This window comes from Bacillus sp. FSL K6-0069 (assembly GCF_038007785.1).
GTDB classification, from domain to species: Bacteria; Bacillota; Bacilli; order Bacillales; family Bacillaceae_G; genus Bacillus_A; species Bacillus_A mobilis.
Genome location: NZ_JBBOXN010000001.1, coordinates 2,841,173 through 2,956,515 on the forward strand (window position 1 = coordinate 2,841,173; position 115,343 = coordinate 2,956,515).

The following is a 115,343-nucleotide window of genomic DNA, read 5'->3' on the forward strand; positions in this document are numbered from 1 at the left end:
GCTTCCACCGAATAATAATTCATCATGCTTTCCGTACATAACATACTTAGTGTGATTGTTCCTACTAACAGTAACTTCTTCATCAGTAAACCCAAATTCGACATTGTTGTTCCTCCGTATGTTTTACATTCATTTATATATGTTTTATTAGTCCCCAATTTTCATGAAGCTAATAATCATTACCTTCACTTTCTTTTATTAGTAAGGCAACGAACGCTACATATCATAGATTTTTATGTTCAAATAATTAGGGACCACACCTATTTTATAAAAATGTCTTATCATTCTCTTCCCAAAAATTTATTTATCAATAAAAATCAGGTTGAAATAAATAAGAATTTATTGTTAAACGATAAATTTCATGTTAAATTAAAGAGATAATTTAAAAATGAGGTGCTTTATATGAAACAAGGATCAACACTCTTTTTAAAGACAGCAATCATCCTTATCGGTATTCCTGTTTTTGCTTTATGTATATTTTTAATTCCTAATATCGGGAATTATACAGCGAAATTGTACCCGGATATTGCATATATAAAATATCTTGTTTTAATCAATCTATATGCAACAGTGATACCTTTTTATTTTGCCCTATATCAAGCCTTTAAACTTGTAAGCTACATTGACAATGGTAACGCCTTCTCGAAATTATCTGTTAGAGCTTTAAAGAAGATAAAACAATGTGCTGTTACAATTAGTGTATTATATGTAGTAGGTATGCCACTTTTCTATCTTGTAGCAGAGAGAGATGATGCGCCAGGTATTATTATAATTGGCATGATCCTTATCTTTGCTTCAATGGTTATCGCAGTCTTTGCTGCCGTTCTCCAAAGACTTTTAAAAGATGCGATAGATATAAAATCAGAAAATGATTTAACGGTCTGAGGTGAATAACATGGCAATAATAATTAATATTGATGTAATGTTAGCAAAAAGAAAAATGAGTGTAACTGAACTTTCAGAGAAGGTTGGAATTACAATGGCTAACCTTTCTATATTAAAAAATGGAAAAGCAAAAGCAATTAGAATTACAACTTTAGATGCTATTTGTAAAGCGTTAGAATGCCAACCAGGGGATATTTTAGAATATCAACCGGAAGACAGCGAATAAAAAGAGTCCTTCCTACGAGAAGGACTCTTTTTATTGCACATTACGGCGCAAAACTAATTTGACCAGTAAATAATAATATAATCGTGATCATCCAAAATATAAGTAATGATAAGGACAGTATTATTGAAATAATAGCAATACCCTTCTTCTCTGTTTGTTTCGTCATCGTAATGCTAGAAAGTATGATACCTGCAACTGTGAGGGCAACTGTAATATAATCTCCCACTACATTACCTACATTCGCTATCCTTGTCGGAGTAATAAAAACGAACAGAAAACATAAAATGCCGATGAGTAAAGATATGTAGCTAATTATGCTGTACTTCTTTTTAGGAACTATTTCAGTTTTCATACTTATCCACCCTTCTCTATATCTATGTGTTCATATTAACACAAATAACCATAATTTGGTTAAAATCAAAAAAACAGATACAGCGGAAACCTCCACTGCATCTGTTTTTATTTAATAAATAAACCTGCTATTTCTTCTTTATCATTATAAGTTATAATATATGTCCGTTGTTCCTTGCTATACTTTGCTACAAGAATAACAGTATATAGACCATCTTTTTCTTCAATCGATTGTTTTTCAATTTTTTCGAACGTACCGGCTTTCTCAATTACAGGTGTAAGATCTTTCATTTTTTCTTCTGGCAATCCAGCTTTCATTTTACTATCAAATTTTTCATGCACGTCTTTATACTTCGCCTCATTTAATAATGTTAGAATTTCTTCCGCCTTCGGAATAAATTTTTTTGACGTACTTTCATCTACTTTATTACCGGTACAAGCTGCCAGTGCGAACGCCGCGATAGCACTTATAATAATAAGTAACATTCTTCTCATTTTCATACACCCTTTCTTTTTAAAATGAAACTATAACTAAAAACGAGTACAGCACAAATTCCTATTGAAACTTCTGACAAAATGATCCCGCTTTTCCCTGGTACATATAGCGGTATAATGCTAGCTATTGCATTTGCAGTCCCATGAATGAGAATTGCATATACAACATAACGAAATTTCTTTTGGACGACAGCTTGCAATACAATGATGGAAAGTCCAATATGCAATACCATCGCGAAGATACGCTCAATACCGGCGAAATAGTAACTGCCGCCATTTTGAATGACTGTTTGTGACAATAATAGAGATATTACCGGAATTCCAACTATCAACACTGCCTCAATACCACCATGCCCTGCTCCAAATAAAAAGCCAGACTGCCAATCTCGTTGCTTCATAAAATAACGCATTGCAATAAAACGAGCTATCTCTTCAAAAATTCCAGCTGATAAACTAAGAAAAAGTACAAATAATACAGGCTGCATAACAGAAAAAATTTGAAAATTTGTGCTATTTCCATTTACATAATTCAATACTGGTATGCGAATCAATATTTGCGAAACAACAAAAGCCAATACACCTAGCATATATGGAATATAGCGTTTCTTCCAAAAAGCATATAAAAGTGCTACAAGCGGTAAACCAAAGCTAATCATTGTTGTAAAAATAAGACCATTCATCTCGCTTCACCTCTTACTTGAAGTGTATAAAAACGAGTAAAGGAAGTATGTAGTTCTTTCCTATTCGGTTTCATTTTCATCATAGATGGTCATTTCATCTCTTTTAATATGAGTGTTTGTGTGAAATAAGGACTTACATAAGTTGTCTCTAACGTTGCGTTATTTGTTTTATTCATAATCCGTTTTAACGAAAATAACCCATATCCTCGAGCTCCGTCTTTACTTGAATGGTTTTTCTCATAAATTTTTTGCAAATCAATCGCTTCACTCTTTGAACTATTACGCGCGATAAAATATTGTCGGGAATCCATTTCAAAGAATGCGATTTGCAACATCTTTTCCTCACTATGTACTGCTTCTTCAATTGCATTGTCTACTAAAACTGAAATGATGCGAATAAATGAAATGATCGTCATCGAAACACTTTCAATGTTCTCTGGTATATCGAGCATTACTTTTATTTGTTGGTGCTGGGCAGTGCTAACTTTCGCCCTTAATACACTTCTCACTTCAGGAATATGTATACGAGATAATTTCGCAATATCAAGTTCATGATCATTTATTGTTTTTAATGTAGGAGCTATCACGTCATAATACACTTGCTCAATTTCTTTCACATTTTTTGTACGTATGCCCTCCTCTAACGAAAGTAATACATTCATATAATCATGACGGAAACTAGCAAGCTCATCGTGCATATCCTCTAATTTCTCTACATAATCTAATAACTCTTTATCTAAACGTTTCTCGTGTTCTTCTTGTAACTTTTCTTTCGATAAGTGTGAGCTTATTAACACCATGATTAGTAATAATAAAAATATAATAATCGCTGAAATATAACTTACTTCACTGTATTGTTGATTTAATTGTGCTAATAACGCAGAAGATGGCTGAGTTAAGATTAGTTCAATAATAAATCCGGCAATTAATAATATATAAGTTACATAGTATAGCAGACTACCTACTATATATTGAGCAATTTTTTGGATTCTTTTGCGAGCTACAAAAATACCGATAAAAGTAAGTGTCGATACGGTAAGATGAATCAAGCTACCTGTCCATAAATATAAATTGAATGGCGTTAACATAAAGATTTTCATTCCTAAATCAAATAGCAACATTTTCACTAACGTTATTATCACCATACTCACTAGTGCAAAATATACATTATGCTTAAATTTCAATTCATTTTGCATTAATCCTAAACTTATTAGAAACAACACAATGGTACTATTCAATTCTGGATATCTCGTTACTGTTACAACAACCGCAAGTAAAATAATGAATACCGCACTTAAAGCTATTAACATTCTATATGACAATCTATTGTACCGGATTAATTGAATGTATAAAAACGTATGGCTTATACTAGTAAGCAGTATTGCAAATAAATCATAAATATACATTACATCTCACCCTTTAACATGTTTCGTACTTTACTCACTAAACGACGTGATACCGGAATACGTTTCCCGCTTTTTAAAACTATCATTTTTTGCTTCGCATCGTAAAAAGACAATTGCTTCGTATTCACGATATATGATTGATGACAGCGAAATAAACGTTCATCTATTATTTCAATCTCCTTTAATGTTCCATAAAAATAAACGATACGATCTAACGTCACTAACGCTAAACGGTGTGGTTCATCAGTCATAACATATTCAACTTCATGAAAAGGAACCCGCACAGTCGCATTACTATTCTCAACGATAAAATCATCGGACGGAATAAGATGATTATTACGCACTTCATATTGGAGTAAACATTGTTCAAAAACGTTACGCCTATCCTCGTATGGCAACCCTTTATCAATAAAAGTTAAAGCTGATACCATGTATTGATATGAAATAGGTGCAAATTCAGAATGCGTCGTTACAAATACAATAATCCCTTGCGTATCATACTTTCGTATCTCTTGTGCCACTTGTAATCCTTTACGCTCTTCTCTTTTAATCTCTATATCTAAAAAATAGATTGGAACATACTTCGCCTTAGGAATGTTGGTAATGATGTTTTCACTTTTACTAGTCACCTCTATAAAATCAAAAGGCAACATATATTTCTCGCAAATCTCTTCAACTAGCCGTTTCATTTGCTGTGCTTGTATGACATCATCTTCTAAAATGAAAATACTCATGTGATCACTCGCTTTATAGAAATCTTTTCATTTATAGATTTATCTATAAATATATACTTCAAATCGTTATACCTATCCCCTTCTAAATAATTGAAAGTATTAATTTTCTATCATTTTTATAAAGCATAGAAAATAACCTCTACTTTCAAGCTAAAAATAGAGGTTTTATTTAATTCATTTATAAAGAAGCCTCTCTATCAACCACTACATTAAAAAAATCCGAGTAATGCGATAAAGAATAATCCGCTACATCACAATTCCCTTGGAACATACATGTTAGAATACCTAATTCTTTTGCAGGTATTAGATCTAACTCCCTATCTCCAATAGCTAGATCGATATTGTGCTTTTTATGTAAATGATCATAAGATAAAGCGTTCGGTTTTCGGGGGTAACCATCATCAATTGTTACCATGTCTACGAAGTATTTGTCCCAGCCGTAATGATTTAATATTGATAATACCCCTGCTCTATCTTTATGAGTCATAATCACATTTTTATCAGCAAACTTTAAAACCTCTTCCACTTTTTCGAATGGCTTAATATCTTCTATCATAATGCGACTTTCTAATACATCAATTTCACTTAATTGTTTTGTTGATATTTCATAATAATCAATTGCGTGTGAAAATGAAACCTTTAACTTTGTATAGATTTCTTCTTCACTTATTTCCTTCCCTAAAACTTGAGAAATAATTTTTGTATAAACTGGATACGTATCAAATAACGTCCCATCAAAATCCCATAAAATATTCATTCTGTTCACCTTCTATTTTTCAATGATTCTATGACTAAATCCGCTCGGTCCTTCGGCAATTCAGTTTCTAAGTAATAATCCTCTGCTTTCCAATACCGATTCTCAAACTTTGAAAGGTTTTTCTGCGTTTCCTCACTCTCACGCAGAAATCTTGTCTCTCTTGGACAATCCAAGTACACCATATAATGAAAGAAATCTCTCCATTCTTTTCGCTGTAAAAAAACACCTTCAATTACGATTACACCTACTATAGGGATCTGTACTTTTTTCATTTCACTTGAGTCTATCCCATCATAATAGAACGGTAATGTCAGTTTTGTTTCAGTTTGTAACTTTTGAAAAAACTTCTTCTGCAAGTATGCAATATCCCATTGTAAATAATAATACTCATACCATTCTTCATATCCAGTATGATACCGTTTATTACGTTCTACTATATGATCATCAATATGAAAAATATGGAACGGAATACTTTCTTGTTTCATATTTTCTTTTAAATTTGCCACGAATGTCGTTTTACCCGATCGACTTAAACCATCTATACCTAGAATGAACCTATTTTTTTTATGTTTCTTCATTATATTTATTAGCTCATTTGTATCCATTACTTCTTCCACTCTTCTTTTAATAAAGAATATAAAATCGTATCATGAGCAACTTCATTTTGAATCATATGTTTTCGAAGTAATCCTTCTTCTTGAAACCCTGCTTTACTTAATAATTTTTGAGAAGCTTTATTCTCTACATATACAACAGCTGCAATTCTTATCAGTTGCAGCGTTTCAAATCCGTAAGTTAAAATTGCCTGTAACGCTTCCGTTGCATACCCTTGTCCCCAATATGTATCGTCTAATTCATAACCAATTTCAGCTCGCTTATGATGATTATTTATTAAATGAAATCCGCACGTTCCGATTAATTGGCCCGTGCCCTTTTTCTCAATTCCCCAGCGAAATACAGTTCCCTCTTCATAACGATTTTTAAACGTTTGAATTGTTGTTTTCGCTTGCTCAATATTTTCGAAAGAATCCATTCCGAAATAACGTATAACAGATTCTTTCGAAAAATAACGGAACATCGTTTCTGCATCTAACAGTGTTAGTTCTCTTAATAATAAACGTTCTGTTTCTAGTTTCGGAAACCCCATCTCTTTTTCTCCTTCTATTCTAATGAACTGCAAATTTCAATATAATTTCCATCTGGATCGGCAATGTATGCAATTGTTTGTCCCCATGGTTTCACAATTGGTTCAACTAAAATCTTAATTCCTTGCTCTCTAAATTGTTCGATTGTTTCTTGTACATGATCAACAACGAACCCCAATTCAAAATGAGAAGATTGTAACTCGCCTTCTGTAAGTGGTAGTCCTGTTAATTCTTTCACATCTTGCCTCGTGTTCATCGCTAAAATTGTAGAACCAGTATTAAACTCAATATATGTACCATGCTCTGCTTTTATAGGTAACTGTAATACATCTTTATAGAATCTTAGGCATTCCTCAAACTTTTCTACGTATAAAATGATATACTTCATTTTTATATTCATTTTACATCCCCCTTTATATCTATCCCTAAAATTTCGACAAAAGTCTCATAAAAACCTTGTTTCCTATAGCAATGAGCACAAAAAAATGAGGCCGATTTCTCGGCCCCCCAGCTTATTGGCATAAAACAGGAGATTTGGTTTGGACATAACCAGTTCGTACCCTTATTATATTTTATTTTTTCTGAATTTTGAATACTTTAAACACCCATTTATATTGAGAAAGTTTTTTTACTTGCATAAAATTAATAGGTTTAAGAAATGCTACAAATGGAGGTGTATACATATGGAACCAATGCTATGTCCAAGCTGTAAAACGAACCGTACTCGCTTTAATATTCTTGAGCAGCAAGTAAAACCAGTCAAGTTAAATCCACAAACTGGTCAAGTAGAAGAAGAATACACAAATGAAACGATGAATGCTTTTCATATGGCCTATCAAGGACCAACTTATCGCGTTCAATGCGCTGTATGCGGACTTGTTGAAAACCCGGAGCAATTTATTAAACCTGCGCAAAATCAGTCTTTTTCTTAAACATTTTTATTCCCCCCTATGGAATTTTTATAGGGGGTTTTCCATTTAATATGTTAATCAAAAATGTTTTTCTTCCTTATTATAAGTTACACCCCACGCCTTTTTAGTCATCTTTTATTTTTTGATCTTCGATATGAATCGTTTTTACTTCATTTATTATTTTCGGGTATGATTCTTCGTAACAGTTAATTTTGCGCCTTTATATAATTTTTTATTATATAAAAAAGAGTGAACAAAAACACAATAATATAGAGACAAAAGAAGTTGATCCCGATATTCACCCTGCAAAATCAACTTCTTTTTAACTTTGCTTTTTATTATAATATCTCACTTTTTAATTTCTTAATTTTCCAAAAGAGTCTTATAAAGAAGTATATCCACATGCAACCTGTAAGACCTGTCATAACTTTCGCCCAAATTGGCACTCTTGATTCCATCGGGCTTAAAAATAGGTTATACATCGATGGTAATATACTTGCTGATATAATAAGAAGAAATAGCAATAACTCATTTAGTTTTTGTACCCTCGTCTCCTTTTCTGAGTATATATCAGGTAATTCATTTACCTCTTCTACTTCTTTACAAAAATAATTCCAGCTTGTAAAACTTGTTACGCGTTCCCAACCTGACATTTCGTATATTTCGAAGTACTCTTGTTGTTGTTCTTTCGAATCCCTATAAACCAATCTAAAATCAGCTTTATATATTACATCTTTTGGCTCAGTTTTCTTAAACGTATACATTAAATTGTATTTTTGTAATGCCCAACCTTGTTGATGCATATTTCGTAAAAAAGCCTCTTCTTTTTCTAAATTCCATGCCGTAAAAAATTTGAATACCCTTTTTGTCTCCATCTTCCATTCACTCCCCTAATATACTATTCCCATTTTTAACCGAACGCTGTAATCTGTTGTACTCTAGCTCCAACACTTCTCTCCCAAACGGAGTTAATTCATAGCACTTTTTTCTATCTGTAGAAGCCACTTCAACTATTAACTTCTCTTTTAGTAACTTTGTCGTATTCCCGTATAAAGTACCTGGACCGAGCTTTACTTCCCCATTTGTCATTTCTTCTACCATTTGCATAATTCCGTATCCGTGCATTGGTTTCACAAGTGATAACAATATGTAATATGTCGCCTCTGTTAACGGAATATATTTTTTCGCTTTCGCATTCATTATAACCACCTCCGATACATCGCTTTCTGATATATCGACTAACGATATATCTTATATCGATATTGTATAACTACATTCCAAAATATGCAAGTATAATTTAATAACTGGATATTTATTTCTTTGAATTGAAAAATCATATCAATTTTCTGAATAATTTGTTAAAATATAGAAATATCCGTTTTTATTTTGAAAGGAATGATACATATGATAAATAAATTGAAAGAAAACATAGGATCAGTTTTTGTCGGTAAAGAAAATGTTATTGATTTATTACTCGTTTCATTGCTTGCTGATGGACACGTACTGCTTGAGGATGTGCCTGGTACGGGGAAAACGTTACTTGCGAAAACACTTTCTAAAAGTATAGGTGGTAAGTTTTCTCGCGTTCAATTTACACCGGATGTACTTCCGAGTGATGTAACAGGTATTGAATATTTTAATCTGAAAACGAGCGAATTCGAGTTAAGACTTGGACCAGTTATGACCAATATTTTGCTTGCAGATGAAATTAACCGCGCTATGCCTAGAACACAGTCTAGTTTATTAGAATCGATGGAAGAACGACAAGTAACGCTCGAAAAACAATCTACTCCTCTTCCAAAACCGTTCTTTGTCATTGCGACGCAAAATCCAATTGAATCACAAGGAACGTTTCCTCTTCCAGATGCACAGCTTGATCGTTTTCTAATGACCATTTCAATTGGGTATCCATCTCCAGAGGATGAACTACAAATGATGCGACGTTTTCGTAGCGATGTACCGTTAGACAGCGTCAAATCTGTTATTTCTTTAGAAGACATTTTAGAATCACAAAAACGAGTAAAAGAAATTTTTGTATCAGAACCGTTAGAACATTACATTATTAAACTTGCTCATGCTACAAGAAATCATGATTACATCGCTAATGGTGTAAGTCCACGTGCCACACTTGCTTTAGTGCGCGCAGTACAGGCGTTAGCCTTTTTACGCGGCAGAGAATATTGTACGCCTGAAGATATACAATTTTTAGTTCCTTCTATTTGGAATCACCGTATCGTCTTATCAATGGAAGGTGCATTACGTACGACAAAAAATGAAATTATTCAAAGGATTTTAAAAGAAGTTGACGTACCAGTGGAGATTGAGCAAACATGAATGGACAGCGCGTTGTAACGGTACCGTTATTTTTCCAACTTCATATTATTCAATTAACTGTCCCAGGCGCTATACTATTTACATTTTTTATGCCGCATCGAATTATTATGTTTCTCTTTTTCTTCTATTATTTATTTGCGATTTTCATTTATAAATATGTCGCTTATATAGAGAAAAGGTTTCAAGTAATAAACGAGAAACAAATAACTCGGTTATTCCCTAATGAATCTGGACAGTTTTTTATTCATTTCAAAAATGGTGCAAATATACCACTCGTTAACGGTGTTTGTTATTTTCATTTAAATCCGTCCCTACTACCACAAAAAGATCAAGGAATTGAACAAATATCAAAAACACTATTCTCTTTCCCGTTTTCACAACCTGCTCATTCGGCGCAAAAATGGGATTTAACATTAACCGCAACGAAGCGTGGTGTATTTCAAATTGAACAATTCGAATGCGTTTTGAAAGATCCTTTTCATCTTTTAACTGTACATTTACCCATTTTTGATAAATTACGGACTGAAATTATTGTGTACCCTTCTCCAAAAGAAGTGGCAGGTTTGCAAGAACTTCAGCAACTTTTAACGGGATCTTATCGAACGAATTTTTCTTTTTACAATGATGAAACATCTATTATCGGCGTTAAACGATATGAACGTGAGTCTTTCCGTTCTATTCATTGGAAAGCATCTGCTAAAATGCAGGCATTACAGGCAAAGCAATATGAACCTGTAAAAAATTATAGTTGGACGATCTGTCTTTCTTTAGCTGCTGATCGCGGATTTGGTTGGAAGGATAATATAGAAGACCTTATATCATTTGCAACATACATTTGCCAATACGCAACGAAGCATCAAATACCATTTGAATTATTTATAAGTGTATTAGCTGAAGGTGGTCCTCTGCATTTACCATTAAACGCAGGGCAAACACATTACGGAATATCTTTAGAGGAATTAGCGCGTATTTCAGATGATAGTACGTTACTTCCAAAACAAGGATTCCTTCACTACGTAGAGAGAAAAAGGGAACGTTCGTCTACAATGATATATATTGGTTTACAAAGAAATGAACTCCCTCTTCTCTCTCAGCCTACGTTTCTCATAAATAACGAAGGGATGGTGGAACAGCTTGAAAACTTGGTTATATCACGTTCATGACTTTATTCTGCTCCTCCTCCTTTCGTTATTAACAGAAAGGGATGAACTTGTTTCTATTGCTATATTTTTAGTAACAGGCTATATGGGTGTATTTCTAATTCATACATTTATGAAGAAAAGAACAATAGGATTTGTCATACTGTTAATTACTCAAATAATCGGTTGCTCAATCTTTCTCCCTTTCTCTCTATTTGGCACAATTATGTTACCGCTTTTCTTCTTTATCGTACATGTAGTCGGTCCTGGATATCCAGTTCAAAAGTCATTAGGTGGTATAGTATGTTTCGTCTTTTCAGCTATATTTTATGCACCTTTTCCCCCATTATGGAAGTTGTTACTATTAGTCTTACACATTATGATTGCATTTTGGTTAACAGGTTCCAATCGTAATCAACAGTTATTACGTTTTACTTCTATTATTACAATTGGAACATTTAGCGCTTTACTTATTCTAGTATTTCCTTATGTACGTCTTATTTTTTCTTATATTGTCCAAGTAGTTGCATTAGGATTCGGATATGCGATCAATCCGTTATTTTCAGCAGCTGAATCAAAAGAGACAGACGATTTTTGGTCGAATAAAGGAAATCTAAAAGACCCTCAAATTAAGGAGGAATTTGGACAGCGTGATTTTGATCCAACTCTCATAAATAGCATTACAATTATAGTATGTACAACTATTGCTATTTACGTCGTTTGGAAAATAATAAAAAGACGAAAACAATTTAGTTTACCAAATATGCCTGCCTTCGAATCTACTATTATCACTGATAAAGAAGGAATGAGCCAAAAACGTTTGAAACGAAACAAACCGCCACATAACGAAATTAGAAAAGAGATTTTTAAGCTTGAAAGTAAGTTAACTCCCCCTTTAAATAGAAATCGAGGAGAAACTATTGAGGCATGGTTAGATAGAATAAATAGTGAAGAAGATGTAAATATTGAGAGTCATATTATTATAGATGCTTATAATACAGTGCGTTATTCTAATGGTGAGAATATGATGCTACTTCAGGAATTTAAGGAAGAGGTTCATAAGCTATATGTGTATCAGAAAAGTTTGAAGAAAAGAAAGAAATAACATAACAAAAAGACTCCTATTTCCATAGGAGTCTTTCTATACTTCTACGTTACTTTTTAAATTGAAGCGTTTTTCCCTGCTTCAATTTCTAATGACTCTTCATGCCACCAAAGTGTTTCTTCAGGATCTTCTTTAGCAATTTGGTGTGCTTCTTTTTTCGATTCTACTGTAGGATATGAACCTTTTAGCGCACGTCCTGATGTTGTAACGAATAGTACACTAAACACGACTAATCCAATAATACTTACACCTGTTAAATAAAATGCCGGTGCAAGCGGGTTACCGGTTGCATGAACTAAGTATGAACATACGAGCGGCGTTGTACCACCGAATATCGATACAGAAATATTAAATGAGATCGAAAGCGCTCGATAACGTACATCAGTGAAAAATAGTGATGGTAATAATGAAGGTAATGTTCCTTCATATACGCTTAGGAAGAATCCTAAAATGAAAATACCTGCAAATATAGCTGCAATATGTCCGTTACCTATTAGTAAAAATGCTGGAATTGCAAATACTGTTAAACCGAGTAAACCAATTTGCACGACGCGTTTATTACCAATTTTATCACTTAATTTACCGAAATATAGTGCTAGTGGAATCATAAGTGCCATCGTAATAGAAATAATTAATAAGCCAGTTGTTTCTTTGACTTTAAGTACTTGAGTTAGATAAGAAGGAATATACGAAAGAATCATATAGTTCGTAATATTAAAGAAGGCGACAATTACTGTGCTTAATAAGAAGTCTTTTTTGTGATATTTTAATATATCCATAAATGAAAATTGTTCGTTGTCTTCAGATTCCTCTTGTGCTTTTTCCATCTCTTCAAAGATGGGAGATTCATCTAAATGACGGCGTAAATATAAACCGACCAAACCAATTGGTGCAGCTATTAAGAAAGGAATACGCCAGCCCCAGCTGAGCATTTGTTCATCTGTTAACAATAACGTCAAAATGGTAACAATTACCGATGCAGCAATGTAACCTGAGAGTGTTCCAATTTCAAGACCACTACCGAGTATACCACGCTTTTTATCTGGAGAAGATTCTGCGATATAAACCATTGCACCTGAATATTCGCCGCCTGTAGAGAAGCCTTGAATCATTCGGGCAACTAAAAGTAGTATTGGTGCCCATACACCAATTTGTTCATAGGTTGGTAGTAATGCGATGAATAATGTAGAAAGTGCCATTAAAATAATAGTAGTACTTAACACGATTTTTCGGCCGTACTTATCTCCTATTCTACCAAAGAATACACCTCCGATTGGTCGAACGAGAAAAGCTGCTGCAAATGTACCGAATGTAAGTACAAGTTGCAATCCACTATTATCAACACCTGAGAAGAATAATTGACTTAAGATAACCGCTAAATACGCGTATAATCCGAAGTCAAACCACTCCATTGCATTCCCTATACCAGTAGCAATTACTGCTTTCCTGGCTTGTTTAGGATTGACAATATTAACGTCTTGAGGTTCAAAATTTAAATCATTATTTTGTTGCATATAATAAAACAGCTCCTTATTTAATTTAACTTCTTTAAGCACACCTTCTCTTATTGAATAAAATTAATTCGAAGCACTTAAGGAAAATTAATGTCTCCTTATCTGTTATTATTGTTTCACATAATTAATTATTTGTCCAATGAGATGCTCCCTAGGTTAAGTAATTTGTTAAAAATAAAAAGCTGAAGAAGGCGCTATATGAGTACCTTTTTCAGCTTTTTATTTTAATTTGTAAATTTATTTTTTTCACCCTTATTTTCTTCCTATTTGAATAGAAAAAAAGGTACTTTTTCATTAAAGTTTTTAAACACTTGTAGCTGCTAAACTATGCATACAAGAGATAAACTCCTTAACAAATACATCAATTTCTTCTTTAGTAATTATATATGGAGGAAGTAAACGAATGATGTTCCCTTGTGTAACATCAACTAATATCCCATTCTCCATTAGCTCTACCTGTAATTTCTTCACATTTTCATTCGTATCATTTAAACTAATTCCAAACATCATGCCAGCATGACGTACTTCCCCAATATAATACGCATTTTCTTTCTGAATTTCTTGCAATTTATCATTTAAATATAGTGACGTTTCATACGCTTCTTGCATTAAACCATCGTCAATCAATGTGTTTAATACTGTTAGCCCTAAAGCCGTTCCCATAGATGAATGAGCGAATGTTGTGCCGTGATCTCCTGGTGCAAATACATCACATAACTTTTCACCTACAATAATTCCACCTAGCGGTATCCCGCCCCCTGCCCCTTTACCAATTTGAATAATATCTGGTGTAATATTAAAATTTTGATAAGCAAATAGTTTACCAGTTCTCCCCATACCACTTTGTACTTCATCAACGATAAGTAGTACATTATATTTCTCACATAAGTTTTGAACACCATGTAAATATTCACCTGATAAAGGATAAATACCCCCGCTTCCTAAAACCGGCTCTAGCATAATCGCAATTGGATTTTCTTTAACAATTATTTCTTCTAATTGCTCTATATTCTCGCGCTCTACTTCATATACCGGAATCGATGTTTTAGGGAAATTTTGATATACATTTTCTTGTCTCGTAAAATGAAGTGCTCCTAATGTTCGCCCGTGGAAACTATTTTTCAGCACTACAATTCCTTCACGCTCTTCACCCATATTAGCTCTATATTTATCAATTAATTTCAACGTTGTTTCTGTTGCTTCCGTACCTGAGTTTGTAAAAAAGACCTTTCCGTTTTTTAAAGAGCAATCAACTAATTTCTTTGCATATTCAATCGCAATTGGGTTTAAAAAATGAAACGGCAGATGCAACGATTTTGTAACTTGCTCCATTGTCGTTTGCACGATTTTCGGGTGATTGTATCCTAATACGTTCACTCCAACACCAGAAAATAAATCTACATACTCTTTACCATCCACATCATAAAGCTTGCACCCTTCTCCTCTTTCTATTGCAACCTTCGTACGACAATACGTAGGCATCATATATTCTTTATCTAATTGAAACCAATCCGACATTTTAAATTCCTCCTAGTTATTTTCCCTGTTTATTTATGTTCATTCTCTATAAAGTCATGTTTAAATTCATTTTTAAGATTGTAATTTTAATCGTAATTTTCTTCTCGATATTCATTTTTCCATAATTTCTTCTATTTCAACAGGTCCACTACATACGCGTTTTTTTCATCTAGCGGTCTGTTACTACTTTGCATGTCATACATAATCAAGGCTATGAAATCATATTTAGTAACAAAGGACAAAAAAGATTTGGAGGCTATATCGATGGATGAAAACTATGATAAACAGGGGCAATCTTTACTAGGGAATGACTTTAATGAAGATAGTGAACGTAATGAACAAGCTACACTTCACTCTCAAACAGTTGGTTCGCGTGGACCTGTTCTAGAGCAAGATAGTGTACTTCACGAGACGTTACAAGAATTTATTCACGAAAAAATTTTAGAAAGACCTGTTCATGTAAAAGGATTTGGTGCGTTCGGTTATTTTCAAACGATCTATCCCATGTCTGAACATACTACACTAAGCTTTCTACAAAATTCTAATGAGAAAGTTCCTGTTATGGTGCGATTTTCATTAGCTGTTAGTACGAAAGGCACACCTGATACTTCTAGAAATGTACGCGGTTTTTCCACAAAGTTCTATACGAAAGAAGGTATTTTCGATCTTTTATGTAATCACATTCCTGTCTTTTCTGTTCGTGATCCGATGCGCTTCCCAGAAACGATTCAAGCGTTGTTACCTTCACCTATAAATAACTTACTAGACCCGAATAGATTTTGGAGCTTTGTCGCTAGAGCACCTGAATCCATTCATTTCGTTGTCCATTTATACTCTGATGCTGGTACGGCCAAAAGTCTGCGCCACATCCCAGGACATAGTGTAAATACATATGTTTGGAGAAATGCAGAAGGTAACCGAAAGTATGTAAAGTATCATTGGTACCCATTTGAAGGTGTACAATTCATTACTAATGAGGAAGCGAATACACTGGCTGCTGAAAACCCTGATTATAGCGGGAAAGATTTATATGATGCAATTGCAAATGGTAAACCAGTGGAATACGGATTATATGTCCAGCTCATGGATCCGAAAGATGAAGGACATCTTTCTTATGACCCTTTAGATGATACAAAAGTATGGGATGAAAAGTCGTATCCTCTTATACCAGTAGGCAAAATGGTGTTAAATAAAAATCCTGAAAATTATATGGAACAAGTAGAAAAAGTCGCCTTCTCTCCTTCTAATTTACTAGACGGTGCAGAACTATCAGATGATAAAATGCTGCAAGGACGCGCTAACATTTATAGCGATTCTCAAAGAAGAAGAATTGGACCTGAATTCCGCAAATTAACGATTAACCAACAACGAAATTGGACACCTGCTAATCAAATAACGAGCGGCGATGGAAGATACGTTGAAGGTAAACTTGAAAGAACATCTATATCGAAACAGGATGACTTTACGCAGCCTGGTGAATTTTATGCGAACTTAAAACCGATAGAAAAAGAACATCTTGCTGAAAATTTAGCTGGTGATTTGAAAGTTATCTCTGCTGATATTAGAAAGGTTGTTTTGGGGTATTTTCATAAAGTGTCTGCTGATTTGGTGAAGGGGATTGAAAGTGCGATGCAAAAGCTTTAAGTATATAAAAAAACGTCATTTTAAAAATAAAAAATGGCGTTTTTTTATGGCAAAATCACTAGGAATTTCTACCACTTAATTTACAATTATTAACAAATCTTCCTCACTTAAAATTCCGTTATTTCATTTTAGATTATGGTACTCATTTCTCTTTTTCATATAATCTTTTTCACATTGTAACGGCTTGAATTTAACTTTTTTCCCTTTCTTCTTTTTCGTTTTTATAACGAGCCATTCCCCTTTTTCAACATCTAGTTTTAGGCGTTTCATTACATTGATATTATCTTTTTCTTTATAAAGTAAAAATGCTTCTTGTGCCCTCACGAATAAGCTAGGCTGCTCGCTAAATCCACCACTATCATAAATTTTAGTTAGCGAATTATAATAAGAATCATTTTCTTTTCCGCCATATATCAAATAGGCCGCATCCAGGTCTCTTTTACTTACTTCCAAAAAACTATGTTCATCAATTTTTAAATTAAATGTGGATTTAATATCACTTATTATATTCTTCACATGCTTGTCATCTCGAATTTTCCTTTTTTCAAGACAATCAGAAGATAGCTCTGGTGCATCTGTTTGAGAATGTACAACTTGTTGAATAGATACACATAATATAAATACAGTTAAAATATACAATATTTTTTTCATACTTATGTTTCACCTCAAGTAATTTAGATACTATATTATTTGAGGCTTACAATATTCTTATGCTAACAATGTGAAAGGCCCTATAAATTGGACTTTTATAGAGCCTTTCATATTAACATTGCTTTATTAAATTTACCGGTGAGTCCAGTACCTTACTATTTTTCACATCATATAGTCCTATAGGTGTTATCCGTATAAAAGGCAAGTGCGTCGCAGAAAAGAACAAAATGGTAAATGCCGGATCGTCATACGCGTAACCACGCTCTTGTAGTAATTTCACCATCTGTTTCTCTTCCTGTATTAATTCATTCATTTTCAAATTAGACATAATCCCAAGCAATGGTAATGCGATTTCGTGTAATACTTCATTCTTTTCAGCTATTACCATTCCCCCGCCAAGCTCTTTTACTCTATGAAAAGCTGTAAGCATCTCTTCTTTATTCTTCCCAATAAGAATGATGTCACCGGTACCAGAATAAGAGCTAGCAAGCCCACCAAGTTCTTTTGCAAAACCTTTCACAACTGTATTCACTCGCCACGCACCGTCACGAGCAATCATCATTAGAAAACACTCATCATGATCTAGTGAAAGTTCATCACGGTTTAAATCAATTTCAGTCGTGTATGTTTTTGTTATAACATTATTCAATAATTGTATACCCATTTTATGCGGGAAAATCATATCTTCTTTTTCTATGGACCAGTCTAATAATAATGGAGTTACTTTGAATTTACTCCAGTCTATTTGTACTGATTCATTTTTATTTACTCCGTCGCGCTTCACCCATTTCCCCTTTGCAATTACACTTATTGGAACCGGGTTTTCTTTACTTTCTAAAATATTTATATTAGCAATTCTACCTGTCGCAATTGAACCATGTAGATGCTCCATATTATAATAACGGGCGATATTATAGCTTGCCATATGATAAGCATCTATAACTGGCACTCCTTGTTTTATCGCGGTAGATATCATTACGTTTGTCATTCCATTTTCATAAAATGAAGGATGTGAGCCGTCTGTAGTAAGAATGAATCTATCAAACTGTTTTACTCCTAGTTCCAACAATTCTTTCAATAACACTTCTAAATCTGGGCGGATTGAAGAATTTCTTAAGGAAACCGTGTAACCTTGCATAAGACGAGCGAAAGCTTCCTGCCCTGTCATCGCCTCATGATCACAATCTGTACCTAACAGTTTTAACTTTGCTAAAGTCGTTTCAGATGCACCTGGAAAATGTCCTTCTACTTTTTTATGTAATCGTTTCGTTTCCTGCACCCAATGTAACATTTCATCATCGCCATGTAATAACTTTGGCCACGCTGTTAGCTCACCGCCTTGAAGAACTGCTTTATGCTTTAGCCACTCTATTATTTCTTCACGATTAAATAAAGATTCCCCGTTTTGCAATTCAGTCTGTCCATCAAAACGACACCACCAATACATACTTGCTGAAATCTTTTCAAATTCATCTAATAAACGAAATGCTTCTTCACGTTGTAATGTGAAAAATAAAGTTAAATTATCATTAATAAAAGTCGCCGTCCCAAACTGCATCGCATAATTTGCTAACGTTTCAGGATTATATAATTGATATGGATGTGCATGTGGTTCTATGTAGCCAGGAACTACATACTTTTCATCACAATCAATGACTTCGCATTCTTGTAGTTGCGCTGGTAGTTTTTCTCCTACATAAATAATGCGATCATCATAGATCCAAATATTTGCTTGTACCCACTCGCGCATATAGGAATTTAAATACGTTGCATTCTTCAATAAAATGTGCGGACTTCTTTTACCATCTATTACTTCAACATGTTCTCTTAATTGCTTGTTACTCCATCTAAACTGATTTTCTCCCAATGAATTTCACTCCACATCAATTTACTTTTATTTATTAAAATAAAAACAATTAACTAACTAAAGTATTCTCCATTCATAACTCCCCTGTATAACCCCTCTACCCTTTATTATATGGAACAATTACAAAAATAACAATTTTCAAAATTCAAAACATACTTCTTTGATTCTCAATAAAAAAGGATGTCGTGTAACTGACATCCTTTTTTATTGTTGAATTACTCTTGATGTTCTACTATGAATGTTAATACTGTCCTTTAAAGCAGGATTCCATTCACATTCTTTCCATCTATTTCTGAAATTCAACTTGCATCATTTTATCAAACTGTGTAAGAATATCAACCGGACCTAAAGAATTAACATTGACAGCAAATGTATGCTTGCCTCCCATTACTCCGCCTGCAAAAGTCATAAACCCAGGAATTGATCCTCCGTGACCCCATACTGAGACACCATTTGGAAGTTTAGTCTCATAGATTCCAAGACCATATCCATCACCAACCCCTTTTCCTTCTACAGGAACTGTAGTAAGCATTTCTTTTAGCTCGCGTTCCTTCAATAACTTACCACCGAGTAAAGATGAAAAGAACTTATTTAAATCGTCTGCATCTGAAATCATATCTCCCGCTGAATTAGCTAAACTCGGATTATAATACGTCATGTCTTTCAATTCACTTGTTTCGTCAATTTTCATATACCCTCGAGCATGATTCTTACCTGGAATAACGGGTGAATTCCCTGGTAAAAACGTATTTGATAGATCCAAAGGTTCAATAATGCGCTTTTCGATTTCTTCTGCGTAACTATTACCCGTTATTTTTTCAATAAGCATTCCTAGTATTACGTATCCTGTGTTTGAATACGACCAACCTTTACCTGGCGAAAAATCTGGGGGTAGAGCAAGTCCTATCTTTACTATTTCTTCTGCTGTATACGTTTTTTTCGAATTCATAATATCAGCGTCTTTTGACTTTAAATAATTAGCTATACCACTCGTATGATTCAAAAGTTGACGTATCGTAATTTGATTGCCATCATAACCATTTCCTTGAATGAGGCCGGGCAGCCACTTTTCAATCGAATCGTCAAGCTGCACACGATTTTCTCCTACTAATTGAAGAACAGTCGTAGCAGTAAAAGTCTTCGTCACACTTCCAATCCGAAAACGATAATCCGATTTCATTGGTTTCTTACTATTTAAATCCGCCAAACCAGCATTATAACTACTAATTTTCCCGTTATTATACGTCTTAGCTAATACCCCTGGCGCTCCAATTTGGATTGTTTCCTGCATGACTTGTTTCCAACCATTCCGATTCTTTTGGTCATGTGCTTCTGATGAATTAGAAATATTTTGAATAGACTCTGCTTTCACAGTAAAACCGGGTGTGAATAAAGTAGTACCCGCTAATAAAACTGCCAAACTCGCTAACTTAATGGAATAACATTTTTTCATAAGGCTTTCTCTCCTCTATTCATATCGTATTGATTCAAGCTATACTTTCATCCTAAATGATAAAACTCTCTTTTTTCTTATCCATTCCTTACGAAATACTTACTTTCAAAATTAGACGCCCAGATGAGAAAAAGTAATGTATGAAAATAAAAAAAGAACGTGTTTTCAATTTATGAAAACTCGTTCTTTTACATATTTAAAACCCTATATCAACTTTTTAGTTCATTTACTTTTACCATCCTGCACTAGCGTTCATGCCATTCCCGATAATAGTAAGTATTAATGGCCACAGCACTGGTGCTAACGTAAGAAATAGATTAAGCAGTATAAGTATTCTATATCTCCCAGGAATATTATAATTTTTACGATTAACAAATAATACAAAAACTAATAATATTATGGTCGTTACAAATAAAAGTAACACTAACAACCAATACCAAACCATTAAACTGAGACTCCATGGCTGTAATAGCTCGTGTATAATACCAAAGGTGATTCCCAATACTGCAAAACTAAAGGTAGTAACTGTTGCTTTAATAAACAATTTACTCCATTTTTTATCGTATGTATACTTACAATATAAATCTATTAACGTGTATAAAGATAAAAAGGCCATGAATACACCTACCCAAGACAATAACCAGTCTCCGCCTCCTCTAACTAACATAAACAGAAACCAACACATCCCTGCTGCAGAAAAAATAAAGGAAAGGAGTATGTTTTTCAATACAGGTTTCATTCTATTTTCACATCCTTATAAAAATTTAAAAATACATTATAATTTTTTATTTACATGCTACCCGTAATCAATTCATCTCTTTTTCATTCTATACTGATGAAGCGAAGATAAACTCATAAAAAATGTAACGAGCAATACTCTACTAAGGCAACTTTTTTCCATTGGTAGAGATATAAAGTGAAACTTTCATCAGCCCTCACCAATCGGACTTTTATGGGCAGTTGCCCCCCACCTAGCTTCTTTGCTTTCGCTGCATTTTGAGGTGGGGGTCTTACTGCCCATTAAAGCGGGATAAAAAAGTAAGTATACATTACCATGTAATTAAATATAAGTAAATGAAATTAATTTACAGTTAATTTCATTTACTTATATTAATGTCACGCTTTCCCGTCTCGCTCTATCCATCGTACAGTCTTCTCTACATCTAACCCCGTATACGTCTTTTCTCCATAACGGACAGACTCATATATCGGGATAATATCCCTCGTTCTACAAATTCTGCTTAACCATTGTTGCATCGTTTCATAGGATCTTCTCTGTTCGTGAAACGGTAAAGTTCTTTCCCATTCAATTAACGTTTTCCTTATCGTATCTTTAGGTAACGGCTGTTCAAACTGATGCATCACTTTCTTTTTCTTTTCGGTTCTTTCCGTATTTTCTTTTGTTATCGATTGTTTATCTTGTTCTATTTCTGATTTCGTTACCTTTTTCCTCATTAATTTATAAAAAACATATAGAATAACCACTGCAATAATTACATAAAAAACGACACTAATCCATGCATTTGAAAGAACAGAAAACACATCAGTCCATGAATTTTTTCGTACAAAAAGTGGAATTTTCCTATCTATTTTTGTTCTTGTATCTACAACTCCTGTTTCTTCATCTATAATTCTTTCAGGTTCATCAAACTGTTCGTCTAAACTAGTAAAATCATAGTTTCTTTCCGATATTGTCTCCGTCTTACTAGAAAAAAGCCCTTTTACTATGTCTTGTACATGCACAACACCTTGTGATAACGTTATCGCACTAACCGTAAAGAAAAGTATCATGAAAACTCTAATACTCCAAATCTTCACCTTCATATGTCGCTCTTTATTAGCCATGACATAAACCCTTTCTTATTCTTTAATTACAACCCATTTATTCGTTCTGGTGTATTTCCTTGGAGAAGTACCAAGAATTAAAGGAACTGCATCCAATTCTTTACGACGAAAACCTGCTGTGTAAAAATAACTAGAAGATACAGGGGTATCTTGGTCCGATATTGAGGCGAGTACTTTTAATACATTTTGCAAATGTTTCCGGTTATGACCGTTCTTTATATGCAACAATCCATTATCTTTTACACTATTGATCCAAACTTCAAATGAACAGTTTTGCATAAGCAGTTGTTTACATATGCCTGCTGTTAATTCAATTAGTTCCTCTGTATCATTTCTCAAAGAAATACCGCTTTTATTTTGCAAGTTGAGATATATCGCATATTTATCTGATTGTGTTCGCTCGTACTTTTTCGCGGTTATCGTCCCTGTTTTCGCTGTTGCACTCCAGTGGATAGAACGAAAATCTTCATTTTCATACGACTTCACTCCCATTACTTTCGTTTCATCATATAAGGGTGATGACATCGCTTTTCGAAACCCTCGTGACCATTCTTGTAATTCAGGAACTTGCATTTTCGGAACAGCTGGTAAGACTAAGTAGGACGGCGTATTAACTTGTTTATATGTTATATGGTTCGTTATGAATCCAAAAGGATCAGTAATGACAATTTCTACTTCTTCCCATTTCGCAATTCCTCTTTTTACAGCTACAGCTTGCAAATCAAATGAAACGGACTCTCTTCCTTTTAAATTAAAATTCATATAATAATTTGAACCTGTATTCGTATTTTTGTTTATTTCATCATGATTCCAAGTTAGCTTATTTTCACATTTAAATCGAAATACGATATTGAAAATAGGGAATAACGACTTGTTTGAAATTTTCATTTTGCACACATTCGCTTCACCTATAAAAACGTTTGAATTCCCTTGACTGTATTCCCATTCAACACGAGATACTTTACGTATGTATACATGCATCGCACCTATTAAAATTACATACAAAAATACGAGAGATAAAAACAATAGATTACTTGAAAATACACATAAAATAACGGCTATAGCTGACATAACTCCCATTACGAAAGGCTCCGCTAACGGTGTATACACAAGTTGTTGATTCATTGTACATTCTCCACTGGCACATTAATCGTATGAAGAATTTCTTTCATGATTTGTTCTTTCGTCGTTTTCATTTCCCCCTCAATCGTTAACGTTAAACGATGAACGCAAACAGATGCAGCAAGCGTCTTTATATCATCTGGCGTACAATAATCTCTTTCATTTAATATTGCCCGTGCTTGAATCGCTCTCATAAATGCTAACGTCCCCCGCGGGCTTACTCCAATTTCAATTAACTCATGTTTACGCGTTGCCTCAATAATTTCAAGTAGATAATCTTGCACATCATTCCCTACTAACACTTCTCTTGCTCGTTTTTGCACTGTAATAATTTCTTCAGTTGAAATAATAGAATGTAACGTTTCTAACGGATCATTCATTTGAAACCGATTCATCATTTCCTTTTCTGCTTCTCTCGTAGGATAACCTTGGCGTATTGTGAGTAAAAATCTGTCTAACTGAGCATCAGGTAACGGAAATGTACCCGCTGATTCGAGTGGATTTTGTGTTGCAATAACTAAAAAAGGGTCTGGTAATGAATGTGTCTGTTTCGCAATTGTAACAGTACGCTCTTCCATAACCTCAAGTAACGAAGATTGTGTTCTCGGTACAGCTCGATTAATTTCATCCACTAATACGATATTTGCAAAAATGGGTCCTAACCTCGTTTTAAAATCCGATTCCTTCACATCAAAATATTCAAGACCAATAATATCTCCAGGCAAAGTATCCGCTGTGAATTGAATTCTTTGAAATTTAGCGTCTACACTTTTAGCCAAACTTTTTGCTAATGTTGTTTTTCCCGTCCCAGGTACATCCTCTAATAAAATATGCCCTCTTGCTATAAGTGCTATAGCTGCAAGTTCAATCGCTTCATCTTTTCCTATAATAACCTTCGAAATATTGTCCGTAATTTTCTTTAATGTACTCATATAGTAAACTACCACCTTTAAATTTTCTAAAAATTAAGAATATATACTTTCCAAATTATAACATATGACACTAAGTTGAAACAGAGCAACAAGCAAACTTATATTTTTTCTTTACTCCACGTAAAAAAGCACCTATTGTCCTCCGTTGACAATAAAGTGCTTATCTCACGTGATTTTCATATTGGGCATTTGACACCTTATACACATTCATTATTTTACTATTTCACCCAAAATATCAACATCACATTCATTTAAAATCGCTTTCATTTTGCCCTTCTCAAATACTACTAAATAATTATACGGTAAGGCTAGCACTTGAATAATTGCAGGTTTCATTTTTAATAATTCGTAGGCGTATATGATTTTAAATTCTCCTGATACTTCTTCATTGATGGGACCTATATAGCAACCTGAATCACCTTCATCACAACCACTAGATCTTTGCAAATAAACCGTTTCTTATGGCAACATATTTTTCGCTATCACAATCTTATCGTTGAATTTCATTAATTTTCACTCTGTTTATATTCTCCTTCTATTTAACTAATAACGCTTTATATAATCGTTCAGAGCGTTTCTCGATTTTATCATTGGCATTTCCCATAAATTCAAAAATTCTGCTTTGAACAATTTGATTTTTTTGAATTTCCGATAGTTTGCGGGCCTTTACTTTATTAAATGAATTTGGCAATGGGTATTCAAAACAATGTCCCTCCCATAACTCTAATTTATCATCAATAAAGTCTTGCATATAATAATCTGTTACGAAAGTATCGAAAGAACGGCCTAAAAAACTTTGTAGTGACATTAATGTTAAATCACAATAATCTCTAGTTGCAATAGCACGCCCAACGTTTAATCCTTTAGGCAATAATGTCATATTTCCTATTGTATGTGTCACTGTAGCAAAACGCATAACATCGGGATGATTATTAATATTTTCATAATGATTAAACACTTTTTCAGACAATAACCATTCATACCTTAACAGATTTAAGGCATTTTTTTTAATTAATTTAGGCTTCACACCACGATTATTACAGAATGCATTAAAATCATTTTCCCAAAATGACTTATCACTTGATAGCAATAAAAGCCGGTACGTTTGATAAAAAGAATTCATAGTATCTAAATCTACATTGTTCAAGTTTTTATTTACATATATTTTAGAATATATATCTAAAACAAGATCACATCTATCACAGTCAAATTTTTCTTTTACTCTGTTTAAAACTCTTTCTTGATAATCTTTTTTGTACAAAATAATTTTTTTTACAGGATGTAATTCTTTTTGCACTTCAAATGATGGTGAAAGGTTTTTAATATCAAAGTGAATTACTTCATTTTTATCTAGTTTAATAAAATCTGCCAATCTCAATTCAACAGCCTTCTTTCCCTTTACTTTTTAGTAACTATACGCTCTTTTTTCTCCAACGCATGCATTTTTTTCAATTAACTAGTAAAATGTATTCTAATATTACATATGATGACAACCATTTCAATTTATTCGTTATAGAACTTCCTCTACATCGACACTCTCTATCTTCACTTCATACATATTTGGGATATTTACTTCTTTTGGTACCCATGCATAATAATTTTGATCATTCTCTAACATAAATTGAACTAACTTTGTTTCTGAAACATTCCAGAAATTTTTAAGATTATCGATGTAGTCCTCTAAATCTTCTTTATAGTCCAATTGTAATATATAATCTCTTACCGTCAGGGCAAACACAATTAAACTTCCTAATAAATCCTTTTGCTCATTTTCTTCTTCATACTCTTGTGGTAAGAACCACACTTGACCTATTCCTATCGTTTTTTTGTATTTTTCATAAAAACTACTATCATCCATATTCTCATAGTCATGAATCAATTCATTGACCAATGAATGCCATTGTGGCGGAATCATATTTTCCAATGCAGGATTATGTTCAATTCCTTCTACTATATCCTCGATTTCTTCTGTCTCATCTTCATAGTGATATTCACTTAGGTCTATATGCTTAAATTTCATTTCATTTTTATAATGTGCCAAATCATATGGATAATGGTTATTACCTTTTAAACTCGTATCATCAATTTCGAGTATCTTTACTAGTGCAGCTGTTTCAAAACTCCAATATCCTACATATCCAGGTTCTTTATGAGCATTTTTCCATTCATAATCATAATGGCCTTTAAACCATTCTTTCTCCATATACGTTTGTAATCTTTTAGGCGCTTCTTTTTTATCTGTTTGTGCAAGTTCTATAATCTCTCTCGTTTTTGCATATGGATTTTCTTTATAATATCTGTTCGTCATTTTTGTGTATCCGATATCACTAGCGCATAAGAGGAAATCGATTACTACGTCGTTCATATTTTCCTTCTCAACTAGCTTAGCTAAACTTACAAGATTCTTTTTCTCCGTCTCTAATAAAATCCCTAGAGATATCATCCAAATTAGATTTAAATATCCAACTTCTCTTTCCCCTATATGCCTCAAATCAATAAGAGCGTTGTCAAAATCTCCTTCTATTGTATGGATAGATTCTCCTAGAGAATATTTTGCAATAATATCCTCTAACTCATAATTAAAATTTAATAGATACCTTCCTTCTATAAGACTTTTATTATCTTTAGCCTTTCTTTGAATACCATTCCTTTCATCTTCTTCAAAACTTTTAATCTCCTCTCTATTTTCCTCAATAAACTCTTTATTATATTCTATTCCTTCTCTACATTTTTCTTCTATACATAAAGGATCTCTCATACTATTCAATTCCTCCTAGTGCCTTAAATTATGGCCATTCTCCAATTATGTCTCCCTTTGCATCTATTCTAAATGTTTTCACATTTCCACTACTATCAACCTTTGATAACACTCTCTCAACTTCCTGATCTTGTAATGCTTTCGTAATCTTTGATGCTAATTTTGCATCTCCATCAACTGCCTTCAATATTCTACTTTTTCGGGTTTTCGCACCATTCAACCAACCATCTGACATTTGTCGTCCATCTTTAGTTTTTCCTAATTGTGAACTACCAAACTTTGCTTCATCAATAACATATTTAATATTTGAATTTGGATTTGCATTTTCATATAATCCATCAATTCCTTTTACTATTTTATCATTTATACCTGATGGTGCACTTTTTCCGACTGGCTTTAAATCAAATCCAGCTTCTTTTAAACTTTGATTATTCAATAAATTGTCACTAGATTTTATTTCACCATAATTCCCTTTTTGCTTATTTGTAGCTGTTTTTGCATCAAAATTATCTACATTTTTATTTTTGTTACTGCTAGGTTTACCGTTAGCCGCACCCCCACCAGAAGACTGGATTTTTTGAATAGTATCCTTAGTATTTTGAATCGATTTATTCCAAACAAATCCGCCATGTGCAAAAAGACTAGCCCCAGCAGCTGTTGCTGCTATATCTAATGGAATAACAATTGGTGACGCTAACCCACCAGTTCCTACTTCTGCCACGATAGTTAAGAAATTAGATCCACCTATGAGCGAAATACCTTCAAATATTTCTACAATGGACCCGGCTATTGAGATAACATTTCCAGCCAACCTTCCAGCTTGGTAAGTTGTCTTACTTTCTAATTTATCATTCTCATGTGGTTGTAGTCCAAAAAAGTTTTCTAGTGCTGCATCACCAGCGCCTTGAAAAAATTCGATAACTCCATGCAAAAATGATTGCGCATAAATGGCTGTTTTTTCATGCCATGATCTATCGTCTTCCTGTTCTTGTAAGTTAAATTGTTGTTTTTGCAAAGTAATTTGTTTCATCTCGGTTTGACGAGCTTGTTCTTCTATAATCCCCTGAATCGAACTCACCCAATCCATATTCAAACCTTGTGTACTAAACGTCCCACTCACAGGACTAAATCCTTTCCCGCTTTGTACTTCAGCGAGTCCGGCTGTGATGCTAGCGGCTAATTGGAGGGCGGTGCTGTAGTTGTTGCTGGATGAATGATTGAATTCATATAGACGCTCTAGTTTTTCTTCTAGTTTTTTTCTCATTGCAATTAAGACTGCAGTAATTGCGTCTACTCCAGGCATTGGTGTAAGTACTTCTATTGCTTCTATACTTGCAATGGATTGATTGATTTCTTGTATTTGTTGTCTTATTTCATGTTCGATAACATCTGTTGAAGCAACTTTTGCTTGAAAATCGTTTGGAAATGCTTCGTTTTGGCGAATTAATTCTTCGCATAAGCATATGATTCCTTGCGCTAATGGCCGAAATGTTTGGACAAGGTAGGCTTTTGCACTACTGTATGTTTGTCCTTGTAATACTGTGTCTATCGCAAAGGCATCAATAGATTGAATGGCTTGTTCCATACTTTGAATCGTAGCATTACATATAGCGTTCATACTTTGCGTTTGACTTTGTACTTCTCCCAAATACATGTTTAAACTCATGTATTGGCCTCCCTTTGTAGTTGCTGCTGTTCATAGGAAAGGTCGTTTTCTTTCTCGCTGAGATGCCGTTTTTCTTTAAGCAACGTCTCTTTTTCGTTTTCTAATTCGAATGTAAGTTTTCTTTCATACTGCCCGATCTCTTGCCGCATATTCGTAAAAAGGTGAAATGCTTCTTTGTCACCATACCAAGTTTCTAGTATTCGGTTAAATAAACGATTATTTCTATTTTTCCATTCATGAAAACTAGCCTCAGCTCGTTCTTGATTTTGCAGCGCGATTCGGTTTTCATTTTGTTCTTCAAATATAATTCGTAATTTTTGATTACATTGACTGATTCTCGTTTCAATTTCTTGACTCATCTTTTCTCCCTACCTTTTCCCCTTTACGTAGGTTGTTACATTATTGAAAAGTCTTTTGAAGTCCGGTATCCATTTTCTCAAATTCATTTGCTACGGAATGGATATTATCAATTGTTTGTTGAAAAGCAGCGCAAAACTGTTTCGTGATTTGTAAATTTTGTTGATTTGCTTCTTGTGCTTTGAAGTTCACAGATAGTGTAGTACGCGTTGCCTTATTTATAGTGCGACTAGTAGCACTTTGCATCCTATCTGAAGCATTTCTCATTTTCGTTGCAAGTTGCGTTGCCGTATGCAAATTACTTTGAAATTCTCCCATTACTTACTCCCCTCTACCATTTATTTACAAGAAAATTATAACACGTAAAAATTTTCCGATAAACCGAATGTTCGAATTTAACATACAATTCATCACCATTACTAAAGATAAGAACAACACTTACCTTTCAACCTAACTGTGTCGGAAGTAGGTTCTACTTATACAAAAAAAGATGACCTCAGCTATACGCTAAAGTCATCTTTTTCTACCTTATTATTTCACTAACTCTCCATTATAAGCTTTTATATCTAGTGGAGCAGTTAAAAACTGTTTTACTTTACTAACGAAAGATGTGAAGTGTTCACTCGTATTATGACTCGCAACTGCCTCTGCATCTTTCCACACTTCTACCATCGTATATACATTTTCTTTTTCGGTATCTTTATATAAATCGTAAGATACATTTCCACTTTCTTCTCTTGAACTATGAATGAGCGGACGAATTTCTCCTAAAAATGATTGTTGTTTTGCTGGATCTACTTGAAATATTGCGTGAATAATAATCATGGTGTTTCCCCTCTCATATCTCACTTATTTCTGTATTTATAAAATTACTTCCACTCAGCAACTTTTTCAACTGGAAGACGTACTGATTGGTAACCACTGTCAGCAGCTTTTCCGATTGAAATTAACATAACTGGTACGTGACGTTCTTTATCTAATCCGAATGCTTCTGCGATTTGGTCTTTTTCAAATCCACCAATTGGGCAAGTGTCATAACCGTGAGCACGAGCAGCTAACATAAATTGCATCGCTACAAGTCCACCATCAATTAAAACAGTATCTTTCATTACTTCTGGTGTAACCATTGAGAAGTAACCTGAAAGTTTTTTCATTTGATCTTCTTTTACTTCAGCTGGCATTAAACCGCGCTCTACTGCTGTACCGTAAATTTCTTCTGCGTTATCAAAGTTGTTTAAATCACCAAATACAGCAATCATCGCTGAAGATGTTTCTACTTGAGATTGATTAAATTTCGCAAGTGGCGCAAGTGTTGCTTTCGCTTCGTCACTTTCAATCACTAAAAATCTCCATGGTTGCATGTTTACTGAAGATGGTGCAAGTGTTGCTTCTGTAAGAATTTCTGTCATTTCTTCTTTGCTAATTTTCACGGAAGGATCGTACTTACGAATTGAACGGCGTCCTGTTAAAATTTCGTTAAAATCATTTGTTTTTACTGAGTTAGTCATAGTTGTATTCTCCCTTTTTTAAAGTTCTTTTATATTTTCTTGAATGTGATTTAACACATTTAAAAGATTGTCGCGCTGTTCTTCACTTAATCCTTTAAATGCTGAAGCTGCAAAACGTTCTTTTTCCTCTTGAAACGCCTGAATTTTATTTCGTCCCTCTTCAGTAAGAGACACTAACGTAATTCTGTTATCGTCTGGATTTTTACGTCTTACTATCATTTCATTTGCCTCTAGCTGCTTTAAATGTCTTGTAATCGCAGCATTGTCAATATTCACTTCTTGTTGAAGTGCTTTTTGACTTATTTCACCTACTTCATATAACTGAAGTATAAGCTCTAATCGAGACTGGCTCATACCCGTACACCCTTCAAACTTCGAACTTACTTCTTTATTTAGAAAGTGTAATTTATATAAAATAATCGCTTCTTTTGAGCATGAACTTGTCAAACTATCCCTCCTTTACATACAAAACAAAAAATGTTTGATGTATCAATAGTTGATATGTCAATTAATATAATCTATATCGATTTAGAATGCAAGCATTTTGTTTTCATTTATATTTTCCAAATTAAGGCGCTTTGTCGCGTTACAAATAATGTTAATTGCACTATAATAGTACTAATTTAAATGACTGGAGAGTGATTGTAATGCGGCAATACACAAATAGAAATGAGGAATTAAAAATGGGAAATGAAATGAGGATATTCACATATGACAACAATAAATATAGGGATTGTCGCGCACGTAGACGCTGGCAAGACGAGTTTGACTGAGCGTATTCTTTATGAAACGAATGTAATTAAAGAAATTGGCTGGGTTGATAGTGGCAATACGCAAACTGACTCAATGGAATTAGAGAGACAACGCGGAATTACGATTAAAGCTTCTGTCGTTTCTTTCTGTATCAATGACTTAAAAGTAAATGTCATTGATACACCTGGACACGCTGATTTTATCGCTGAAGTAGAGCGATCATTCCGCGTTTTAGACGGTGCAATTTTAGTTATTTCTGCCGTTGAAGGTGTGCAAGCGCAAACAAAAATTTTAATGCGAACATTACAGAAACTAAACATACCGACTATTTTATTCGTTAATAAAATTGATCGTAGTGGCGCAAATACTGAAAAAGTTATGAAACAAATAAAAGAGGTTCTTTCAAATGAAGCATTCCCTTTCTACTATGTAAAAAACGCAGGAACAAAGGAAGCAAGAATTATTGAATACAAATCATATGACGATTGTATGGAACTGTTAGCACCATATAATGAATCATTACTTGCGTCATATGTAAATGACGAAATCGTACCGGACACATTATTAAGAGAAAAGCTCATTACACAAATAGCACAAGCAAATGTGTTCCCTATCTTTTTTGGATCAGCCATGACAGGTATGGGTGTAACTGAACTGCTCGAAAATATTTCAGACTTAATTCCCGCTAATAAGCCTGCTGAAAATGAAACATTATCCGGTGTTGTTTTTAAAATTGAACGTGAACCTTCTGGGGAAAAGATTGCATATGTAAGAGTTTTTTCTGGTCGTTTACACGTTAGAAAATATGTTCATATACAGCGTGATGAAGCTCCAGCACATAAAGAAAAGATTAAAAAAATATGCCTATTTCATAACGGAAATGCGGTTCAAGCTTCTATCGTTCCTAGCGGAGAATTTTGCAAAGTGTGGGGACTGAGTGATATTAAAATTGGTGATATTATCGGTGAACGGACTGATTATATAAAAGATATTCACTTTGCCGAACCACAAATGGAAGCTGCTATTGAAGCATTACCAAAAGAACGTATTCATGATCTATACGCTGCACTTATGGAGCTATGTGAAGAAGATCCGCTTATTAAAGTGTGGAAAGATGATATTCATAATGAACTATATATTCGCCTTTTCGGTGAAGTACAAAAAGAAGTAATTGAAACAACTCTTTCGGAGAAATATAATTTGCAAGTTACTTTCTCAAATACGCGGGTCGTATGTATTGAGAAACCAATTGGCGTAGGGAATAGCGTTGAAGTAATGGGCGAAAAAGCGAATCCATTTTACGCAACAATTGGTTTTAAAATCGAACGGGGTGAACTTAATTCTGGCATAACATATACGTTAGGTGTTGAACTTGGATCACTTCCATTAGCATTTCATAAAGCGATTGAAGATACTGTATTTCAAACGTTAAAACAAGGATTATATGGATGGAAAGTTACGGACATTATCGTCACGTTAACACATACAGGTTATGCTAGTCCTGTTACAACAGCGAGTGACTTTAGAAACTTAACACCACTCGTTTTAATGGATGCATTAAAGCAAGCCGGAACATGTGTATATGAACCAGTAAACGAATTCGAATTAACTGTCCCAGAGCAAGCAATTAGTACCGCGATGTATAAGCTCGCTGCCATTCCAGCAACTTTTAGCGAGCCTAAATTATACAATGATTCTTACCAGTTAACAGGCTCATTACCTGTTGCGAAAACAGAGCATTTTAAGCGAATACTCCATTCATTTACAGAAGGAGACGGTATATTTACAGTGAATCCCACTGGTTACACAAAACTGAAGGCTCCCTTCCCTACTCGAAAACGTGTTGATTATAATCCGCTGAATCGTAAGGATTATTTACTTCATGTGTTGAGGGCTTATTAAATAAAAAAGAGGTGCAAATTGCACCTCTTTTTTCATGTATTGATAGGTTAGTTTGTCCTAACAACTTCTTTAAGCTTTTCTATTATTTTTGCTATCGCTTTAATTGAATTCTCTGTTTCCAATCCCCCAACATTTACAGAATGATTTGCGTTTTTGACAACTTCAATCTGTAAATTCGTTTTATGTAACTGGTCGATTTGATCTGCATTATATTGGTGATCTTTATCTCCAATTACTAATAGCCCTTCATGATGACTAAGTAGGATTGAATCAAAAATGGAATCAAAAGTTAGTAAAGGTGTAAGTAGTATCATTTTTGAATGTAAAAACTCTTCTCTCTTCATTAAATCATTTGCAATCGGAATTGTTCCGAGTGACTTCCCTAAAAACATTGTATGATTGTATTGCTCACCTTTTAATACTTCCTTCATTACAGGATTAATATCCTCCATCATTACTTTCGTTATTTCTTCCATTGATTTATTCATTACCTGTTCGTCATAAGAATAATGAATATGTACTACATCTATTTTATTTTCGAGCATAAGCATCGTCGCATAGTAAAATAACGGTTTATCATAATTATATCCTGAACCTGAGAACATAAAGCAAACCGTACTGGAACCTTTTTCGATATGTGTATATGGAATTACTTTGCTGTCTACATGAATCTCTTTTTTAGTCCCCTTCATCCTTTTCCCCTCCGCATACATTTACTTTTGTAAAACGATATGCTCTGTATGAACGAATACATCCTTTACTTTCTCTTTTATAACTGCTGGCTGTAAGTTATATGTATCTAACTCTTCTACCGGCACCCACTTAAAGAAATACGTTCTACCTTCTTCTTCCAAAATATATTGATCCGCTCCATTCGCAGGTAACTCATGAAGCTCTACTTCATAATAAAAACTGATTTCATGAAACTTTCGTTCAGAAAGTGTAAAGAAATTTTCTACCGACCATATTAATCTCTTCACCTCAATAGGAACTGCTAACTCTTCCGCAAGCTCTCGTTTTAACGCATCTTCACTATTTTCTAGCATTTTCACTCTTCCGCCTGGTACGTACCAAAAATCTTCACCGTCACCTTGCAGAATGAGTATTTTATTATCGTGTTTACAAATTGCTCCAACGCGGTAATTAAAACATGTTTCCTCCACTTTAAACGTTAAATCCACAATGATTGCCCCCTATATTGAATTTAAAAATTGCTATATAAATGTATGTACTGTACAAATAAGATTACTAAATTTTTCTATTTCATTCAATGAGTTTTGAACTTTCTGGTAATTACACTTAATCTTTATCATTACAGGTATATATACATATGATACAATCACAGGGCACACCAGAAAAACATTATGGGGGTACGAATGGAAACATTATTAATCCAGCAAACTGAGAAATCAAATAAGTTTTGGAAAATCGTTGTGAAAGAAAAGGACTATGTTGTATTTTACGGAAAAATTGGCACAGCTGGTAGTGTGAAAGCGAAAGAGTTTGAAACAGAAGCAGAATGTATGAAAGAAGCTAACAAACTAATTGCTTCCAAACGTAAAAAGGGATATACAGACCCATGCCCTGGGGAAAATTACATAAAAGAAAAAACGATAACAGAAGAAGAATTTTGGGAGCTGCTTAATCGTGCAAAAACAAAAGGTGAAGATCAAGAAGAACAAATAGAATGGCTTACTTCTCATCTCGCTAAACGTACAGTACACGAAATTGTAGCTTTTGATACGCATATGCATCGCATACTAAAAGATTCCTATACGTCACGTTTATGGGCAGCAGCCTATATTATTTTTGGTGGGTGTTCAGATGACACTTTTGACTACTTCCGCGGATGGTTATTATATCAAGGAAAAGAGACATACGAAGCTTGTATTGAAGATCCAGAACGATTAATTCCTGTATTAGAAAATTTGAGTGAGTATGACGTTCCAGAAATAGAAGAACTTTCTTTATATTTCGGCTTCACTGTATACGCAGAAAAAACTGGTGACGAAGATGATACTTACTTTACACTTTACCATGTCTTATCTAATGAAGAATTCGACGATTTAGATTTTGAATTTGACTGGAATGAAGACGATGAAGAAGGTTTAAAAAAGATATTTCCTAAGCTATGGGAAATGTACGGAGAAGAACCAATTGAGTGGTAGGTTAATTATACGTAAAAAAGTGCCTTGTTTCTTTAGTAACAAGGCACTTTTTCTTGATACTATGTTTAAATTGTTATTTTTCCATTCTCCCACCACTCCATAAAAGTCTTTAAAGAAGGAGCAACCCACGTTCTACTATCATTTTCATGGTTCCATACATATAGATCATCTCTTTGCACGATTCCATTCAAAATGGAATAACCAAACAAATCACCATTTCCGCCATCAGCAATAAATAATAAACAGTCAAAAGGCATATATAAATCCTTGAAATCAACTATATTTCTCATATTCATATTCTCAGTTTTAATTTTTGAAGTAGACCATATAAAATCCCCGTATTCACCTTCTACACCGTTTGTTTCCTGTAATAATTGATATAACTCATTCGGTAACTCCACATGTAAACAGTTTTGTATATCAGTTAGTTCATCCGTCATAGCTGGGTTTTTCAAATTTAAGTTTGGTGAGATACTGTGAATGGTGTTTTTCCACATCACCTTTTCTCCTCCTTATGTGCAATCAAGTATATTCAAAGGGCTCATCTAAATTTATTGATACCACTTTTCTAACAACTCTTTCTCCCTCTCTCCTGAAATACCTGCTTTTAATTCCCATTCATCCACACTCTTCATCCACTCATACACATCTGTAACTGTATGTTCTAACCTTCTAAAAGTAAGTCCTTCTTTCACAGCACTTTCAATACTAATAGAAAAACCACCTTCCCACGGCTTTGTCTCACCTTCTAATGAAAAAGTTTCAGGAAGCCATAGTGGCATCTCTGTCCAAGGCTGCACATTATGTTCACTCATAAACGATTCGTCTACCCAAACGAATGCAGCATCACTATTCGTAACTTTTTTACACGTACTTAATAGCTCTTCCATCGTCAATTCATAACTTGGACCTGTTACATTAAATGTGCCTGTCTTATTGTTTTCTGTCATATTTAGTCCCCAGTTTGCGATGTCTTTTATATCAACTATCTGCACTGGACGGTCTTTTCTCCCTGGAACTAACACTTCTCCGCCCTTTGCTACACGACCAATCCAGTATGGAAGCCGATCTGTATAATCAAACATTCCTGAAAGAAGTCCTGCTCTTACGTGTAAAACGCGCCCCGGCCAATACTTCTCTGCTTCTTTTTCACACAATACTTTCAGCGCACCGTAATACTTATAAGGAGAAACTTCACCATTCTCCACAGCCTTTATTTGATCACCCGTAGGTTCAGGTTGTAATATATAATCTTCTTTTATATGATGCGGAATCCAATCTTTATAAACGGAAAGACTTGAAATGAATATATAATGCTTTATATTATCCCGTAAGACTTCTCCAACATTTCTAATGTGATGTGGAGAAAATCCACACGTGTCGACTATCGCGTCCCATTTTCGATTTTCTAAACTTGAGACATCATCATTTCTGTCACCGATTAACTGCTCTACTTCAGGAAAAATTTCTTTATTTGTTCCGCGATTAAATAATGTAACTTCATGCCCTCTTTTTAATGCCTCTTCTACAAAAGCTCTTCCTAAAAAACGTGTACCACCTAGAATTAAAATCTTCATAGTTCTCCCCCATTCGTGATTGAAAATCCTTTCTTTTGTTAAACGATTTTTTGCCCTTAAAAGTTACGGGATAATTTGTTTTTTTGAAATAAAATGATAGTTCTTAATTTATAAAATTACTATGAATTCTTTTTTTATTATTAAGCTTGCGCTTTAAATAATAGAATGGTAATCTTTCATACTGAAGTACATTTTAAAAAATTATTAAAGAGAGGTGTTTTATGAACAAACGTGTTTATTTATTGACGATCGTTTCTTTTGTCGTCGGCCTAGTAGAGATGATTTTCGGCGGTATACTTCCTTTAGTCGCAAATGATCTCGGTATTTCCTTAGGGCAAGCAGGGATGTTAATTTCCGTTTTTTCTTTAACTTTTGCCATATCAGGTCCCTTGCTACTTTCTGCAACATCAAAGATGGAACGAAAACGACTGATGCTTTTAACTTTATCTGTGGCGTTGTTTGCCAATATGATAACTGTTTTAAGCACAAGTTACACTTTACTTTTAGTTACCAGAATCATTTCGGCAATGTGCGCAGCACTTTTAATTTCCCTTTGTTTAACAATCGCTTCCAATATTAGTTCAGAAGCTTACCGTGCTCGTGCGATTAGTTTAGTATTAATGGGTGTTAGTGCTTCTCTCGTTTTAGGTGTTCCTTTTGGATTAATGCTAGGTAACGCTTTCGGTTGGCGCGCTCCGTTTATCTTTATTGTCGTTTTAACTGCAATTTCAATTGTATGTATCCAATTATTATTAGGAAAAATGGAACCGAAACCAAGTATTTCGATTCAAGCACAACTACAAACATTAAAAAACAAAAAAATCATACGCATTCAACTTACGTCTGTTTTATTTTTTGGAGGCCATTTAACACTATATGCCTACCTTACTCCATTCTTACAAGGAGCACTCGGTCTTGATGGAAACTGGCTAAGCGTAATGTATTTGATTGTCGGTATCGCTGCTATTATCGGCGGAGGTATAGGCGGATTGTTGTCAGATCGTATAGGTCCTAAGAAAACGATTGTTACTATCATTCCCATTTTTGCAATATCCATTTTCATTCTTCCTTTTACTACATTCAATACAGTACTTTTCCTGATTGTTATGATAGTTTGGAGTATGCTGAGCTGGGCACTTCAACCAGCTATTCAAAGCTATTTAATCGTATCCGCTCCTCATACATCGGACATTCAGCAAAGTCTAAACAACTCAGCAGTCCATGTAGGAATGGCATTTGGCTCGACAATTGGAGGTATTACAATTGAACATCTAGGCATTGAAGCGAATGCTGTAATAGGTGGTATTCTAGTAGTAATAGCTTTATTTACCAGCCTCGCTTCCATGCATAGGAAAAAACAAAAAGTGAATACAAAATCAAAAGTAATATAACTTTATTATGAGGCTTACAGCAGGCATTGGAGTTCAGATTTATCATCCTCCAGTGGATGTCAATGAGCACAAGAGCAAACTCGTTCTTGTACTGATTAACATTGGCTGTATGAAATGCCTCCATTCAAATGTAGTTTCATTTTTCATACGTCGTTTTATCTCATCAGGCATATCCTTTAAACCGATGTAAACATTGTTATTATAAATATGTTCATCATTCGCTCCGTTCACGCCTTTAACTCTATATTCTTTACTAAACAGTTTTATTGTTTCAGATTCTTTATAAATGTTCTTTCCGACAATTACACTATTTTCTTCCCCCTCTTTCATTCGAGAACCTTTTATTAATGGAGGAGACCAATTCGTATTTATAAGTCCAATCATCGTTACTTCCCCTATGCCGGGGATTCCAATTCTCATATTATTTGTAATAACACTTGAGTTCTTAAAAGTGGTTTCTGTTAACTCTTGAATTGCTTTGAAATCCAATTCCCCAAAACTAGTAAGCTGAACAGAATAGTAATATTTAAAATAACCATGTTTTCGCTCATAAAATTCTTCATCGTAATCATTTCGAATCGACATCGCTATAAGTATGGGCAGAATTGTTAACGTAAATCCAATAAATAACATAATGAATATTTTTTTGTTCACTGCTATTTCTTTTAATAGTAGCTTCATATTCCCTCCGTATTTTAAAAGCTTTCAAAAAGATATATATCCTTTTTAACAATTTTCATTTCGTATGAACTCTACACTTAGGCAAGAAAATTTTAAAATATTATTCCGTTTCCCAAAATCATCATAAAATACACATTAACTTTTCATAAAATTTCTATACACACTTCATCCCCTTTTTGTAAAATATTTTTAGTATGCGGCTTCATTATACATAGAAAAATGGAGGTTAAAATAAAACAATCGAAATATTAACAATTTTTTACGTTGCGTTTATTCTTCAGTTAACTTAATGACATTAAGTTATTTTCCAAACTCCTTTTCTATGTAAAAAAGACGGTATGAGATCTCATACCGCCTTTATATCTTAAATTTAATTGTTAGGAAGAATATATTTCACAATCAATTCCCATCTATCCTCTGCATTTCATATAACCTGAGAAGCAATCACTACCACCATCGCCCATTGCACAGTATGAAAAGATGCCACCCTCTTCTCGTAACCACCATAAGTAACAATATTGATTTTGATTCTTTTATCCTTGATTTTGATAGAATTTCTTTTCCTTCACTCATCATATTAGGAAGTTCCCCTTATACTATTTGCGATATGATAAAGCATATGTAGGGTGAAAGTATCATTGTTTCGTCGCAAAACATGGTTTACTTTATTCAAAGTCATGCAAAGTACGTAAAAATATTTTCGAACCGATAAAAATAGCTATTTAAATGTTAGTATTAATTTATAATGTAAAAAGGAATGCTCCTGCCGAATTGACAGGAGCATTCCTTTTTAAAATTTATTTACTTATATATATTTGAATTAAAATTAATACGAAGTCCAGCCTCCATCTACAGAAATCACTTGTCCGTTTACGAAACTAGCTTCGTCTGAACCTAGGAAGATAGCCAATTGTGCAACTTCTTCTGGTTGTCCAGCACGTGGATTAATTGCCATACCTAATGCTTGGCGGCTCGCACCAAATTCGCTCACATTTGTCATTGTAGAAGCAATGTTTGTTATGACTGCTCCAGGAGCGATACCGTTACAACGGATGTTGTTGTTCGCATACATAAACGCAGTGTTTTTTGTTAGGCCAACGACTGCGTGTTTAGATGCTGTGTAAACAGCACCAGCACGTGCACCGTATAATCCACCTGCAGAAATATTATTGACGATTGTACCGTGTCCTTGTTCCAAGAATAGATTTACTGCCATACGCATTGTTTTCATTACAGATACTGTATTTACAGAGAAAACCTTCTCCCAACGTTCGTCTGAAACTTCACCAACAGGCTCCATTCCATCCATGATACCTGCATTATTAACAAGAATATCTAATTTCCCGTAAGCTTGTATTGTTTCATCGAAAAGACGTTGAATATCTTGATCTGAGGTAACGTCTGTTTGAACAGCAATGGCCTCTGCACCTGTAGCTTTAATTCCTTGTACTACATGTTGAGCCCCTTCTAAGTTTAAATCTGATACTACAACTTTTGCTCCTTCTGTCGTATAACCTTCTGCAATTGCTTTCCCCATGCCTGACGCAGCACCAGTAACAATTGCTACTTTATCTTTTAATCTCATCTGAAACGGCCCCCTTTGTCTTTTATTGCACAGTTGTTCAATAAAAATTATAATAATACAAAAGAACTCTTACAATGAGCAAAAAACTGATAAATGTTCAATACTTAACACATTGTAAGAAATGTGTTCAATAAGAGGTGAAAAAAATGATGCGTACAGACATGCGTATTATAAAAACAAAAGAGGCGTTACATAACGCATTGCTAGAATTATTAAACGAAAAAACTTTAGAAGTCATCTCTATCTCGGAAATTTGCAGAAAAGCCAAAATAAATCGTGGCACCTTTTACTTGCATTATAAACAAGTAGAAGATTTATTTGAGGAGTATTTCAAAGAAATCACAGCAGATTTGACCCGTTCTTATCAAGAGCCTTATCGCTACGTATCAGTATTGAAAACTAGTAAATTAGATCCTTCTACAATTCGGATTTTTCATCATATCGAAAAATATAAAACGTTCTATAGAATTGTTTTTTCCAAAAAGGTTCCTTTAATGTACTATTATTTATTTTTTGAGGAAATAAAGCATTTATTATTTCAAGATAAAGGGTCTTTGCTTAAAGAAGGGGTGAATGATTCACTTTATTGTTCCTACCAAGCGAATGCCATTATTGGCATCATTATTGAGTGGTATCAAAATGATTTTTCTTATAGTACTAGTTATTTAAATGATCAACTTGTTCAAATTTTAAATATGGAAGTAGACGGTTAACACTATATATACTAAGGTAGGTGAACAATATGAATAGGAACATAGTTTATCATACAACATTATGTATGTATTGCCTTACATCACTTGTATATATCATCTTACTGAACATAGAAAATGGTCGTAATTATTTAGGGTTTACGATGGTTGTTCCGCTTTTAGCTGCTATTTTATATCAGAAATTATATAAGAAACAAAAAATAGTTCATACATTTGGAATTTCACGTCCAAAAATAAGAACATTAATTTTCTCCATTTTATTCCCAATACTTCTAGGTCTATGTCTGCATTTCTATTTTTATATTTATAATATAAAATTCTTATTTCATCATTGGAATGAATTAGGAGTTCTCCTACTCATTGGTCTTACAATTGCTGCTTTGTCTGCATTTTTAGAAGAAATCATATGGCATGGAAATTTTCATTACCATTTACGAAAAAAAATATTCATTAAAACAAACAGCAATCATTACTGCATCTCTTTGGTCTTTATGGCATTTACCAGTATCAATCTTTTATAAAAACTATGAATTATGGTTTGTAGGTATATTAAGCTATCTCTCGTTATTATTTATATTATCTATAATTTTGACGTATACAAGAGAGTATAGCCATTCTGTGATAACACCTGCAATTTTACATGGTATGTTTAATGTATTTTATTTAACAGATGGAGTAGAAACAAAATGGGATATTAGCCTAATGGAATTAATTAAATTTATCTTGCTAGTAATTGTGTTTGGCATGATGTATCTAATACATCGAAAAGTTAAAAAATAGTTACCAATAAAAAAACATTTCATTTTTGTGTATATTAATTAGCTCAATAAGTACTTCAACACCTTGCAATTATTCAATAATCGTATAGGTGTTGAAGTTTTCTAATCTTAGTTGAACGACTTTGTTCTCACAACGCTAATTTCAATCATGGTGAATATAACAAGTATAACTAATCCTTTTATTTTCATAAAAATTCACATCTTAATCTTTTGAATAAGGAAGTATGCACTCTTTAATTAACTTCCATCTATCCTCTGCATTCGGTATGATTTCAGAAGCAATCGCCACCACCAGTTCCTTCTCTGGTACGCAGCAAATTACATTCCCACCATCGCCCATTGCACAGTATGTAAAGATTCCATCCTCTTCTCGTAACCACCATAAGTAACCGTAATGATTTGGGTTCATTGCTATTGATTCTTTTACCCAAGATTTTGAAAGAATTTGTTCTCCATTATAAATACCTTCATGCAAATACAGCTGTCCAAACTTAGCCATATCTCTAGCTGTTAACGTAAGTCCCCAGCCGCCCGTTGAAATACCATTTGGATCGTGAACCCATCCTTTCACATCTTTTCCGAATAGGTCATCGAATCCAAATGCTTTCATATTGTAGTTTTGAATTTCTCTCATGCCGAGTGGTCGAAATAAATACTCATTCGCAAAGTCCCGGGCACTTTTTCCTATTGCGCTCGTTATGATTGCTGATAGTACATGCGCTCCTGCAGATGAATATTTAAAAATCCCAACTTCTCCGCCTGCTCCTATCCTATTTAACGTATACTGTACCCAATCTCGTTGCGTACATAGCTCTTCTAACGGTTCCTGCCAGTCTACGAAAGGATGTGGAGCTGTCATTGTCAACAGATGTCGTACTGTTATTTCAGATGAATGAACGTTATATTCCGGGAAAAATTCTATTACTTTTTGATTAACACTTTTTATATAACCTTTATCTACACATATCCCAATTAACGCAGAAATAATCGTTTTTGTAACTGACGCTACATGAAATGCATCATCTGAACCGTGATCATTATAATAATTTTCAAAAACAACATTACCTTTCTGTACTACTAACATACCATTAATATTTTTGTATTCTTCTTTTATAATCAGATCTAACTTTTCAGCAGTTTTCATTATTCATTCCCCTTTAACCCATGATTAAAAAGGTTCGATAGGTACATATATATCAACTATATGTTTATTTTCCGGGTGCTGCCTTGGGTCATTTTTATACATTTCGAAAGGATACGAATCTCTCGGCTTATATCCGCTATTGGGAAGCCACTCACCGTATAAGAAATCCCATGCTCCTTTATATTCATCTTGGAATATTTCAAAATGACCTACCGCATACTTTCCAGAAGGTATTACCATGATTCCAATATCGCTCGTTTCAACTGCGGACCCATCCGGAATTGTTATACATAAACTAGTTCTTAAATGATTGTCCACAGTAAATTCATGATGATCGTGGTAAATGGTTAATACTTTCGTATCCTCAAATACATGATAGTTTTCCTCCGCTGCGTAATGAAATAATTTCTCTATCATTTTTGGAAAAGCTATCGTTAACTCTTCATATGTACCGATATGTCTTATGTATGCGACGTGTATATCGTCCGCTGATGCAGTTTCAACATTTCCTCGAACCTTCTTACACTCATTGTATTGAGAAGTTCCGCTTACGTCTTTGCAATTCTTGCTATTGTCGTTTCGATATTGCGACGGACTTACTCCGTAATGACTTTTAAATGTGCGGGAGAAAACTGCCGAATCTGTAAAACCAAAATGGTAAGCGATATCCGTAATCGTCATATCTGTGCGATATGTAAGTAGATTTGTTGCCCTTTCTAACTTTAATCGGTTTACATACCGTGATAATGGCTCGTCTACTATACCTTTAAAAATACGATGAAAATGAAACTTTGAAAATCCTGCTACATCCGCTAACTCTTCAATTGAAAGTGGATTATCTATGTTTGATTCTATATAATCTTGCACTTTATAAATGCGTCTTAAGTACTCATTTCTACTTTGTTTACTCTCCATATTTTTATCTCCTCACAACAAAAAGGCTAACGTTAAGCTAGCCTACTTTTACACATTTTTCAAAAACAAAACTCTACTACCGCCGTTCCCATCATAATTTGTATGTACCGATACTCCCTCTATCTCATCATCCCCGGCATCAATTCGAAAACCGATTTCTTGATGAAACTGTATCGACTTTTTATTAGTTGGTGACGTAATTGCTTTTACAACTTTACGGTTATTTTCACGAGCGGCATCAAAAAAATAAGAATACAATGTCGATGCGATTCCTCTTCTTCTATACTTCGGATTTACACCGATAAAATGAACGTATGCTTCATCTTTATATGTTTGTGAGAAAAATCCACATAAGAAACCTAACGTTTCGCCATCTTCTTCAATGATAAAACTCGTTTCTTGAAAGTGGACGAAGAACAATTTTGGCAACATAGCAGCCATATCTCTTCCGCCCCACCAATCATTTAAAACAGAATGAATCTTTACATAATCTTCCCCTTGGATGTTTCTTACTCGCATATATTTCTCCCTCTCGCTCACTTCATTTTTTCATATATTTTAATGACTGTTTCTACTAAAAGGATGAATACCCAAATCCCGCAAAATACAAGAACAGACTGGAATAAAGAACCTAACATAACAATACTTATTAAACCTAATTCTGGGCCTGAAATGGACATTTCATCAAATCCTATATTATGTATAAATGGACCGGTTGAAAAAGTCATAAAAATTGATCCTATTAAATAAATTACACTCATTATTTTTAATATTTTTATAGAAAGATACGAAGTTTGTTCTTGCTCCACTTGTGATAATTCGATTTCCCCGCTCGCAATTCCTTTTTGCAAACAGTCCTCACATAAAAATTCTTCCTTTATTTTTTTACCCCCATGTATTGTACCCGTTATTTCTTTACATCTTGAACATTTTCGATTTATCATGCTGTTACCACTCCAATCTATTAAGATTATACTTATATAATTCTGCTTTTACCTTAATATCCCTTTTATGTATTTTATAGAGAAAGGTCGTATTTTATGATTTCGAAACTCACATTTGGCTCGAAAAAACGTACTGTTCATTATGTATTAAGACCTAGTTGTTATGCGATTATTTTCCTTTCATCTTCTTCAATGATTGCCGTTATCCAAAAAGGAGATCGTTACTTTTTACCTGGTGGGGGTATGGAAGGTGATGAAACAAAAGATGCATGTTTGCACCGTGAACTACTAGAGGAATTAGGATGGGTAATTGAAATTGATCAGTATATCGGTAATGCGGCACGAGATTTTTATGCAGAGAAAGAAGATACATATTATTTAAACGATGGGTTCTTTTATATTGCGAACATGGTGCAAAAACAAACTGAAAATTGTGAGGAGGATCATGTTTTACGATGGATGTCTCCTTTACTTGCTATAGAGCTTCTCCTTCATGATCATCAAAAATGGGCCGTTCAACAAGCACTTGTATTACGAAATAAAAAATGAGCTCCTTCTATATGAAAGAGCTCATTTTTACTGTTAACTGACTTTTTTCAAATTGAGAGCAGGCTTTTTGATTCCGCCTTTTTTTACAACATATAAGCCGATGAAGATAATAAGTCCGCCAACGAGTTGCATCATATTAATTTGCTCTCCAATTGTTACCGCCGCAAAGATAACCGCGAACAATGGTACGAGATACATATAAACCATTACTTTCGTTGAGCCTATTTGACTAATACCGACATACCACATTGCTAGTCCGAAGATGGTCGCAAAGATGATTGAATATGCAAGTGATCCCCAGCTTGGCGTATCTACTGGCCATGTTAAAGAATTTACATTGAATAAACAGTATATAACTAGCGGTACAATTCCAATTAAAGTAGACCATGATGTGACTCTCATTGCGGAGTATTTTGTAATAAGAGGTTGCGCTAAAATTGGATACCATCCCCACGCAATCGCTGCGACTAATCCAATTACATTTCCAAGCCACGCATATTCATAAGTAGCTCCTCCTGTATGTCCTGTTAATAGAACGAATGCTGCACCAATAAACGCTATTATTGAACCACTTTGTACTTTCATCGAAAAACGTTCTTGTTTGTGTAATACTGCTAATATCCCTGTAAAAATAGGTGACATTGCAATTAATAATGAGGCGTTCGTTGCTGAAGTATATTTCACAGATAGCATAAACATCGTTTGATACATCGCCGTACCAACGATACCGACTGCTACTAATCGTAACCAATCTTTTCTTTCAATACGTAATGAGCGTTCCATCATAAATGTAATAAGTAATAATACCGGTGATGCTACTAAAAATCGTAAACTATTAAATTGAATGGATGACATATATGCCACGCCATACTTTCCTATTGTATAATTTGCTCCCCATACTAATGCAACTGATACTAGGAGCCATTCCATTTGCCATCTTTTCATCCGAATCTCCCCTTCCATATTTAGCATAGTAAAATTGGCTGGATATAACACCGTCCAATTGGCTGTTTTTTTACCCAGCCAATTTGTTATACTTGATGTAGTTAAGAGATACGGAGGCATTTGTATGGAATGGAAGCTAGATAACGACAGTAAAATCCCAATTTATCAGCAAGTTGTTGACTTTATTGAAAAACGTATTACATACGGAGAACTTCCACCTGGTAGCTTCCTCCCTTCCGAACGGAAATTAGCTACACAGTTAAATGTAAACCGAAGTACAGTAACGACTGCTTATAATGAACTACGCGCTATGGGAATTATAGAAAGTACGACTGGTAAAGGTACACGTGTAAGTACACATATGTGGGGCGTTTCTCCAACATTAACGCCGAACTGGAGAAATTTCGTAGAAGGTGGTACGTTTTTACCAAACTTACCGTTACTTCGCCATATTCGTGCGGAAGTACAACAAAATGAGAACATCATTGATTTCGCAAACGGGGAGCTCGGTTGTAACCTCTATCCGCACGATCAACTACAAACGATTTTACGAGAACAACCGTTAACGCATTCATTAAGTTACGATCATCCGCAAGGGTATCTCCCGCTAAGACAAGCGGTCGTAAAATATATGAAAGAACATTTAAAAGTTGAAGCGACTGAACAATCCATTATGATTACTTCCGGCGCACAGCAAGCACTTCACCTCATCGTTCAATGTTTATTAAATCCAGGTGATGCGGTCGCTTTCGAAAGTCCTTCACACTGTTATTCCTTACCGTTATTCCAATCAGCAGGTATTCGTATTTTCCCGTTACCTGTCGATGAACACGGTATTAATCCAGATGATGTGCAAGAATTATACAGAAAGCATCGGATTAAAATGATCTTTTTAAATCCAAACTTCCAAAATCCTACGGGAACAATGCTGCATCCAAACCGCAGAAAAAAACTGTTATCACTTTGCGCAGATTTACGAATTGCGATTGTGGAAGATGATCCGTCCAGTTTACTTACGCTAGAAAAGAAACAACCTTGCCCGACTTTAAAATCAATAGATGAAAATGGGACAGTCATTTATGTACATTCCTTATCAAAAATGATTGCACCAGGCTTACGAGTTGGCTGGCTTGTCGCCCCGCAGTCTGTAGTCGAAAGGTTATCCGACGCAAGGCACCAAATGGAATTAGGTATGAGCATTTTCCCGCAGTGGCTTATGCAACAATTTTTCGAAACTGTACCATTTCAGTCTCATATCGTACCGTTACGAAAACAATTAGCAGAAAAAAGAGACGTTATCGTTCGCGCCCTAAACGAGCAACTTCACGATAAAATCTCTTTTTCAAATCCGACTGGTGGTATATACATATGGGGAAAATTAAACGAACCGATAAACGAAAAACAACTTATTATGCAAAGTTTAAAACAAGAAATCGCATTTATGCCCGGTAGTATTTTCGGTGCGAAAGATGGTTATATTCGTTTATCTTATGGAAAAGTGAATATTGATCAAATTGAGGAAGGTATTTCTCGTTTGCGAGAAGCTATTTTAGTTTGTGGAAAATAACATGAGATAAAGCTTTCTCGTTTGACAAAAGAAAAATCTACCATTATCATCAACACGAACCTAGTTTTAGGAGTGATAAATATGAAGATTTACGTTGATGCAGATGCTTGCCCTGTAAAAGATATGATTATTTTTGAGGCTACGAATGCAGAAATCCCTGTAACCCTCGTTACTAGCTTTTCTCATTACTCTAATGCGGAGCAACCAAAAGGTGTAGAAACAATTTATGTTGATTCTGGAGCAGATGCTGCGGATTACCGCATAATGCAGTTAGCAAAAAAAGAAGATTTAATCGTAACACAAGATTACGGTCTTGCTTCGCTCGCTTTAGCAAAAGGCTGTATCGTTCTACACCATAAAGGCTATAAGTATACGAATGAAAATATTGACCAACTATTACAAACACGATATTTAAGTGCAATGGTTCGAAAAAGCGGTAAGCGTACAAAGGGACCGAAACCATTTACAGCAGAAGATAAAGAGAAATTTCGAGCACTCTTTAAAAGTATGATTGCACAATAAAAATGAACCTTCTATTTGTAGGGAAAGCTTTATAAAAAAAGAAGAGAATATTGGAATGAACATTCTCTTCTTGAGGTTTACCCGTTTAAAAAGATGGTAAATTATCTAAGTTATTTTCTTTTATTCCATCCGGTTCACTACGTATAATATCCCTACCATACTTATGAAATACGTCCACATGAGCTAACTTCCCTAATTTCGCTTCACTAAGAGCCATAATATAATCTAACTCTCTTCCGCTACTTGTTTTAAACGCTATTAAATCACCATCATCATTTTTACGAACAGCAACAATTTGTTCTGCTCCTGAATTGACCTCATGGTCTACTTTAAATTGAGCTTGCTCTTCTCCTTGATGTAAGTAATCATTGTAAACTTTTTCAAAGTCTTTTTCGTCCATAACATTCACCTCCAACACATTTTATTAGTATGGTTGGGAGGTTTTTGTTTTATGTACTTTTTTATTACCATAACAAGACTTTACTACTCCAAATACATAATACAGATCATAATTTTAGCCTAATATACATTTACTTTATAAATCCTTTACTTCTTAATTTAAGGTAATTTTAAGTGTTAATATTTTCCTGAAAACTTTATAATTTATTATATCGAGACGAAATATGAAATGGAGAATGATTCAGGTGAATATAAATATTTATCGTTTAACTGATATTTGTTTAGAGTATCAGCAATCTAGATTTTATGTTACTAGAATCCCTAAAGATTTCTTATCAATTGCCCAAAAACGTTTTTCTATCCCAACGGAAGATCAAATTATTGCTTTTTTAAGTTGTAATTTATTTGGATCAGGTAAGTATGGTGTTTACTTTACGAGTTCAGGTTTATACTGGAAAAATTGGTTATTAGGTAAAGGAAGTTTGAAATGGGATCAATTAAATGAAGTGCAACAAATTGAAATTGATAAAGATGGTTTCTTATCTTTTGATGCACAAAAAAGTTTCAATATTAACGGGAGTGATTATCCCCCACTATTATTTAAAGAATTACTCATAGCTCTAACGAATTCATTCCAAACTTCAAAACAACATGATATACATCCAGTTATAGAAATTAATGAGATACAATCAATTTGCTCTTTATTTGAAACGTACAATGAATTATTAGAACCTGATAATGGATTATTTGTAGACACTCATATTTCAGACAAAAAATTAAAAGCAATTGAGGCACGGTTTATCGTTCCAAAAGAAGAACAGATCATCGCTTTTTTAGATACATCTGTTCTTGGGAATATGGGGAAAGGATCTGATGGCGTATTAATTTGTCAATCAGGTATATATTTTAGAGAAACTTTTGTACACTTATATTTCCCTTGGCATATCTTTAGAAATATCCCTATTACTTTAACTTCAAATGAATTTGAAATTGGAAAAGGAAATATATTTCATCTTCTACATGCTAGAATGGCTAGTCAAGATATTCTATTATTCATCAAGAATTTAAAACAGTATGTCAATAGTTTATATGAAAAGCATCCACAATTACATATTTAATACACTCGTGTATAGTTAAGTCTAAAATTTCAATTCAACTAAAAAACCGATTATTTTTGTAGAGGGCCTACAGGTATAATCGGTTTTTTACGCTTATTCTTTTCTTTTATTCCTCTTTTTTAATACCTACTCAAACCCTTCAAAGTCTCCAATATATCATCAGTAAAGGCTGTACTTCCCTCTGCCTCTAAAACTCTGAAATAAAAACTTCTTAGGAAAGTTCTAATATTTTGTACTAAAATAGCATGCTGCGGATGTCGGATGTCTTCCACAGTTGCTATGCTATGCAGCCAATTGCTCCACTCTTCTCCAGTTAAAATATTTTGGTTACGTAACGACATAATTGGCGTTACTAATCTCTCATCTTCAAAGTGCACATATACGTAATCACTTAATCGAACCTTCTGGCGAACAGCAGCTAGTATTGCATATGAAAACTCACGATTTTGTATTGTACGTGCTAACGCATCGAGTGCATCCGCTGCATGTGCAGTAGAGTGTGCCCAGCCTTTTCCTTCTACGTAACCTCTTACATCTTCTTCTAAATATACATATTCCAACACTTGTTCTGCCACACTGTACAGTTGCTCTTCAGATAACAGTGGTTCTCTTTCATGAACAGATAAAATAAGTGGCGGAATTAATACGGAGAATGCACGTTTAAATACAGAGTCTGTGCCCTTTTCACCAATTTTATAAAATAAATAATCAGGACTAATCGCTTGTAACATTAATCCTCGTAACTCTTTTTGTCTAAATACATCATTTGTAATCCATGTGTGAAGCGTACTATAAATTAAATCATCACGTAATTCAGCATCAGGTGATCCGATATAATCTAGCATCCACTGCGCATATGGATATGCATCTACGTCTTCTGGTACAGCATAATTATTATTTTTAATTTGTAGTAGTTCTTCTTTTAGTTCTAGTACTTCATTCATTAGATTTCCTGTCCCCTTTGTACTTTATTAACGGTCTTATCCCCTGTTGTTTATTTCATAAAATTAATTTGATTATACAAGAATTATAACAACAAATATAAGGCTATACATATATTTCTGATTATGTATTACGTTCTTTCACGAAATATAACTCCTGGATTTTCTAAATCACTATTTTTAAATAATACATCCGCACACTCTTTCGGATTATGCTCATCTATATACATTTTACAGGCCGCATGATATCTGTTTAAAAACATTTTCTCTGCTCCTTCATAACTTCCAAAAGCCTCAGTCTCGCGCCTTGCACCACGTTCTCTCGCAATCTCAAAATCTGTATCTACAAAAATTTTATAGTCAAATAAATGTGCAACGTCTTTTTTCAATAGAAACGTTCCATCTACTATTAGTACCATATTGTGCTGGGCCCTTAACGGCTCATTATGTACAGGCATATCCGTTTTTAAATTATGAGAAATTGTTTCATATTGTAAATTCCCGTCTGGTCCTAAAGGCTTTAATAACCTTTCTTTGAAAGCTGTATAATCGTGTGCATCTTCATAATACCCTCTTGCCGATTCTTTTCCTTGCACGTATCGAATTGCTCTCGGATTATGAAAATCGTCGATGCTGGCGCGTGTTACTGGAACTCCGAGCTTTTTCATTTCCTCTGCTAATTCGTTTGCAAATGTTGTTTTTCCTGACGCTGTGATACCGCTTACACCAACTCTTGTTGGATGGGTCAAGTTTAATTTGAAAATATAATCTGCAATTTCTTTGATTCGTTGTTTTCGGTTCATGGTATTTCCTCCCTACATTCAGTTTACATAATATAATTATGCATAACAATCCAAGTCACTATTTGTCGGTAAGTCGATATCCTTTGTCGAATCGTCGATATATCGGAAAAATCGTTGATATATTTTAAGTTATGATAGATATATTTGAAAAATCGTTGATATATTATGATTGGCTTACTTTCCCTTAAACCCTCGATATAAAGCAGTCCGTAACTCTTGTTTGTATTCTTCAATTTCTGGCATTTCGAGTTCTTCTGCTAGCCTGATAGCTAATTCAATATCATACGGTACACGTACAAGTTGTATGGAAAAGCTGGAGGCTTCTTTTTCATTGTAAGTTCCTTCGAATATTAAATAGGAAGCTTGTGTAATTTCAAGTGGATTGCCTACACTACCAGCATTACATAATGTTTTCCCTCTGAAACTTTGAACGAATGCTTGGTGAACGTCACCGTAGCAAACGACATCTGGTTTTCTTTCTCCTTCTATATTCTCTGTGAGCTCACTGTTTTCGAACATACTAACTCGTTCTTCTCTTGAAGCGTGTGGTTGAATTCTTTCATATAAACTTCTCGGTGAAGCGTGGAACATACGGATCAGTTTACCGCTCATATAAAATTCCATTGAAAATGGTAAGCTTCTTAAATAGTCATTTTGTTCTTCCGATAGTTGTTTTTGATGCCATTTTAACGCTTCAAATTCAGTCGGCTTTGTAATGAAATCATCCCAGTTCCCCATTACAACTCCTTCACATTCTTTACGAATGATTTCAATTACTTCACTTGAATGAGGACCTTTTCCAACTAAATCTCCAAGACAAATAATGCGTTCAATTCCTCTTACTTTAATATCTTTCAGTACAGAATCTAATGCCGGAATATTACCGTGAATATCTGAAATTACTGCTATTTTATCCATATGAATCCCTCCATTACTTATAGTTTATTATATCCGTATGTTGTGATTGGTACCATTTTGGAATATAGGACGAAAAATGATTATGATCTTCTAAAATTCCGTTTAATCTTTCCTTCATATCATCTACTAAATGAGGCGTGCTTCGGTTTGTCCATACGATATCCGCTGGGAATGTCATTGCTGCATATAAGGAGTACAGTTTCCAAAAATGAAGCGATGGTTCACCTCCGCAATAACCGTGAACTTGTCCAACCGCAAATGGTTTACTTATTCTTGTCGTAAAAATCGCTACATTATAAAAATCGTGTATTGGATCGCCAAAATCATATCCACCAAAATCGATAACGATAAACTCCTTAATATGAATCATACTATTTGCTGGATGGAAGTCATCGTGTAAAAATGTGATTGGACGATTTTTCAATAATTGTTTATGCTCCCCTACAAATCTTAATACTGGCTTCAAATCAAGGAAATCTATTTCATAGTTTGCTAATGCTTCTACATATCTTTCGTATTTATTCCATCGAACCGTTTCCCATTTATTACTTGCACTTTCTCTTTCAATTGAGTGAATCCTCTTTAATACTTGTCCTGCTTTTCTTCCTGCATGATACTGTTCTTCCACTGATAGCTTCCCTAAACCTTCTTCACCGTTTACACCTTGGATCCATTCAAATACTTGAACACATTTATTTAATTCTTCAAGCTTTATAAAATGAATTAACTTCGGTGTTGGAATATGTAATAACTCTAATTGTTTCATATATGTACATTCTTCTTGTTTACGTTCAAAGTTTACAGCCTCACATACCTTCACAAAATATGTTACTCTGTTTTCTAATTCAATTTTATATTTCTCTTCATGTGAAAAACCTTTTGAAATAGCTGTACACTTTACAATACGAGGCCATTCTAGTTTTCTCTCTATCTCTCTAAGAATTTCCTTCACAACGCTCACCTCTATCAATATATGTACAAACTACCTAGCACTTCATTCTCTCGTTTACTTTCACCTGTAAACTCCACTGCAAATGGATATTCGCCATGATGCTTCAATCGTTCTAGTACTAGCCCTTCTCCAATTGCTTCACAAAACTGCACATGAATGTCACCAAACGCTACACTTTGACATTCCGCATTCCATTCTTCATTTTTCACGACCGGACTTGCATTTAGCGCCATTACTTCTTTCCATTTTTGTACTGTTTCTCGAACATTTTTCACTGCATAATGGATCGTTTCAATTTGTTGTACGTTGTTTTTATGCTCAGTGATAGTTCCTATGTTACGTAAATCGTTTCTTCTTTCTTCATCCGTTTCGTTCCACTGTATAAAGAAAGGCAATTTCGGCCCGTTCTCTTCTTGCTTTACAAATAACATTTTCCACTCTAAAAGGCGGGCATCTTTTCTCATTCGTTTCCCTTCAAATGGTCCTATCGTATGTATTCCATGTTTATTAAACTTAACTGCTAGTTCTTCAATTGCGTCTGTTCGAATTGCGATTTGTAACATACCTTCTCCATCTTGTAATTTCACTACCGTTTCTTGTACTAATGGATTTTCTGCTTTCTTCGCTTTTTCTTCATGCTGAACTGCTAAAAATTCTATATATGATAAATCAAAATAACATAAACTATTCCAAGTACCCCAAGTAGTATGCTCTCCGCCTACTGCAGTATGAAATCCATGCTCCTGCATTTGTTTTGCCGCTTCCTCCGGTGTACCATGTACTGCGTGTACGAGATGATCAAATCGTAACATGTCTTTCTCCCCTTTCTCTCCATCCTTTTATTGTATATTTTATTTTTCTTTCATTCAATTCAAAAACTTTAAAACCTAGTTGATTTATACGATTAATATGTATTATAATAAAACAAATTTAATTATTGCTGATTGGAAAAACCAAAGGCACTTTTCTCATACGGGAAAAGTGTCTTTTTCATTTATTATTACAGGGGGATTATTTATGCAGAAATTAATTGTCTTTGCTATTATCGGATTTTTCGCTCAATTAATCGATGGAGCGCTTGGAATGGCGTACGGGGTAACATCTACCTCGCTTTTATTAATGTTTGGTATTGCACCAGCCGTTGCATCTGCATCAGTTCATTTAGCTGAAGTTGTTACAACTGCCGCTTCTGGTGCATCACACATCAAATTCGGAAACGTGGATAAATATACCGTTTCCAGGCTTACATTACCAGGAGCAATTGGCGCATTTATTGGGGCATGTTTTTTGAGCAATTTACCTGGTGATGTAATTAAACCTTATATTTCCGTATTTTTATTTACTTTAGGGGTTTATATTTTATTACGATTCCTTATTCAAAAACAAATTGTCACTTCAAAAAAACGTATGTCTGCTAAACAGCTTGTTCCGCTTGGCTTATTCGCTGGATTCGTTGATTCAACTGGTGGCGGTGGCTGGGGGCCAATTACAACACCTGTACTTTTGGCAAGAGGAAATGAAGCTAGAAAAGTTATCGGATCTGTAGATACGAGTGAGTTTCCTGTTTCACTCGCTGCAACAATCGGATTTTTCATTTCACTTGGCTGGGAACAAGTAAGTTGGGTTTGGGTATTTTCTCTCATGCTTGGTGGTATCGTTGCGGCACCAATCGCCGCATGGTTAGTACGCATCGTTCCTTCTCATTTACTTGGCGTATTAGTTGGGGGCCTTATAATCTTTACAAACATTCGTACACTGCTTACTACATTTAAAGTGGATCCAACTATTATTTCACTTTCTTACGTGGCAGTCGGTCTTGTCGTTATTATTTCTATTTTCATCGCTGTTCGCAATCATTCCAAGCATTCTAACGCACCGACAGCTGGATATCCGAATGATCAAAAACAAATGCTACCATAATGATAAAAATACCGCCCGATATACTTCGAGCGGTATTTTTTATTTTTCTATTTTCCAATTGATCATCGTTTCTGTAGTGCTAATTCTCTTCATATGTAATTTCTCTAATACACGAATCGAGCTGTTATTTTCAAGAAGTGTCTCTGCAATAATCGTTTCTACCTCTCCTGTTTGAAAAGCCCAATTTATTAGTTCTCTTACAGCTTCTGTCGCATATCCTTTATTCCAATATTTCTCAATAAATCCGTAACCAATTTCTACTATATGTTCCTCATTTGGTTTCCCTTTAAACCCTATATCACCTAGAACGATGTCACCTTCTTTTCGAATGACATACCACGCTCCCCAAGGTAATAAAGCCGCATCTTGTTTTACAGTTTCTACATGCCCTACAATATGTGGACCACTATTAAATCCTTGCTCGTTAGCAACTTGCATACTCTCTTCTGTACACGGCACTATATAGAGCCTTTCTGTTTCTAATTTCATGTTAATTTCCCCTTTTCAATTAAACAATATCTCAATTTTATCAGAAATAAAAAGAATATTCATTCTATTTATCAGATTTATACTTATTCTTTGAAACGAATTTAAGGAATAATCCTATTTTGATAGTTATGTCGAATTATATTTTCAGAATTTTCTTTTATTTTTAAAGGGTTTTTCAATATTTTTTGCGAAACATTTGTATAACAATTTCTTTCTTTATTTTTTTGTTACATAACAGTAGGTTCGGGTGGAGTTTTGCAAGCGTTTCCTATACAATAACCGATATTTTTTGACTTTTCCTAACAAAATATCTTGCAATATATTCAGAAACTCATTACAATTGCCATATATTAAAAATCTTAGCAATATATCAAATCCTCATCAATCCGATGAGGTAGAGGTTGCGACTTTTAAGAGTAAGACGGACGAGACGCAGGGAATGTCACCGACTCCGTTTGAAAGGAAAAGTTGCCGAAGTTTATATTTCTTCTCTGGAAATATGAGCTGGGGCTGTCTCCGAAAGGAACAGAACTGTCACGTTTACAAAATTACCGTGTAAACGTGGGGTGCTATCTTAACGGAAGGGTATGATGGGGTGGTTATTTATGAAACGTTCCGCCAAATTCCTTTGGCGGTTTTTTGTATTTTTCTCCCCCGCTCCTTCCTATCTTACAAGAAAAGGAGTGTTGAACATGAATAGCGCAACGAATCAAACTACCTCTGAAACGCAAACTACAAAAGGAAAAGGTGAATTAAAACGTAGTTTAAAATCAAGGCACCTTACGATGATTTCTCTCGGTGGTACAATTGGTACCGGATTATTTCTTGCCAGCGGTGGTGTCATCCATTCAGCTGGTCCTGGCGGTGCATTAGTTGCATACGCCGCAATTGGGATTATGGTTTACTTTTTAATGACAAGCTTAGCTGAACTCGCTGCTTACATGCCTGTTACCGGTTCTTTTAGCACATACGCAACAAAATTTGTTGATCCGTCCCTTGGCTTTGCACTTGGATGGAACTATTGGTATAACTGGGCCATTACAATTGCTGCTGAACTCGCTGCTGTAACATTAATTATGAAATTTTGGTTCCCAGATACCCCTTCCCTCATTTGGAGCGGATTATGTTTAGCTATTATTTTCCTTTTAAACTATTTATCTGTTAAAGGGTTTGGTGAATCTGAATATTGGTTTGCACTTATTAAAGTCGTTACTATTATTATCTTTTTAATTGTCGGCTTTATGATGATTTTTGGAATTATGGGCGGCGAAACTGTTGGCTTCAAAAACTTCACTGTTGCAGATGCACCATTTAACGGCGGCATCATGGCAATCATCGGTGTATTTATGGCAGCTGGTTTCTCATTCCAAGGTACTGAATTGTTAGGAGTTGCTGCTGGTGAAACATCTGATCCAGAGCGTAATATTCCGAAAGCGATTCGTTCTATCTTTTGGCGTATTCTTTTATTCTATATTCTTGCGATTCTCGTTATCGGTTTATTAATTCCTTATACAACAGAAAGCCTTGCTGCAAGTGATGTAACAGTAAGTCCATTTACACTTATTTTTGAAAAAGCGGGCGTTGCCTTTGCCGCTTCTGTAATGAACGCTGTTATTTTAACGGCAGTACTATCTGCTGGTAACTCTGGAATGTATGCATCAACTCGTATGCTTTGGGACTTAGCTCGCCAAGGAAAAGCACCAAAATTCTTAGGAAAATTAGACAGCCGTGGTGTACCTGTTAACGCATTAATCGTAACGTCAATTGTCGGTAGTATCGCTTTCATTGCTTCTTTATTCGGTGACGGCGTTGTATACATTTGGTTATTAAACGCATCTGGAATGTCTGGCTTTATCGCATGGGTCGGAATCGCAATAAGTCATTACCGTTTCCGTAAAGCATATATCGCACAAGGTAAAGATTTAAAAGACTTACCATATAGAGCAAAATGGTTCCCATTCGGTCCAATCTTCGCATTTGCACTTTGTGTCATCGTCATTTTAGGTCAAAACTACGGCGCATTTATGGGCGAAGCAATCGATTGGAACGGCGTACTCGTTTCTTACATCGGTTTACCACTCTTCTTAGTACTATGGTTAGGATATAAATTTACGAAGAAAACGAAAGTGATTCCGCTTGATAAATGTGAACTAAAATAAAGTAAAACGAGCAAACAAATTTGTTTGCTCGTTTTTTATTCCGGTGCTTCTCCCTTCCCTATTGCTCCTGTTTTTGCAATAATAAAGGAAATATAAATAAAGGTTGGGATACTACTAGGAACATTCGCATTACTGATGAAGCAAAAGCAGCTATACATAGATTAGAGCGCGAAGACAAAAAGATCATTCGCATTAGAGGGACAATGACAAACTCTTGTAGTATTTTCGTTGATGTGGATTTAATTTGGGATACATATAATGCAGATGACGTTGTATATGAAGATGCTGATTTTACCGTACAAATGGATTCATTTACGAAAGACTACACTGGTGATACGGTGAAACTTGATTATAAGACGACTGGTTTTAGTATTACGACTCCGAGTGAGACTTTGGTTTATGGGTTGTCGATTAAAAAATAAAAATTGTTTTAGCTAACCATTGAGGTGAAAAAATGGGTAAATATGTTCCGTTGAAATTTTTATTTAATGAAGAATTAGCAGAAAGAATGGCTGATTCTATTTGTAAACACGATCCTACTTTCTCTAAAAGCATCTTTGTAGATTCAGTAACATGTAAAGTTGAAAATTTAGAGTTAAAGCAGCGTATAGAAGTAATAGCAGATGCATTACACGATGTATTACAAAAAGATTTTAATGCAGCAATACATATTTTATTGAAAACATTGGGACCAGAAAATACAACAGAAGTAGGCACATTTACAAACGGGTATATGTACATGCCGATTGCAAAATACGTTGAAAAATATGGGCTTAACGATTTTGAATCCTCATGTAACGCCATGTATGAAATAACAAAAAGAAATACTGCTGAATATGCCATTCGTCCTTTTCTTGAAACATACCATGAAGACACACTAAACATATTACAACAATGGATTCATGACGAAAACAGCCACATTAGGAGATTAGTTTCCGAAGGTACAAGACCAAGACTTCCTTGGGCTAAAAAAATGGGAGCTCTGAAAGGTGACTTTAAGAACAATTTACAGCTTCTTGAACCATTAATGAATGACCCGTCTAAATATGTCCAAAAATCAGTAGCCAATCATATGAACGATATTACGAAAGAAGATAAAGAACTCGTTTTTCAATGGTTGCAGCAGTTACGTGATAAACAGCATCCTGTTAACCCTTGGATTATAAAACATGGGTTAAGAACGGTGATAAAAAGTGGTAATTTGCCAAAAGATTTTTCTTTTTGAGTATTTTAAATAAAACCGCTTATGCTTCAAGAATGAAGTATAAGCGGTTTTCTCTTGCAAACATTATCCTTGCCTTAAAATATTTTGAAAGATTTCCGGCTTATTTTGTTCAAAGCTTGCTATTAGTTCTTTTCCAATCGTCTGTATACTCCATCCAGTTTTCCATTAAACAACTACCTTCCCTAATAACTTTAAAGGAATTCCACTCAATTATCCCGAATATATAAATAACTATTCTCACAAGGAGCGAATTTATATGAATCTATTCGAATATGAAACGTAAAACCGTTCCACTTTAATAAGAGGTCCTCCTTTTTTCTTTTCTCATCATATCAATTACATACAAAATAGGAGGATTCAATTATGAAACGTGATCCATTATTTTTAACTTTATTAGAAAGTGCGAATACAAATTTTAGCGGTTGGGATTTTTCTTTCATTTCAGAAACGGGGCGAATGAAGAGCGAGCCTTTATCGTGGTCGTACGGCAGCACTGCTTTTCAGCTTATGCAACATGCAGAATCAATGCTCGATATGGGTACTGGTGGCGGAGAGTTTTTATCTATGTTACAACCGTTCCCGTCAACTACTTATGCTACTGAGGGATACGCTCCAAACGTGCCAATCGCTCAGAAGAAATTAGAACCTTTAGGGGTTATAGTTGTAGAGGTAACGGATGATACTATTTTACCATTTCAAGATAGCCAGTTTGATTTGATCATAAATCAACATGAATCATATGCTGCACCTGAGGTAAACAGACTCCTTGCTCCTAATGGAATATTTCTTACCCAACAAGTTGGCGGTCTCGATTGCGCGGAACTTAATGAGCAGTTTAACACGCCGCTAAATAGCGAATTTGTAAGTTGGTCGCTTGAAACTGCATGTTGTGAGTTAAATGAAAATGGAGTTACTATTTTAGAAAAAAAAGAAGAGTTCCCTTTTCAACGCTTTTATGACATTGGCGCTATCGTCTATTATTTAAAAGCGATTCCGTGGCAAATTCCTGATTTCACTGTTGAAAGGTATTATGAGGAATTATATCGTATACATGAAATCATCTTACAAAAAGGTTATTTTGATGTGAAGCAACATCGTTTTATGATTAAGGCGATTCGCAGTTAATCATGGAGCATATGAAAAAGAGATGGATCTACCATCTCTTTTTTTATTTTCACTCAATATTTTCTAAATTTAAATACTTAGTTTCACAATAATAGCCTTTGCCGCCAACATAAACCTTTTCTATTTTATTGTTGCTATCGGTTGCTAATTTAACTAATATTTCGGAAGGCGAGTGTAAAGAATAACCTTGTTCAAATACATAGTCTTCTTTTTGTAAGTAGTGCTGTTCATAAAGGTAGCAAGCTAATGCACCGTTTGAAGTTCCAGTCGCTGCTTCTTCATTGATGTCGTATAGCGGAGCAAAATTTCTGCATATAATTCGATTGTCATTAATAGTATATAGATGCATCCCGACAACATCATAATACTTGCTGATTTCTTTAATTTTTTCAAAATTAGGTTCCAGTGTATGTAATTGTGTTTCGCTTTTTATAGGAACTAAAATATCTTTTAAGCCCGTAGAGACAATTTGAATTGGGTATGTATTGTCTATATCTTTAATGTCAAAGCAGTCGATAAACTCATTTGGAGATATAGCATCATAAAATATCGGTTCGTTTTGTTCCATGAATATGATGTCATCTTTTATGGTAATAGTAAGAACACCGCTGTTCGTTTCAATCGTATAGCGATTCTTGAAAAGTTTATTTACATGCATCAGTATCGCAAAAGAGCCAATTGTCGCATGACCACATAAATCAACTTCCTCTTTAGGTGTAAAATACTCAATTTTATAATCAGCAACTTTAGATTCTGATATAAATGCGGTTTCCGCATAGCCCAGTTGTTTGGCTATTGCCATTTTTTGAGTAGTGGTCAATGTATTCTCCATAAATACCACTCCTGCTTTATTTCCGCCTTTATGACCCTTGCTAAATGCACTTGCAACATAAACAGATATTTTCATAAGACACCTTCCTTCCTCACTTATAGTAAATTGTACCATAGAACGTACTACGTATATATATTGTTGGATAAATTAGCCATAAAGCAAGAAACAAACTATTTTTTAGCATCTGAACTCTCCAAAAATAGTTTGTCTACAGCCTGAGAGTTGGATTTACCATCTCTTTTTTCCCGTTTATTTAGCAAAAGTTTGTGGTGCCTTTTAGATTGTTAAGTAAGTTCACATCTCGCAATCGCATCAGCTAATGTAATAAGTTGCTCGTGCGTTATCTTTCCTGTTACCTTTGCTTTATTAATTTTTTCCATTTCTTTTGTAATAATCATACCTTCTATTGCTAGATTCGCTTTAGCTGCCTCGAAAGCTTTATTCAGTTCTTCCTCACTTTTGAATGCCATAATTTAAGTTATCTCCTTCACATCATTTTCATTTCCTTTTCTAATGAAGCAAATTGTGTACTTATACATACGTCCATTTCCTTTCAGTTACACATGAGTTATTTAGCTTATTTTTAAGTAAAAACACTCGCCTTACAATTCCTTACTACATAATATATAGTACAACTTTCATACGTAAACACTTTACGTAAAGCGAAAGAATCCTTTTTAGAAAGGAGAATTAACATCGATACTATAAGCAATGAATTTCTAAAACTTTATTACGACAGCAACGTTTGGTTACATGACACACACTGGCTCGGTGTCCCCATTTTCAAACTTCCCTCTGACCTTTTTTTGTATCAAGAAATTGTTTACGAATTAAAACCCGATTTAATTATTGAATGTGGTACGTGTTATGGTGGTAGCGCACTGTATTTAGCTTCTTTATTAGATTTAATTGGAAAAGGTCATGTACTTACTATCGATATATTCCCTCAACCAAATCGACCATCACATGATCGAATTACGTATTTAACAGCTTCTTCTGTTTCTGTACAGGCCGTCCAAACAATTTTAAATATGCGCAAACCTGATGATGTGATTTTAGTTATTTTAGATTCTGATCATAGTAAAGAGCATGTCTCAAAAGAACTGTTACTTTATAAATCTATTGTAACAAAAGGCAGTTACTTGATTGTCGAAGATACAAGTATTAACGGAAATCCACTCTATCCTGATTGGGGCCCTGGTCCAATGGAAGCTGTAGAAGAGTTTTTAGCTAAAAATAACAACTTCATAATCGATGAATCTAAACATAAATTTTTCATATCATTTAATCCAAAAGGTTATTTAAAGAAGATAAAGTGAAACTTTAATAAGTGGGGTTATACAAAACCCCACTTATTCTATGATCTTCATTTTTGAAAAAGGATAATATACAAATTCCACTTTGCCTATTATGTTATCTTCTTCAATATACCCTAAGCCGTTTCGACTATCTCTACTAAGTTCACGATTATCACCCATTACAAATAACTTATTTGGCGGGATTTTTGTCTTTTGAAAGTTATAAAACACTTGCGTATTATTGAATAAATCTTTATTTGTATACGGTTCTTCTTGCTTTTTATCATTCACATATACTGATCCATTCGTTATGCTAATTACGTCACCAGGAAGTCCTATTACACGTTTTACATAATATTTCGATTCATCCTCTTCCTTTATAATGACAATTTCTCCGTGCTCTAAATTAGAAAAATGTACTGCTGCTTTATTTACAAATACGTAGTCTTCTTCATATAAAGTTGGTTGCATTGATTTTCCTTCCACTTTACATAAAGTAAAAGAATGATAGGCTACTACTAAAACAAACACGAAGAGTATGTATTTCCCCCAGCCTCTTTTCATCTCCTGCTTCATATCCATTCCCACCTTATTTAAACGCTTTTTAACTCAAAAAATAGATCACTGCACAATAAGTCTCCATGCAGTGATACTATTTTTACTGTGGCTTGTTCTGTTGTTCTACTGGGACTGGATTTCCACCCGCTCTTTTCGCTTTCAATTCAAAATACGCATCCAAAATCTCTTTACCAATCGCGGAATTAATTCCTGATTTGTCATCATTCACCCAAGGTACAACAACTGAAAAAGCAACTTCCGGATCAGCATCATATGGTGCATAACCGGCAAGAGTTAAATTATAACATTTTTTTCGGTTATAGTTTTCATCTCTTCCAATATCACTTTCTCCACCATATACTGTTTCAGCTGTTCCTGTTTTTCCAGCTGGTTTATACGGTAATCCTTTAAACGTCCCAGTACCTGTCCCGTCAGTTTCTTGAAAAACTCTTCTAAATCCTTCTTTTACATGATTAATATATGAAGTGTCCATATCCACTCGATTTAAAATAACCGGTTCAATAGAGCGAACAACTTTTCCAACATCCTCTGGTTTATGTGGTTGCTCTCTCACTTCTTGTACAATTTGTGGTTTCATTCGGTAACCGCCGTTTGCAATTGTTGAAATATATTGAGCAAGTTGCAGCGGTGTATATGTATCGTACTGCCCAATCGCATAATCAAGTAAAAAACCAGGTATGTTATCCGTTCTACCCATTTGACCAATCGATTCATTCGGCAAGTCAATTCCAGTCGGTACACCTAATCCGAACTGTCTAAAGTAGTAGCGCATTTTATTAAATGTCTCTAGTTTAATGTCTAACGGATTGTTTGGTACATAATTTATACCTGCCATTTTTAAAGCAGTGTTAAACATGTAAACATTCGATGAAACTTGTAAAGCTCTTAAATCATCAATATCACCAAAGTCTTTCCACGATTTCTTTGGTTTAGAACTTCCTTTAAAATACATTGGTGCATCAAAGAAGTGCGTATACGGTTTAATTGCTTCAGTTTGATATCCGGCTAATAATGTAGCCCCTTTCACAGTTGACCCTAACTCATAAGAACTTGTCATCGTTCCTAAAGCGAAGTCTTCTATTTGCATGCCGCCATCTTTATTTACAATTTTCTTGCCACCCATTGATAAGATTTGCCCGTTTTTCGGGTTCATCATTACAACGAACGCACGATCCATCATCGGCTCTGCAGAATGAAATGCTCGTAAATTCTTTTCAAGACTTTCCTCTACTTTTTTCTGTAACTCCATATCCACTGTTAACATTAAATTATTTCCACTTTTTCCTTCAGTCACTTTTTCTGTCCGAATAATATTTCCCGTTTTATCCGTAATATTTTTAGACTGTTCTTTCGTTCCATGTAATGTATCTTCGTACTGTTTCTCGATGTAGCTCTTACCAATGCGATCATTTCGGTTATAATCACGCACTAAATAATAATCTAACTGTTCTCTTGGCAAGCCCTCATTTTCAGTAGAAACGCTACCAAGAATAGAACGAAGTATCTTATCATTTGGGTATTCACGTTCCCAATCCACTGTCGTATCCACGCCTGGCAAAATTGCCAATCTTTCACTTACGATTGCATATTCATTTTGACTTACATCTTTTTTAACAATTTGCGGCGTCATTTTATATCCCGCATTCATCCTACTTTTAATTGCTAGTACTTCTAGATCCTCTTTTGATAGTTCGCTTAATTCTTCTGGCGTAATTCTTTCACGGCGCAACTCTTCAACTTTTTTATCTAATTCTTTCCCCTCAATCTCTTGCTTCCTAAATGCACTCTCATCTTCTTTCGTTACTTTTTCTGCTGCTCGTTTTTCATTTAACTGCATCCAAAAATCTTTTTTATCGGTTTCTGTCAACTTATTGATATCTTCTGGCGACATTTCAATAAGTTGGGCTAAATTTCTTGCTACTTGTAAAACTTCTTTCGAATCTACTCCTTTCATTTTCGTATATGTAACGGTTCGTAGTGGTTTATTATTTACAATCACTTGACCTTGCCGATCAAACATTTTCCCTCTAGGAACAGGAGTGCTTACCGTTACATCTTCCTTTTTGTTCACTTCATTTCTATACGTTTCTCCATCAATGATTTGTACTTTACCTAATTGAATTATAATAGCTGAAAATAAAAGAAAGACGATAAAAAATAGTACATTTAATCGAAATGGAATATGAGTCTTTTTCTTTTTCGATTGTTTCTTCTGCTCCTTTTTCTGTCTCATTTCGCTCCCTCGCTTCATTCTATTAACATTTCTACGCAAAATCATTATGTATCAAATTTATTTATATGATATATATAGAATTTTATATTAATTACTAAAGAAATAAAAGATTTAATTTTCAGTATTTTAATTTTACGACCTATTTATTACCATTCCCTTATTAAGGAATAACATGAATTTTATTCAAACAAAAAAAACTGAAGTGTTCTCTATACACCTCAGTTTTTCATAAAAATAATAATTTATTTAACCGACGATACCCCGTCAACAAATTCACCAATCTTATTTTGAAAAACAAAATCAAAGTTATATTCTTGCCCTGTTAACTCTTCATTTACTAAAATTGTCGTTGCCCCTATTTCCCTCTTTGCGATTTGCGGGAATGAAGCGACGGGTTGTACTTTTAATGACGTTCCCATAACGATAAGTACATCTGTTTCATATAAACGTGTTATCGCATTTTGATATTGCGGCAATGTATCTCCATATAAAACAACGTCTGGATTTAAAATGAAATTACACTTCTCGCAGCGAGGCACTTCATGATCAATCATATACTGCAAATCATATCCCGCTTTACACTTCGGACAATGTGCTGTTTGAAGTGTTCCATGCAAATCAATGACATGCTTACTACCACCTAGTTGATGTAAACCGTCAATATTTTGCGTTAAAATCGTAATATCTTTCCCTTGTTCTTCTAATTCAGCTAAAAAGCGATGGCCGCGATTTGGTTTATATTGATAAAACGTATTAATTTGAAAGATTTCCTTATAATGCTTCCAAAATTCTTTCGGATTTCTATTATAATATCCTCTTGATAAATACATCTCCACATTCGCATCGGCATACAATCCATTTGCTGAACGGAAATCTGGGATACCACTTTCCGTACTTGCTCCTGCACCTGTTAACACTGTAATTTTCTTCGCTTTTTCTAAAATTGAACGTACTTCTTCAAATTGCACAAAAATCACCTCTATGTATTTTCCTATAATTATTATACCAGTTGTTTACAGGAGGTGTTGTCTTTGCATAAAGAACTCTTTAAACTTCCTTATTTTATATAGTTTTTCTTGATGATATCTTTTGCATTTTTGTAAAGGAATACAAAGAAGATAACTGCTAGGATACCGTTTACCCAGTAATATATATTTCCAGAGGCAAACCTATTATAGAAGGATTGAGCATTATAATATAATAGGCCCGCCGAAAGCACGGTAGAGATTACTAACATGCCAAAACTTTTCAAGATATCCACCTCGTTTTTAAAAATTCAGATTCTTATAATAATTATACATGGAAATGGGAGAGTTTAAAATGTGCAATGTATCCTATCATTATCAAGCTAACGATACATCTTTCCTCCAAACAAAAATAACAACTACATACGCACCTCGGTACTACCCCAACATCTTACTTAATGCGTCGTACCTCCAACTTCCACAATATCGACCTCAACTGTCGTCGTTACCTCAACTGCCAATTCTATACCTTTACGAATAGTAGAAAGTGACATGCTCGGTTGGCCTGGGTAGTTACTCGCTTGTTCTGGCAAGAACGGAATATGAATAAATCCACCTTTTATTTTCTTATCCTGTTTTTCTAGTTCATGCATGAGACCGTAGAATAAATGATTGCAAACAAACGTTCCCGCTGTTTGTGAAACGGAAGCTGGTATCCCTTCTTCTTGAAGTCTTTTTACAATTGCTTTCATCGGAAGCGTAGACCAATAAGCAGCCGGTCCTTCTTCTACAACCGGTACATCTACCGGCTTATTCCCTTCATTGTCAGCAATTCTTGCATCATCAACGTTAATTGCGACACGCTCTATCGTAATATCTGGTCTACCTCCAGCTTGTCCGATACATATAACCATTTCAGGATTTAGTTCTTCTATATACTCTTTTAATACGCTGATTGATTTTTGGAATACAGTTGGTACTTGTTTACTAATAATCTTGTACTCTCCAATTGTTTTTTCATGCAAACTTTTCGCGACTTCCCAAGCTGGGTTGATGCTTTCTCCGCCGAACGGATCGAACCCTGTTAGTAATACTGTTTTCATAGTTTTCCCTCCTAATTAGAAACGATATACAAGACCATACATGATAAACATATTTATGATAAAGATTGAAAGAGCAATTGGTACTTGTGCTTTAATAACTGCATTTTTATCCTTTAGCTCTAAAAGCATTGCCGGAACGATATTAAAGTTTGCTGCCATTGGCGTAAGTAGCGTTCCGCAATATCCAGCAAACATACCGAGTGCTGCCATAATTGCCGGATTTCCTCCGTGCATTTGTACAATTAAAGGTAAACCAATTCCGCCAGTAATTACGGCAAACGCTGCGAATGCATTTCCCATTACGACTGTAAAGAGCATCATTCCTAAACAATATGCCATAACAGCAACGAACGGATACTCTGTCGGTAATACTTGTCCGACTAAATCAGAAACGACTTGTCCAACGCCAGATTTCGCGAAAATACCGCCAAGTGCCGCTAACATCTGTGGTAAAATAACAGCCCAGCCGACAGCTTGTAATAGTCTGCTTCCTTCTTGTACAGGCGTTGTTATTTTTGATTTTGTAATACGCATCGCTGCAACGAATGCAAGTAACGCCCCAAGTGCTAATGCAACTAATGTTACTTTATCTGGATCAACAAGGGAAACATTTCCCCATTTGATTTTCCCTAACGTTAACGTACCGATAATTGTAAAAATAGGAATTAATAGTGCAGGCATAAAAATTTTATTTTTTAATTTCTCCGCATGTTTCACACGTTCTTGTACCGGTACTTCTTTCTCCTCTGATTTTGTTACTTTGTTTAATGAAGCTAACACGACCATAGCGAGCACGATACAACCAACGTAAAACGAAGGGATTACATTTCCGAATAAAAATGTAACTGCAAATAACGCCCAAAATAAGCTAGAACCAAATCGATTTGGATGTTCACGATCAAATGCAATACGAACAGCGATAAAGGCCACGATTATACCTAATACATAATAAATTGTATCCATTGTGATGATGTTCATTTTATATTGCCTCCTTCTCTTCTTTTTCTTTTGATGTCATCGTTTTCTCTATATATTTATCAAATCTTCTAAATCTGATCCAGCTCACAATAAGCGCTGATATTGCAGTTGGAATGCCCCAAAGCGCCATATCCCACACACCGACATGCATACCTACTGAATCGAAGAATCCTTTCATTAATAAAATTGCACCAGTCGCGATAAATATATCCTCTCCGAAAAACCAAGCTGTATTTTCCGCAGCTGCTGCGTTTGCTTTAATCTTTTCTCTTAACTTTTCAGGGAGCTTACCATATTTACCTTGCGCAGCCCCTTCTGCCATCGGTGCTACGAGCGGTCTTACTGTTTGTGCATGACCACCAATGTTCAGTCCAAGTGCTGCTGATGATTCTCTTATCGTAAAATATGACATTAATACTCTTCCAGTTGTTGCTCCTTTTGATTTCGTTATTAGTGCTTCTGCTCTTTCTTTTAAACCGTAACGCTCTAAAATTCCGATTACCGGTAAAGTTAGTATTATCGGCATAGACATATATCTATTTTCTATGAAAAATTTACCGAACATGCTAATCACATCATAAAAGCTTAATCCTGAAACCATACCAGTAACAATACCTGCAACCATAACTACTAAAAGTGTATTTAATCTAAACAAAAAGCCCACTGCCACAAGTAGTATCCCGATTAATTTAATCATTCCAGCACTTCCCCCTATTTTTTATCCCGCATTAACGGGCAGTAAAACTCCCACCTCAAAATTCGATTAAGTCAAAAAAATTTAGATGGGAAGTCAACTGCCCGTAAATGCCCGATTGGTTCAACTAATAATCAGCAGGGGATGAACCTCCCCACTGATTAAAGTTTCACTTTATTTCGGTGCACAAATTGAAATACCATTAAATTCGAATGTTCTGTATATTCTCTTCGCAAATTGCACTGCTTTCTCTCCATCACCGTGTAAACAAATCGTTTGTGCTTGAACTGTTACTTTCTCTCCGTTCACCGCGTTTACATAGCCTTCTTTCACCATTTGAAGCACTTGCTTTATCGCTTCGTCTTCATTTTTTATGAGCGCATTTTCTTCTGTACGACTTGTTAATGTCCCATCTTGCTTATACGTCCGATCAGCAAAAGCTTCTTGTACGAGAGTTATATTGTATTTTTCCGCAGCCTGTATAAACGCCTCACTATTTGCTAATCCGTAAAGTAATAGATTTGGATTACTATGATTAATTGCCTTTGCGATTGCATCTGCAATTTCCGGATTATTCGCTGCCATATTATATAGAGCACCGTGCGGTTTTACATGATGCATTTTCCCGCCTGCTGCTTTCACAAAAGCGTCTAATGCACCGATTTGATACAATACATAGTCGTATACTTCATTTGGTGAAACGTTCATATTTCTTCTTCCAAATCCAATTAAATCAGGAAATCCAGGATGCGCGCCAATTGCTACGTTGTGCTGCATTGCCTTTTCGACCGTTTTCCTCATTACAGTCGGATCACCCGCATGAAAACCACAAGCAACGTTTATAGAGGACACGAACGGAAGAATTTCATTATCATTCCCCATTTTATAAGCTCCAAAACTTTCTCCTAGATCACAGTTTAAATCGATTTTCATCACGATGTTTCCCTCCTACTGTCAGCCTCGTAAAGCGACGAATTTCTTTAATAGATTCATATTTACTTCTTGTTCTATGTACAATTGTTCCGCTTCTTCCAGCGTAATTTCCTCAAAAGAAACGTAGTCTCCCGGTTTTAATTGAGCAAGAAGTGGTAAATCTACTGAAATAATATTGCCCATTCTCGGATAGCCACCTGTCGTTTGCCTATCTGCCATTAATATAATTGGCTGTCCACCATTTGGAACTTGAATGGTCCCAAATGTAACTGGACTCGATAAAATCTCTTTTTCTTCCACTCTATTTAAAACTTCTCCCTCAACTCTATAACCCATTCGGTCAGCGTAATTAGACACTTTATACTCTTTCGTAAAAAACGCCCTTACACTTTCTTCTGTAAATTGATCATATTCAAAACCAGTTATGACACGCAGCTTAGGATATTTCATATACTTTGGCAGTACGCTGCTGCTAATTACCCATTTTGTTTTGATTCGCTTATCTTTTTGTAAGTCTTGAATGAAACGCCTCGCTAATTTTGAGTGCGTACCAATTTGAAAATAATCTCCTTTTTTCAGCATCCTTCCTTCTATACCACCAATCGCAGCACGTATGTAAGTACTTTTGCTTCCCATTATGCGATCAATATGTATACCGCCTGCAAAAGTCACATACGCTCTGCAACCGCTTTTCACTTTTCCGAAGCAAAGCATGCTACCTTCTTCTGCTAAAATGGGACGCCATAATGGAATACGCTTCCCATTCAGTAAAGGTTCCATATCCGCTCCGCCAATCGCAAGTAAAGTCGTTTTTTTAATTAACAATTTAGGTCCCATAATTGTCATTTCGAGTCCTGCCTCATTCTCTTCATTACCGACCAACATATTGATCATTCGAAGTGCACTTTGATCCATGGCCCCGCCAACCGGTACACCATATTGTTGATAATGAGACCGCCCTAAATCTTGGACTGTTGTAAACATCCCTGCATGTAAAACCTCTACATCCATTTTTTAGCCCCCTCAAGTGATACATACTCTTCCTTCGTTATTGGGATAAATCGTAAATACATACCGCTTTGAATATAGGTTGGTGTTTCTTCTTCTGGATTGAATAAGGAGATCGGAGTTCGGCCAATAATATTCCATCCACCTGGCGTTTCAAGCGGATATATACCTGTTTGATTTCCGCCAATACCTACCGAACCAGCAGGTATTTGCAATCTTGGCGTTTCTTTTCTAGGTGTTTCTAGTTTTTTTGATAGCCCTCCTAAATACGGAAATCCTGGTGTAAAACCTAACATATACACAAAATATGTTGTTTCACTATGTATACGAATGACATCTTCTACCTGTAATCCTCTATAATGCGCGACCTCTTCTAAATCAGGTCCATATTCTCCCCCGTAGCAAACAGGTATAGAAATATGTTTCACATCTTGGTTCACTTCTTCTTTATACGAATCACACAACTCTTTTATATATTGACAAACGTAATGATACGGCCCTTCACTTCTCCCATTTCGCTTCCATACTTCGTATACATTGTAGTAGACCGCTAATGAAGTGAAAGACGGCACACACTCAACCATTCCTGTAAATGGGTGCCGTCTCAACGCTTGAAATAATCGCTGCACTTTTTCGTATGTCTCCATCCCCATTTCTTCACCAAATGTAACAATAATTGCTTGATCCCCTAACGTAGAAAACTTCATCCCACTCCCTCTTTCTATGCCAAAAAGCCGAGTTCTTTCGAAATGCGATGTGCTGTTTCTTTCACCTTCGCAATAAAATATGAAATGTTACTTTCGCTGTACTCAATTGCTAATCCCGAAATACTAATCCCCGCTACAACCGTTCCATCACTTGCAAAAACGGGCGCTGCTATAGCGGCTGTATGATTTTCTAACTCAGAATAGCTAATTGTGTGCCCTTCCTTTTTCGCCATTTGTAACACTTCTAGCAATTGTTTCTTATCCACAATGGTTCCATCCGCAAACTGTTTTAAATCCGTTTCCTCTATGTATTTTCTTTTCTCTTCCTCAGAGAAATACGATAGTAAAATTCTCGGACATGCACCTGCATAAAGTGGTGCTCTTCTTCCAACCGCAGTATACACGCGTACAGGCTGAGCCCCTTCCATCTTTTCCACATAAATCGCATCATTACCATCTTGAATAATTAAATTAACTGCCTGCCCTAAATTATCTCTAAGCTCTTTCATATAGGGAATCGCAATATTTCTTACTGATAATCTTTGTGAAACAAGTTGTCCAAATCGTAAAAAAACGACTCCGAGACGATATTTCCCCTTCTCGTTTTTTTGTAAAAACTCCATTTCTTCCAACGAGCCAATTAAACGATAAACAGATGTTTTCGGCATACTCGTAAGCTGGACCATCTCTGTTAAACTTAGCTCTTCATACTCATAAAACAACTCTAAAATATCCATTGTCTTAACTGCCGTTTTATTTATACTCATTCTATCTCCCTCTTGTTCCGATTTTCGGAACTTTAATTCCGTATTTCGAAACAAATGTATAATTTAAAATTATAAAATATTCTTTCAATTCTATCAATATTTTTTTCAAGCTCATGATCCGATATATTTGTCAGTAGTTTAAAAAACGTAAATAATTAAATGATTTTGTAAATTTTCACATCAAGTTATTACATCCCCAATATATTTCATTTATCATAATATATGTAAAACAAAATGTAAGGAGTGTTTCTTTTGAAAAAGTTACTAGTGATTCCCGCTATTATGTTATCTTTTTGTTTGGGGTATAATGTAACATTTGCGACAAATGAAGATACGAAGCTAAACTCTCAAATTGAACAACGTGCCATAACTAACGAGGACGTTGCATTTTTTGGATCAACCACTTATAATTTCAACTATTTTAATGGAGATAATTTAAGCGTTCTTGTACAAAATACAGGTGATTCTCCTTTTAGTTATACTTTGTATAACGCTAAAGGTGCTTGGATGATTGACGGAACTTTAAAACCTGGGGAACAAGCAATAAGCGAATTCGATATTCACTGGACTGATTGGCTTGCTGACGGTGAATATAAAATTATTTTTAGAAATAGAGACGGTTCACTTTCCAAAGTACATGTTGCCACAAAACTATTAGAATAAAAGTTTCAATAAAAAGTACGGAAGTTTAGATTTGAAATGAAATTTGATCACCTTTCATTCATAACACTAATATAAAAGAATATATAAAGAGCATGTATTGATTAATACATGCTCTTCTCCTAGTTATTCAAAATATTCTTTTTTAACATGATTGATTGTTCCTTCTTACAACTAACAAGTCTATTAGTTACATATTACTTATTTTTCAAAATCGTTCTTTTAGCTTTTTTAATAATTCTACTAGTTGATTTTATATCAGTATCCTTTTCCCATTCTTCACACAGGTTCAATACCCAATCTGGTTTCGTTTTACTTGCATCATTTAACCAGTTCCCAACCGAATCTTGTACATATTTTGATGGATCTGATTTAAGTAAATTAAGAATGGGAAGTGCTTTTTCAGGCTCTTGTTTTAATACTTCAATATGTTTACTCCATACACCTCGAGGACGAATAGATTCTACAGAGAACCTACGAATATTCTCATCCTCACTTTTTGCCCATTCTACTAACAATTCCACACTTTCTTCTATATTTTGTGAAAGATCTTCTCTAATAGACATCCAAGCAATTTCTCGAACACCAAAATGATGATCCGCCGCAAAAGGTCGAATGTACGTTAATGTATCTTTTAATGTACTATTTGATTTTTTATTCATAAACGCTGCCCAACATCGTACACTATCTGAAATATGATCAGATAATTTTAACAGTATGTCTTCCTTCTTTCCTTCATACTCTTTGAGTATAATTTCATCCAATAAAGTTCCTGTTATTCGTATGACTTTCATTCCTGTTTCAACGTTCTGTTTTTCTAATTCAGCTACTATACATTCCAAACTTTTCTTGAGTCCTATTGAAGGTAAGACATTTTTAAGTAGTTCAATATGATTTATTGCTAGCCATTCTGTTAGATTTACACTTTCTACTTTCCCTTGCTGTAGTAATTGTAAGACCTCTTTAGGAATTTCGTTTACTTTCCTGGCTCCTTTCCTGTTTAAGATAACTTCTGTTTCTTTCATTATCATTTAAATTCCCTCCTTGCAATACTATCTTCAAATAAACAGAGGCCATTTTGAAAAATAATAATCAAAATGACCTCTGTCTTTCTTAAATGAACATTCAGTTTTACAAAAAATGTGATTTAAATCCACCGGAAGAATATTTCTCCCATACATGCTTTATAACGCTCTTACTTGTTTCAACGGCCAGAAAACAGCTTGTCCTTTTCCGACAATCTCATCTTCTGAAATAAATCCAAACATACGACCGTCTTTCGAAACTTCACGATTATCTCCTAAAACAAACACTTGGCCTTCTGGCACTTTCGTTTTTCCTGTAATTTGTTCTAACGTAAAGTCTGGAGTTAATACACGGCCTGCCGCTTTTTCTTTAAACTCTTTTAAATATGGTTCTTCCATCGCTTCTCCGTTTACATATAACACATCGTTTTTATACTCAACTGTATCGCCTGGTAAACCAATTACTCGTTTTACTAAATCGTACCCTTCTTTACCGTGGAAGACGATAATATCAAAGCGCTCTAATCCACTTATACTATAACCAATCTTATTCACGAGCACTCGTTCGTTATTTTCTAAAGTAGGCATCATCGATTCGCCTTGTACTAATGAAGGTGTAAATAAAACACCGCGAATAATAGCGATTAATACTAGTGTAAATCCTATCGTTTTAGCCCATGAGAATAATTCTTTCTTCGTATTTTCCTTCATCGTTTCTCCTCTTTCTTACGTGTTTATTGTATGATTTGAACTAATTCTTGTACTAAATTAAGATCAATTTCAGAAAAACATGATTTCCCTTCTCTTACCGCTGTACCGACATGCGCTTGCGTAATTCCAGTTTCATCTAGCAATCGCTTTATATTTTCTTTCGTCACACCAGCTCCAGCAACAAGTTGAATTTGACCTTCGCTTACCTTTTGCATTTCTGCAAGCACCGGAATATTCTCTACTATATTTCCTTGTCCACCTGAAGTTAACACGTGAGTCACTTTATGAAACTTCTTTAAAATCCTCATCGCTTCTACTGGATTTTCTATATCATCTATCGCACGGTGGTACGTTACATTTATTCCATCTACAACAGATAGTAAATCCGCTAATTTCTCTTCATCCACTTCATTTCGTTCGTTTAATACACCTAATACAACACCAGCTGCACCTAACTTCTGCGCCATGATGATATCTTCCTTCATCATTTCAATTTCTTCTTCCGTATATGTAAAAGACTTCGCATGCGGACGAATCATAACGTGAATCGGTATATGTACTGCTTCTACCGCTTTTTTAATAAATGCATAACTCGGCGTTAAACCGCCTTCTGTATAAGATGAAATTAATTCAATTCGCTTCCCGCCAGCTCGTTCAATTCGTTTCACATCTTCTAAACATGTTGCAATAACCTCTAGCATGAGATAACCTCTTTTCGTGCTTTTTTCTTATTATAACATTAGTAAAAATAAGAAACCTAGCATTCTCCTGTAAATCTGTAAAAAGAAGAATGAAAAGAAAGATTTTTTTCATTCGACGACGTTTATTGGTAATTTTATATTCTACAAAAAAAGAGTAACACCTAGCACTTCTGACTAGGTATCACTCCTTTTTATTTTAATTATTTTTCTTCGTTACTTCATTATAATAGTGGCTAAATGCTTCTACTAACGCGTCAACTGACGCATACAATTCTTCTGGTGTATTATCTACCCCTCCCATTTCAATAAGTAATGCATTGGGAGAAAGATCTTGATTATATACTCCGTTCCCGCTTTTACGATCTTTAATAAAAATCCCTCGGCTTAAACCGTAATACTTCTCGTCTAAATATGAATTTATTGCCGTTACTATTTTTTTATTTTTTTCATAGTTAGGATTTTCTCGTCCTAAAATAAAATAAAGCCGAGCATAATTCTTTCCGTTAATATTTTTTGTTGTAATATTTTTTCGTGCATCATCTCTATGAAGGTCCATCGGAAACATAATATTTTTATCTTGTGCCAATTTATCTTGTAATATTTGACGGGACCCTTTATAAGATTGGGCCCAATTTAAATTTTTATTTCGTAGAAAATCCCTCATATTTGTCGTATCATGTGAAACACCTATTCCTTTTTCTTCTAATTTTTGTTTTAAATAGTTTCCAACAAACGTAATATTCACTTCATTATTTGTACTGGAAGCATCATCAGGTATCGAAGCTCCTGGGATAAGAGGAATAAACGCTTCCCAACTATGTGTATGATAAATAAAGACTTTATTTTCACCGTTATTTTGTGTATTTGACTTTTCACCAGTAGAATTGTTTTCTTTCCCACTCTTTGGGTGTTCAATAGCAGTACCTTTATCTTTAATGTTATCTAAAGGAACACTGGATTCTTCCGGAATGTTCGTATAATCTGTTCCTTCCCCAGCAATTAATATTTCCGAATAAAATTGATTCATATTAGGAAGTTCTCGAGTTAATAAACTTCGGAGGTCGTTTACATTAATGTTTGTAGAAAGTGACAGTAAAAAAGATTCCAAAGACGCTCGTCCTTTTTCTTTATGGAATTCTTCTGCAAAATAACGATTTTCACTTCCTATCATGTACATAAGACCTTTAGTAGAATTCGTTCCCAATAATTGATTCATATAAAATGATTTAAATACGCTGGAATTACTAGAAATAAAGAATGAAGTGAGGATACATATAATAGTGAATAAAATACATATCACTACATATCTTACATTTAATACTTTCAGTTTAATTTTATTCATTTTATATCTCCCTTCATTTACTATATTCTTACGCATAATTTTTAAGTAATATGATTACTAATTTAATAGAATTGCCTCAAAAATTTTAAAAGAAATGAAATAACCTGAGTCTATATAAATATAGAACTCAGGTTATTTCATGCCGTTTACTCGACAGGAGGCATTGCATTTTGATGGACTTTTTTATTTTCCATGTCAATGCCTAATTGGTCTTTCAAGAACTTCATACCTTTTGTTGTAAGATGAACAGCCCGATTCTTATCTGTTTTTGTAATCCATTCCTGTTCAAAAAATACTTTTGCTATTGCAGATCCTAACCAACCAGAAATATGGTAGCGTCGTTCACTCCAATCAAGACAAGGTTTTGCAAATATTCTTCTCTTTATATTTGCCGTTTCAATATTTATTCCAAAATTCAGAAACCAGTGCTTACCTTGTTCCGTTACAATGTATTCTCCTTTCTCTAAAATGATAAATTCCTTATCTAATAATTTTTCGGTTATCTCTACACCGAGTTTTCCTGCAAGATGATCATAGCAAGTTCGAGCATAACGAACTTGTTTTAGTTGATTCGATTGTTTTAAAGAACGAACTTGGACTGTTGGTGCGATTGTTCCTAACTTTTCAAGAACCTCTGCTACCTCTTGATTAGCAAGTCGATAGTAACGATGTCTACCATGTTGCTCAACTGTAAGTAGATTCCCCTCCACTAATTTAGAAAGATGAGAACTAATCGTTGGATGTGACACCTTTGTCATATAAGCTAATTCGCTAGCAGGTAGTGCCTGATTGTTCATTAAACAATCTAAGATAATTGCTCTTGTAGGTTCAGCAATTAGTTTGGCTATATATGAGATATTCGGATATACATTCATATTTCGATGATACCCTAACTATTAAACTGATACAATTATTTTAAGTTTAATAGTAAAGGAGAATGTATTATGAATGCAATTGATCTTAGTATATTAAATTTGAAAGAAACGAGAAGGCGCTCAGAAAAATTATGGAATTCTCTTCCCGATAATTTTCTTAATTGGAAGCCTGATCATGAGGCCATGTCCTTTGGTGAGATGATTCGTCATGTTTGGACCTCAACTTTTTACTATCATATGATTTTAAAAAACAACGGCTCAATAAATGACATACATATCCCGTATGATGACGAGCCAATTACTTGTGTAAAAAAAGAAATTGAATTGGCACAAGTATACTTTACTGACTTCATAGAATATGTTCAATCCATAAGCATAGCTGAGCTAGATTCAACCCTTATTGATCGAAGCGATGTTGGCTATCAAAGATATTTAGGCGACATGCTATTACGAATTGCCTATCATGATGCGGTCCATGCAGGTCAATTTTTACAATATTTACGGATGATAAACTTGGAAAGACCTTTAATTTGGGATTAAAAGTTACGAAACTAACATTGCAATAAATATTCTTTCAGCCAATAACAATCCAAAATCATGATAATCATTTATATCAAAAACCTACATCTCAATTTGGTACGTCGTACACATAAAAAGCACGTGTTTGATTAGTAATCAAACACGTGCTTTCAAAACAACTATATTGTCCATAAACAATAAAATGTAAGTTAAAAAAACTACGACCGAAACGCCGCATCCGCTAATATAGACAGTGTTGCATCATCCATCGGCGGATTGTGCAATCCTGCTCTGACGTTTAAATAGTAGCGATGAAGCGGATTTTTTTCTGATAAACTTTTTGCTCCTACGATGCGCATTGCTTTATCTACAATAGATATTGCCGCATTCGTTACGGCATATTTCACTGCTGCTAATTCGGCTTGTAATGATAGTTTATCCTCTGCCTCATCGTACTTTTTCGCAATTTGATATAAAAAGACGCGAGCTTGCATAAGCTCAAGTTCTAATTCTCCAACTAATCTTCTAACATTCGGCAATAAACTAATAGAATGATTTAAACTATTTGGCTTGTATGATCCCGCAAACTGAACTGCATAATTTCTTGCTGCTTGTGCAATTCCTAAATAACATGCTGGTATATGTAGCAACCAGCCAATACCCTTTTGTTTTACTTTCCCGCCCAATACATTCGTAAAAAAGCGACTTTCTATCTCTACATTTTGTAAGACAAGGTCGTGACTTGCAGTCCCTCGCATCGCAACGCTATCCCACGTTTCTTCAATGGATACACCGAGCGTATTTCTTGGAATGACAAACTCACCAACTTCTTCTCGGCCTTCCATACTTGCTGAAATAATAAAATAATCAAGTATTGGCGCCATCGTTGTAAAAGTTTTCCTTCCATTTATTACCCACTTCTCGCCTTGTTGAACCGCTATTGTTTCTGGTTTACCGCCACGCGTCGGACTTCCTGTTTTTGGCTCTGTTGCTGCACGGTTAAAGAGTGCACCGTTACGCACTTCTTCGCAAAACCATTTGAACATCTCATCATTCCAAGAACGATTTTCCGCTAACTCTTTCACAATACCAAGATGCCAGCCAATCGATAATGCAGTAGCTCCGCAGCCTTCTGCAATTTTTTCTTGAAATAAAACGAAGTCATATAAAGAAATCGCACTACCATCAAATTCTTTCGGTAACGTTAATTTCGTATATCCGATATCTTTCAAATCACTTATATTTTCATACGGAAATGATCCTAATTCACTTAGTTGATGCTCCCTTTCCATGAACTTTGGAATCAATTTATTTATTTGTGCAATAATGAAAGATTGTTCTTCTGTTTCAACAAATGAGAGTGCCATACTATAATCTCCTTTATGTTCGATTCATCAACCGCTCACTTTTTCATTATGATTATATGAAGCTACCTCTCTATTGTTTCACTATTCCGATAAAAATACAATGTTTTTGACCAATAAGAAAAGTTCCTATTTTAAGATAGGTTCTTTTCTTATGTTAGTCTCCCTTCAATGCCTTTAATGGCAAAGAGGTTACATATCCAATGTACGAGAATAATTCTTTAAAGAAGAATGGTATTTCTGTGTCTAACGTTTTATATGCTGATGTCGGCGTTGGTGAAGCATACGCTTCAATATTAATATGTTTTGCGATTCTCATTGCGCGTTTCATATGAAGTGGATCACTTACAATCGTGTATGTGCGTATTCCGTTCTCTAGTCCAACTTCCTTCGCATTCTTTAAGTTTTCCTCAGTGAAAAGGGATTTTGTTTCAATTAAAATATCTTCGTCTTTTACACCTTGTTTCATTGCATATACTCTTGCAGTACGTGATTCCTCAAGCTCTGCCTCGAACTTTGTACCACCTGTAAAAATAATCTTTTTAATATCTCCGTTCTTATATAAAGAAATTGCATGATTAATTCTTTCTTTAAATACAGGAGATGGTTTTCCGTTCCATGAAGCTGCTCCTAGTACGATACCAGCATCCGTTTTCACGCCATCATTTGTTTTAAAACGATAACTCCAAATATCGTAAGCTGCATAACTTACATATAAAATAGCAGAACAAATCATTAGTAAAAATACTTGAAAGATTCGTCTTTTCTTACTCTTCTTATTTTCTTTCATTTGTAATTGCCTCCGTACATCATCCATACTTCTATAAAAAAACATTTATATCAAATCGTTTTGTTTGAGTTTATTTAAAAGAAGGAACTTTACTTGTTATTTATGTATAAAAGGGTTTTCATTTAAAATTGAGGATTATCAATTCATTTTTATTTGCGGTTTTCATTACATGTTTTAAATTCATAAGTTTATTACCATACAACTACATTGTAACGAATTTTTTCTCAGAAGGGAACGATGAAACAAAAGGAATTAAAATAAAGTAGCATTTTGTAAGAAAAAAGGTATATTTTTCTTACATCACGAACAATATACCTTTCAAAACACGAATTATAACTTTTCTTTATACAATTCTAATTTTTCCGATAAACGATCTTTCACAACTGGCCATTCACTTGCGATAATACTATACACAACTGCATCTCTCACATGACCGTTTGGCAATTTTCTTTCATTTCTAAGCACACCTTCTTTAACTGCACCTAATCTTTCAATTGCTCGTTGTGCCTTTTCGTTTCTTGCATCCGTCTTAATTTGTACTCTCAGCATATGCAGTTTTTCAAAAGCATACTCGAGAAGCATATACTTACACTCTGTATTGATACTCGTACGTTGCACACTTGGATGATACCACGTTTGTCCTAATTCGACTGTTTTATCTTCTACTGAAATATTATATAGACGTGTACTTCCTACAATCGTATTCGTCTGTTGATCCACTACAACGAAGGGTATTTGAGTCCCCTTCCCATAACCCTGAATCGCTTTTTGCACATATTGCTGCATATCTTGCGCAGTATCCATTTTAGAGATTAAATACGCCCAAATATCCCGATTTCCTTCTACAATCGAAAACAAAGTTTCGACATCATCACTAACTATTAACCGTAACTTTGCTCTTTCGTGAATCATTTCCATTTGTAAGCCCCCCTTTGTTGTTACTATATCATAAGATATAGTAACGTTTTATAAGAATAATAAGATATTTTTAAAAGAATTCCTTTTCAAATATATTCTCCTCGTATAAGGTGGGAAGGCTCATCAATAACCTTTAAAAAGGAAAATTTTGATAATTTTCAATAAATACTATATAATGATAAACGGGAGGGGATAAAAATGCTAGATCAAATTACTTGGGGAACACCTGGCAGTTTATTATGCTTAGGATTCTTTTTTGCAGGACTAGGAATCTTCTTAAGAAGCATGACGTCATATTCAAAAAATAAATAAAAACATCACAAAAACAGAAAATAGTGCATTTTCACGTTTTAGGATATTTGATTTTCTTAGCTTGATAGTGATGTGGGAATACCCCGCTTTTAATCAAAAGAAGCCTTCCTTTTACAGAAGGCTTCTTTTATTATAGATTTATCTTTTTAAAACTTTAAAGCAACAAATAAGCAATCGGCGTAATAATAAGTAACGTTAATATCGTTCTTTGTACATAGAGAATAATAAGTTCCGATACTTTTAGCGGAATGTCTGTTGATAGAATACAAGGAATGGAAGCTGAGAAAAACAATATAGATGATACCGAAACAACTGCAATGACAAACTTTGTCACAAGTGGTGCACTTACAACTAAAAGAGAAGGTAAAAACATTTCCGCAATACCAACAGATGCCGCTTTAGCAGCTAGTTCTGCTTCTGGTAATTGTAAAGCCCACGTAAATGGATAGAAAATATAACTGATCCAATCAAATATTGGCGTGAATTTCGCTAAGACGATACCAATTAATCCTACTGACATAATAGATGGTAAAATTCCCATCGTCATAATAAAACCGTCTTTTAAATTCACTGCGATATTTTTCATAATACTCGGTGCAGATTTCGATACTTCTAGCGCATCTTCCCAAGCGCGCTCTAACATTTTCTCTTTATAAACAGGCTCTGGGAACCCTTCTTCCGTTACATATGTATCTGGTTTTCTACTAAGTGGTGGGATTCTTACGGTGATAGCAGTTACGATGAATGTTACAACGAGAGTAGTCCAAAAATAAACATTCCATAAATGCATAATGTCTAATGTTTTTGCGATGATGATCATAAATGTTGCGGATACTGTAGAAAAACCTGTAGCGATAATAGCTGCTTCTTTTGTCGTATACTTTCCTTCTTTATACACGCGATTCGTAATTAATAAAGCGAGTGAATAACTCCCCACAAAGGAAGCAACCGCATCAATTGCTGATCGTCCTGGTGTTTTCCATAACGGTCTCATAATGGGACGGCAAAACGTACCGATAAACTCAAGTAATCCGTACCCGACTAATAACGCTAAAAAGGCTGAGCCAATTGGCACGAGTAAACTTACCGATATTACGAGTTTCTCATACAAAAACGGCCCTACATCTGGTGCAAAGAACCAAGCTGGCCCTACTTTCAAACAATATAATACACCAAAAATGACGCCAACTACTTTTAAAATAGAAAAACAGATATCTACGATAGATGCATTCCATTTTTTCGTATAAAACGGATAGATTGCACCCATTATCATAACGAGTAGAGCGTAATAAGGTACTACGCTCGGAACCGAAGTCCGAATCCATGATACGATATGATCAATCATAATGGAAGAAGCACCATTTATCGTAACTGGTACGAAAAACATAAACACCCCAACTAGACTAGCGAGTATAAACCGGAGAATAACCCCCTTCTCACTCCCAGTCTTAATTACATTCCTTTTTAATTCAATTTCACTCAAAATTCGACACCTCCTATTATCTAAATATTCTGTATAATAATGTTGGATTCCTTCTTTCAGTTTCTAATATTTCAGCATATAAAAAAGCCTATTTTAAAATAGGCTTTTTCTACTACTCTCATAATCATCCACAATCACTTGAATCACACGATACGATTCGTCTGCCACTATTTTATTACTAGTCTTATTCGCATCATATGTAATTAACGCTTTCCAAAGTGCCCATCCTCTTGCTCTATTCCACGTTTCTTCATCTATGCACAATACTTCTTTAAAGACATTTCCGCTATTCTTATCAAAAAATGTCCATGCCATCGCTGCATCACAAGCCGGATCGCCTACTCCTAAAATCCCAAAATCAATTACAGCACAAAGCTTTCCGTCCTTAACGAGTAAGTTTCCTGGTGCAACATCTCCATGAACCCAAACTGGTTTACTCTCCCACGTTGACTGAAGGGCTAAATTCCAAAGATGCTTTAATACCGTTTCGTCAAAAACATCCTTATTATTTTCGATCGCACCTCTCGCCTCTTCATCATATATAGATATAAGCCCGCCTCGGTAAAAGTTATGTGCCCCAGCGACCGGTCCATTACTCGCATCAATAGCTTGCAATTCCACTAAAAATGATCCTAAGTCCGCCGCAAATTCATTTAGGTCACGGACATTTTGTTTCGTAACAGTATCTCCTTCTATCCACTTATTAATAGACCAAGGCAATGGATACTCTTCAGTTGGATTTCCTTTCGCAACTGGTGCAGAAATCGGTAAAGAAAGCTCTTTACTTAATATAGGTAGCCACTTATTTTCTTTCTCTACTTGCGGTGCATATGCCGCGTCACTTGGCAATCTTACACTCATCTCATCCCCTAGATGAAACGTTCTATTATCATGCCCACTAAGCTTTACAGGCTTCACTTCTAAATGTGCCCATTCAGGAAACTGTTCCCCTATTAACCTTTTAGCTAAATCTGTATGTATTTGAGTCATTCACTTTCTCCTTTTCTTTTGAAACTTACTAATTCCTTCTGTACTCCCAACATATTCAAAACCATTCCTCTTATAAAAATCATTCAACGTACGATTATGCCCAACACAATCTAGTTTCAAAAACTCTTTTTCATATTGTACATTCTCTTCTACCCACTTTAAAATCCATTCTCCGATTCCATTCCCCTTATACTCCCGTTTCACTGCAAATCTATGAATATATAAAGAATCGGAATCTTTCTCTTTACCAAAAATACGCTCATCCCATTCATTTTGTTTAGGAGATACTGTAACTGTACCGACAATTTCATTTTCTTTCATAACCACATATGTATACTTCTCTCTTATACCTTCTAGTATTTCAGCCGTAGCTTCTCCGCCTAACAAATACTGCCACTGATCCACTTCTTTATGTTGTAACCACTCTGCTACTTCTTTTAATAGAGTGATTATGCTATCGCTTTCCTCTTCAGTAGCAGTTCGAATTGTATATTCTTTAACTATGTTTCGCTCCATATTGCCGTTCCCCTTTCAAAACTTAATTCTCTCTTTATTAATTTTCGTTTTATACATTATATACCAAAATTAATCACTACCACTTCAAGATTTCTATTTTACAGCTTGTATTCCACAAAGAAACCGCTCCACTACTAGTGAAACGGTCTTAATCCCCTAGTCATTCACTTCGTCTTCACAAAATAATATAAAAACCACACCGCATGATTTTGTTCATCTGCAGCTATTCTGCGCAATAACTCTTTTAGTTGCGCATCCGATGTTTCATCTGAAATTTCCAAGTAAAAATCTACTGTCTTCTGTTCATCTTGTATAGCGAATTCTAATCCTTGTAAGTACGTATTTGGACATTCTTCCGTAATTTGTGGTTTCGGCTGCTGACCAGTTAAATTTGTATAGATTTGTACAAACTGATGGAAATGCTTTATTTCATCGTTACGAATTTCAAGAATTTGATTTCGTTCCGCTTCATTCGGAGCCATGTTAGCTAATTTCGCGTAACAACTTATTGCACTAAACTCTCCATTAATTGCTTTCTCAATATCACGAATCAACTTATCATTTTGCCTATACGTATCATAATAATTCGAATTATACATCGTATCCCCTCCATTCTTTCGCATAACATTTTATGCAATTTGAAATAGCAGGAGCATGTATATAAAAGGAAAACGCAAATCCGAACTCTTCGATTAGAAAAATCTATCTATCACTGCTTGATTTCCCTATAAGCTAATAAAAGATAAAAACGCTTCACTCCTAGTGAAACGTTTTTATCTTTTATGCATTTACTTCCGTTTTATGTTCCTTTACTACACTACCTTTGAAAGCAGTCGCTAAAATAATAACGATACTTACTGCGCCAATCCAAACGAGCACTGTTACAGGTGTACTCCAGCTTAACCCTTTTCCGAAGAAGAATATTTCTCTAAGCCCTTCAATCATAAATCGCATTGGCAACCATGCGTACACCCAGTCTTGGTAAAATGGCGACAACATTTCCGGTGCTAGTGATAATAATGGTGCCCCGAAGAATAGTAAAAGAGCGAATACACCAATTCCTTTTAGTCCAACTAATGAAAGTACCGCCGATATCATTAAGAAGAAACTAAACGATGTAATGGCTAAAAATAAAGCTGTATCGGTGAAATTCGAAATATTTAATCCTACCATACCATCCGCGATCCATGTAAGGCCAAATCCAATTACAAGTGCCGCGACAGCTCCTGTTATGATTTGTTTTAGTTTTAATACGAAGCTTTCTTTTCTTGTACTTACTGGCATTTTACTTATCGCAATAAAGATAAGTGCTGCGCTCGCTAAACTTGCAATCCATAACGGCTGGAATAAAGACATCGGCGAGTTACCGTTCGCACTATTTTTACCGATTTCATTTACGTTTGTCACTTTCTTTGCAATCGGTGTTACTACATTTGAAACCTGGTCTGCTGTTAATGTAGCTCCTTTTGCTTTCAATCCTTCTAATAGTTGCGCGCGAACAGTATTGTTCATATTATCAACTACCCCATTTAACATTTGCCCAGCCATAGTTGATGCCGCTGTATTCATTCCTTGATTTATGAATATTTCCACCTCTGGCGAAGATGGCTGTGGTGTTCGTAATGATGCTTGTTTTGTGCTAAAGTCTTTCGAAATAACTAATGCTGCGTAATATTCTTGATTATTTAATCCTTTTTGCACAGATTCCTTATCTTTTACTTCTACCCACTTCACCGCAGGTTCTTCCTCTGATTTTGATGTCTTTTTCATATTATCAACAATCGTTTGCCCCATATTCATCTTCGGTTGATTCGGAATTTCTACTCCTTGATCCTCATTTACAATTGCGATTGGCAAGTTTTTCGGCTGAGGTTGAACAGTTGGAAATAATGTTAATGAAAAAATAAAAACAACAAGTAGTGCAATAACTGGTGATACATATAACAGTTTATTTTTAAACATTTTCTTTTCTCCTCCTATCATTTGATTTATAATAACCAACAACGTGTTGTTTATTTATATTTGAATTATATGTTCGAGTTGAACCTTATACAATAATCAAAAATCGTGAATGTGTCGGTTATAAGACACATCCTTGAAATGTGTTGGCTAAAATGAAGGAGGGACATACTTTGCGTGATAGTAATTTAGATTTGCGCGTTATTCGTACGAAAACTGCCATACGAAATGCATTGGTGGAATTAATTGAAGAAAAAGGCTTTGACGCCATTACGGTGAAAGATATTACAACGAAAGCAAACATAAATCGTGGTACTTTCTATGCGCATTATCAAGATAAATTTGATTTAATGACGAAATGCCAAGAAGAAATTATGTATGAGGTTTCTAGCATCGCCAAACAGAGATTGCCTGAAGTTATTGCTGATCTTGGTTCCAATCCTTCTCCAACAATGCCGTTTCTACTTATCACTTCTGTTCTTGAATTTTTAAATGAAAATAGTGATTTTATGAAAGCTGTACTGAGCCCAAAAGGAGATTTATCTTTCCAAACAAAACTGAAAGACTTTATGTGGAAAACAATATTTGAAGATACGAATGGTGCTCTCATTAATAAGGAGAATTTACTTGTCCCAAGCCAATACCTAGCTTCTTATATGGCATCTGCTCATATTGGTGTTATTCAGCAATGGTTAAATAACGGGCAAAAAGAAACACCTGAGGAAATTGCTCGTATTTTATCTACAATCGCAGTTCATGGACCTTTTTATGCGGCTGGTTTAAAGAAATAAGCCGGCTATATAACAAAAGATCATCCACTACAATAGCGGATGATCTTTTATTTCATTACAACACTTCAATATACCCTTCAGTTCCATGTACCCGAATGCGTTGTCCGTCTTTTATTAATCTCGTAGCATTCTCCACTCCAACGACTGCTGGTAATCCATATTCACGTGCAATCACTGCTCCGTGCGTCATAAGTCCGCCCACTTCAGTGATTAACCCTTTTATTGAAACAAATAACGGTGTCCAGCCTGGATCAGTAAAAGCAGTAACTAATATATCTCCCTCTTCTAAATTCGCTTCTTCCATGTTTAAAATAACGCGAGCTCTTCCTTCTATAACTCCGGATGAAACAGGCAAACCTACAATCGCGTCAGCCGGGATATTTTCTCGTTTATATTTACCTGTAATGATTTCTCCATCAGATGTCATAATTCGCGGCGGCGTTAGTTTTTCATATAATTTGTACTCATTTTTTTGTTTATGAATAAGCTCGTAATCTAGTTTATTCGTGCGAACAACTTCGTGAAGTTCTTCAAAAGTTAAATAGTATATATCATCGACCTCACGAATGACACCGCTCTGCACAAGTTGCTCAGCTTCTTTCAATAACGCCTGCTTATATATGAAATAACGATTAATCATGCCGTATTTTGGATATTCACGATAACCGATGCAATTCCGGATGTTGCGAATCATTTGCTTCGTTTCTTCTACTTTTTGTTTACCATCCGGCAAATGCTGCAATCGATTTACTAGCTCTTCTTCTTTTTTCAAAGCTTCTTGCAGCCCTTCTTCAAATTTCTGCTTACTCGCACCAGCTTCAAAATCTCTTATATGATTTAAAATCATCGGGATAATAGTAGTTGGCTTTTCAATCCAGCGTGTTTTCGTAATGTCAATTTCTCCGCTACATCTCATTCCGTATTTATTTAGAAAAGCAGAGATGGCATCTCGAGCTTTCTCCCCGCCTTTAAACTGAACTAGTTCATTTAAAAAGCTATCATCTTCTACATGTTGTAAATACGCAATAACTTCCGGATATGGCCGAATCACATCAGCAACATCCATTAATGCTAGCCCCATTTCAGACGTAATATTGTTTTGTACCGATTGAGAAAGTGTGTCCGCTGCATTCTTTTCGCCTAGCCATTGCTCCATCTTTTCATTAATCCATGTTGAAGCATTCATACCAGCCATAATGACAGCAATACTTTGCGGGTTAAATAATACTTTCTTTAATTGCTGAATATCTTCCAAAATAAAGTCAAGTACATTCACCCCTGATTTCATTTGCATGTTTCGTTTTAACTCTTCGATTGATGCTTCACTATTCTTTATTAAATTCGTAACGATTGCCGGATCATTTTCGACTTCTGATTGCGAGCTTGCAGGCGGCACACTTTTGCCAGCACTCTTCCCTTTTTCATCATCTGGTAACAATGTAATAAAGTCATCTCGCTCAACTACAGTCGTTAATGCACCTTGTATGAGCGGATCAGATTTCCCTAAAGTATTTATTAAGAAATCTCTGCTAGCAGGTGAAGCCAATCTTGGTGTAGCATCCACAAATAGCCTTCCTCCCGCTTTACGCATAGGGGCATTAGTCGTTAACAAGAAAAAAGATAGCCCTAGTGGTTTCATCGCATCGGTCATCATTTGTTGATGTCCAACCGATATATACACATGATTCTCCCCATCATTTTCTTCAGGGATTGGATATAAAGTCGTAATGGGGCGACTTTGGACAATATAAAATGTATCATGGGCTAAACACCATTCAATATCTTGCGGACAACCAAAATAAGCTTCAATCTGTCTTCCGATCTGTGCTAGCTGTAAAATTTGTTGTTCAGACAATGTTTGAAGCTTTTGCTGAGCTGGATCAATCTGTTTCGTCTCTGTTCCGCCCTCTTTTACAGCATAAATAGCTAATTTTTTAGTTGCTACCATCGTTTCCGTAATTTCGCCTTCTTTTACTTTATAATTATCGGCAGAAACTAGTCCTGATACTAACGCCTCACCAAGTCCAAAGCTGGCATCAACTGATAGCACCTTTCGATTAGAAGTAACCGGATCAGCAGTAAATAAAATGCCCGAAGCCTCAGGGAAAACCATTTTTTGAACGACAACACATATAGAAACTTGATTATGTTCAAAACCATTTTGCATGCGGTACGTAACTGCTCGCTCTGTAAATAAAGATGCCCAGCACTTTCTTACATGCTGCAAAATCGCTTCTTCTCCGATAATATTTAAATACGTATCTTGTTGACCTGCAAATGAAGCATACGGTAAATCTTCAGCCGTAGCACTAGAACGCACGGCATACGCATGTTCATTTCCAAAACGTGAGAGATAATGAGCTACCGCTTCCACTACATCAGTAGGAATTTCTACTGCCATAATGACTTCTCTAATCTTCTTACTCACTTCACCAATTTGAGCTCGCTCTTCCTTTTTCAACTTTGTTAGTTGCTGCAACAAAGTTTGAAGCTCTTCATTTTGCTCGATAGCCTCTTCATATCCTACCGTTGTAACACAAAAACCTTCAGGTACTTGTATACCTTGAATGTTTGTTAACTCCCCTAAATTCAAACCTTTTCCACCGACGAGTGAAAGCTGCGTTTTTTCTATTTCCTGAAAATCGAGAACGAAAGAACTCATGTAACATCTCTCCTTACTATGCATGTGTTCTTGATTGTAGCAGGAGTAAATACGAATAAACAGTCTATTTCGAACTTGATTTACATGATATAATTAAGTTAGGAAGAGATATTCCCGCCCTCTAATCCACTTCAATTACATCACTAAACTTTAATATCCTTTGATTATGAAAAGCATCCGTACAAGTAATCGTCTCATTTAACGGATTTATATCGGCTACTGTTATGTAATTTTTATATAGATAGCCATTTTTATAATATGTAAGTAAAATCTCTTCTTCACCTAAATATGAAATTAACAGCTTATTTTCAATCCTTTCTTTGGCATCTTGCGTTAAGATTGGACGCGGGATCTTTGTTTGCTCCTGTATCATGTCTTTAATACAGACGAACTGCTCTGGCATACTAGCAAACGGTTAACTCTACTATAATAAAAAGCGAATAGTATGTTTAATATAAAAGTCTATTGTTCTTTTTTATCACATCATATAATGATTAACTATATGTTAGTAATTTAGTATGTTATGTTTAAAATGTAAGGAGTTTTTGTAGCTGGAGGATATCTTCTATAAGGTAGGTGTAAAAATAATTGTTAGATTTAGCATAAAATCTAGAGGAGGAATTCTATGCGTGTACAAGAGATCTTGCTTGAGAACAGTAAAAAATACATGTTAATTGATGAAAAAGGGATTCCGATTGTTCCGGTAGTAAAATATCTCAAATATTTGGATAGTACAGGTAAAAGTAGGAATACTCAAAAGACATATTGTTATGCCCTAAAACAATATTTTTTATATTTAAGAGAAACTGAAAAAAATTACAAAGAAATAAAATTAGAAGACTTGGCAGATTTTGTTGGCTGGTTACGTCATCCGTATACTAGTTTAAATGTAGCGTCTATTACTCCTGTGAAATCCAAAAAGACTGAAAAAACAGTAAACTTAACCATTACTACAGTTACAAATTTTTATGATTATTTATACCGTAACGAAGAAATATCTAAAGACATGAATGAAAAACTAATGCGTCAGATTTATACAGGAGGAAGAACACGATATAAGAGTTTTCTACATCATATTAATAAGAATAAGCCCTCTATTCGAAATGTATTAAAAGTAAAAGAGCCTCGTAAAAGAATTCAAATACTCACAAAAGAGCAAGTGCGACAAACTTTCACAGCTACTACAAATATACGGGATGCTTTTCTTATTCAACTTCTGTTTGAAACGGGATTACGTATTGGAGAGGCTCTTTCTCTATATTTGGAGGACTTTATATTTGACCATCAAAAAGGACATCGGATTCGCTTGAGGGACCGAGGAGAATTAGAGAATGGTGCAAAGCTCAAAACAGGAGAACGGGAGATATTTGTATCACAACACCTTATGGATTTGTATGATGATTATCTATATGAAATTATTGATGGACTGAATATTGAAACAAACTTTGTCTTTATTAAGCTACGTGGAAGAAATATGGGTAGACCTATGAATTATAGCGATGTAGAATCTCTCTTTAAACGCTTGCGAAAAAAAACAAAAATTGATATTCATCCTCACCTGTTACGACATACACATGCCACCATATACTACCAAGAGACAAAGGACATCAAGCAAGTACAAGAGAGATTAGGGCATGCTCAAATTCAAACAACAATGAATTTGTACCTCCATCCTTCGGACGAAGATATCCGTAAGGATTGGGAAAAAGCACAAGATGCATTTAAAATCGATGAGAAAAGCTGAAGGTGGTAAATATGAAGCGAAAACGACAAATAAATATAGGAGAAGTAAATTTTCATGAACGATTGAAATATGAGCTTTCTAATTATATAGAAAAAACAATCCAATCTGATGGGTCTGTTACCACTAACCGTGTGGAAAACCCCTATTTTTTAATGAATAACAATTGGAATATCAAATTCTTAGAAAGTATCCCTCAATTTCGGAAAATGGCGGATAATTACAAGGGGAAACGTCGAAATGTGCATTTTCGAATAAATAGTCCAACTGTTAATCTTGAAATAAAATATGTATGGTATCAAAAATTATTCAAAGAACAGTGGGCATTAAGTAGTGGTTTTAATCAAAAAGCTGCATTATTAAACAAATTATCCATTTTTCTTAACGAAAAGTACCCCCATCTTCCCTCTTTATTTGATTTGGATATGGAGAAGGCTGAACGAGAATGGTTGTTTTGGTTAGAACAACATGGAATTCCTACAACAAAGACATCAAAGACCACAATGTTCGACGGATATACACATAAATCCCCCGCAGCAACCTATTTTCGTATCATTCATTCCAACTTCTTGGTGTTAGCAGATCCGCGTGATGAATGGGAGAAAGATCGTTGGGATGTACGGATATTACATACCAAATATGGGATATCCTACAGCAAAAGTTTAACCGCGCATTTTCTTGATTTCACTAAAATAGAACCAATAAAAATAAAAGATAGTACAAAAAAATATATCAAGCAACGTTTAATGGGACGACAGGATCTTTCGTTTGCTACAGCAAGGGGCTATTCAAGAACTTTAACTAAATTTTTTTCTTTCATATTTTCATTAGAACCAACATGGAATGATTTGAAAGGTCTCAAACGATCTCACATGGAGCTATATATTCAATGGTTGCATGAAGACACCAAAAATAAAGGAATTGAAAATCCAGAAAGATATATATCAGAAGGTGTGAAACTTATAAGTAAGTTTTTAGGAGACATTCAAAAATACGAATATGATATTGCTCCAACTACAAACGTAAAATTATTAATTTTCCCAGGAGATAAACCTAAAGTGAAAAAAAAGCCCTATGGGCAAATTGATTACATTCCTGACTTTGTACTGGAACAATTATTCGTTCATCTTAACGAACTTCATAAAGACATCATACCGGTGGTATGGGTAGCGTTTAAAACGGGGCTTCGCATTTCAGATGTATTAGAACTCACAACAGATTGCCTTGTACAATTGAATGGTAAATATTCTATTGTAACTGATATTGAAAAAACGTTTGTACAAGGTCATCGAATTCCAATTGATGAGGAGCTCGCAAAAATTCTTTCGGTTTTAATTTCAAATTCCAAAGAAAATAGCACACAAGATAATAATCCAGAAAAATATATCTTTGTACGATATCAAGGAATAAGAAAAGGTAAGCCCTATACGCAAGGTTGGATTCGAAGACATTTGAATGAACTAGCAGAAAAGAAAAACATTGTAGATGAAAATGGTGATATCTTTCGTTTTAAGACCCATCAATTTCGTCATACATATGCTGTGAAATTATTGAATGGCGGGGCAGATATTTTAACAGTACAAGAATTACTAGCTCATGCATCTCCTGAAATGACTTTACGGTATGCTAAGCTATTGGATGAAACCAAACGAAAAGCATTCGAGTCTGTTATAAATCAAGGAGTTTTCAGCTTTGATTTGAATGGTGAGGTGCAAAAGATTAATGCGGGTGAAGATATTCCTGAGGATATCTTACAAGCACTCTGGCAAGAGCATAAATTAAATGCGATGGACAACCCTTATGGAACATGCCACGCACGATTGAAAGGAGATTGTCCACATATGGAAGCACCACCTTGTTTGACATGTAATAGTGGTAGCCCTTGCAAAGACTTAGCGATTGGATTTTCAGAGCTGGATATTGAAAAATATGAGTTGCACATTAAAACAACAACGAGGGCTGTAGAAATAGCTAAACAGCATAATCGTGAGGATATGGTTGAGAAACATGAAAGGAATTTAAACAGATATCAAGGTATCTTAAATAATATTAGAGAAGGTAATATCATTTTCGGCCGACAAAATCGTATAAAGAGAAAGTATGGTGTGAAATATGAATAATTATGATCGTAGAGAACAGTTAAAAGCAATTCACGCATCCAGAAAGGCAGGTACCGCTCAAAAAATTGATGAAGCTATTCAAAGGCTCGTGCGAGCCAATCAGAACATCAATTTTAATAGCGTAGCAAATGAGGCGGGTGTTGCTAAAGCAACACTCTATAACACTACTGAAATACGCGAACGGATTGAATCTTTACGCCAGAAACAAGCTCAAGTTTCTACTCCAAAGCAAATTAAACGGGAAACGGATGAGAACAATAAGGATGCCATTATTGCTTCATTAAAACGGAAAATTAAGAAATTGGATGGAGAAAATAAAGAAATACGCGAGCAGCTAAAATTTGCTTATGCAGATGTTTATAAAAAAATCTAATGGCACTCCGTTCCCTACATATTCAATAATCGTGCCATTTTGTTAATAAATAATTATTGGATTAATATTAAGCAGGGCGAACCGTACCACCATAAATAGTGGTAAAGCAAAGTAGAAATTTATCTAGCTTGTGAGATGCTAAAAAAATGAAAGAGATCGTTGATATTAGACGGCCTCTTTCATTGCTCTCATTAAGCTTGTATTTCACTCATTAAAGCATGGGTATTACCTTCTGTATCTTTAAAGAATGTCATCCATGTTTCTGTTTGTCCCATTTTCGCTACAATATGTGGTTCATCGATAAAAACAATTTCCTTGCTTAATAAGTCTTCATAAGTCTCTTTAATTTTTTCAACTTGAAAATAAATGACTGAACTAGATTGAGCAAATTCCTCTTTTTCTGGAAGGCTTAAAAAAAGACGCAACCCGTTACATTCAAAGAATGCTATGTTGTCAGTATTAAATAGAAGCGATAATCCTAGTTTTTCTTTATAAAAAGTAATTGCCTTATCTAAATCTTTAACTGGCACCCCAATTTGACCGACTTTCTGAATCATAGTAGTTTCCAATGAGAATTTCCCCTTTCGAATATTATTTCATTCTAATAATATACGGTTTAACTTAGTATTTCTTATCCAAAATCACCTTTTTTCGAAATTCAATAGGAGAAACCCCGACATGCTGTTTAAACATTTTGCTAAAAGATACAGGATTTTGTAATCCCAGTTCAAATGTTATATCAGTCATATTGAAATCTAGTTGCGTTAGAAGCTTTTTCGCTTTTAGAATTCTAAACTCTGATATATGCTGATGAGGCGTTTTCTCATATATTTGTGAGTATGTTCTTAATAAATGGTTTGGCGATAAACAAGCAATTTGAGCAATGTCATTCAATTTAATTGCTTTATCATAATAGGACCTTATATAATCATGTGCGATACTAATCCTTCTATATAATTCTTCTCGTGTAGAATTACGTAGTGCACTTAATGATTCGACTTCTCTCCATGTATTGAAATGTTCAATTAGTATAATTTGCATTAACTTGTGAAATTGTTCTTCATAACCAACTGGATCATTCTCGAGAATAGATAAGTTTTCTTTAAATTTCGTTATTTGAGACAGTAGAATTTTACTTGTATCATAAGTTTTTTCAAAGAATCCAATATAACTCTTATCCTTAAAAGGATCGCTAAGAAGTCTATTGTTCGTTTCTCTTAGTGAGCTTAAAATTTCCTCTGCAAATCCATCTTTAAAAAAGATACAAAAAGATTCTACTTCCTTATTTTCATCAATTGAAATTGTATAAGATCCTTCATTAAGAAGTAAATATCTGCTTTCTTCGACAGCAAAAAAACCTTTACTAGTCTTGTAATGCGCTTTTCCGTTAGAAAATGTTTTAATGGATAATTGGCCGTTCCCTTCCCAATAAAACTGGTTACTTTTTGCATGTAAAACAAAATTAGTAGAATCCATACAATTCATAATATCGTCTCCATAAACATATAATTATAACCTTCAGATAATTCAATTATACATAATAATGGAGGTTGGGTATAAAAATCTTTTCCTTCCCAATGAGTTTTGTTGAACTTTATCATGAATAATTTTTAAAAAAGTTATTCAACAATCGAGCGCGTTTGTTGAATAAGAAGTAAAATTGTTTTACATATTAGTCATATATAATACGTAAAATCCTTTGTTTTTTATGATTTTTTACAATTTAGGTCTTGATAACGAATGGTTGCCACTTTACCATTCCTCTTCCTTTTGGCATATTAGCATTCTTCACGATTTGTGCCCTCCTAATAATGTGTTTCTATATCTTGCTGTTGCGACGCTTGTGTAGGAAATTCCACGTAAAATACTGTTCTTACCAAATCGCGTTCGAATTTCATCCATAACTTTCGTTAGTCTCATTTCTTTTTCTCTTTGTATAATATTATCAAAAAGCGAAATTTGCTCTTCCCCTTCATGTATTAAATTTGTTAATGAAAGGCTTATTGATCGAATCGGCTCTCCTGTATGCTGCTCGTATAAAAAATAGGTACAAACATTATAAATATCCATCGTCAAATTTGTTGCTCTATTTAACGTATGTGCTTTTTTTATTCCTCCTCCATATTCCCTACTATATCCAACTGAAAAATGAATCGTTTGCGCGTATTTCTTTTCGCTTCTCAATCTGTAACAAACTTCTTCTACATGCTCTAATAAAATAACGATGAACTCTTCTATTGAATAATCACGAAATAATATTTGGCTTTTTGCTATAGATGTTGTTGCTGGAACGTATTTTTCTGCTATTCTACTGAAATCAATCCCGTTACTATGTAAGTGTAATTCTTCTCCTATTACACCAAATGATTGTTTTAAATACTTCAACGGGTATTGTGCTAAATCCCCAATCGTATGTATACCTTTTCGATTTAATTTCATTTCCGTTTTATACGATATACCCCAAAATTTACTGAGTGGTCTAATACTCCATAACTTCTCGGGTATATCGTCATACGTCCACTGCGCTATTCCATCGTTATTCTTTTTCGCTTCCACATCCAGTGCTACTTTACTCAATAATAAATTTGGTCCAATACCAATCGTACTTTCAATCCGTGTACGTTCATATATTTCTCGCTTGAATTTTAATGCGAAATCGCACGGATTATTCGCAAATAAATGAATACTTGCGGTCATATCCATAAAAAACTCATCGATACTATATTGATGAAAATCTTCCGGCGCAACATACTGTAAAGCTAAACTTGTTATATAGGTTGAACATTTCATATACGTATGCATAATCGGATTCACAATAATAATATCTGGCCGCTTCGGTATTTCGTACAATCTTGCCATCTTCTTTATTCCTAACGCTTTTAATGGCGGTGTTGCTGCCAATACGATTGATCCACTCCGGTTTACATCTCCTACAACAGCCAATTTTGTATATCGTGGATCAAGTCCTTTTTTAATACATGACACGCTTGCATAAAAGCTACGAAGATCTACACATAAAATAATACGATTTGGTAAAAGAGAATAATCATACAAGGTTATCACTCCTAACAAAAGAACATTTGTTCTTATTATATACGAACTAATGTTCTTTTTAAAGGTGTTTTCATGAAAAATTTGGTTAAAATAACCGTTATTAAAATCTTATTAAGAAAAACTTAAAGAATTTTCCTCTATATTCATAAGAAATGTTTTCTATACTTAAAATGTAAATAGATACAAGGAGAAACAACTAAATTATTCGTGAATAGGTACAGTATTTTAGAACCCGTTCTTTAGTATTCAAACTAAATCCTGTATTTAATTCATAGTAGTAATATACTTATATAAGAAAGACTTATTTCGAAAAAGAGTACTAATTAGCAGTGCTTGTTTATAGAAAATAAATTATTATTGGTTATTTTCTCAACGTTGTTTTTCTAGTTTTATCATTCAAATTTAGACACCTATTTATCTAACCTACATAAACTAAAAGCGTATAATTGCATACCTTATAAATTTATTAACCCGGATACATGAATCATCTTCAATGAAATTCTGAATATCCAAGTAATATCGCGTGTATTTCTTTGAAAATAAACATTGAATACATTAAAATCACAGCCTGTTTTTTGAATGTTGAAGAAAGATTGTTTATCTATATCTCCTCAATCGAATCTCTAATTACATAATTTTGTACAAGAAAGGAATTGAATTTATGCAAAATTTTAATTTCCTTTGTGAACAATTTGCTACAATACTTAAAGGAAAAAGTAAACTAAGTCAAGGTGGTTGTTCGGTGTCTTTTCACCGCGATTTTAGGGTGCTTGTTCAAGGAAAACCGAGTACTTCTGTAGTGCCCGTCGGAGTAAGTTTTGAATCGTTAGATCCAAATGGTAATGCATTGAATTTAGGCGAAATCGCTATTCTACAAGAAGAAATTCCTGCATTTATAAAATCAATTGTACAACAAGGAATTATTGTAAGTGCTTTACATAATCACTGGCTGTACATGGATCCCTTAATTATGTATATTCATATCCAATCGGTAGAGCCTCCATTACATTTTGCACAAAAGTTAGCCCATTCTTTTTTGACCTTAAATAGCTATCCTATCACTAATAATGAGGGGCAATGATTGGTGTTTCGGATATACTTATCCATTATATTTTCCACATGTTTGAACATAATAAAACCATTTCACTTTGTGTCCGAAAAGAAACTCCTTGTACGTTCAAAATATCAGCTTTTGTTTACTTCATTTTTTTCTGCACTCTGCATCTAGACGGTATACCCATTGGCCACAGTAAGACTTTATTTCAAACCCATAAAAAATAGATTACCTGCACACGAAAAAGTATAGTGCGCAGATAATCTAGTTGTTTTTGAGATTAATAAAAAACTAATTTATTTTTTGAATTCTTCCATCAATAATAGACTGAATTGGTTCTTTTGATTTTTTTATATAATCTACTAATGCTTCAAAATCAGTTGGTCCTGTTTCAGCATCTTTACCGTTTTTAAAGGATACAAATCCATCTCCACCTGAAGCTAGAAATGCGTTAGCAACGACGCTGTAAGTTTTAGAAGGAATAATTTCTTCTCCATTTGTTAAGCGAATACTTGTTACTTTTTCTCCATTAGGTTTGTTCGCATCCCAAGTATATTGGATCCCTGAAATTTGAAGCATTCTTGTTATATCTTTTTGCCATTGTTGATTTAAAATATCACGAATGTCTTGACCCGTTAAATTTACTTTTATTAATTGATTTCCGAATGGTTGAATACCATATATCTCTCCCCATGTAATATCACCAGCATCTAAGTCATTACGAATACCACCAGGATTCATAAGTGCAATTTGAGATTGCATTGTTGCACGCTGGGCATCAGCAACTAAATTTCCGAGAGTAGATTCACCAGCCGGATTGAGTTTGCGATCTAGTGGAGCAATAGACTTACCTACAACTTCATTAACAAGAGGTGCGATTTTTGCTTGATATTTCTCCATCTTCTTCTTTATTTTTTTATCAGGCTCCATGCCTTCATGGTAAGTTGTAACAATTTCTGCTTTTTTCTCAACAATATCTTGTGTCTTACGATCAATCTTTACATCAACATCAGCAAAAGCCATACCATAAGAATTTGCTTGTACGACAAGTTTATTATTAACAGTTCCATTTACATAGGTGTGGCTATGCCCACCAAAAATAACATCGACTTCTGGATCAGTCTCATTTGCTAATCGGACGATATCACCATTTGTTACGCCGTTCCCATCTGTTGTACCTCCGTTATGGGCAAGAACAACGATAGATTTAACGCCTAGTTTTTGTAATTGCTTTACGGATTTGTTAATAGCTTCAACTTCATCTGTAATTTCTACATTCTTTAGCATAGTAGGCATAACAAGGTTAGGAACATCCGTTGTTACGACTCCGATAAATCCAACAGGAACTCCTTGTACCTTTTTTATAGTAAATGGTGGTAAAAATAAACGACCAGTGGATTTATTATAAAAATTTGCGGCAACATATGGGAATTTTGCTCCTTTAAAATTCCCTGTTTTCTCATGGTATCCACCATAAATAAGGCGGTTCATTTCCGCAACACCTTCATCAAATTCATGATTTCCTATAGTCCCAACATCGAATTTCAAATCATTTAAAAATTCAATCGTAGGTTCGTCTTGTAATAGTGCTGAAACAGGAGTACTTGCTCCAACAACATCGCCCGCATGTACCTTTAATGTATTCGGATTTTGTTTTTCACGATCACGTAAATAAGCCCCTAAGTACTCAATTCCCCCTGCATCTTTATTGTTAATCTTTTTTACAGTGTCTAGTTGCCCATGAAAATCGTTAATACCGAGCATTTGCACATCTATGTAGCGGTTTGGTTCTGTACTTGCTTGTGCTGAAGGCGCAGCAAATACACTAGTAAAAGTAACTGTACTTATTGCTAAAGCAACTGGAATGATTTTTTTCAACATAAAATTTCTCTCCCCTAATTAAAATCTGACATAATACAATGTTATTTTAATATATTAAGAGAATTATTTCTATAAAAATTCTACTAATTATAAAAATTAATAATGTTTTATTTTTTCCTGAAAAAAAATCTTTGTTTTGAGTGTTATTTAAATCTTTTTCTTTATATTAATATAGCAATATACGAATACGGCTAAGATACCTAAAAAAGCTAATCCACACATTTTAGCTATTAAGAAGAATATTCAATTCGAAACTAATGGAGATTTATCAACCTAACATCTCAATATCACTATTTAAAAATGAATAGAAATTTCATTAGGAAAGATTTCGATTCTTTAAATTGATTACAGTGGTGTACTGCTCCGCATTTAAAAAGATGCTCCTGGATTTATCCAAGAGCATCTGTTATAAAAACTTTATTTTTATCATTACGGAGACATCAAAACTTTAACTTGAGGGGGATATGGCACTAACCCAATTCATAAATATTACTAACCATATTTATGTTAATATCTATCATATATTTTAAAAATAAGATTAATTAGATTTAAAAAAAGATTTCTTTTTCTTTACTCGTAATAAATCACCTGTCCATCCCTTGAATCGCATATATAAATACATCCCCCCTGTTGTGAAAATAATAAATAAGAGAGCGATTAAATAGCTATATTTCCATTCTAGTTCAGGCATATATTTAAAGTTCATACCCCATAACGCTCCTAAAGCTGTCAACGGCGTACTTACAGCAGTTAATACAGTAAGAGCTTTCATAATTTCATTCCCACGATGAGAAGAAACAACTTCTTGTAAATGAATCATCGTGTCTAATTCTTCTTGGTACTCTTTAACGAGTTGTAATCCACGCTCTAATTTTACGTGTGTTTGTTTATAACAAAGGGTGTTTGTTAGGTTTTCTAGCCAAGCTTCCTCCAAGCCTTGTAACACTTCTTGTATTAAGCGAAACACATGTGTGTTCATAAATAATTCATGACGAATATGATAAATTCTTTCTAAAACTGCTATGTTATTATGATGATAAAAATCCCATAACACATTTCTGAAATTATTTTCAAAATAGTCAACCTTTCGTAAATAGTGAGATATAAATATTGATAAGATAGCACATAGTCCTTCAGCGGAACTATTACAATTTTTTATACCTATAGGGAAATTATGTATTAATTCTTGAAAATCCTCTTCCTCTTTTTCTTGGACCGTTATCAGTATTCCATGAGCTACGAAATAATGAAGAAATTTTTGAATTTTGGCGTCCTTTTTATCTTGATCATATAAAAACGAACCATATACACAAGTTTGACTTGGGGAAAACGTATAAACATATAATCCATTTTCACAAGGAGAACTTATTTTTTTTACAAATTGAGAGAAATAAGATGTTACATCACGAGGGATTATAGAAGAAAGTTTTTCAAGTTCACTAGTTTTCACATGATACCAATCCCATTTCGGCATTTTTATGCATTCCATCTTATTCTTCCTTTCTGAATAGTTTAATGTTTAATCGAATAATATCCGTAATATGAAATTTATATGTAGGTATTCATGTCTTCGAGGAAAAGTTTTTAGATCCTCTAAATTACAAACTAAATGGCATAGGAGGTCTCCTTCTATTACAAGGAAGACCCCCTATATATTAGTTATTTGGATTCTAAATTTTAAACATTTCCTCTATACAAGCACTTTTCATCTTTTCTTATTTATATGTGGAAAAGAAGCCACATACTTTGGCACGTCAATTCAACGAACTTCATTTCGGTCGTTATTATAATTTGGATTCATATGCAGATTGATTCGTGATGTCGTCAAATACTTGACTTCCAATCATATAGTATCCATGAAGTGCAGCCTCTTTCGAAGCATCTACCATACGGAAAGAAGAAATTTCACCTTGCATTTTTTCAATTCGTTTTTTGTGGATATCTACTATTCCTCCTGTCCAAATAATAGTGTCATACTGGTCTAACTTAAATTGTTCTTGTAATACACGCATAACGTCTTGGAAGTGTGTATCCAACTCTTTTTGAATCAAAGTATCAACCTGACTTGTCTGATGATTTTCTTCTTGACCTCCATATCCTTTTTCTAATATGTTTGGCATGTCGTTAATATGCAAGTGATCACTTTCCCCTGCATGATTTTGCAGGATATTTTTAATATTTTTCAAAGGCTTGCTACATCCTAGTTCCGTCTCATAATGATTTAAAATGACATTCTGTTTCATATCTGTCATTTCTAATGTACGAAATCCACCATCAATAATTAAGATACGATCTTGTTCCTGAATGATTCCCTCTTTTAAGAAATAGGCATGTAAAGCGACCGGTTGCTGAAGAATCAAAGTATTTTCCACCGTAATATTAATAAATTTCCCATCAATTTGCACGGAAGTTTCTTTTTTTAGTGCACGTTGTAATTGCTCATGCTGACTACCAAAATAAGTAACGGGAAGCCCGGTAACAACTAAAGGTAACACGACATTTTCTTTATAATCCTTTGCAATGCAACCAAATATTTGTTGTTTAAACTGTTCGCTTTCATAATAATTTTCTATTTCTTCGTCAAATGGAGGAAGAAATGAAGCGTCAGATTGATGTGCTTCATTTCCCATGTAGTATGCAAAGTCTAAGTCTATAAAACTTACCTTTGTTAAATCTTCACTTTCAACATGATTAGGTACAGGGGCTAGTGTGGAAGCTTCACTCTTAATCGTCACCTCAGAATCTACATCCTGTCGATATGCCCGCTTAGTAAAACCAATTCCTACATCAATTGCATATAGAGATTTCATACTTTTTTCCTCACTTTCTCTTTTTAGAATTAAATCTAAGCACTCTCTTCTTTCCCTTCTTTCATATATTCTTTTTCATCTTTTTTCTTTTTGTTATTTTCGTTTTCTTTTAAGTCTTTAATGGTAGAAATGACAACTGGTGTGGCTGTAAGTAGTTGCGGTAATGTTTGTTTTGCAACATTAGCTGCAGTTACAGAGAATTGTTTACTTGTCTCTGTTACCTTCTCTAATGTTTCCTTTATGTTTCCTTCTTGTAGTTTGTCTTTTACGCTTTTTCCTGTTGTTTGTATAGCTTTCCGATTTTCTTTTTTTAATAGAGAAACCATGACTCCGATCGTAATCCCAATCGCAGCATATTTAAATATTGTATGTTTCATTTTTCTCACCCTTCTCTACTTTTATTTTCTTCCATGCTACAACCTAAAATAATTAACTTATCTATTTATGAGATATTGCAATCTATTAGAGAGAATGATAGTTTTGCAGCTGCCTATCAGTCGACGTTTGTGTTTCAGCTGTTACTAGAAGTAAAATTCTCCCTTGATCTAGTTTTTCTTCATATAAATTAGCTTCCGCCTTCGACAACCCCATTTCCTCCATTTGATTTCGGAGCTCGTCTCCTTTTTTGGAGAAAAAGTTGATAATACTTGTTCCTAATCCTTGTTCTTTTACTCCAATCGTATTTATGTTTGTATCATCCGCAATCTTTTTTGTTAGATGTTTTTCATGTGCTAAGACGTAAATGTCATCTTGGTGAATCCCTTGCAATTCTAGCTCTTTTACTTTCATAACTACTTCCTGTTCATTTTCATATTCATGAACCACCGGTTTTCTTTCATTCTTATGCATTGTATATTTCCTCCTTTAGATTTTTTATTTAGTTGTTATGTAATATGTAATACACCTATTTTAAATATGTTAAACCTAAATTTTCAAAAAATTTAATACAATAGGTTATTAATGTTTTTCAATATTAACGAGATGTCACGAGCACTTTCCTTTAATAGCAGTGTTACAAAAACGATTTGTTTAAAAGAAAAGCCCCTTATTTTATAGAAAATTTCTATTTAGAAAAATAAAAAAACACTCCTTTTTAAAGAGTGCTTTTAACAAACATATAACCTAATAAAAATGTTTCTATTTTGATTACAGAAATAAAGTCTTTATTAAAACATATGGTTGCTAATTTAATTGCAATCTTCCTTGCACCCAAGCAGCAATATCATTTATAACACACTCAGGGATATTAGCAGAATTATAATTTTCATCCGGTTTACTTATTTCTCCATAACCTTCTATAAATAAGAGATTTAACTTTGGATATAGTCGTTAATCAATGTTATCTCGTTCTTTTTAGTTGTTCTTTCCAAAGAGGAATTTCGATTTTCGATTGAACTTGATAGTCTCTTTCTCTTTGAATAATAAAAAGCAGTGTCTTCTGTTCTTTTGACATTTCACTGCTTTAATTTTACGGATAGAATTCTTACTTCACAGAATTTTTTTGCTGTTTTCACTATATACTTACTATACAAATGAAAATATACAAACTTTGCATAAAAAAATGATTTTATAGTATCTTTTTTAATATCCATGTCCGCTTTGCCAACCACTGTGTCCGCCTTGCCAACCACCGTGTCCGCCTTGCCAACCACCGTGTCCGCCTTGCCAGCCACTATGTCCACCTTGCCAACCACCGTGTCCACCTTGCCAACCACCGTGTCCGCCTTGCCAGCCACTATGTCCACCTTGCCAACCGCCGTGTCCACCCGGCCAACCACCGTGTCCACCTTGCCAACCGCCGTGTCCACCTTGCCAACCACCGTGTCCGCCCGGCCAACCACCACCGTGCCCGCCTTGCCACCAGCCTACATAGCCTTGTCTCTGTGAGTTCATTCTTTCGCATCCCTTCTTATTAAAAATTCAAATACTGTAACTGGGTATTCTCTAAATATAATTATGTATCCCAAAAATAAATGTATCCGCAAACATCTCGATTATTGGTAAAGTAATTATCTAATGAAAAAAAACATTCTCGCTGGATAAATAAGATAACTTTACAATCTTAATAAACTTTTGTATTATCATCTATATTTTCAATCTTAATAAATTCAAACTCTGCTTCATATCCATCTCCTTGTGGACTGCAAGCATAAATGCCAACTTTCATACAATCTTTTTCCTCAAAAAGATGAGCCATTCTTATTTGTTTCCATACTGTCCCGTCTAAGGAATAATCAACATAGTAATTATTTCCCCTTCTTGTTATGCGATAATAAAGAGAATTCAAATCTCCCAAAAAATCCTGACTAGACCAATCAGAATAGCCATTCTTTGTTACAACAACACCTAATTTACTATTGTCATCAGGTATATACTCAACCGATGTCTTTAACCAAGTATCTTTTGAAAATCGAACCATTAAACCTGCTTGATCATATCTATTCGCTGGTTTAGATTTTACTTTCGTAATCAATCTAAAGTCTCCATTTAGTTCATAGTATAAAAAATGGCCATTATCAACTTGAAATTCATAGTGTGTTTTTTGCCAGAAATCAGTCTCTTTATCCGGTTTGATTATTAACTTCGATTGATTACTATTAACCTCCCAATCTTGGGGTGGAGAAAACCATTTTAAACTTTTATCAAATTCCGCATTATTAAATTCTTCTATTAATTTATATTGATTATCCATAAACAATATCCCCTTAATCTTTTATATTTATTAATGAAGGAACTCACCTTTTTCAAATTTCAAATTAGGGTTTTAACTAAATCAAATACAAAAAACTCTCGTTCCTATAAAAAGGACGAAAGTTAACCCGTGTTGCCACCCTAGTTAAAAACGTAAAAATATACACCCTTTACTTAATTTATTAACTGCTTGTAGCTGGAAACGATTACTAACTTCACATTGAAGCGTTCTCGATTTCTCACAAAGATGGATTCACAAGTTCCTTTTATCACTTTCAAGCAATATACATTTTAATTATCATCACTTTACAATAATTCTGTTTATTTATCAAGGGATGTTTTTCAAAATAAAATATATTCATAATTAATTAACAAAATACATTTTCTAATATATATAAGGAGGTCTAATTTTATCTAGAAATGTTGTATTTTGCATAAAAGCCACGAAGGTATAAATAAAAAATAATACGATTTGCACGAAAGAATAACCATACACTGTTATCCCTCCTTTAAACACCTATTTAAGAAAAACTTAAGAAATTCACTTCTAAATTCATAAGAATTTTTTCCTATACTTAAAAATAAGTAATTTAACAAGAGGAGACATGACCATGAAGAAATTCATAATTTGCATACTAGGAGTAGGCCTTCCTATATACTTACTTCCTTTCATATTACGCGGGGATTTAGACAGATTTAATCCGATTGCTGAAGAAAAAAATGTATATGCGGTTGCAAAAGGATATGGTGTTCCGGATTATCATCGTAAAGGACGAGCTATGTACGCCCTAAAAGGTGTTGATGAATTAAACAATGAAAAAGAATATAAAGTTGGAACGAACACGCCTAATGATTTTATAAGAAAAACTTACTTGAAAATTCATGTGAAAGGAAAGTATGTGTATTCTTACGACATTATCACTGAAGAGGATATTCCGAAGAAAATAAGAAGGAAATTGGAAATAGAAGTTAAATAAAAGAGCCCACTCGTATGAGTTGGCTCTCCGGTCTATCATTGTTTTAACAACCATTCTTCCATTACTTTCACTGTTTCATCTCGTTGTGCTTTTGCTGTAATTAAGCTCGCATTATCACCTTTTTGATCACCATACATGCCAAAATGAGCATGATTTCCGCCTTTTATCATGTGCATAGTTGTATTCTTTGACATGAACTTTTTATTCTTCTCTATTTTTTCTACAGTTGCTAAAGCGTCTACTTCTCCATAAATAGATAACATCGGCATCGATTTCGTAGAGAAATCATCTGCAGGGTACGAACCTAAGAAAATGATCCCATCTACCTTGTCTTCATGTTGAAAGGCATACTTAGAAATCATAGCTCCTCCCATTGAATGCCCTGCAACATACCATTTTTGAACTTCAGGATACTGTTCCATTACACTATCTACTGCATTGATTCCAAATATCGCTAAATTTAATGGCAACTTAGGCATTACTACAAAGTGCCCATCTTTTGCAAGAGCTTCCCCTAAGTAACTATAAGCCTCAGCTTCTACTTTAGCTCCTTGATAAAAAATAACCCCTACTTTAGCATCTTTCTCTCCAAAAACGATATGATCTTCATCTTTTTTATCATCCACTAACGACAAAGCCTCTTTCGTCGGTTTATAACTAAACTGAGACCATACAAAAAAACTAATACTTCCTATAAGTAAAATACCAAGTAAAGAGTACAGAATAATTTTCATCCATTTCTTCACAAAGATGACCTCCCTAAGATTTATATATTCTATATTTTAGATTATCATTAATCAACATAAAAACTCGAGCATTTTTATTATGCTCAAGTTTTTATTTACGTCTTTAATTTATACTATAAATGGTCCAAGATAAATATGTAGCAAATGTAGACCATAAAAAATATGGAATTAGCAACCATGCCGATACTTTAGATAATTTGGAAGAAACAGCTATGAGAAGTAACGTAGTAATAGCGACTAGTAAACAATCTACTGTTGCTAAAAATAAATTTTTTTGACTGAATTGAAAGTAGCTGAATGCTTGATTGCACATATAATTTAAAAGGAATACAAACCAAAATGTTTTTGGCTTACATCCATATTTGTTGTAAATAATTGCAACCGCTAATGCAATAAGTCCATATAAGACAGCCCAAACTATTCCGATTGTCATACCAGAAGGTGTCCAAGACGGCTTTTCTAGCGCATCGTACCACATACGATCAATAGGAAATAAAATACTAGAAACATAAAACAAACCATACGTTAGTAAGAACACTATAATACTAGACTTTTTCATAAACATTCTCCTTTTTCAATAGAAGGTTTTAGAAACTCTATATGATTATTCTGTCCCTTTAATGGATAACATTCTAATATTTAAATTTCAAATACATATTGTTTAATCTATTTCATACGAATTCTTTCATACTTTTATATGCACAAAGTGCTCTCTCTCGTGCCGCCTTATGATCAACAACTGGCAAAGGATATGTATGACCAAGCACTATATTGGCATTTTGTAACATATGCTCAGGTGCTTCCCAAGGTTTATGTATATATTTATTAGGCATATCTCTTAATTCTGGTACCCATTTTCTTATATACTCCCCATCTTTATCAAACTTTTCTCCTTGTGTGATGGGATTAAAAATACGAAAGTACGGTGATGCATCTGCTCCACTTCCAGCAACCCATTGCCATCCCATTGTATTATTTGCAATATCAGCATCTAGTAGTGTATCCATAAACCATTTTGCTCCTTCCTGCCACGGAATTAACAAATGCTTTACAAGAAAAGAGGCTACAGCCATTCTTGCTCGATTATGCATAAAACCTGTTTGCCATAGTTCTCGCATTCCCGCATCAATAAACGGATAACCAGTTTCACCCTTCTGCCATACTGTTAATAATTCCTCTTCATTATTCCACGGAAAATGTTCAAAGCTCTTATTAAGAGGTTTATATACTGTAAACGGATAATGATATAGCAAATAATAAGAAAACTCTCGCCAAATTAATTGACGTATAAAACTATTCACTTGTTTTTCAAAAAGACTACATTGTCTTTCGGTACTTTTATTTATTAAGTAATGATACATCCACCTAACTGATATTTGGCCAAATGAAAGATAAGGTGCCAACATCGAATGAGCATTTTCATTTGGAAAATCTCTTCCTTCACTATAAGAGGCTAATTTGCTAGAGAAAAATTTCTTACATGTTTTGTATGCCCCTTCTTCTGTCGGATCCCATATTGATTCAATATGGGATGTCCACGGTATTGTCGGAAGCAAGTGTAATTCTGAGACAGATAAACTTAATGTTAAAGAGCTTTCTCCCTTTATATTCTGCACTTTACTAATAGGTTTAGGTATTACCTGCTTTTGAAATGCATTGTAAAAAGGCGTAAACACCTTATATTCAGTGTTATCCTTCTTTTTTATAATCCACGGTTCTAATAATAAATGCGAATTAAATTCCTTACAGACAATACCTTTACCTTCTAACATCATTTTCATTTTTTCATTAGATTGTAATCTGTCCGGATCATAACAAATATTCCAATATACAGCCGTGATACCTAACTGTTCTATGAGAGAAAGTATTTCTTCCTGTGTATTTCCTTTGCGAATTATTAAAGTAGAGCCCAATGCTTCAAGTTGCTTTTGGACATCTATTATAGCATGATGTAACCACCACTTTGATGCACTACCTATTGAAAAAGTTTCATCTTGTACATATACCGGAAGAACCTCACCAGACTGAACAGCCTCAAATAGAGCTGGGTTATCATATAAACGAAAATCTTTTTGAAACATAACGATAATTTTATTTTGCATGACTACCTCTTCTAATTCTTAAAATATAATAAAATTTATTATACTACAGCGATTTATACATAAAAATTTATTTGTCTTTCATAGATTAATTAACTTTTTCAACTATTTTATTAGTAGAAATTTTAGCAACCATTTCTTTTTCACCTGTTCGATCAATCATGAAACCATGAACTTTAATATCAGAAGGTACTAACGGATGATTACGAATCATATCTATACTCTTCTCGATATTTTCACCAACATTTTCTTGTCCACTTAGCCATGCATTCAGGCTACCACTTGAAAATTCAGGCATGCAATTTTTAAAGAGATAGTCTATTTCTCTGTTATTTTTTATCGAATCACGTTGAATTTGTAGATTAACTACATCCGTTGCTTTATCCTCTATTCCTACAACAAAAATTTCTTCCACATTTTCTTCATAAATAGCAATAATAATAGATCTCATTATATCTCCATAAGGATGTACAATTACAGAATCATAGCTGTGTATAGTCAACATGTTTTCTTGTTGAATATTAGTTTCTTGTTGGATAATAGGCTCTATTCCATGTTCAATGTCTGTTAATAATAATACTTTTTTATTCTTTGAATTCATATGGAGCACTCCTTCTTCATTATTGTATTTATAGAACTTTTAAACTAGTAAGGATAGTTCATTATTCATTACATGGTTATGACCAATTTTTCCATTGTCCTTCTGGATCAACACTCGCCAGTCTAACCCATCCATTTTGAACTTTTTCTCGAAATGTGAGATTGGTATTTAGCAAACGCTCTATATATTCAATAGGCGCTTGAATTACAATTAGTAAACGAAGTGGTGAATGATACGTCTCACTATCTGACTGCATAACCGATTGCCAAGGTAAGCCTGGCAACAGGTCACTTGCATTTCCTTGCATAACACCGAGACCTGCCGTTACGGTTTGGGTTGTTTTGTTTCCACTACCATAATAATGAGGCGCTACAGTTGAAGCGTAATATTGGAGATTTATCCACTGAGCTACCGTTCCCGGTCCTGCAATGATGTTAGTTAATATATCGCCACTTTCATCCTGTTTCCAATCATAATTATGAAGGAAAGCCCTTCCTTCTAAGTCACAATCCTGAGTTAATTCTCGTTGCCCGATAATAAAAGATGCATTACGGGCTAATCCCCATTCTGGACGTATTTCACTCCAATCTTCTGCAAATCGATGTGCCTCTTTACTCGGATTTTTTATTTTCGTTTTAAAATTAGGTAATTGTGTTAAACGCTCTCTATTTGCATGTTGGCTGACATTTGGCATAACCGACTCAATACTATCAAATGCTTCTTGCGCAGTTTCCGAAAGTTCTGGGACGTAAATCCATTCCAATTCATCCACTGTTGTTTTATGTTCAGCTGCTGCAAAAATGGTATCCTCCGGAATGTTAATACCTTCAGCAGACAAAGCCTCTCTCACTTCTGGAAGATTACATAAAGTAGCAAAAACTCTTGCATTGAATCCCCCCGCCGCTCCGCCACAAGCACCACATTCAAGCGCTGCAGCATAAGGGTTGTTCATACTTTGACTACTATGGCCGCACATTACAACTAAAGGCGCGAATTTTTCTGTCAATCCCACCATTTTTAAAGCTTGGCGCACATAGTTCACTTTTTCTTCTTTCGTAAAACCGATAGGTATCTCACATTTTGTATCACGAACATGATTAAGCGAGAATGTTGTATCAGGCTTTTGTAACATCGTTTTACGAAGGTTACGAATGAAACTACCTACTCTTCTTGGCACAAAACTCCTTGTCACCATTTGTAAACCAAGTACAGGGCCACTTACCTCAGGTAGTAACATACTTGTCAGTACATTTTGTTTCATCGTTTTAAAAGTATAACTTACTGAGCTGTCTATCTTCTTGCGTTGTTGATAATTTTTAAATTCATTTTCATCCGTGAGCTCTTTAATTTGATGTTTCGGTTTTAATATAACTGGCAAAGAAGGATGACTGTCTTTACTACCTAGTTCACTAGTCGCAATTGGTAACCCAAAGAAACCAGCTATTCCAAACGTTTCGAACGGACCTAATTTTTCTAGGTGGCGACGAAACGGTTCTGAACGTACATCAATACAGAATGCTAATTGAGCTAATACACGTTTTTTATCATTAGTTGCACGTTGTTTAGCAACAATCTTTTCCCTTAATTGCTCTGCATGCGTCTGTTCCCAAGCTTCCAGCCAAAGTTTCCTGCGAATATTTTCATCAAAATGATAAGCAAATGCTAATAATTCACGTTGTTCAGCTGCAGGCATTTGTGACCATTCCCGGGTTGAAATATTCCCCCAATAGATCCAAGAAGCTATAAGTGGGACAATCGCAACTTTTTTCTCAGCCTTTTGATTTTTTATAGGTAAATACGGTTTGACAATGGCCAGCTCCATAGAAATTCGAACTGCTAAATATTCTATGAGAAGTTCCTGCTCCTGAGTCGACTGTTGGGAACGCCATAGTATCATTCCTGCCCACCCAGGCAAAGCAAGCAAGTGTCCTTCAAGGTAAGCTTGCATGTTAGATTCAGAAATTCCTAGTTCACATAACGCTCTCTTTAAAGCTACCTTGGCATCCTGTGGCCAATCCTTTAAAACTTTACGCTCATTTTTACTGAGCGCTGGATCAAATGTAATAAGGTGGTGCCATGCACGATACAAACCTTTCTCTCGATTTGGCATCGTCCAACTTGAACCAGAGTCATCAAGATATAATTTACACCATTTAATGATATGATAATTAAGAATATCAGATAGGTTTTCACCCTTTTGCCTCTCTATAAGTGAACTTACAGGTTGCATAGAAGAGTCTTTCATACTTCCTGTATTTATATAACTCATTTCTTCTGCTAGTTTATTTAATTGTGGCGATGATAATAGACTAGAAGGTAATTCCTCTAATTTTAAAGCTGCTTGGCAAAACTGCTCCGCTTTCTTTCGCGGGATATGAAAAGATTGTGAATCAAGCCAACGAGACAAGCCACTTTGTAAAAATGATTCCTCAATTTCACCTTTCGCCTTTGCCGAATGAATCATAGAAGCACTAGGATATATATCCACATTACGAATTTCTTTTAACCAATTTGCGACTTGTTCAAATGATTGCTTTTCAAGTCCCATCCAAGGGTGATGAGCTGCAAATGTAGCGATCGGCCAAAGTGGTGCAACAACTCGGCTAGCAGATTCAACTAAATTATTCATATTCTTTTCTTGTACTTCAATGTTTGTATCTTTCTTTTTTAAAGTTTCTTTCGTTACTGACGATATGCTCATCACTGATTACCTCCCTTTGATACATAATGTTTCAGATAGCTTGGATGACTTTCTACTGACTTTTGTCTCGCCTCACCTACTCGAACGAACCAAAGATACATTACAGCAAATATTGTAGAGGATTGATTACGAGTAACGAGAGTACTAATAGCACTACCAAATAATAAGAGACATATAACAAAAATAACGGCTGAAGCTGAAGGTTGAACATTTTGATACATGTCAGTATGCAACCATTTATAAAGCGAGTTATGAACGGTAAAGTAAATGAGAGAAAATCCAGCTAAAATAAATACGCCAACAATTCGTCCTATTCTTCCCTCTCCAAAAACAACAAGCTGTTTCCATGAAAAGTACAATGACCACCCTAAGATAAACGCACTAACTAATTGATACCCTTCTCTAGAAGTCGTAAACCAAAAAGCAATCGCTATAAATAATCCGAAAACACGTCCGACCATAATCCATAAATTAGATATCTCTTCATTAGACTGCTTCACTGCCCCAAAACGTTGTACGGAAGAACCAACTTGTAAAAACAGTGTAGCTTTAAACAAACCATGTAAAATTAAATGAATAACAGCCGCTAAATAGGCTCCTAATGCGCATTGAATAAGCATAAACCCCATTTGTGCAATAGTTGATCCCACTAGCTGACGTTTATAATCAACTTGAACTAGGCTAATTCCTGTACCTATTAAGATAGAAATACTAGAGAAAATTAGTAAAATGATTTGTGCAATATCATCATGAAAAAGAGGTGAAAATCTAGTTAACATGATACCGCCAGCATTTACTAAACCAGCATGCATAATAGCAGAAACAGGAGTTGGAGCAACAGCTGACTCAATTAACCATCTTTGAAAAGGCCATTGTGCTGCTGGAATCATCACAGCTACTATAATCAATAAGTTAATTCCTGTTTTCTCCAATGTTCCAAATTGAGCTACATTTTCATTCGTTAAAACTGATGTTAGCTGCCACTGTCCAGTGACTTGAAAAAGCCAAATGATAGCTACTAGCAAAGCGATCCAGCTTATTGTAAATAAATAACTAGAAATTTTTGTTGCTCCGCTAACTACTTTCCACCCTTTATTTAGCCCGATGAGTAAAACCAACCCTATAAGAGTTGCTCCCCAACAAATAATCATAAAACGAAGATCATTACTTAACCATGCAACCGAAGATACACCTGTAGTAAATGTAAAAAGTGCAAAGTATTTTCGATATGAGCGATCTCCCAGTAAGTAACGTATAGAAAAACGCTGAATGATTAAGCCAATTGTAAGAACAAAGAAAGCCATGAACCAAGCTAAAGTATCTAAATGCCAAGGCCCTACAACGCTATCTCCATTGTGATTAACAAGTGCGAGTAAAGAAACCAATGAAGGCAAAGCAGCGATACCAATATGGATATGAACAAAACGTAAAGGTATCCTTGTATTTAAAAACAATAATCCACTTAACGAAGAAGCACTAAGCGCCATAAAAAATAATGTTAACAGTGTTGATGAACTCAGCGAAATTAACATGTACAATACTCCCTTCCAAACGAAAATAACCTATAAAAATTCCTTTTAAGTAAGATAGTTTTTT

Annotated in this window: 119 protein-coding genes, 5 pseudogenes and 1 riboswitch (1 of these 125 cut by a window edge); of the genes and pseudogenes, 30 read left to right on the forward strand and 94 right to left on the reverse strand. The window is 34.5% G+C overall.

Annotated features, from left to right (window positions below; genetic code table 11):
• On the reverse strand, nucleotides 1–104 hold the beginning of the coding sequence (locus MHB74_RS14545) for an alkaline phosphatase (RefSeq protein WP_061679884.1). Its footprint begins 1,558 nt before the window's first position; 104 of the gene's 1,662 nt are visible here — the first part of the coding sequence; the start codon lies at nucleotides 102–104; its stop codon lies beyond the left edge, outside the window.
• Between the two features lie 298 nt (nucleotides 105–402).
• Here MHB74_RS14545 and MHB74_RS14550 point away from each other — a divergent pair, with 298 nt between their 5' ends.
• Nucleotides 403–885: a DUF2975 domain-containing protein gene (locus MHB74_RS14550; RefSeq protein ID WP_061676888.1), complete on the forward strand. Its 483-nt coding sequence runs from the start codon at nucleotides 403–405 to the stop codon at nucleotides 883–885.
• A 10-nt stretch (nucleotides 886–895) separates the two neighbouring features.
• Nucleotides 896–1,111 carry a helix-turn-helix domain-containing protein gene (locus MHB74_RS14555; protein ID WP_002084833.1) on the forward strand — a complete coding sequence of 72 codons (216 nt, stop codon included), beginning with the start codon at nucleotides 896–898 and terminating at the stop codon, nucleotides 1,109–1,111.
• A gap of 40 nt (nucleotides 1,112–1,151) precedes the next feature.
• On the opposite strand, the gene MHB74_RS14560 is transcribed toward MHB74_RS14555, so the two are convergent.
• The 9 genes from MHB74_RS14560 to MHB74_RS14600 all read right to left on the reverse strand — a co-directional run bounded on the left by MHB74_RS14560 (nucleotide 1,152) and on the right by MHB74_RS14600 (nucleotide 7,079).
• Nucleotides 1,152–1,463 (reverse strand): hypothetical protein, encoded by a 312-nt coding sequence (locus MHB74_RS14560; RefSeq protein WP_061676889.1) that lies wholly within the window; start codon nucleotides 1,461–1,463, stop codon nucleotides 1,152–1,154.
• A 107-nt stretch (nucleotides 1,464–1,570) separates the two neighbouring features.
• Nucleotides 1,571–1,957, reverse strand: a complete 387-nt coding sequence (locus MHB74_RS14565; protein WP_061676890.1) for a DUF3887 domain-containing protein — start codon at nucleotides 1,955–1,957, stop codon at nucleotides 1,571–1,573.
• Between the two features lie 2 nt (nucleotides 1,958–1,959).
• Nucleotides 1,960–2,637: a YhfC family intramembrane metalloprotease gene (locus MHB74_RS14570; protein WP_061676891.1), complete on the reverse strand. Its 678-nt coding sequence runs from the start codon at nucleotides 2,635–2,637 to the stop codon at nucleotides 1,960–1,962.
• Nucleotides 2,638–2,726: 89 nt separating this feature from the next.
• Nucleotides 2,727–4,043 carry a GHKL domain-containing protein gene (locus MHB74_RS14575; RefSeq protein WP_061676892.1) on the reverse strand — a complete coding sequence of 439 codons (1,317 nt, stop codon included), beginning with the start codon at nucleotides 4,041–4,043 and terminating at the stop codon, nucleotides 2,727–2,729.
• The gene (locus tag MHB74_RS14580) at nucleotides 4,043–4,777 is read right to left on the reverse strand and encodes a LytR/AlgR family response regulator transcription factor (RefSeq protein ID WP_061676893.1); all 735 of its coding nucleotides are present in this window, start codon (nucleotides 4,775–4,777) and stop codon (nucleotides 4,043–4,045) included. Before MHB74_RS14580 ends, MHB74_RS14575 begins: the two co-directional genes overlap by 1 nt.
• Nucleotides 4,778–4,955: 178 nt before the next feature.
• Complete coding sequence (locus MHB74_RS14585; RefSeq protein ID WP_061676894.1) at nucleotides 4,956–5,534, reverse strand: HAD-IA family hydrolase; 579 nt, start codon at nucleotides 5,532–5,534, stop codon at nucleotides 4,956–4,958.
• A 5-nt stretch (nucleotides 5,535–5,539) separates the two neighbouring features.
• On the reverse strand, nucleotides 5,540–6,139 hold the full coding sequence (locus MHB74_RS14590) for a kinase (RefSeq protein ID WP_061676895.1): 600 nt from the start codon (nucleotides 6,137–6,139) through the stop codon (nucleotides 5,540–5,542).
• On the reverse strand, nucleotides 6,139–6,681 hold the full coding sequence (locus tag MHB74_RS14595; RefSeq protein WP_061676896.1) for a GNAT family N-acetyltransferase: 543 nt from the start codon (nucleotides 6,679–6,681) through the stop codon (nucleotides 6,139–6,141). Before MHB74_RS14595 ends, MHB74_RS14590 begins: the two co-directional genes overlap by 1 nt.
• A 14-nt stretch (nucleotides 6,682–6,695) precedes the next feature.
• Nucleotides 6,696–7,079 carry a VOC family protein gene (locus MHB74_RS14600; protein WP_061676897.1) on the reverse strand — a complete coding sequence of 128 codons (384 nt, stop codon included), beginning with the start codon at nucleotides 7,077–7,079 and terminating at the stop codon, nucleotides 6,696–6,698.
• A gap of 283 nt (nucleotides 7,080–7,362) precedes the next feature.
• Here MHB74_RS14600 and MHB74_RS14605 point away from each other — a divergent pair, with 283 nt between their 5' ends.
• Nucleotides 7,363–7,611: a hypothetical protein gene (locus tag MHB74_RS14605; RefSeq protein WP_000433610.1), complete on the forward strand. Its 249-nt coding sequence runs from the start codon at nucleotides 7,363–7,365 to the stop codon at nucleotides 7,609–7,611.
• 317 nt (nucleotides 7,612–7,928) lie between these two features.
• On the opposite strand, the gene MHB74_RS14610 is transcribed toward MHB74_RS14605, so the two are convergent.
• Entirely contained in the window at nucleotides 7,929–8,465 is a 537-nt protein-coding gene (locus MHB74_RS14610; protein WP_061676898.1) for a DUF2812 domain-containing protein, read from the reverse strand.
• Nucleotides 8,466–8,472: 7 nt separating this feature from the next.
• Nucleotides 8,473–8,790, reverse strand: a complete 318-nt coding sequence (locus MHB74_RS14615; protein ID WP_061676899.1) for a PadR family transcriptional regulator — start codon at nucleotides 8,788–8,790, stop codon at nucleotides 8,473–8,475.
• 204 nt (nucleotides 8,791–8,994) lie between these two features.
• On the opposite strand from MHB74_RS14615, the gene MHB74_RS14620 reads away from it, so the two are divergent.
• The 3 genes from MHB74_RS14620 to MHB74_RS14630 are packed head-to-tail and all read left to right on the forward strand — an operon-like array spanning nucleotide 8,995 to nucleotide 12,168.
• Complete coding sequence (locus tag MHB74_RS14620; protein ID WP_061676900.1) at nucleotides 8,995–9,924, forward strand: AAA family ATPase; 930 nt, start codon at nucleotides 8,995–8,997, stop codon at nucleotides 9,922–9,924.
• Nucleotides 9,921–11,087, forward strand: a complete 1,167-nt coding sequence (locus MHB74_RS14625) for a DUF58 domain-containing protein (protein WP_061676901.1) — start codon at nucleotides 9,921–9,923, stop codon at nucleotides 11,085–11,087. Before MHB74_RS14620 ends, MHB74_RS14625 begins: the two co-directional genes overlap by 4 nt.
• Complete coding sequence (locus MHB74_RS14630; protein ID WP_061676902.1) at nucleotides 11,059–12,168, forward strand: DUF4018 domain-containing protein; 1,110 nt, start codon at nucleotides 11,059–11,061, stop codon at nucleotides 12,166–12,168. Before MHB74_RS14625 ends, MHB74_RS14630 begins: the two co-directional genes overlap by 29 nt.
• 56 nt (nucleotides 12,169–12,224) lie before the next feature.
• Here MHB74_RS14630 and MHB74_RS14635 read toward each other — a convergent pair whose 3' ends face one another.
• Nucleotides 12,225–13,682 (reverse strand): MFS transporter, encoded by a 1,458-nt coding sequence (locus MHB74_RS14635; protein ID WP_061676903.1) that lies wholly within the window; start codon nucleotides 13,680–13,682, stop codon nucleotides 12,225–12,227.
• Nucleotides 13,683–13,985: 303 nt separating this feature from the next.
• Nucleotides 13,986–15,200 (reverse strand): aspartate aminotransferase family protein, encoded by a 1,215-nt coding sequence (locus MHB74_RS14640; RefSeq protein WP_061676904.1) that lies wholly within the window; start codon nucleotides 15,198–15,200, stop codon nucleotides 13,986–13,988.
• A 264-nt stretch (nucleotides 15,201–15,464) separates the two neighbouring features.
• Between MHB74_RS14640 and MHB74_RS14645 the strand changes: the two genes are divergently transcribed.
• Nucleotides 15,465–16,844 (forward strand): catalase, encoded by a 1,380-nt coding sequence (locus MHB74_RS14645; protein WP_061676905.1) that lies wholly within the window; start codon nucleotides 15,465–15,467, stop codon nucleotides 16,842–16,844.
• A 123-nt stretch (nucleotides 16,845–16,967) separates the two neighbouring features.
• Here the strand turns inward: MHB74_RS14645 and MHB74_RS14650 are convergent, their stop codons facing one another.
• The 16 genes and pseudogenes from MHB74_RS14650 to MHB74_RS14725 form a co-directional block, all read right to left on the reverse strand.
• The gene (locus tag MHB74_RS14650; RefSeq protein WP_000723234.1) at nucleotides 16,968–17,495 is read right to left on the reverse strand and encodes a hypothetical protein; all 528 of its coding nucleotides are present in this window, start codon (nucleotides 17,493–17,495) and stop codon (nucleotides 16,968–16,970) included.
• A 112-nt stretch (nucleotides 17,496–17,607) separates the two neighbouring features.
• On the reverse strand, nucleotides 17,608–19,362 hold the full coding sequence (locus MHB74_RS14655; protein ID WP_061676906.1) for an adenine deaminase C-terminal domain-containing protein: 1,755 nt from the start codon (nucleotides 19,360–19,362) through the stop codon (nucleotides 17,608–17,610).
• Between the two features lie 286 nt (nucleotides 19,363–19,648).
• Nucleotides 19,649–20,815 (reverse strand): serine hydrolase domain-containing protein, encoded by a 1,167-nt coding sequence (locus MHB74_RS14660; RefSeq protein WP_000710680.1) that lies wholly within the window; start codon nucleotides 20,813–20,815, stop codon nucleotides 19,649–19,651.
• A 232-nt stretch (nucleotides 20,816–21,047) separates the two neighbouring features.
• Entirely contained in the window at nucleotides 21,048–21,554 is a 507-nt protein-coding gene (locus MHB74_RS14665) for a DUF3902 family protein (RefSeq protein WP_061676907.1), read from the reverse strand.
• 377 nt (nucleotides 21,555–21,931) lie between these two features.
• Nucleotides 21,932–22,660, reverse strand: a complete 729-nt coding sequence (locus tag MHB74_RS14670; RefSeq protein WP_061676908.1) for a hypothetical protein — start codon at nucleotides 22,658–22,660, stop codon at nucleotides 21,932–21,934.
• Between the two features lie 15 nt (nucleotides 22,661–22,675).
• Nucleotides 22,676–23,785 carry a DUF58 domain-containing protein gene (locus MHB74_RS14675; protein ID WP_061676909.1) on the reverse strand — a complete coding sequence of 370 codons (1,110 nt, stop codon included), beginning with the start codon at nucleotides 23,783–23,785 and terminating at the stop codon, nucleotides 22,676–22,678.
• On the reverse strand, nucleotides 23,782–24,714 hold the full coding sequence (locus MHB74_RS14680; protein WP_061676910.1) for an AAA family ATPase: 933 nt from the start codon (nucleotides 24,712–24,714) through the stop codon (nucleotides 23,782–23,784). The genes MHB74_RS14675 and MHB74_RS14680 overlap by 4 nt, the downstream gene beginning before the upstream one ends.
• A gap of 210 nt (nucleotides 24,715–24,924) precedes the next feature.
• A pseudogene (locus MHB74_RS14685) lies at nucleotides 24,925–25,227 on the reverse strand (immunity protein Imm33 domain-containing protein); the annotation flags it as partial.
• Between the two features lie 22 nt (nucleotides 25,228–25,249).
• A complete protein-coding gene (locus MHB74_RS14690; protein ID WP_061676911.1) occupies nucleotides 25,250–26,092 on the reverse strand; it encodes a hypothetical protein in 843 nt (280 codons plus the stop codon).
• A gap of 132 nt (nucleotides 26,093–26,224) precedes the next feature.
• Nucleotides 26,225–27,472 (reverse strand): PoNi-like cognate immunity protein, encoded by a 1,248-nt coding sequence (locus MHB74_RS14695; RefSeq protein ID WP_061676912.1) that lies wholly within the window; start codon nucleotides 27,470–27,472, stop codon nucleotides 26,225–26,227.
• A gap of 28 nt (nucleotides 27,473–27,500) precedes the next feature.
• A complete protein-coding gene (locus tag MHB74_RS14700; protein ID WP_061676913.1) occupies nucleotides 27,501–29,138 on the reverse strand; it encodes a T7SS effector LXG polymorphic toxin in 1,638 nt (545 codons plus the stop codon).
• The gene (locus MHB74_RS14705) at nucleotides 29,135–29,497 is read right to left on the reverse strand and encodes a DUF3958 family protein (protein ID WP_044584584.1); all 363 of its coding nucleotides are present in this window, start codon (nucleotides 29,495–29,497) and stop codon (nucleotides 29,135–29,137) included. Before MHB74_RS14705 ends, MHB74_RS14700 begins: the two co-directional genes overlap by 4 nt.
• Before the next feature lie 40 nt (nucleotides 29,498–29,537).
• A complete protein-coding gene (locus tag MHB74_RS14710) occupies nucleotides 29,538–29,813 on the reverse strand; it encodes a TIGR04197 family type VII secretion effector (RefSeq protein WP_061676914.1) in 276 nt (91 codons plus the stop codon).
• Between the two features lie 213 nt (nucleotides 29,814–30,026).
• Nucleotides 30,027–30,320: a putative quinol monooxygenase gene (locus MHB74_RS14715; protein ID WP_061676915.1), complete on the reverse strand. Its 294-nt coding sequence runs from the start codon at nucleotides 30,318–30,320 to the stop codon at nucleotides 30,027–30,029.
• A 44-nt stretch (nucleotides 30,321–30,364) separates the two neighbouring features.
• Nucleotides 30,365–31,003 carry a nitroreductase family protein gene (locus tag MHB74_RS14720; RefSeq protein ID WP_000185378.1) on the reverse strand — a complete coding sequence of 213 codons (639 nt, stop codon included), beginning with the start codon at nucleotides 31,001–31,003 and terminating at the stop codon, nucleotides 30,365–30,367.
• An 18-nt stretch (nucleotides 31,004–31,021) separates the two neighbouring features.
• Complete coding sequence (locus tag MHB74_RS14725) at nucleotides 31,022–31,450, reverse strand: MarR family winged helix-turn-helix transcriptional regulator (RefSeq protein WP_061676916.1); 429 nt, start codon at nucleotides 31,448–31,450, stop codon at nucleotides 31,022–31,024.
• Nucleotides 31,451–31,714: 264 nt separating this feature from the next.
• Here MHB74_RS14725 and MHB74_RS14730 point away from each other — a divergent pair, with 264 nt between their 5' ends.
• Nucleotides 31,715–33,658, forward strand: a complete 1,944-nt coding sequence (locus tag MHB74_RS14730; RefSeq protein WP_061676917.1) for an elongation factor G — start codon at nucleotides 31,715–31,717, stop codon at nucleotides 33,656–33,658.
• A 47-nt stretch (nucleotides 33,659–33,705) separates the two neighbouring features.
• Here the strand turns inward: MHB74_RS14730 and MHB74_RS14735 are convergent, their stop codons facing one another.
• Complete coding sequence (locus MHB74_RS14735; RefSeq protein ID WP_061676918.1) at nucleotides 33,706–34,350, reverse strand: hypothetical protein; 645 nt, start codon at nucleotides 34,348–34,350, stop codon at nucleotides 33,706–33,708.
• A 21-nt stretch (nucleotides 34,351–34,371) separates the two neighbouring features.
• The gene (locus tag MHB74_RS14740; protein WP_061676919.1) at nucleotides 34,372–34,839 is read right to left on the reverse strand and encodes an NUDIX hydrolase; all 468 of its coding nucleotides are present in this window, start codon (nucleotides 34,837–34,839) and stop codon (nucleotides 34,372–34,374) included.
• Between the two features lie 195 nt (nucleotides 34,840–35,034).
• On the opposite strand from MHB74_RS14740, the gene MHB74_RS14745 reads away from it, so the two are divergent.
• Nucleotides 35,035–35,826 carry a DUF4240 domain-containing protein gene (locus MHB74_RS14745; protein WP_061676920.1) on the forward strand — a complete coding sequence of 264 codons (792 nt, stop codon included), beginning with the start codon at nucleotides 35,035–35,037 and terminating at the stop codon, nucleotides 35,824–35,826.
• 65 nt (nucleotides 35,827–35,891) lie between these two features.
• Here the strand turns inward: MHB74_RS14745 and MHB74_RS14750 are convergent, their stop codons facing one another.
• Together MHB74_RS14750 and MHB74_RS14755 are read right to left on the reverse strand one after the other, a co-directional pair.
• The gene (locus MHB74_RS14750) at nucleotides 35,892–36,323 is read right to left on the reverse strand and encodes an SMI1/KNR4 family protein (RefSeq protein ID WP_061676921.1); all 432 of its coding nucleotides are present in this window, start codon (nucleotides 36,321–36,323) and stop codon (nucleotides 35,892–35,894) included.
• Nucleotides 36,324–36,377: 54 nt separating this feature from the next.
• Nucleotides 36,378–37,403, reverse strand: a complete 1,026-nt coding sequence (locus MHB74_RS14755; protein ID WP_061676922.1) for an SDR family oxidoreductase — start codon at nucleotides 37,401–37,403, stop codon at nucleotides 36,378–36,380.
• 221 nt (nucleotides 37,404–37,624) lie between these two features.
• Here MHB74_RS14755 and MHB74_RS14760 point away from each other — a divergent pair, with 221 nt between their 5' ends.
• Nucleotides 37,625–38,794, forward strand: a complete 1,170-nt coding sequence (locus tag MHB74_RS14760) for an MFS transporter (RefSeq protein WP_061676923.1) — start codon at nucleotides 37,625–37,627, stop codon at nucleotides 38,792–38,794.
• Between the two features lie 123 nt (nucleotides 38,795–38,917).
• Here MHB74_RS14760 and MHB74_RS14765 read toward each other — a convergent pair.
• Together MHB74_RS14765 and MHB74_RS14770 are read right to left on the reverse strand one after the other, a co-directional pair.
• A pseudogene (locus MHB74_RS14765) lies at nucleotides 38,918–39,475 on the reverse strand (ABC transporter permease); the annotation flags it as partial.
• An 826-nt stretch (nucleotides 39,476–40,301) separates the two neighbouring features.
• Complete coding sequence (locus MHB74_RS14770) at nucleotides 40,302–41,060, reverse strand: SDR family oxidoreductase (protein ID WP_061676924.1); 759 nt, start codon at nucleotides 41,058–41,060, stop codon at nucleotides 40,302–40,304.
• A 146-nt stretch (nucleotides 41,061–41,206) separates the two neighbouring features.
• On the opposite strand from MHB74_RS14770, the gene MHB74_RS14775 reads away from it, so the two are divergent.
• A complete protein-coding gene (locus tag MHB74_RS14775) occupies nucleotides 41,207–41,773 on the forward strand; it encodes a TetR/AcrR family transcriptional regulator (protein WP_061676925.1) in 567 nt (188 codons plus the stop codon).
• A 140-nt stretch (nucleotides 41,774–41,913) separates the two neighbouring features.
• Nucleotides 41,914–42,550 (forward strand): annotated as a pseudogene (locus tag MHB74_RS14780) (CPBP family intramembrane glutamic endopeptidase).
• 201 nt (nucleotides 42,551–42,751) lie between these two features.
• Here the strand turns inward: MHB74_RS14780 and MHB74_RS14785 are convergent.
• From MHB74_RS14785 to MHB74_RS14800, 4 genes are read right to left on the reverse strand one after another with little or no spacing between them, the layout of a single operon-like run.
• On the reverse strand, nucleotides 42,752–43,693 hold the full coding sequence (locus MHB74_RS14785) for a serine hydrolase domain-containing protein (RefSeq protein WP_061676926.1): 942 nt from the start codon (nucleotides 43,691–43,693) through the stop codon (nucleotides 42,752–42,754).
• A gap of 24 nt (nucleotides 43,694–43,717) precedes the next feature.
• Nucleotides 43,718–44,608: an AraC family transcriptional regulator gene (locus MHB74_RS14790; protein WP_061676927.1), complete on the reverse strand. Its 891-nt coding sequence runs from the start codon at nucleotides 44,606–44,608 to the stop codon at nucleotides 43,718–43,720.
• A gap of 48 nt (nucleotides 44,609–44,656) precedes the next feature.
• Nucleotides 44,657–45,127 (reverse strand): GNAT family N-acetyltransferase, encoded by a 471-nt coding sequence (locus tag MHB74_RS14795; protein WP_061676928.1) that lies wholly within the window; start codon nucleotides 45,125–45,127, stop codon nucleotides 44,657–44,659.
• A 17-nt stretch (nucleotides 45,128–45,144) separates the two neighbouring features.
• Nucleotides 45,145–45,552 (reverse strand): DUF3980 domain-containing protein, encoded by a 408-nt coding sequence (locus MHB74_RS14800; protein ID WP_061676929.1) that lies wholly within the window; start codon nucleotides 45,550–45,552, stop codon nucleotides 45,145–45,147.
• A gap of 96 nt (nucleotides 45,553–45,648) precedes the next feature.
• On the opposite strand from MHB74_RS14800, the gene MHB74_RS14805 reads away from it, so the two are divergent.
• Nucleotides 45,649–46,101, forward strand: a complete 453-nt coding sequence (locus MHB74_RS14805; protein ID WP_061676930.1) for an NUDIX hydrolase — start codon at nucleotides 45,649–45,651, stop codon at nucleotides 46,099–46,101.
• Nucleotides 46,102–46,134: 33 nt separating this feature from the next.
• Here MHB74_RS14805 and MHB74_RS14810 read toward each other — a convergent pair whose 3' ends face one another.
• The gene (locus MHB74_RS14810; RefSeq protein ID WP_061676931.1) at nucleotides 46,135–47,046 is read right to left on the reverse strand and encodes a DMT family transporter; all 912 of its coding nucleotides are present in this window, start codon (nucleotides 47,044–47,046) and stop codon (nucleotides 46,135–46,137) included.
• Nucleotides 47,047–47,170: 124 nt separating this feature from the next.
• Between MHB74_RS14810 and pdxR the strand changes: the two genes are divergently transcribed.
• A complete protein-coding gene (gene pdxR, locus MHB74_RS14815; RefSeq protein ID WP_061676932.1) occupies nucleotides 47,171–48,613 on the forward strand; it encodes a MocR-like pyridoxine biosynthesis transcription factor PdxR in 1,443 nt (480 codons plus the stop codon).
• Between the two features lie 81 nt (nucleotides 48,614–48,694).
• Nucleotides 48,695–49,135 (forward strand): YaiI/YqxD family protein, encoded by a 441-nt coding sequence (locus MHB74_RS14820; RefSeq protein ID WP_061676933.1) that lies wholly within the window; start codon nucleotides 48,695–48,697, stop codon nucleotides 49,133–49,135.
• An 85-nt stretch (nucleotides 49,136–49,220) separates the two neighbouring features.
• Here MHB74_RS14820 and MHB74_RS14825 read toward each other — a convergent pair whose 3' ends face one another.
• A complete protein-coding gene (locus tag MHB74_RS14825) occupies nucleotides 49,221–49,535 on the reverse strand; it encodes a DUF3892 domain-containing protein (RefSeq protein WP_061676934.1) in 315 nt (104 codons plus the stop codon).
• Between the two features lie 244 nt (nucleotides 49,536–49,779).
• Between MHB74_RS14825 and MHB74_RS14830 the strand changes: the two genes are divergently transcribed.
• Nucleotides 49,780–50,652, forward strand: a complete 873-nt coding sequence (locus MHB74_RS14830) for a hypothetical protein (protein WP_061676935.1) — start codon at nucleotides 49,780–49,782, stop codon at nucleotides 50,650–50,652.
• Nucleotides 50,653–50,771: 119 nt separating this feature from the next.
• On the opposite strand, the gene MHB74_RS14835 is transcribed toward MHB74_RS14830, so the two are convergent.
• From MHB74_RS14835 to MHB74_RS14855, 5 genes are all read right to left on the reverse strand, one after another.
• On the reverse strand, nucleotides 50,772–51,596 hold the full coding sequence (locus MHB74_RS14835; protein ID WP_061676936.1) for a DUF2785 domain-containing protein: 825 nt from the start codon (nucleotides 51,594–51,596) through the stop codon (nucleotides 50,772–50,774).
• A gap of 128 nt (nucleotides 51,597–51,724) precedes the next feature.
• The gene (locus MHB74_RS14840; RefSeq protein WP_061676937.1) at nucleotides 51,725–52,396 is read right to left on the reverse strand and encodes an AAA family ATPase; all 672 of its coding nucleotides are present in this window, start codon (nucleotides 52,394–52,396) and stop codon (nucleotides 51,725–51,727) included.
• A gap of 174 nt (nucleotides 52,397–52,570) precedes the next feature.
• The gene (locus MHB74_RS14845; RefSeq protein ID WP_061676938.1) at nucleotides 52,571–53,314 is read right to left on the reverse strand and encodes a metallophosphoesterase family protein; all 744 of its coding nucleotides are present in this window, start codon (nucleotides 53,312–53,314) and stop codon (nucleotides 52,571–52,573) included.
• Between the two features lie 13 nt (nucleotides 53,315–53,327).
• Nucleotides 53,328–54,266: an aminoglycoside phosphotransferase family protein gene (locus MHB74_RS14850; protein WP_061676939.1), complete on the reverse strand. Its 939-nt coding sequence runs from the start codon at nucleotides 54,264–54,266 to the stop codon at nucleotides 53,328–53,330.
• Between the two features lie 14 nt (nucleotides 54,267–54,280).
• Nucleotides 54,281–55,078 (reverse strand): VOC family protein, encoded by a 798-nt coding sequence (locus MHB74_RS14855; protein ID WP_061676940.1) that lies wholly within the window; start codon nucleotides 55,076–55,078, stop codon nucleotides 54,281–54,283.
• A gap of 97 nt (nucleotides 55,079–55,175) precedes the next feature.
• Between MHB74_RS14855 and MHB74_RS14860 the strand changes: the two genes are divergently transcribed.
• The gene (locus MHB74_RS14860) at nucleotides 55,176–56,186 is read left to right on the forward strand and encodes a sulfite exporter TauE/SafE family protein (protein ID WP_061676941.1); all 1,011 of its coding nucleotides are present in this window, start codon (nucleotides 55,176–55,178) and stop codon (nucleotides 56,184–56,186) included.
• A 39-nt stretch (nucleotides 56,187–56,225) separates the two neighbouring features.
• Here the strand turns inward: MHB74_RS14860 and MHB74_RS14865 are convergent, their stop codons facing one another.
• Nucleotides 56,226–56,675 (reverse strand): GNAT family N-acetyltransferase, encoded by a 450-nt coding sequence (locus MHB74_RS14865; RefSeq protein ID WP_061676942.1) that lies wholly within the window; start codon nucleotides 56,673–56,675, stop codon nucleotides 56,226–56,228.
• Nucleotides 56,676–57,062: 387 nt separating this feature from the next.
• Nucleotides 57,063–57,255: riboswitch (Lysine riboswitch) on the forward strand.
• Between the two features lie 112 nt (nucleotides 57,256–57,367).
• Here MHB74_RS14865 and MHB74_RS14870 point away from each other — a divergent pair.
• The 3 genes from MHB74_RS14870 to MHB74_RS14880 all read left to right on the forward strand — a co-directional run bounded on the left by MHB74_RS14870 (nucleotide 57,368) and on the right by MHB74_RS14880 (nucleotide 60,059).
• Nucleotides 57,368–58,834 carry an amino acid permease gene (locus tag MHB74_RS14870; RefSeq protein WP_061676943.1) on the forward strand — a complete coding sequence of 489 codons (1,467 nt, stop codon included), beginning with the start codon at nucleotides 57,368–57,370 and terminating at the stop codon, nucleotides 58,832–58,834.
• 92 nt (nucleotides 58,835–58,926) lie between these two features.
• Nucleotides 58,927–59,256, forward strand: coding sequence for an iron-sulfur cluster biosynthesis family protein (locus MHB74_RS14875; protein WP_061676963.1), 330 nt, complete (start codon nucleotides 58,927–58,929; stop codon nucleotides 59,254–59,256).
• Nucleotides 59,257–59,288: 32 nt separating this feature from the next.
• Complete coding sequence (locus MHB74_RS14880; protein WP_061676944.1) at nucleotides 59,289–60,059, forward strand: DNA alkylation repair protein; 771 nt, start codon at nucleotides 59,289–59,291, stop codon at nucleotides 60,057–60,059.
• 63 nt (nucleotides 60,060–60,122) lie between these two features.
• Here MHB74_RS14880 and MHB74_RS29210 read toward each other — a convergent pair.
• A pseudogene (locus MHB74_RS29210) lies at nucleotides 60,123–60,209 on the reverse strand (DUF2716 domain-containing protein); the annotation flags it as partial.
• Between the two features lie 213 nt (nucleotides 60,210–60,422).
• Here MHB74_RS29210 and MHB74_RS14885 point away from each other — a divergent pair.
• Nucleotides 60,423–61,184, forward strand: a complete 762-nt coding sequence (locus MHB74_RS14885) for a class I SAM-dependent methyltransferase (RefSeq protein WP_061676945.1) — start codon at nucleotides 60,423–60,425, stop codon at nucleotides 61,182–61,184.
• 49 nt (nucleotides 61,185–61,233) lie between these two features.
• Here the strand turns inward: MHB74_RS14885 and MHB74_RS14890 are convergent, their stop codons facing one another.
• Nucleotides 61,234–62,091, reverse strand: coding sequence for a PhzF family phenazine biosynthesis protein (locus MHB74_RS14890; protein WP_061676946.1), 858 nt, complete (start codon nucleotides 62,089–62,091; stop codon nucleotides 61,234–61,236).
• A 209-nt stretch (nucleotides 62,092–62,300) separates the two neighbouring features.
• On the reverse strand, nucleotides 62,301–62,486 hold the full coding sequence (locus MHB74_RS14895; RefSeq protein WP_061676947.1) for an antitoxin VbhA family protein: 186 nt from the start codon (nucleotides 62,484–62,486) through the stop codon (nucleotides 62,301–62,303).
• A 225-nt stretch (nucleotides 62,487–62,711) separates the two neighbouring features.
• On the opposite strand from MHB74_RS14895, the gene MHB74_RS14900 reads away from it, so the two are divergent.
• Nucleotides 62,712–63,335, forward strand: coding sequence for a cephalosporin hydroxylase family protein (locus MHB74_RS14900; RefSeq protein WP_071723845.1), 624 nt, complete (start codon nucleotides 62,712–62,714; stop codon nucleotides 63,333–63,335).
• A gap of 33 nt (nucleotides 63,336–63,368) precedes the next feature.
• Here MHB74_RS14900 and lepB (MHB74_RS14905) read toward each other — a convergent pair whose 3' ends face one another.
• The 11 genes from lepB (MHB74_RS14905) to MHB74_RS14955 all read right to left on the reverse strand — a co-directional run bounded on the left by lepB (MHB74_RS14905) (nucleotide 63,369) and on the right by MHB74_RS14955 (nucleotide 73,281).
• Nucleotides 63,369–63,890, reverse strand: a complete 522-nt coding sequence (lepB, locus tag MHB74_RS14905) for a signal peptidase I (protein WP_061676949.1) — start codon at nucleotides 63,888–63,890, stop codon at nucleotides 63,369–63,371.
• Nucleotides 63,891–63,972: 82 nt separating this feature from the next.
• Nucleotides 63,973–66,126 (reverse strand): peptidoglycan D,D-transpeptidase FtsI family protein, encoded by a 2,154-nt coding sequence (locus MHB74_RS14910; RefSeq protein ID WP_061676950.1) that lies wholly within the window; start codon nucleotides 66,124–66,126, stop codon nucleotides 63,973–63,975.
• Between the two features lie 242 nt (nucleotides 66,127–66,368).
• Nucleotides 66,369–67,103, reverse strand: coding sequence for an NAD-dependent protein deacylase (locus MHB74_RS14915; RefSeq protein ID WP_081110159.1), 735 nt, complete (start codon nucleotides 67,101–67,103; stop codon nucleotides 66,369–66,371).
• Between the two features lie 80 nt (nucleotides 67,104–67,183).
• Nucleotides 67,184–67,378, reverse strand: coding sequence for a hypothetical protein (locus MHB74_RS14920; protein ID WP_061676952.1), 195 nt, complete (start codon nucleotides 67,376–67,378; stop codon nucleotides 67,184–67,186).
• 168 nt (nucleotides 67,379–67,546) lie between these two features.
• Entirely contained in the window at nucleotides 67,547–68,194 is a 648-nt protein-coding gene (gene pcp / locus MHB74_RS14925) for a pyroglutamyl-peptidase I (RefSeq protein WP_061676953.1), read from the reverse strand.
• Nucleotides 68,195–68,209: 15 nt separating this feature from the next.
• Complete coding sequence (locus MHB74_RS14930) at nucleotides 68,210–69,172, reverse strand: DUF979 domain-containing protein (protein ID WP_001021658.1); 963 nt, start codon at nucleotides 69,170–69,172, stop codon at nucleotides 68,210–68,212.
• Nucleotide 69,173: 1 nt separating this feature from the next.
• Nucleotides 69,174–69,869: a DUF969 domain-containing protein gene (locus tag MHB74_RS14935; protein WP_061676954.1), complete on the reverse strand. Its 696-nt coding sequence runs from the start codon at nucleotides 69,867–69,869 to the stop codon at nucleotides 69,174–69,176.
• A 171-nt stretch (nucleotides 69,870–70,040) separates the two neighbouring features.
• Nucleotides 70,041–70,802, reverse strand: coding sequence for a 5-oxoprolinase subunit PxpA (pxpA, locus tag MHB74_RS14940; RefSeq protein WP_141658046.1), 762 nt, complete (start codon nucleotides 70,800–70,802; stop codon nucleotides 70,041–70,043).
• Nucleotides 70,803–70,820: 18 nt separating this feature from the next.
• Entirely contained in the window at nucleotides 70,821–71,810 is a 990-nt protein-coding gene (locus MHB74_RS14945) for a 5-oxoprolinase subunit C family protein (protein WP_061676955.1), read from the reverse strand.
• The gene (pxpB, locus tag MHB74_RS14950) at nucleotides 71,801–72,514 is read right to left on the reverse strand and encodes a 5-oxoprolinase subunit PxpB (RefSeq protein ID WP_061676956.1); all 714 of its coding nucleotides are present in this window, start codon (nucleotides 72,512–72,514) and stop codon (nucleotides 71,801–71,803) included. Before pxpB ends, MHB74_RS14945 begins: the two co-directional genes overlap by 10 nt.
• A gap of 14 nt (nucleotides 72,515–72,528) precedes the next feature.
• Complete coding sequence (locus tag MHB74_RS14955) at nucleotides 72,529–73,281, reverse strand: IclR family transcriptional regulator (RefSeq protein ID WP_061676957.1); 753 nt, start codon at nucleotides 73,279–73,281, stop codon at nucleotides 72,529–72,531.
• Nucleotides 73,282–73,533: 252 nt separating this feature from the next.
• Here MHB74_RS14955 and MHB74_RS14960 point away from each other — a divergent pair, with 252 nt between their 5' ends.
• Nucleotides 73,534–73,944, forward strand: a complete 411-nt coding sequence (locus MHB74_RS14960) for a hypothetical protein (protein ID WP_061676958.1) — start codon at nucleotides 73,534–73,536, stop codon at nucleotides 73,942–73,944.
• A gap of 194 nt (nucleotides 73,945–74,138) precedes the next feature.
• Here the strand turns inward: MHB74_RS14960 and MHB74_RS14965 are convergent, their stop codons facing one another.
• The 5 genes from MHB74_RS14965 to MHB74_RS14985 all read right to left on the reverse strand — a co-directional run bounded on the left by MHB74_RS14965 (nucleotide 74,139) and on the right by MHB74_RS14985 (nucleotide 78,595).
• On the reverse strand, nucleotides 74,139–74,972 hold the full coding sequence (locus tag MHB74_RS14965; protein WP_061676959.1) for a DNA alkylation repair protein: 834 nt from the start codon (nucleotides 74,970–74,972) through the stop codon (nucleotides 74,139–74,141).
• A 153-nt stretch (nucleotides 74,973–75,125) separates the two neighbouring features.
• Nucleotides 75,126–75,677: a signal peptidase I gene (lepB, locus tag MHB74_RS14970; RefSeq protein ID WP_061676960.1), complete on the reverse strand. Its 552-nt coding sequence runs from the start codon at nucleotides 75,675–75,677 to the stop codon at nucleotides 75,126–75,128.
• 23 nt (nucleotides 75,678–75,700) lie between these two features.
• The gene (locus tag MHB74_RS14975; RefSeq protein WP_061676961.1) at nucleotides 75,701–76,378 is read right to left on the reverse strand and encodes a copper homeostasis protein CutC; all 678 of its coding nucleotides are present in this window, start codon (nucleotides 76,376–76,378) and stop codon (nucleotides 75,701–75,703) included.
• Nucleotides 76,379–76,574: 196 nt separating this feature from the next.
• On the reverse strand, nucleotides 76,575–77,720 hold the full coding sequence (locus MHB74_RS14980; RefSeq protein WP_061676962.1) for a stage II sporulation protein P: 1,146 nt from the start codon (nucleotides 77,718–77,720) through the stop codon (nucleotides 76,575–76,577).
• A gap of 146 nt (nucleotides 77,721–77,866) precedes the next feature.
• Nucleotides 77,867–78,595, reverse strand: coding sequence for an ArsR/SmtB family transcription factor (locus MHB74_RS14985; RefSeq protein ID WP_061680224.1), 729 nt, complete (start codon nucleotides 78,593–78,595; stop codon nucleotides 77,867–77,869).
• A 69-nt stretch (nucleotides 78,596–78,664) separates the two neighbouring features.
• Between MHB74_RS14985 and MHB74_RS14990 the strand changes: the two genes are divergently transcribed.
• A complete protein-coding gene (locus MHB74_RS14990; protein ID WP_061680225.1) occupies nucleotides 78,665–79,135 on the forward strand; it encodes a DinB family protein in 471 nt (156 codons plus the stop codon).
• Between the two features lie 197 nt (nucleotides 79,136–79,332).
• On the opposite strand, the gene MHB74_RS14995 is transcribed toward MHB74_RS14990, so the two are convergent.
• The 8 genes from MHB74_RS14995 to MHB74_RS15030 all read right to left on the reverse strand — a co-directional run bounded on the left by MHB74_RS14995 (nucleotide 79,333) and on the right by MHB74_RS15030 (nucleotide 87,488).
• Entirely contained in the window at nucleotides 79,333–80,481 is a 1,149-nt protein-coding gene (locus MHB74_RS14995) for an acyl-CoA dehydrogenase family protein (protein ID WP_061680226.1), read from the reverse strand.
• Nucleotides 80,482–80,635: 154 nt separating this feature from the next.
• Nucleotides 80,636–81,268 carry a YdcF family protein gene (locus MHB74_RS15000; RefSeq protein WP_061680227.1) on the reverse strand — a complete coding sequence of 211 codons (633 nt, stop codon included), beginning with the start codon at nucleotides 81,266–81,268 and terminating at the stop codon, nucleotides 80,636–80,638.
• A 330-nt stretch (nucleotides 81,269–81,598) separates the two neighbouring features.
• The gene (locus MHB74_RS15005; RefSeq protein ID WP_061680228.1) at nucleotides 81,599–82,186 is read right to left on the reverse strand and encodes a GNAT family N-acetyltransferase; all 588 of its coding nucleotides are present in this window, start codon (nucleotides 82,184–82,186) and stop codon (nucleotides 81,599–81,601) included.
• Between the two features lie 466 nt (nucleotides 82,187–82,652).
• Complete coding sequence (locus tag MHB74_RS15010) at nucleotides 82,653–83,981, reverse strand: YjiH family protein (protein ID WP_061680229.1); 1,329 nt, start codon at nucleotides 83,979–83,981, stop codon at nucleotides 82,653–82,655.
• Between the two features lie 93 nt (nucleotides 83,982–84,074).
• Nucleotides 84,075–84,971 (reverse strand): aminoglycoside phosphotransferase family protein, encoded by an 897-nt coding sequence (locus MHB74_RS15015; protein ID WP_061680230.1) that lies wholly within the window; start codon nucleotides 84,969–84,971, stop codon nucleotides 84,075–84,077.
• Nucleotides 84,972–85,487 (reverse strand): GNAT family N-acetyltransferase, encoded by a 516-nt coding sequence (locus MHB74_RS15020; RefSeq protein ID WP_061680231.1) that lies wholly within the window; start codon nucleotides 85,485–85,487, stop codon nucleotides 84,972–84,974.
• Nucleotides 85,488–85,651: 164 nt separating this feature from the next.
• Nucleotides 85,652–86,086 (reverse strand): ferritin-like domain-containing protein, encoded by a 435-nt coding sequence (locus MHB74_RS15025; RefSeq protein ID WP_061680232.1) that lies wholly within the window; start codon nucleotides 86,084–86,086, stop codon nucleotides 85,652–85,654.
• Between the two features lie 181 nt (nucleotides 86,087–86,267).
• Entirely contained in the window at nucleotides 86,268–87,488 is a 1,221-nt protein-coding gene (locus tag MHB74_RS15030) for a YhgE/Pip domain-containing protein (protein ID WP_098374067.1), read from the reverse strand.
• 131 nt (nucleotides 87,489–87,619) lie between these two features.
• Here MHB74_RS15030 and MHB74_RS15035 point away from each other — a divergent pair, with 131 nt between their 5' ends.
• Complete coding sequence (locus tag MHB74_RS15035; RefSeq protein ID WP_061680234.1) at nucleotides 87,620–88,237, forward strand: TetR/AcrR family transcriptional regulator; 618 nt, start codon at nucleotides 87,620–87,622, stop codon at nucleotides 88,235–88,237.
• Between the two features lie 55 nt (nucleotides 88,238–88,292).
• Here MHB74_RS15035 and ppsA read toward each other — a convergent pair whose 3' ends face one another.
• Together ppsA and MHB74_RS15045 are read right to left on the reverse strand one after the other, a co-directional pair.
• Complete coding sequence (gene ppsA, locus MHB74_RS15040; RefSeq protein WP_061680235.1) at nucleotides 88,293–90,899, reverse strand: phosphoenolpyruvate synthase; 2,607 nt, start codon at nucleotides 90,897–90,899, stop codon at nucleotides 88,293–88,295.
• Between the two features lie 121 nt (nucleotides 90,900–91,020).
• Nucleotides 91,021–91,302, reverse strand: a complete 282-nt coding sequence (locus tag MHB74_RS15045) for a YolD-like family protein (protein ID WP_061680236.1) — start codon at nucleotides 91,300–91,302, stop codon at nucleotides 91,021–91,023.
• Between the two features lie 222 nt (nucleotides 91,303–91,524).
• Between MHB74_RS15045 and MHB74_RS15050 the strand changes: the two genes are divergently transcribed.
• Genes MHB74_RS15050 through MHB74_RS15060 form a run of 3 tightly spaced genes read left to right on the forward strand, consistent with a single transcriptional unit; the run spans nucleotide 91,525 to nucleotide 95,133 of the window.
• A complete protein-coding gene (locus tag MHB74_RS15050; protein WP_001265871.1) occupies nucleotides 91,525–92,643 on the forward strand; it encodes a tyrosine-type recombinase/integrase in 1,119 nt (372 codons plus the stop codon).
• An 11-nt stretch (nucleotides 92,644–92,654) separates the two neighbouring features.
• Entirely contained in the window at nucleotides 92,655–94,760 is a 2,106-nt protein-coding gene (locus MHB74_RS15055) for a tyrosine-type recombinase/integrase (protein WP_000824132.1), read from the forward strand.
• Nucleotides 94,753–95,133, forward strand: coding sequence for a DUF6262 family protein (locus MHB74_RS15060; protein ID WP_001067218.1), 381 nt, complete (start codon nucleotides 94,753–94,755; stop codon nucleotides 95,131–95,133). Before MHB74_RS15055 ends, MHB74_RS15060 begins: the two co-directional genes overlap by 8 nt.
• 191 nt (nucleotides 95,134–95,324) lie before the next feature.
• On the opposite strand, the gene MHB74_RS15065 is transcribed toward MHB74_RS15060, so the two are convergent.
• The 3 genes from MHB74_RS15065 to MHB74_RS15075 all read right to left on the reverse strand — a co-directional run bounded on the left by MHB74_RS15065 (nucleotide 95,325) and on the right by MHB74_RS15075 (nucleotide 98,187).
• Nucleotides 95,325–95,702: a VOC family protein gene (locus MHB74_RS15065; RefSeq protein ID WP_000450430.1), complete on the reverse strand. Its 378-nt coding sequence runs from the start codon at nucleotides 95,700–95,702 to the stop codon at nucleotides 95,325–95,327.
• A 52-nt stretch (nucleotides 95,703–95,754) separates the two neighbouring features.
• Nucleotides 95,755–96,618, reverse strand: coding sequence for a helix-turn-helix domain-containing protein (locus tag MHB74_RS15070; protein ID WP_000995745.1), 864 nt, complete (start codon nucleotides 96,616–96,618; stop codon nucleotides 95,755–95,757).
• Between the two features lie 303 nt (nucleotides 96,619–96,921).
• Nucleotides 96,922–98,187 carry a Y-family DNA polymerase gene (locus tag MHB74_RS15075; protein ID WP_061676394.1) on the reverse strand — a complete coding sequence of 422 codons (1,266 nt, stop codon included), beginning with the start codon at nucleotides 98,185–98,187 and terminating at the stop codon, nucleotides 96,922–96,924.
• 661 nt (nucleotides 98,188–98,848) lie between these two features.
• Here MHB74_RS15075 and MHB74_RS15080 point away from each other — a divergent pair.
• Nucleotides 98,849–99,268 carry a DUF1259 domain-containing protein gene (locus tag MHB74_RS15080; protein ID WP_061678362.1) on the forward strand — a complete coding sequence of 140 codons (420 nt, stop codon included), beginning with the start codon at nucleotides 98,849–98,851 and terminating at the stop codon, nucleotides 99,266–99,268.
• Nucleotides 99,269–99,532: 264 nt separating this feature from the next.
• Here MHB74_RS15080 and MHB74_RS15085 read toward each other — a convergent pair whose 3' ends face one another.
• The 8 genes and pseudogenes from MHB74_RS15085 to MHB74_RS15125 form a co-directional block, all read right to left on the reverse strand.
• Nucleotides 99,533–101,122 (reverse strand): bifunctional metallophosphatase/5'-nucleotidase, encoded by a 1,590-nt coding sequence (locus MHB74_RS15085; RefSeq protein WP_061678361.1) that lies wholly within the window; start codon nucleotides 101,120–101,122, stop codon nucleotides 99,533–99,535.
• 538 nt (nucleotides 101,123–101,660) lie between these two features.
• Nucleotides 101,661–102,611 carry a magnesium transporter CorA family protein gene (locus MHB74_RS15090; RefSeq protein ID WP_061678360.1) on the reverse strand — a complete coding sequence of 317 codons (951 nt, stop codon included), beginning with the start codon at nucleotides 102,609–102,611 and terminating at the stop codon, nucleotides 101,661–101,663.
• Nucleotides 102,612–102,906: 295 nt separating this feature from the next.
• Nucleotides 102,907–103,932: a ParM/StbA family protein gene (locus MHB74_RS15095; protein WP_061678359.1), complete on the reverse strand. Its 1,026-nt coding sequence runs from the start codon at nucleotides 103,930–103,932 to the stop codon at nucleotides 102,907–102,909.
• 35 nt (nucleotides 103,933–103,967) lie between these two features.
• Entirely contained in the window at nucleotides 103,968–104,309 is a 342-nt protein-coding gene (locus tag MHB74_RS15100; protein ID WP_061678358.1) for a hypothetical protein, read from the reverse strand.
• 85 nt (nucleotides 104,310–104,394) lie between these two features.
• The gene (locus MHB74_RS15105; protein WP_061678357.1) at nucleotides 104,395–104,781 is read right to left on the reverse strand and encodes a general stress protein; all 387 of its coding nucleotides are present in this window, start codon (nucleotides 104,779–104,781) and stop codon (nucleotides 104,395–104,397) included.
• A 333-nt stretch (nucleotides 104,782–105,114) separates the two neighbouring features.
• Nucleotides 105,115–105,414 (reverse strand): annotated as a pseudogene (locus tag MHB74_RS15115) (alpha/beta hydrolase); the annotation flags it as partial.
• Nucleotides 105,415–105,513: 99 nt separating this feature from the next.
• Nucleotides 105,514–105,825, reverse strand: coding sequence for a hypothetical protein (locus tag MHB74_RS15120; protein WP_061678356.1), 312 nt, complete (start codon nucleotides 105,823–105,825; stop codon nucleotides 105,514–105,516).
• A 169-nt stretch (nucleotides 105,826–105,994) separates the two neighbouring features.
• The gene (locus MHB74_RS15125) at nucleotides 105,995–106,624 is read right to left on the reverse strand and encodes a DUF1349 domain-containing protein (protein ID WP_061678355.1); all 630 of its coding nucleotides are present in this window, start codon (nucleotides 106,622–106,624) and stop codon (nucleotides 105,995–105,997) included.
• A 610-nt stretch (nucleotides 106,625–107,234) separates the two neighbouring features.
• Between MHB74_RS15125 and MHB74_RS15130 the strand changes: the two genes are divergently transcribed.
• Nucleotides 107,235–107,600: a YxeA family protein gene (locus tag MHB74_RS15130; RefSeq protein WP_061678354.1), complete on the forward strand. Its 366-nt coding sequence runs from the start codon at nucleotides 107,235–107,237 to the stop codon at nucleotides 107,598–107,600.
• A gap of 35 nt (nucleotides 107,601–107,635) precedes the next feature.
• Here MHB74_RS15130 and MHB74_RS15135 read toward each other — a convergent pair whose 3' ends face one another.
• From MHB74_RS15135 to MHB74_RS15160, 6 genes are all read right to left on the reverse strand, one after another.
• Nucleotides 107,636–108,346, reverse strand: coding sequence for an alpha/beta hydrolase (locus MHB74_RS15135; protein ID WP_061678353.1), 711 nt, complete (start codon nucleotides 108,344–108,346; stop codon nucleotides 107,636–107,638).
• 103 nt (nucleotides 108,347–108,449) lie between these two features.
• Nucleotides 108,450–108,905, reverse strand: coding sequence for a TspO/MBR family protein (locus MHB74_RS15140; RefSeq protein ID WP_061678352.1), 456 nt, complete (start codon nucleotides 108,903–108,905; stop codon nucleotides 108,450–108,452).
• A 112-nt stretch (nucleotides 108,906–109,017) separates the two neighbouring features.
• Nucleotides 109,018–110,448 carry a cryptochrome/photolyase family protein gene (locus MHB74_RS15145; RefSeq protein ID WP_061678351.1) on the reverse strand — a complete coding sequence of 477 codons (1,431 nt, stop codon included), beginning with the start codon at nucleotides 110,446–110,448 and terminating at the stop codon, nucleotides 109,018–109,020.
• Nucleotides 110,449–110,533: 85 nt separating this feature from the next.
• Nucleotides 110,534–111,046, reverse strand: coding sequence for a carbonic anhydrase (locus tag MHB74_RS15150; protein ID WP_061678350.1), 513 nt, complete (start codon nucleotides 111,044–111,046; stop codon nucleotides 110,534–110,536).
• 76 nt (nucleotides 111,047–111,122) lie between these two features.
• Entirely contained in the window at nucleotides 111,123–113,747 is a 2,625-nt protein-coding gene (locus tag MHB74_RS15155; protein ID WP_061678349.1) for a DUF2309 domain-containing protein, read from the reverse strand.
• On the reverse strand, nucleotides 113,747–115,279 hold the full coding sequence (locus MHB74_RS15160) for an NADH dehydrogenase subunit 5 (RefSeq protein ID WP_061678348.1): 1,533 nt from the start codon (nucleotides 115,277–115,279) through the stop codon (nucleotides 113,747–113,749). The genes MHB74_RS15155 and MHB74_RS15160 overlap by 1 nt, the downstream gene beginning before the upstream one ends.
• Between the last annotated feature and the right edge of the window lie 64 nt (nucleotides 115,280–115,343).

Bases quoted from the DNA above. Each gene is read 5' to 3' on its own strand.
- MHB74_RS14550 (WP_061676888.1), top strand. From the start codon at position 403: ATGAAACAAGGATCAACACTCTTTTTAAAGACAGCAATCATCCTTATC.
- MHB74_RS14555 (WP_002084833.1), top strand. From the start codon at position 896: ATGGCAATAATAATTAATATTGATGTAATGTTAGCAAAAAGAAAAATG.
- MHB74_RS14560 (WP_061676889.1), bottom strand. From the start codon at position 1,463: ATGAAAACTGAAATAGTTCCTAAAAAGAAGTACAGCATAATTAGCTAC.
- MHB74_RS14565 (WP_061676890.1), bottom strand. From the start codon at position 1,957: ATGAGAAGAATGTTACTTATTATTATAAGTGCTATCGCGGCGTTCGCA.
- MHB74_RS14570 (WP_061676891.1), bottom strand. From the start codon at position 2,637: ATGAATGGTCTTATTTTTACAACAATGATTAGCTTTGGTTTACCGCTT.
- MHB74_RS14575 (WP_061676892.1), bottom strand. From the start codon at position 4,043: ATGTATATTTATGATTTATTTGCAATACTGCTTACTAGTATAAGCCAT.
- MHB74_RS14580 (WP_061676893.1), bottom strand. From the start codon at position 4,777: ATGAGTATTTTCATTTTAGAAGATGATGTCATACAAGCACAGCAAATG.
- MHB74_RS14585 (WP_061676894.1), bottom strand. From the start codon at position 5,534: ATGAATATTTTATGGGATTTTGATGGGACGTTATTTGATACGTATCCA.
- MHB74_RS14590 (WP_061676895.1), bottom strand. From the start codon at position 6,139: ATGGATACAAATGAGCTAATAAATATAATGAAGAAACATAAAAAAAAT.
- MHB74_RS14595 (WP_061676896.1), bottom strand. From the start codon at position 6,681: ATGGGGTTTCCGAAACTAGAAACAGAACGTTTATTATTAAGAGAACTA.
- MHB74_RS14600 (WP_061676897.1), bottom strand. From the start codon at position 7,079: ATGAATATAAAAATGAAGTATATCATTTTATACGTAGAAAAGTTTGAG.
- MHB74_RS14605 (WP_000433610.1), top strand. From the start codon at position 7,363: ATGGAACCAATGCTATGTCCAAGCTGTAAAACGAACCGTACTCGCTTT.
- MHB74_RS14610 (WP_061676898.1), bottom strand. From the start codon at position 8,465: ATGGAGACAAAAAGGGTATTCAAATTTTTTACGGCATGGAATTTAGAA.
- MHB74_RS14615 (WP_061676899.1), bottom strand. From the start codon at position 8,790: ATGAATGCGAAAGCGAAAAAATATATTCCGTTAACAGAGGCGACATAT.
- MHB74_RS14620 (WP_061676900.1), top strand. From the start codon at position 8,995: ATGATAAATAAATTGAAAGAAAACATAGGATCAGTTTTTGTCGGTAAA.
- MHB74_RS14625 (WP_061676901.1), top strand. From the start codon at position 9,921: ATGAATGGACAGCGCGTTGTAACGGTACCGTTATTTTTCCAACTTCAT.
- MHB74_RS14635 (WP_061676903.1), bottom strand. From the start codon at position 13,682: ATGCAACAAAATAATGATTTAAATTTTGAACCTCAAGACGTTAATATT.
- MHB74_RS14640 (WP_061676904.1), bottom strand. From the start codon at position 15,200: ATGTCGGATTGGTTTCAATTAGATAAAGAATATATGATGCCTACGTAT.
- MHB74_RS14645 (WP_061676905.1), top strand. From the start codon at position 15,465: ATGGATGAAAACTATGATAAACAGGGGCAATCTTTACTAGGGAATGAC.
- MHB74_RS14650 (WP_000723234.1), bottom strand. From the start codon at position 17,495: ATGAAAAAAATATTGTATATTTTAACTGTATTTATATTATGTGTATCT.
- MHB74_RS14660 (WP_000710680.1), bottom strand. From the start codon at position 20,815: ATGAAAAAATGTTATTCCATTAAGTTAGCGAGTTTGGCAGTTTTATTA.
- MHB74_RS14665 (WP_061676907.1), bottom strand. From the start codon at position 21,554: ATGAAACCTGTATTGAAAAACATACTCCTTTCCTTTATTTTTTCTGCA.
- MHB74_RS14670 (WP_061676908.1), bottom strand. From the start codon at position 22,660: ATGGCTAATAAAGAGCGACATATGAAGGTGAAGATTTGGAGTATTAGA.
- MHB74_RS14675 (WP_061676909.1), bottom strand. From the start codon at position 23,785: ATGAATCAACAACTTGTGTATACACCGTTAGCGGAGCCTTTCGTAATG.
- MHB74_RS14680 (WP_061676910.1), bottom strand. From the start codon at position 24,714: ATGAGTACATTAAAGAAAATTACGGACAATATTTCGAAGGTTATTATA.
- MHB74_RS14695 (WP_061676912.1), bottom strand. From the start codon at position 27,472: ATGAGAGATCCTTTATGTATAGAAGAAAAATGTAGAGAAGGAATAGAA.
- MHB74_RS14700 (WP_061676913.1), bottom strand. From the start codon at position 29,138: ATGAGTTTAAACATGTATTTGGGAGAAGTACAAAGTCAAACGCAAAGT.
- MHB74_RS14705 (WP_044584584.1), bottom strand. From the start codon at position 29,497: ATGAGTCAAGAAATTGAAACGAGAATCAGTCAATGTAATCAAAAATTA.
- MHB74_RS14710 (WP_061676914.1), bottom strand. From the start codon at position 29,813: ATGGGAGAATTTCAAAGTAATTTGCATACGGCAACGCAACTTGCAACG.
- MHB74_RS14715 (WP_061676915.1), bottom strand. From the start codon at position 30,320: ATGATTATTATTCACGCAATATTTCAAGTAGATCCAGCAAAACAACAA.
- MHB74_RS14720 (WP_000185378.1), bottom strand. From the start codon at position 31,003: ATGACTAACTCAGTAAAAACAAATGATTTTAACGAAATTTTAACAGGA.
- MHB74_RS14730 (WP_061676917.1), top strand. From the start codon at position 31,715: ATGACAACAATAAATATAGGGATTGTCGCGCACGTAGACGCTGGCAAG.
- MHB74_RS14735 (WP_061676918.1), bottom strand. From the start codon at position 34,350: ATGAAGGGGACTAAAAAAGAGATTCATGTAGACAGCAAAGTAATTCCA.
- MHB74_RS14745 (WP_061676920.1), top strand. From the start codon at position 35,035: ATGGAAACATTATTAATCCAGCAAACTGAGAAATCAAATAAGTTTTGG.
- MHB74_RS14750 (WP_061676921.1), bottom strand. From the start codon at position 36,323: ATGTGGAAAAACACCATTCACAGTATCTCACCAAACTTAAATTTGAAA.
- MHB74_RS14755 (WP_061676922.1), bottom strand. From the start codon at position 37,403: ATGAAGATTTTAATTCTAGGTGGTACACGTTTTTTAGGAAGAGCTTTT.
- MHB74_RS14760 (WP_061676923.1), top strand. From the start codon at position 37,625: ATGAACAAACGTGTTTATTTATTGACGATCGTTTCTTTTGTCGTCGGC.
- MHB74_RS14770 (WP_061676924.1), bottom strand. From the start codon at position 41,060: ATGAGATTAAAAGATAAAGTAGCAATTGTTACTGGTGCTGCGTCAGGC.
- MHB74_RS14775 (WP_061676925.1), top strand. From the start codon at position 41,207: ATGATGCGTACAGACATGCGTATTATAAAAACAAAAGAGGCGTTACAT.
- MHB74_RS14785 (WP_061676926.1), bottom strand. From the start codon at position 43,693: ATGAAAACTGCTGAAAAGTTAGATCTGATTATAAAAGAAGAATACAAA.
- MHB74_RS14790 (WP_061676927.1), bottom strand. From the start codon at position 44,608: ATGGAGAGTAAACAAAGTAGAAATGAGTACTTAAGACGCATTTATAAA.
- MHB74_RS14795 (WP_061676928.1), bottom strand. From the start codon at position 45,127: ATGCGAGTAAGAAACATCCAAGGGGAAGATTATGTAAAGATTCATTCT.
- MHB74_RS14800 (WP_061676929.1), bottom strand. From the start codon at position 45,552: ATGATAAATCGAAAATGTTCAAGATGTAAAGAAATAACGGGTACAATA.
- MHB74_RS14805 (WP_061676930.1), top strand. From the start codon at position 45,649: ATGATTTCGAAACTCACATTTGGCTCGAAAAAACGTACTGTTCATTAT.
- MHB74_RS14810 (WP_061676931.1), bottom strand. From the start codon at position 47,046: ATGAAAAGATGGCAAATGGAATGGCTCCTAGTATCAGTTGCATTAGTA.
- pdxR (WP_061676932.1), top strand. From the start codon at position 47,171: ATGGAATGGAAGCTAGATAACGACAGTAAAATCCCAATTTATCAGCAA.
- MHB74_RS14820 (WP_061676933.1), top strand. From the start codon at position 48,695: ATGAAGATTTACGTTGATGCAGATGCTTGCCCTGTAAAAGATATGATT.
- MHB74_RS14825 (WP_061676934.1), bottom strand. From the start codon at position 49,535: ATGGACGAAAAAGACTTTGAAAAAGTTTACAATGATTACTTACATCAA.
- MHB74_RS14835 (WP_061676936.1), bottom strand. From the start codon at position 51,596: ATGAATGAAGTACTAGAACTAAAAGAAGAACTACTACAAATTAAAAAT.
- MHB74_RS14840 (WP_061676937.1), bottom strand. From the start codon at position 52,396: ATGAACCGAAAACAACGAATCAAAGAAATTGCAGATTATATTTTCAAA.
- MHB74_RS14845 (WP_061676938.1), bottom strand. From the start codon at position 53,314: ATGGATAAAATAGCAGTAATTTCAGATATTCACGGTAATATTCCGGCA.
- MHB74_RS14855 (WP_061676940.1), bottom strand. From the start codon at position 55,078: ATGTTACGATTTGATCATCTCGTACACGCAGTACATGGTACACCGGAG.
- MHB74_RS14860 (WP_061676941.1), top strand. From the start codon at position 55,176: ATGTATTATAATAAAACAAATTTAATTATTGCTGATTGGAAAAACCAA.
- MHB74_RS14865 (WP_061676942.1), bottom strand. From the start codon at position 56,675: ATGAAATTAGAAACAGAAAGGCTCTATATAGTGCCGTGTACAGAAGAG.
- MHB74_RS14870 (WP_061676943.1), top strand. From the start codon at position 57,368: ATGAATAGCGCAACGAATCAAACTACCTCTGAAACGCAAACTACAAAA.
- MHB74_RS14880 (WP_061676944.1), top strand. From the start codon at position 59,289: ATGGGTAAATATGTTCCGTTGAAATTTTTATTTAATGAAGAATTAGCA.
- MHB74_RS14885 (WP_061676945.1), top strand. From the start codon at position 60,423: ATGAAACGTGATCCATTATTTTTAACTTTATTAGAAAGTGCGAATACA.
- MHB74_RS14890 (WP_061676946.1), bottom strand. From the start codon at position 62,091: ATGAAAATATCTGTTTATGTTGCAAGTGCATTTAGCAAGGGTCATAAA.
- MHB74_RS14895 (WP_061676947.1), bottom strand. From the start codon at position 62,486: ATGGCATTCAAAAGTGAGGAAGAACTGAATAAAGCTTTCGAGGCAGCT.
- lepB (WP_061676949.1), bottom strand. From the start codon at position 63,890: ATGAAGCAGGAGATGAAAAGAGGCTGGGGGAAATACATACTCTTCGTG.
- MHB74_RS14910 (WP_061676950.1), bottom strand. From the start codon at position 66,126: ATGAGACAGAAAAAGGAGCAGAAGAAACAATCGAAAAAGAAAAAGACT.
- pcp (WP_061676953.1), bottom strand. From the start codon at position 68,194: ATGAAAACAGTATTACTAACAGGGTTCGATCCGTTCGGCGGAGAAAGC.
- MHB74_RS14930 (WP_001021658.1), bottom strand. From the start codon at position 69,172: ATGAACATCATCACAATGGATACAATTTATTATGTATTAGGTATAATC.
- MHB74_RS14935 (WP_061676954.1), bottom strand. From the start codon at position 69,869: ATGATTAAATTAATCGGGATACTACTTGTGGCAGTGGGCTTTTTGTTT.
- MHB74_RS14945 (WP_061676955.1), bottom strand. From the start codon at position 71,810: ATGGATGTAGAGGTTTTACATGCAGGGATGTTTACAACAGTCCAAGAT.
- pxpB (WP_061676956.1), bottom strand. From the start codon at position 72,514: ATGAAGTTTTCTACGTTAGGGGATCAAGCAATTATTGTTACATTTGGT.
- MHB74_RS14955 (WP_061676957.1), bottom strand. From the start codon at position 73,281: ATGAGTATAAATAAAACGGCAGTTAAGACAATGGATATTTTAGAGTTG.
- MHB74_RS14965 (WP_061676959.1), bottom strand. From the start codon at position 74,972: ATGATAATGAAAGAAACAGAAGTTATCTTAAACAGGAAAGGAGCCAGG.
- lepB (WP_061676960.1), bottom strand. From the start codon at position 75,677: ATGAAGGAAAATACGAAGAAAGAATTATTCTCATGGGCTAAAACGATA.
- MHB74_RS14975 (WP_061676961.1), bottom strand. From the start codon at position 76,378: ATGCTAGAGGTTATTGCAACATGTTTAGAAGATGTGAAACGAATTGAA.
- MHB74_RS14980 (WP_061676962.1), bottom strand. From the start codon at position 77,720: ATGAATAAAATTAAACTGAAAGTATTAAATGTAAGATATGTAGTGATA.
- MHB74_RS14985 (WP_061680224.1), bottom strand. From the start codon at position 78,595: ATGAATGTATATCCGAATATCTCATATATAGCCAAACTAATTGCTGAA.
- MHB74_RS14990 (WP_061680225.1), top strand. From the start codon at position 78,665: ATGAATGCAATTGATCTTAGTATATTAAATTTGAAAGAAACGAGAAGG.
- MHB74_RS14995 (WP_061680226.1), bottom strand. From the start codon at position 80,481: ATGGCACTCTCATTTGTTGAAACAGAAGAACAATCTTTCATTATTGCA.
- MHB74_RS15000 (WP_061680227.1), bottom strand. From the start codon at position 81,268: ATGAAAGAAAATAAGAAGAGTAAGAAAAGACGAATCTTTCAAGTATTT.
- MHB74_RS15005 (WP_061680228.1), bottom strand. From the start codon at position 82,186: ATGGAAATGATTCACGAAAGAGCAAAGTTACGGTTAATAGTTAGTGAT.
- MHB74_RS15015 (WP_061680230.1), bottom strand. From the start codon at position 84,971: ATGACTCAAATACATACAGATTTAGCTAAAAGGTTAATAGGGGAACAG.
- MHB74_RS15020 (WP_061680231.1), bottom strand. From the start codon at position 85,487: ATGGAGCGAAACATAGTTAAAGAATATACAATTCGAACTGCTACTGAA.
- MHB74_RS15025 (WP_061680232.1), bottom strand. From the start codon at position 86,086: ATGTATAATTCGAATTATTATGATACGTATAGGCAAAATGATAAGTTG.
- ppsA (WP_061680235.1), bottom strand. From the start codon at position 90,899: ATGAGTTCTTTCGTTCTCGATTTTCAGGAAATAGAAAAAACGCAGCTT.
- MHB74_RS15045 (WP_061680236.1), bottom strand. From the start codon at position 91,302: ATGCCAGAGCAGTTCGTCTGTATTAAAGACATGATACAGGAGCAAACA.
- MHB74_RS15050 (WP_001265871.1), top strand. From the start codon at position 91,525: ATGCGTGTACAAGAGATCTTGCTTGAGAACAGTAAAAAATACATGTTA.
- MHB74_RS15055 (WP_000824132.1), top strand. From the start codon at position 92,655: ATGAAGCGAAAACGACAAATAAATATAGGAGAAGTAAATTTTCATGAA.
- MHB74_RS15060 (WP_001067218.1), top strand. From the start codon at position 94,753: ATGAATAATTATGATCGTAGAGAACAGTTAAAAGCAATTCACGCATCC.
- MHB74_RS15070 (WP_000995745.1), bottom strand. From the start codon at position 96,618: ATGAATTGTATGGATTCTACTAATTTTGTTTTACATGCAAAAAGTAAC.
- MHB74_RS15080 (WP_061678362.1), top strand. From the start codon at position 98,849: ATGCAAAATTTTAATTTCCTTTGTGAACAATTTGCTACAATACTTAAA.
- MHB74_RS15085 (WP_061678361.1), bottom strand. From the start codon at position 101,122: ATGTTGAAAAAAATCATTCCAGTTGCTTTAGCAATAAGTACAGTTACT.
- MHB74_RS15090 (WP_061678360.1), bottom strand. From the start codon at position 102,611: ATGGAATGCATAAAAATGCCGAAATGGGATTGGTATCATGTGAAAACT.
- MHB74_RS15095 (WP_061678359.1), bottom strand. From the start codon at position 103,932: ATGAAATCTCTATATGCAATTGATGTAGGAATTGGTTTTACTAAGCGG.
- MHB74_RS15100 (WP_061678358.1), bottom strand. From the start codon at position 104,309: ATGAAACATACAATATTTAAATATGCTGCGATTGGGATTACGATCGGA.
- MHB74_RS15105 (WP_061678357.1), bottom strand. From the start codon at position 104,781: ATGCATAAGAATGAAAGAAAACCGGTGGTTCATGAATATGAAAATGAA.
- MHB74_RS15120 (WP_061678356.1), bottom strand. From the start codon at position 105,825: ATGAACTCACAGAGACAAGGCTATGTAGGCTGGTGGCAAGGCGGGCAC.
- MHB74_RS15125 (WP_061678355.1), bottom strand. From the start codon at position 106,624: ATGGATAATCAATATAAATTAATAGAAGAATTTAATAATGCGGAATTT.
- MHB74_RS15130 (WP_061678354.1), top strand. From the start codon at position 107,235: ATGAAGAAATTCATAATTTGCATACTAGGAGTAGGCCTTCCTATATAC.
- MHB74_RS15140 (WP_061678352.1), bottom strand. From the start codon at position 108,905: ATGAAAAAGTCTAGTATTATAGTGTTCTTACTAACGTATGGTTTGTTT.
- MHB74_RS15145 (WP_061678351.1), bottom strand. From the start codon at position 110,448: ATGCAAAATAAAATTATCGTTATGTTTCAAAAAGATTTTCGTTTATAT.
- MHB74_RS15150 (WP_061678350.1), bottom strand. From the start codon at position 111,046: ATGAATTCAAAGAATAAAAAAGTATTATTATTAACAGACATTGAACAT.
- MHB74_RS15155 (WP_061678349.1), bottom strand. From the start codon at position 113,747: ATGAGCATATCGTCAGTAACGAAAGAAACTTTAAAAAAGAAAGATACA.
- MHB74_RS15160 (WP_061678348.1), bottom strand. From the start codon at position 115,279: ATGTTAATTTCGCTGAGTTCATCAACACTGTTAACATTATTTTTTATG.